Source organism: Trichocoleus sp. DQ-A2, from assembly GCF_039961915.1.
GTDB lineage: Bacteria > Cyanobacteriota > Cyanobacteriia > Cyanobacteriales > FACHB-T130 > FACHB-T130.
In genome coordinates, this window is the sequence record NZ_JAMPKD010000011.1 from 1 (window position 1) to 115,343 (window position 115,343).

General features: G+C 47.1%; 96 protein-coding genes, 1 tRNA gene and 1 other RNA gene (1 of these 98 running past the window's edge). 49 read left to right on the forward strand and 49 right to left on the reverse strand.

The genetic code is table 11. The features are described 5' to 3' along the window. Positions 1 to 335: 335 nt before the first annotated feature. Complete coding sequence (locus NC997_RS12560) at positions 336 to 1,913, reverse strand: MBOAT family protein (protein WP_190412906.1); 1,578 nt, start codon at positions 1,911 to 1,913, stop codon at positions 336 to 338. A 472-nt stretch (positions 1,914 to 2,385) separates the two neighbouring features. After that, the gene (locus NC997_RS12565; RefSeq protein WP_347276114.1) at positions 2,386 to 5,652 is read right to left on the reverse strand and encodes a DUF1574 family protein; all 3,267 of its coding nucleotides are present in this window, start codon (positions 5,650 to 5,652) and stop codon (positions 2,386 to 2,388) included. Between the two features lie 432 nt (positions 5,653 to 6,084). On the opposite strand from NC997_RS12565, the gene NC997_RS12570 reads away from it, so the two are divergent. From NC997_RS12570 to NC997_RS12580, 3 genes are all read left to right on the forward strand, one after another. Next, positions 6,085 to 6,333, forward strand: a complete 249-nt coding sequence (locus NC997_RS12570) for a hypothetical protein (RefSeq protein WP_190412911.1) — start codon at positions 6,085 to 6,087, stop codon at positions 6,331 to 6,333. A 206-nt stretch (positions 6,334 to 6,539) separates the two neighbouring features. Continuing rightward, positions 6,540 to 9,656, forward strand: a complete 3,117-nt coding sequence (gene ppc / locus NC997_RS12575) for a phosphoenolpyruvate carboxylase (protein WP_190412848.1) — start codon at positions 6,540 to 6,542, stop codon at positions 9,654 to 9,656. 287 nt (positions 9,657 to 9,943) lie between these two features. Next, positions 9,944 to 10,219: a hypothetical protein gene (locus tag NC997_RS12580; RefSeq protein ID WP_190430153.1), complete on the forward strand. Its 276-nt coding sequence runs from the start codon at positions 9,944 to 9,946 to the stop codon at positions 10,217 to 10,219. Between the two features lie 151 nt (positions 10,220 to 10,370). On the opposite strand, the gene NC997_RS12585 is transcribed toward NC997_RS12580, so the two are convergent. From NC997_RS12585 to NC997_RS12595, 3 genes are read right to left on the reverse strand one after another with little or no spacing between them, the layout of a single operon-like run. Next, entirely contained in the window at positions 10,371 to 10,805 is a 435-nt protein-coding gene (locus NC997_RS12585) for an HNH endonuclease signature motif containing protein (RefSeq protein ID WP_190527761.1), read from the reverse strand. Further along, the gene (locus NC997_RS12590; RefSeq protein ID WP_190527763.1) at positions 10,802 to 11,041 is read right to left on the reverse strand and encodes a hypothetical protein; all 240 of its coding nucleotides are present in this window, start codon (positions 11,039 to 11,041) and stop codon (positions 10,802 to 10,804) included. The genes NC997_RS12585 and NC997_RS12590 overlap by 4 nt, the downstream gene beginning before the upstream one ends. Before the next feature lie 48 nt (positions 11,042 to 11,089). After that, complete coding sequence (locus NC997_RS12595) at positions 11,090 to 14,353, reverse strand: NACHT domain-containing protein (RefSeq protein ID WP_190527765.1); 3,264 nt, start codon at positions 14,351 to 14,353, stop codon at positions 11,090 to 11,092. 178 nt (positions 14,354 to 14,531) lie between these two features. On the opposite strand from NC997_RS12595, the gene NC997_RS12600 reads away from it, so the two are divergent. The 4 genes from NC997_RS12600 to NC997_RS12615 all read left to right on the forward strand — a co-directional run bounded on the left by NC997_RS12600 (position 14,532) and on the right by NC997_RS12615 (position 18,913). Continuing rightward, entirely contained in the window at positions 14,532 to 14,771 is a 240-nt protein-coding gene (locus NC997_RS12600; RefSeq protein ID WP_190527766.1) for a hypothetical protein, read from the forward strand. Positions 14,772 to 15,035: 264 nt separating this feature from the next. Next, a complete protein-coding gene (locus NC997_RS12605; RefSeq protein WP_190527768.1) occupies positions 15,036 to 15,719 on the forward strand; it encodes a GDSL-type esterase/lipase family protein in 684 nt (227 codons plus the stop codon). A gap of 218 nt (positions 15,720 to 15,937) precedes the next feature. Further along, positions 15,938 to 18,052 (forward strand): TIGR00300 family protein, encoded by a 2,115-nt coding sequence (locus NC997_RS12610; RefSeq protein WP_190527770.1) that lies wholly within the window; start codon positions 15,938 to 15,940, stop codon positions 18,050 to 18,052. Between the two features lie 69 nt (positions 18,053 to 18,121). After that, entirely contained in the window at positions 18,122 to 18,913 is a 792-nt protein-coding gene (locus tag NC997_RS12615) for an Rpn family recombination-promoting nuclease/putative transposase (protein ID WP_190527772.1), read from the forward strand. Between the two features lie 90 nt (positions 18,914 to 19,003). On the opposite strand, the gene NC997_RS12620 is transcribed toward NC997_RS12615, so the two are convergent. Together NC997_RS12620 and NC997_RS12625 are read right to left on the reverse strand one after the other, a co-directional pair. Next, the gene (locus NC997_RS12620; RefSeq protein WP_190527774.1) at positions 19,004 to 20,779 is read right to left on the reverse strand and encodes an N-acetylmuramoyl-L-alanine amidase; all 1,776 of its coding nucleotides are present in this window, start codon (positions 20,777 to 20,779) and stop codon (positions 19,004 to 19,006) included. Positions 20,780 to 20,835: 56 nt separating this feature from the next. Next, positions 20,836 to 21,387, reverse strand: a complete 552-nt coding sequence (locus NC997_RS12625; RefSeq protein ID WP_190426697.1) for a pyridoxamine 5'-phosphate oxidase family protein — start codon at positions 21,385 to 21,387, stop codon at positions 20,836 to 20,838. Between the two features lie 536 nt (positions 21,388 to 21,923). Between NC997_RS12625 and NC997_RS12630 the strand changes: the two genes are divergently transcribed. The 3 genes from NC997_RS12630 to NC997_RS12640 are packed head-to-tail and all read left to right on the forward strand — an operon-like array spanning position 21,924 to position 24,132. Continuing rightward, positions 21,924 to 23,597 (forward strand): CTP synthase, encoded by a 1,674-nt coding sequence (locus NC997_RS12630; RefSeq protein WP_190412838.1) that lies wholly within the window; start codon positions 21,924 to 21,926, stop codon positions 23,595 to 23,597. Then, on the forward strand, positions 23,566 to 23,706 hold the full coding sequence (locus NC997_RS12635; RefSeq protein ID WP_190986634.1) for a hypothetical protein: 141 nt from the start codon (positions 23,566 to 23,568) through the stop codon (positions 23,704 to 23,706). The genes NC997_RS12630 and NC997_RS12635 overlap by 32 nt, the downstream gene beginning before the upstream one ends. Positions 23,707 to 23,715: 9 nt before the next feature. Then, entirely contained in the window at positions 23,716 to 24,132 is a 417-nt protein-coding gene (locus NC997_RS12640; protein WP_190412837.1) for a hypothetical protein, read from the forward strand. Between the two features lie 73 nt (positions 24,133 to 24,205). Here the strand turns inward: NC997_RS12640 and NC997_RS12645 are convergent, their stop codons facing one another. From NC997_RS12645 to trxB, 4 genes are all read right to left on the reverse strand, one after another. Then, positions 24,206 to 25,105 carry an ROK family protein gene (locus NC997_RS12645; RefSeq protein WP_190527969.1) on the reverse strand — a complete coding sequence of 300 codons (900 nt, stop codon included), beginning with the start codon at positions 25,103 to 25,105 and terminating at the stop codon, positions 24,206 to 24,208. 177 nt (positions 25,106 to 25,282) lie between these two features. After that, positions 25,283 to 25,828, reverse strand: coding sequence for a hypothetical protein (locus tag NC997_RS12650; RefSeq protein WP_190527776.1), 546 nt, complete (start codon positions 25,826 to 25,828; stop codon positions 25,283 to 25,285). 94 nt (positions 25,829 to 25,922) lie between these two features. After that, positions 25,923 to 26,828, reverse strand: a complete 906-nt coding sequence (locus tag NC997_RS12655) for an ABC transporter permease (RefSeq protein ID WP_190426687.1) — start codon at positions 26,826 to 26,828, stop codon at positions 25,923 to 25,925. Between the two features lie 165 nt (positions 26,829 to 26,993). Further along, positions 26,994 to 28,376, reverse strand: coding sequence for a thioredoxin-disulfide reductase (gene trxB, locus NC997_RS12660; protein WP_190527777.1), 1,383 nt, complete (start codon positions 28,374 to 28,376; stop codon positions 26,994 to 26,996). Positions 28,377 to 28,578: 202 nt separating this feature from the next. Here trxB and NC997_RS12665 point away from each other — a divergent pair, with 202 nt between their 5' ends. The 3 genes from NC997_RS12665 to NC997_RS12675 all read left to right on the forward strand — a co-directional run bounded on the left by NC997_RS12665 (position 28,579) and on the right by NC997_RS12675 (position 32,999). Further along, entirely contained in the window at positions 28,579 to 29,910 is a 1,332-nt protein-coding gene (locus NC997_RS12665; protein WP_190527779.1) for a class I SAM-dependent methyltransferase, read from the forward strand. A 118-nt stretch (positions 29,911 to 30,028) separates the two neighbouring features. Then, positions 30,029 to 30,613, forward strand: a complete 585-nt coding sequence (locus NC997_RS12670; protein ID WP_190527781.1) for a type IV pilin-like G/H family protein — start codon at positions 30,029 to 30,031, stop codon at positions 30,611 to 30,613. A gap of 148 nt (positions 30,614 to 30,761) precedes the next feature. Beyond that, on the forward strand, positions 30,762 to 32,999 hold the full coding sequence (locus tag NC997_RS12675; protein ID WP_190527783.1) for an O-linked N-acetylglucosamine transferase, SPINDLY family protein: 2,238 nt from the start codon (positions 30,762 to 30,764) through the stop codon (positions 32,997 to 32,999). Here the strand turns inward: NC997_RS12675 and NC997_RS12680 are convergent. Together NC997_RS12680 and NC997_RS12685 are read right to left on the reverse strand one after the other, a co-directional pair. After that, positions 32,996 to 33,988 carry an FkbM family methyltransferase gene (locus NC997_RS12680; RefSeq protein WP_190527786.1) on the reverse strand — a complete coding sequence of 331 codons (993 nt, stop codon included), beginning with the start codon at positions 33,986 to 33,988 and terminating at the stop codon, positions 32,996 to 32,998. The genes NC997_RS12675 and NC997_RS12680 overlap by 4 nt on opposite strands. A 49-nt stretch (positions 33,989 to 34,037) precedes the next feature. Beyond that, the gene (locus NC997_RS12685) at positions 34,038 to 35,630 is read right to left on the reverse strand and encodes an FkbM family methyltransferase (protein WP_190527788.1); all 1,593 of its coding nucleotides are present in this window, start codon (positions 35,628 to 35,630) and stop codon (positions 34,038 to 34,040) included. A 204-nt stretch (positions 35,631 to 35,834) separates the two neighbouring features. Between NC997_RS12685 and NC997_RS12690 the strand changes: the two genes are divergently transcribed. Next, positions 35,835 to 36,638, forward strand: coding sequence for a hypothetical protein (locus NC997_RS12690; protein WP_190527790.1), 804 nt, complete (start codon positions 35,835 to 35,837; stop codon positions 36,636 to 36,638). 243 nt (positions 36,639 to 36,881) lie between these two features. Here the strand turns inward: NC997_RS12690 and NC997_RS12695 are convergent, their stop codons facing one another. The 4 genes from NC997_RS12695 to apcD all read right to left on the reverse strand — a co-directional run bounded on the left by NC997_RS12695 (position 36,882) and on the right by apcD (position 39,565). Further along, entirely contained in the window at positions 36,882 to 37,532 is a 651-nt protein-coding gene (locus tag NC997_RS12695) for a transposase (protein WP_199300601.1), read from the reverse strand. Next, a complete protein-coding gene (locus NC997_RS12700) occupies positions 37,483 to 38,055 on the reverse strand; it encodes a hypothetical protein (protein ID WP_190527792.1) in 573 nt (190 codons plus the stop codon). The genes NC997_RS12695 and NC997_RS12700 overlap by 50 nt, the downstream gene beginning before the upstream one ends. A 158-nt stretch (positions 38,056 to 38,213) precedes the next feature. Continuing rightward, positions 38,214 to 38,651 (reverse strand): hypothetical protein, encoded by a 438-nt coding sequence (locus NC997_RS12705; RefSeq protein WP_190429045.1) that lies wholly within the window; start codon positions 38,649 to 38,651, stop codon positions 38,214 to 38,216. Positions 38,652 to 39,079: 428 nt separating this feature from the next. Then, complete coding sequence (apcD, locus tag NC997_RS12710; protein ID WP_190429046.1) at positions 39,080 to 39,565, reverse strand: allophycocyanin subunit alpha-B; 486 nt, start codon at positions 39,563 to 39,565, stop codon at positions 39,080 to 39,082. A gap of 75 nt (positions 39,566 to 39,640) precedes the next feature. Here apcD and rlmD point away from each other — a divergent pair, with 75 nt between their 5' ends. Next, positions 39,641 to 41,068, forward strand: coding sequence for a 23S rRNA (uracil(1939)-C(5))-methyltransferase RlmD (gene rlmD / locus NC997_RS12715; RefSeq protein ID WP_190527794.1), 1,428 nt, complete (start codon positions 39,641 to 39,643; stop codon positions 41,066 to 41,068). Positions 41,069 to 41,516: 448 nt separating this feature from the next. Further along, positions 41,517 to 41,966 (forward strand): ATP-binding protein, encoded by a 450-nt coding sequence (locus NC997_RS12720; RefSeq protein WP_190412826.1) that lies wholly within the window; start codon positions 41,517 to 41,519, stop codon positions 41,964 to 41,966. On the opposite strand, the gene NC997_RS12725 is transcribed toward NC997_RS12720, so the two are convergent. Further along, positions 41,963 to 42,244: a DUF6439 family protein gene (locus NC997_RS12725; RefSeq protein ID WP_190427741.1), complete on the reverse strand. Its 282-nt coding sequence runs from the start codon at positions 42,242 to 42,244 to the stop codon at positions 41,963 to 41,965. The genes NC997_RS12720 and NC997_RS12725 overlap by 4 nt on opposite strands. A 37-nt stretch (positions 42,245 to 42,281) precedes the next feature. On the opposite strand from NC997_RS12725, the gene NC997_RS12730 reads away from it, so the two are divergent. Beyond that, positions 42,282 to 42,659 (forward strand): DUF2203 domain-containing protein, encoded by a 378-nt coding sequence (locus NC997_RS12730; protein ID WP_190527796.1) that lies wholly within the window; start codon positions 42,282 to 42,284, stop codon positions 42,657 to 42,659. Positions 42,660 to 42,768: 109 nt separating this feature from the next. Beyond that, positions 42,769 to 44,160: an asparagine--tRNA ligase gene (gene asnS, locus NC997_RS12735; RefSeq protein WP_190527798.1), complete on the forward strand. Its 1,392-nt coding sequence runs from the start codon at positions 42,769 to 42,771 to the stop codon at positions 44,158 to 44,160. A gap of 79 nt (positions 44,161 to 44,239) precedes the next feature. Here the strand turns inward: asnS and NC997_RS12740 are convergent, their stop codons facing one another. From NC997_RS12740 to NC997_RS12760, 5 genes are all read right to left on the reverse strand, one after another. Continuing rightward, entirely contained in the window at positions 44,240 to 45,145 is a 906-nt protein-coding gene (locus NC997_RS12740; RefSeq protein WP_190527800.1) for a DUF4394 domain-containing protein, read from the reverse strand. 539 nt (positions 45,146 to 45,684) lie between these two features. Further along, positions 45,685 to 46,131, reverse strand: coding sequence for a DUF488 domain-containing protein (locus NC997_RS12745; RefSeq protein WP_190412822.1), 447 nt, complete (start codon positions 46,129 to 46,131; stop codon positions 45,685 to 45,687). Positions 46,132 to 46,338: 207 nt separating this feature from the next. Then, positions 46,339 to 46,953 (reverse strand): hypothetical protein, encoded by a 615-nt coding sequence (locus NC997_RS12750; protein WP_199306200.1) that lies wholly within the window; start codon positions 46,951 to 46,953, stop codon positions 46,339 to 46,341. A gap of 198 nt (positions 46,954 to 47,151) precedes the next feature. After that, the gene (locus NC997_RS12755) at positions 47,152 to 47,619 is read right to left on the reverse strand and encodes a GNAT family N-acetyltransferase (RefSeq protein WP_190527802.1); all 468 of its coding nucleotides are present in this window, start codon (positions 47,617 to 47,619) and stop codon (positions 47,152 to 47,154) included. Between the two features lie 374 nt (positions 47,620 to 47,993). Beyond that, positions 47,994 to 48,065 (reverse strand) — tRNA-Thr (locus NC997_RS12760). 263 nt (positions 48,066 to 48,328) lie between these two features. Here NC997_RS12760 and NC997_RS12765 point away from each other — a divergent pair. From NC997_RS12765 to NC997_RS12780, 4 genes are all read left to right on the forward strand, one after another. Further along, complete coding sequence (locus tag NC997_RS12765; RefSeq protein WP_190527804.1) at positions 48,329 to 49,468, forward strand: sulfate ABC transporter substrate-binding protein; 1,140 nt, start codon at positions 48,329 to 48,331, stop codon at positions 49,466 to 49,468. A gap of 134 nt (positions 49,469 to 49,602) precedes the next feature. Next, entirely contained in the window at positions 49,603 to 50,460 is an 858-nt protein-coding gene (gene cysT / locus NC997_RS12770) for a sulfate ABC transporter permease subunit CysT (protein WP_190412818.1), read from the forward strand. Further along, entirely contained in the window at positions 50,450 to 51,331 is an 882-nt protein-coding gene (cysW, locus tag NC997_RS12775) for a sulfate ABC transporter permease subunit CysW (RefSeq protein WP_190527806.1), read from the forward strand. The genes cysT and cysW overlap by 11 nt, the downstream gene beginning before the upstream one ends. A 99-nt stretch (positions 51,332 to 51,430) precedes the next feature. Next, positions 51,431 to 51,676: an NIL domain-containing protein gene (locus tag NC997_RS12780; RefSeq protein ID WP_347275919.1), complete on the forward strand. Its 246-nt coding sequence runs from the start codon at positions 51,431 to 51,433 to the stop codon at positions 51,674 to 51,676. Positions 51,677 to 51,734: 58 nt separating this feature from the next. On the opposite strand, the gene NC997_RS12785 is transcribed toward NC997_RS12780, so the two are convergent. Both NC997_RS12785 and NC997_RS12790 read right to left on the reverse strand, forming a co-directional pair. Then, positions 51,735 to 52,382, reverse strand: a complete 648-nt coding sequence (locus NC997_RS12785; RefSeq protein ID WP_190412815.1) for a response regulator transcription factor — start codon at positions 52,380 to 52,382, stop codon at positions 51,735 to 51,737. A 201-nt stretch (positions 52,383 to 52,583) separates the two neighbouring features. Then, positions 52,584 to 53,036 carry a ferredoxin gene (locus NC997_RS12790; RefSeq protein WP_190412814.1) on the reverse strand — a complete coding sequence of 151 codons (453 nt, stop codon included), beginning with the start codon at positions 53,034 to 53,036 and terminating at the stop codon, positions 52,584 to 52,586. 305 nt (positions 53,037 to 53,341) lie between these two features. On the opposite strand from NC997_RS12790, the gene groES reads away from it, so the two are divergent. Continuing rightward, positions 53,342 to 53,653, forward strand: a complete 312-nt coding sequence (gene groES / locus NC997_RS12795) for a co-chaperone GroES (RefSeq protein ID WP_190412813.1) — start codon at positions 53,342 to 53,344, stop codon at positions 53,651 to 53,653. 121 nt (positions 53,654 to 53,774) lie between these two features. Continuing rightward, on the forward strand, positions 53,775 to 55,412 hold the full coding sequence (groL, locus tag NC997_RS12800) for a chaperonin GroEL (protein ID WP_190412812.1): 1,638 nt from the start codon (positions 53,775 to 53,777) through the stop codon (positions 55,410 to 55,412). Positions 55,413 to 55,585: 173 nt separating this feature from the next. Here the strand turns inward: groL and NC997_RS12805 are convergent, their stop codons facing one another. The 4 genes from NC997_RS12805 to ilvD form a co-directional block, all read right to left on the reverse strand. Next, positions 55,586 to 57,397 carry a UvrD-helicase domain-containing protein gene (locus NC997_RS12805; RefSeq protein ID WP_190527808.1) on the reverse strand — a complete coding sequence of 604 codons (1,812 nt, stop codon included), beginning with the start codon at positions 57,395 to 57,397 and terminating at the stop codon, positions 55,586 to 55,588. A gap of 204 nt (positions 57,398 to 57,601) precedes the next feature. Then, positions 57,602 to 58,201 carry a hypothetical protein gene (locus tag NC997_RS12810; RefSeq protein ID WP_190527810.1) on the reverse strand — a complete coding sequence of 200 codons (600 nt, stop codon included), beginning with the start codon at positions 58,199 to 58,201 and terminating at the stop codon, positions 57,602 to 57,604. Then, positions 58,191 to 59,522 carry a cytochrome P450 gene (locus NC997_RS12815; protein ID WP_190527812.1) on the reverse strand — a complete coding sequence of 444 codons (1,332 nt, stop codon included), beginning with the start codon at positions 59,520 to 59,522 and terminating at the stop codon, positions 58,191 to 58,193. The genes NC997_RS12810 and NC997_RS12815 overlap by 11 nt, the downstream gene beginning before the upstream one ends. Positions 59,523 to 59,631: 109 nt before the next feature. Beyond that, entirely contained in the window at positions 59,632 to 61,317 is a 1,686-nt protein-coding gene (ilvD, locus tag NC997_RS12820; protein ID WP_190527814.1) for a dihydroxy-acid dehydratase, read from the reverse strand. Positions 61,318 to 61,979: 662 nt separating this feature from the next. Here ilvD and NC997_RS12825 point away from each other — a divergent pair. From NC997_RS12825 to NC997_RS12835, 3 genes are all read left to right on the forward strand, one after another. Further along, on the forward strand, positions 61,980 to 62,171 hold the full coding sequence (locus NC997_RS12825; protein ID WP_190412807.1) for a hypothetical protein: 192 nt from the start codon (positions 61,980 to 61,982) through the stop codon (positions 62,169 to 62,171). Then, a complete protein-coding gene (locus tag NC997_RS12830; RefSeq protein ID WP_190412806.1) occupies positions 62,158 to 62,994 on the forward strand; it encodes a pentapeptide repeat-containing protein in 837 nt (278 codons plus the stop codon). The genes NC997_RS12825 and NC997_RS12830 overlap by 14 nt, the downstream gene beginning before the upstream one ends. A 168-nt stretch (positions 62,995 to 63,162) precedes the next feature. Beyond that, positions 63,163 to 63,759 (forward strand): pentapeptide repeat-containing protein, encoded by a 597-nt coding sequence (locus NC997_RS12835; protein WP_190412805.1) that lies wholly within the window; start codon positions 63,163 to 63,165, stop codon positions 63,757 to 63,759. A 293-nt stretch (positions 63,760 to 64,052) separates the two neighbouring features. On the opposite strand, the gene NC997_RS12840 is transcribed toward NC997_RS12835, so the two are convergent. The 3 genes from NC997_RS12840 to NC997_RS12850 all read right to left on the reverse strand — a co-directional run bounded on the left by NC997_RS12840 (position 64,053) and on the right by NC997_RS12850 (position 67,062). Continuing rightward, entirely contained in the window at positions 64,053 to 64,439 is a 387-nt protein-coding gene (locus NC997_RS12840; RefSeq protein ID WP_347275920.1) for a CAAD domain-containing protein, read from the reverse strand. Between the two features lie 421 nt (positions 64,440 to 64,860). Further along, positions 64,861 to 65,919 (reverse strand): tetratricopeptide repeat protein, encoded by a 1,059-nt coding sequence (locus NC997_RS12845; protein ID WP_190412803.1) that lies wholly within the window; start codon positions 65,917 to 65,919, stop codon positions 64,861 to 64,863. 264 nt (positions 65,920 to 66,183) lie between these two features. After that, entirely contained in the window at positions 66,184 to 67,062 is an 879-nt protein-coding gene (locus NC997_RS12850) for a 6-carboxytetrahydropterin synthase (protein WP_190527816.1), read from the reverse strand. Positions 67,063 to 67,238: 176 nt separating this feature from the next. Here NC997_RS12850 and rnpB point away from each other — a divergent pair. From rnpB to NC997_RS12875, 5 genes are all read left to right on the forward strand, one after another. Continuing rightward, positions 67,239 to 67,646: RNase P RNA component class A (gene rnpB, locus NC997_RS12855), an RNA gene on the forward strand. A 53-nt stretch (positions 67,647 to 67,699) separates the two neighbouring features. Beyond that, a complete protein-coding gene (locus NC997_RS12860) occupies positions 67,700 to 67,825 on the forward strand; it encodes a hypothetical protein (RefSeq protein ID WP_277879758.1) in 126 nt (41 codons plus the stop codon). A gap of 234 nt (positions 67,826 to 68,059) precedes the next feature. Next, the gene (locus NC997_RS12865; RefSeq protein WP_190429667.1) at positions 68,060 to 69,469 is read left to right on the forward strand and encodes a DICT sensory domain-containing protein; all 1,410 of its coding nucleotides are present in this window, start codon (positions 68,060 to 68,062) and stop codon (positions 69,467 to 69,469) included. After that, entirely contained in the window at positions 69,405 to 70,034 is a 630-nt protein-coding gene (gene rnc, locus NC997_RS12870; protein ID WP_190527984.1) for a ribonuclease III, read from the forward strand. The genes NC997_RS12865 and rnc overlap by 65 nt, the downstream gene beginning before the upstream one ends. 90 nt (positions 70,035 to 70,124) lie before the next feature. Further along, positions 70,125 to 71,207, forward strand: coding sequence for a Gfo/Idh/MocA family oxidoreductase (locus NC997_RS12875; protein ID WP_190527819.1), 1,083 nt, complete (start codon positions 70,125 to 70,127; stop codon positions 71,205 to 71,207). Between the two features lie 179 nt (positions 71,208 to 71,386). Here NC997_RS12875 and NC997_RS12880 read toward each other — a convergent pair whose 3' ends face one another. Beyond that, entirely contained in the window at positions 71,387 to 73,558 is a 2,172-nt protein-coding gene (locus tag NC997_RS12880; protein ID WP_190527821.1) for a sensor histidine kinase, read from the reverse strand. A 263-nt stretch (positions 73,559 to 73,821) separates the two neighbouring features. Between NC997_RS12880 and NC997_RS12885 the strand changes: the two genes are divergently transcribed. From NC997_RS12885 to NC997_RS12895, 3 genes are all read left to right on the forward strand, one after another. Then, complete coding sequence (locus NC997_RS12885) at positions 73,822 to 74,514, forward strand: RibD family protein (protein ID WP_190429670.1); 693 nt, start codon at positions 73,822 to 73,824, stop codon at positions 74,512 to 74,514. A 453-nt stretch (positions 74,515 to 74,967) separates the two neighbouring features. Next, positions 74,968 to 77,121: an iron uptake porin gene (locus NC997_RS12890; RefSeq protein ID WP_347276115.1), complete on the forward strand. Its 2,154-nt coding sequence runs from the start codon at positions 74,968 to 74,970 to the stop codon at positions 77,119 to 77,121. A 465-nt stretch (positions 77,122 to 77,586) separates the two neighbouring features. Beyond that, positions 77,587 to 80,157 (forward strand): hypothetical protein, encoded by a 2,571-nt coding sequence (locus NC997_RS12895; protein WP_190527824.1) that lies wholly within the window; start codon positions 77,587 to 77,589, stop codon positions 80,155 to 80,157. Between the two features lie 232 nt (positions 80,158 to 80,389). On the opposite strand, the gene pgeF is transcribed toward NC997_RS12895, so the two are convergent. Further along, the gene (pgeF, locus tag NC997_RS12900; RefSeq protein WP_190429690.1) at positions 80,390 to 81,181 is read right to left on the reverse strand and encodes a peptidoglycan editing factor PgeF; all 792 of its coding nucleotides are present in this window, start codon (positions 81,179 to 81,181) and stop codon (positions 80,390 to 80,392) included. Between the two features lie 95 nt (positions 81,182 to 81,276). On the opposite strand from pgeF, the gene NC997_RS12905 reads away from it, so the two are divergent. Then, complete coding sequence (locus NC997_RS12905) at positions 81,277 to 82,104, forward strand: biotin--[acetyl-CoA-carboxylase] ligase (protein ID WP_190527825.1); 828 nt, start codon at positions 81,277 to 81,279, stop codon at positions 82,102 to 82,104. Positions 82,105 to 82,222: 118 nt separating this feature from the next. Continuing rightward, entirely contained in the window at positions 82,223 to 83,893 is a 1,671-nt protein-coding gene (locus NC997_RS12910; RefSeq protein WP_242031384.1) for a M23 family metallopeptidase, read from the forward strand. A gap of 41 nt (positions 83,894 to 83,934) precedes the next feature. Here the strand turns inward: NC997_RS12910 and NC997_RS12915 are convergent, their stop codons facing one another. Beyond that, positions 83,935 to 84,642, reverse strand: coding sequence for a riboflavin synthase (locus NC997_RS12915; protein ID WP_190527827.1), 708 nt, complete (start codon positions 84,640 to 84,642; stop codon positions 83,935 to 83,937). Between the two features lie 88 nt (positions 84,643 to 84,730). Next, complete coding sequence (locus NC997_RS12920; protein ID WP_190439813.1) at positions 84,731 to 84,901, reverse strand: hypothetical protein; 171 nt, start codon at positions 84,899 to 84,901, stop codon at positions 84,731 to 84,733. Between the two features lie 132 nt (positions 84,902 to 85,033). Here NC997_RS12920 and NC997_RS12925 point away from each other — a divergent pair, with 132 nt between their 5' ends. The 5 genes from NC997_RS12925 to NC997_RS12945 all read left to right on the forward strand — a co-directional run bounded on the left by NC997_RS12925 (position 85,034) and on the right by NC997_RS12945 (position 94,408). Then, positions 85,034 to 85,534, forward strand: coding sequence for a bifunctional nuclease family protein (locus NC997_RS12925; protein WP_190412793.1), 501 nt, complete (start codon positions 85,034 to 85,036; stop codon positions 85,532 to 85,534). A 101-nt stretch (positions 85,535 to 85,635) separates the two neighbouring features. Further along, positions 85,636 to 86,763, forward strand: a complete 1,128-nt coding sequence (locus tag NC997_RS12930) for an aldo/keto reductase (RefSeq protein WP_190527829.1) — start codon at positions 85,636 to 85,638, stop codon at positions 86,761 to 86,763. A 316-nt stretch (positions 86,764 to 87,079) separates the two neighbouring features. Then, the gene (locus tag NC997_RS12935) at positions 87,080 to 91,315 is read left to right on the forward strand and encodes a PAS domain S-box protein (protein ID WP_190527832.1); all 4,236 of its coding nucleotides are present in this window, start codon (positions 87,080 to 87,082) and stop codon (positions 91,313 to 91,315) included. Positions 91,316 to 91,834: 519 nt separating this feature from the next. Further along, positions 91,835 to 93,634 carry an EAL domain-containing protein gene (locus NC997_RS12940; protein ID WP_190527834.1) on the forward strand — a complete coding sequence of 600 codons (1,800 nt, stop codon included), beginning with the start codon at positions 91,835 to 91,837 and terminating at the stop codon, positions 93,632 to 93,634. A gap of 99 nt (positions 93,635 to 93,733) precedes the next feature. Next, on the forward strand, positions 93,734 to 94,408 hold the full coding sequence (locus NC997_RS12945; RefSeq protein ID WP_242031385.1) for a hypothetical protein: 675 nt from the start codon (positions 93,734 to 93,736) through the stop codon (positions 94,406 to 94,408). Here NC997_RS12945 and NC997_RS12950 read toward each other — a convergent pair. Together NC997_RS12950 and NC997_RS12955 are read right to left on the reverse strand one after the other, a co-directional pair. Further along, positions 94,356 to 95,510 (reverse strand): extracellular solute-binding protein, encoded by a 1,155-nt coding sequence (locus NC997_RS12950; protein ID WP_190527836.1) that lies wholly within the window; start codon positions 95,508 to 95,510, stop codon positions 94,356 to 94,358. The genes NC997_RS12945 and NC997_RS12950 overlap by 53 nt on opposite strands. Before the next feature lie 49 nt (positions 95,511 to 95,559). After that, positions 95,560 to 96,195: a phycobiliprotein lyase gene (locus NC997_RS12955; RefSeq protein ID WP_190412788.1), complete on the reverse strand. Its 636-nt coding sequence runs from the start codon at positions 96,193 to 96,195 to the stop codon at positions 95,560 to 95,562. 454 nt (positions 96,196 to 96,649) lie between these two features. On the opposite strand from NC997_RS12955, the gene NC997_RS12960 reads away from it, so the two are divergent. Continuing rightward, complete coding sequence (locus tag NC997_RS12960; protein WP_242029081.1) at positions 96,650 to 97,063, forward strand: hypothetical protein; 414 nt, start codon at positions 96,650 to 96,652, stop codon at positions 97,061 to 97,063. A gap of 92 nt (positions 97,064 to 97,155) precedes the next feature. On the opposite strand, the gene cobT is transcribed toward NC997_RS12960, so the two are convergent. From cobT to NC997_RS12980, 4 genes are all read right to left on the reverse strand, one after another. Beyond that, entirely contained in the window at positions 97,156 to 98,256 is a 1,101-nt protein-coding gene (gene cobT / locus NC997_RS12965; RefSeq protein WP_190527838.1) for a nicotinate mononucleotide-dependent phosphoribosyltransferase CobT, read from the reverse strand. Between the two features lie 88 nt (positions 98,257 to 98,344). Next, complete coding sequence (locus tag NC997_RS12970) at positions 98,345 to 99,100, reverse strand: DUF2232 domain-containing protein (RefSeq protein ID WP_190412786.1); 756 nt, start codon at positions 99,098 to 99,100, stop codon at positions 98,345 to 98,347. A 114-nt stretch (positions 99,101 to 99,214) separates the two neighbouring features. Further along, complete coding sequence (locus NC997_RS12975; protein ID WP_190527840.1) at positions 99,215 to 99,742, reverse strand: universal stress protein; 528 nt, start codon at positions 99,740 to 99,742, stop codon at positions 99,215 to 99,217. Positions 99,743 to 99,800: 58 nt separating this feature from the next. After that, on the reverse strand, positions 99,801 to 100,508 hold the full coding sequence (locus NC997_RS12980; protein WP_190412784.1) for a Crp/Fnr family transcriptional regulator: 708 nt from the start codon (positions 100,506 to 100,508) through the stop codon (positions 99,801 to 99,803). A gap of 530 nt (positions 100,509 to 101,038) precedes the next feature. Between NC997_RS12980 and NC997_RS12985 the strand changes: the two genes are divergently transcribed. The 4 genes from NC997_RS12985 to pgsA all read left to right on the forward strand — a co-directional run bounded on the left by NC997_RS12985 (position 101,039) and on the right by pgsA (position 108,418). Beyond that, complete coding sequence (locus NC997_RS12985) at positions 101,039 to 104,680, forward strand: hypothetical protein (RefSeq protein ID WP_190527842.1); 3,642 nt, start codon at positions 101,039 to 101,041, stop codon at positions 104,678 to 104,680. Between the two features lie 74 nt (positions 104,681 to 104,754). Next, the gene (locus NC997_RS12990) at positions 104,755 to 106,671 is read left to right on the forward strand and encodes a hypothetical protein (protein ID WP_190527844.1); all 1,917 of its coding nucleotides are present in this window, start codon (positions 104,755 to 104,757) and stop codon (positions 106,669 to 106,671) included. Between the two features lie 466 nt (positions 106,672 to 107,137). Beyond that, a complete protein-coding gene (locus tag NC997_RS12995; protein ID WP_347275936.1) occupies positions 107,138 to 107,779 on the forward strand; it encodes a sugar transferase in 642 nt (213 codons plus the stop codon). A 111-nt stretch (positions 107,780 to 107,890) separates the two neighbouring features. Continuing rightward, positions 107,891 to 108,418 carry a CDP-diacylglycerol--glycerol-3-phosphate 3-phosphatidyltransferase gene (gene pgsA / locus NC997_RS13000; RefSeq protein ID WP_190412894.1) on the forward strand — a complete coding sequence of 176 codons (528 nt, stop codon included), beginning with the start codon at positions 107,891 to 107,893 and terminating at the stop codon, positions 108,416 to 108,418. Positions 108,419 to 108,486: 68 nt separating this feature from the next. On the opposite strand, the gene NC997_RS13005 is transcribed toward pgsA, so the two are convergent. The 4 genes from NC997_RS13005 to surE all read right to left on the reverse strand — a co-directional run bounded on the left by NC997_RS13005 (position 108,487) and on the right by surE (position 110,651). Further along, a complete protein-coding gene (locus tag NC997_RS13005) occupies positions 108,487 to 109,422 on the reverse strand; it encodes an NAD-dependent epimerase/dehydratase family protein (protein WP_190412780.1) in 936 nt (311 codons plus the stop codon). Positions 109,423 to 109,433: 11 nt separating this feature from the next. Continuing rightward, on the reverse strand, positions 109,434 to 109,691 hold the full coding sequence (locus NC997_RS13010) for a hypothetical protein (RefSeq protein WP_190412779.1): 258 nt from the start codon (positions 109,689 to 109,691) through the stop codon (positions 109,434 to 109,436). Further along, positions 109,688 to 109,873: a hypothetical protein gene (locus NC997_RS13015; protein WP_190412893.1), complete on the reverse strand. Its 186-nt coding sequence runs from the start codon at positions 109,871 to 109,873 to the stop codon at positions 109,688 to 109,690. The genes NC997_RS13010 and NC997_RS13015 overlap by 4 nt, the downstream gene beginning before the upstream one ends. A gap of 100 nt (positions 109,874 to 109,973) precedes the next feature. Then, a complete protein-coding gene (surE, locus tag NC997_RS13020) occupies positions 109,974 to 110,651 on the reverse strand; it encodes a 5'/3'-nucleotidase SurE (RefSeq protein WP_190412778.1) in 678 nt (225 codons plus the stop codon). 78 nt (positions 110,652 to 110,729) lie between these two features. Here surE and NC997_RS13025 point away from each other — a divergent pair, with 78 nt between their 5' ends. Beyond that, entirely contained in the window at positions 110,730 to 112,883 is a 2,154-nt protein-coding gene (locus tag NC997_RS13025; RefSeq protein WP_190527848.1) for a HEAT repeat domain-containing protein, read from the forward strand. Between the two features lie 36 nt (positions 112,884 to 112,919). On the opposite strand, the gene NC997_RS13030 is transcribed toward NC997_RS13025, so the two are convergent. Continuing rightward, positions 112,920 to 113,324: an NIL domain-containing protein gene (locus NC997_RS13030; RefSeq protein WP_190412776.1), complete on the reverse strand. Its 405-nt coding sequence runs from the start codon at positions 113,322 to 113,324 to the stop codon at positions 112,920 to 112,922. Positions 113,325 to 113,396: 72 nt separating this feature from the next. On the opposite strand from NC997_RS13030, the gene NC997_RS13035 reads away from it, so the two are divergent. Further along, positions 113,397 to 114,002 (forward strand): thioredoxin family protein, encoded by a 606-nt coding sequence (locus tag NC997_RS13035; RefSeq protein ID WP_190439919.1) that lies wholly within the window; start codon positions 113,397 to 113,399, stop codon positions 114,000 to 114,002. 176 nt (positions 114,003 to 114,178) lie between these two features. On the opposite strand, the gene NC997_RS13040 is transcribed toward NC997_RS13035, so the two are convergent. Beyond that, a complete protein-coding gene (locus tag NC997_RS13040; RefSeq protein ID WP_190527850.1) occupies positions 114,179 to 115,048 on the reverse strand; it encodes a hypothetical protein in 870 nt (289 codons plus the stop codon). Positions 115,049 to 115,193: 145 nt separating this feature from the next. Then, on the reverse strand, positions 115,194 to 115,343 hold the final stretch of the coding sequence (locus NC997_RS13045; RefSeq protein ID WP_190527852.1) for an aspartoacylase. Its footprint extends 732 nt past the window's final position; 150 of the gene's 882 nt are visible here — the last part of the coding sequence; the start codon falls outside the window, past its right edge; the stop codon is at positions 115,194 to 115,196.

Consider the following 115,343-nt stretch of genomic DNA (forward strand, 5'->3'; position numbering starts at 1 on the left):
CGCCGAACCAGCCTACATACAGGCGGTTGTCGGTTGATGTAACCCAATCGCAAAACCGTTGCCATACGTTGGCGCTTTCGCGTCTTTGTAAGGTTGTGGTCATGTTTTTATGAGTGCTTTGAATTTTCTAGGTTCGGTATGAATGAGGCGAAGTTTGTCTCGCCTTGTATTTAATAATATTTACATTTATTCGTATTTGTCCAGTCTTTTTTTGTTCATAAATCCGAATCACTGTCATTTCATTTACTTATGAGTGGCTGAGAATGCGGTAGGGTTAGCGATCGCAAGCGAGACGTGTCAGCCAGGAGTAGTGGGCGATCGCTTAATGTAATGCCCTAAAAATCAAAGTAAATGTAGGGAAGACCGCCTTGGGGCGCAAATATCCAGACAATGTAGAAACACAATGGCACCAGCAGCAGCTTCAGAGGCCAATTAAGCTGTAACTTGAGACCCCGATGGACGGCATAGACGAGGAGCATCGACGCGGCTAGCAGCCAAAGCAGTAGACCTAACTGAGATGCATTCACACCCAGCGCCTCCCCGTAGACTTTTTCGGCAAACTGGGCATCAGCAGACTGACCCCAGAGGTGCTGAATCACCCAACTGGATTGTTTCAGATTCGGTAGGCGGAAGAAAATCCAGGATGTGAACACCATAAACTGGGTTAGCAACCACGCAAGCAGTACACCCGGAAGGCTTTTCCACCAATTTCTAGCTTTTTCAGACTGGCGGGAGTGGGCTTCTGTGAGGCGGTGAGCCACTAAAGCAAGACCGTGATAGGCACCCCAGACGACATAGCCCCAAGCTGCTCCATGCCAAATCCCAGCAATTAACATGATAATTAGCAAATTTAGGCAGGTACGGCGCAGCCCTTGGCGCGAACCCCCCAAGGGAAAATAGAGGTAGTTTCGCAACCAATCGCCTAGCGTAATATGCCAGCGCCGCCAAAAATCAGCAATGCTGGTACTGAAGTAAGGAAAATTAAAATTCTCCGGGAGATTGAAGCCTAAGAGGATGGCACTACCACGGGCGATATCTACGTACCCACTAAAATCCAGATAGAGTTGCAGTCCGTAGGCAGCGATCGCTAACCACAAATCGCCGCTGCTCGCTCGCTCTAAGTTACCAAAACACAAATCAACAAAAATTCCCAGCCGATCTGCCAAAAGCGCTTTTTTAACTGCACCGCAGGCAATCAGCCACAGTCCTTCTGTAATCTGATTAAGTGTTGGAAATTGCAGCGTTTTGAGCTGAGTTGAGAATTGATGGTAACGAGTAATTGGCCCTGCAATTAGCTTGGGAAAAAATAACTTATAAGCTGCAAAATCGAGAAATCGCTCCGTCGCTGGGGCACCACGATATACATCAATTAAATAAGCAATGCACTCAAAAGAAAAGAAGCTCAAACCTAAAGGCGCAATTAAGTGAGTGCTGACCCAACTGGCGCTATTTTCGGCAACGGGTAGCGATGTTCCGGTGAATTGTTCGTAGAAGCCCGCCACCGAATTTAAGAAGAAAGGTACATACTTAAAGCTCACCAACAATAAGACATTCAGAACAATCCCCAACCATAAAAACTTTAGTCGCTGGCGATTCCAAAACGCTTGATCGAATTGCCAATCTTCATGGGGATCGGTCGCGTACATCCCTAATGCTGTATTTTCTCCAATTGCCTTACCTAAGCTGAAGTTCATCAAAGTAATAGCAATCAGCAAAGGAATATAGGCGACTTGCGGCGAAGCTAAAATTTGCAGCCAATGCTCATTCACCAAAGTTGGCGCTTGCAGTGAGGTATAGAAAACCAGACTGACAACAAGCAACGTCCACATCTGCAAAGACTGTTTTTGGAACGACCAGTAAATTCCCAAAACGCTGAGCAGAAAAACTCCGTAGATAAGAGAGATAAAAGTCATTTTTGAAGACTGAGGAGTAAGGACTGAGGGCTGAGGACTGAGGGCTGAAGGCTGAGGACTGAGGGTAAATAAGAAGAATTGAACTGAGTAAAAGAATGAGAGAAGTTTATCTTGGATATTGGGCACTCATTTTACTCCTGATTGACTCAGTCCTCAGTCCGCACTTCGTGCCGCTTCGTTAATATGACTCAGTCCTATTTAGCAGGAAAATAAGGGTAAACAACAAGGATTGAACTGAGTAAAAGAATGAGAGAGATTCATCTTAGGTATTCGGTAATCATTCCACTCCTGACTCACTCAGCCCTCAGTCCGCACTTCGTGCCGCGCTAACATGATTCAATCCTATTTAGCAGGAAACTAAGGGTAAACAAGAAGAATTGAACTAAGTAAAAGAACGGGATAAATTCAGCTTGGGTATTGGGCACTCATTCCACTCCTGGTTCACTCAGTCCTCAGTCCTCTTAACTCAGTCCTATTTAGCAGGCCAGGGAATCATGGGATCTTCGGCTAGCTGGTTAGAAACTTCATAAGCACCGTAGCGGTTGAGGTGGCTGGGGTCGGAAAAATAATCGTGTTGAGTAGGATAAAGCTGATTTAAGTCTCGGAAAATCAGCCCTTTTTGGATTGCTTGCGATCGCATATACTGCTGAAATTCTTGCTCATATTCTATGCGTACTGGATCTAAGTAATCCTGGGTCAAAGGCAGGTTTATAAAAACAATCGGAATTTGACGCGCTTGGGTAAATTGCAGCAGCGATTCTAGTGCTTGGGTTTGCTTGCCTTCCATCTTGAAAGCGTAGTAATCGCTGTCATAGTCGCCGCTGACTCTGGCATATTGCTTGTAGTAGGTGGCAGGATTGTAACGAACGGTGAGGGGAAGGAAGCCATCAAAATCGATGGCAAATTGGCTGGCTGTCAATGCTTGGGGAGTATCGGTAGCTCCCTCAGAAGTTGTTTTCGCTGGTTTTGCCCAAACAACATACAGATCCCGCAACCGCGTTTTCATTTGGTCGCGCTGGGGATAAGTTGCTGAGAACGTTCCTAGCGTTTCATTGAGCCAATTATTAACCATTTGATAGCTTTGCGTTAAGGAACCACTAGCTCCTTTATCCGCCGTCGCCGGAGTTTTAGCCGGTGGTGTCGCCGTCGTTCGGCTGGGACTTCCTGGGGTTGAATTCTGCTTGGGGAAAGTACCGGCAAGCAGATGTTGGTAGCCTTGCGAGTTAGCGATCGCATTATAGGTAGCATCTATCCGCCCGCTATTAAACGCTCTGGCACCATCCGCCCAAATAATCAGTTTTGGCAGTTGCTCTGGCGTCAAAACTTGGCGAACCATCAAATCTACTACTTGAGCCGTCGCACCGTTGATGCCAAAGTTAAACACCTGAACACCCGGATATCCCTGCGCTGCCAATGCTTCTTCCAGCGCTTGAGGATCGACCCCCCGCATTGCCCTAGAACTGCCGACTATCCAAACATCCGGGGGAACTCCCCGTCTTTGTAACAGCATCTGTTGGTAGAGAGCCACTTTTTCGTCTAACAGGCGGTTATTAAAAGAGGGATTAGAACTTCGGGCGGCTGCCAAAATTGCTGCTGATGCGGCATTCATTCGCGGAGACTTTTCATCCTCGTTCCTTACGGTGATATCTCCTTGGCGAGTGAATCCTTCGGAATTGAATACAGGAGCCTCTGAACCACGAGATTTTTGCAAAGACATCTGGGGCAAGGGAACTGACGTATCCTCGATCGGTTCTCGCGGGTCAAGGGTTGATTTGCCGCTGACCGCGGACGCTTGATTAATGGGTGGTTTTGACTTCAGGATCGCAGACAGAAACCAATCCGTTTGCACCGTGAGCAAGAATCCCAGCATCCCCCAGACCAAAGCCACGACGAAACCTTGGTAATAAGTGTAGGTGGAATTGCTAAGTTTCCCTAAGGCGACGGGTGCCAGGTCTTTAATCTCCACCGTGGGAATAAACAATTGGGAAGCGCATAGCCATTGCTGGATGGTTCGAGTCACTTTGAAAGAGACAGCGCTAGCGGCTGCTTTGAGGTCTTCCTTGGTGACATCAGAACGCAGAACGGGTTCGTTACTGCCAGAGAGGATATCTCCTAGATAAACATCGCTGGCAGCAAATTCTGGGGTTGCTTCCGGTACCAGGCGTTTGCGAGGGGTGAAATCAACGCCCATCTGCCACAAGGGGGTGGAGTGACCGGCGCGACGCCCATAAATTCGCACCCCTTTAATGCCAGGAATCGCCAACCCGCGCAGAAACTTGGCAACAGGTGGCCCGACGGCAGATTGCTGCGGACTAGAGAGTGCCTCGCTCATGATGTGCAACAAATCTTGTTTGCGGCGCAGAGATAAACGAATGCCACCCGTTGTTAATCGCTCGTCTAGGTCGGGATTGAGTAAGCGTTGCAATAAAAACTGAATTGCGTTCAGATCGCCCCGTTGCGCCAATTCCAAAGTAGATTCTGCTAAAGCGGGATCTCTGGACGCAGGTAAATTCAGCCATTCAATCCAGATTGGCGTTTCTTGTTCCGGGACTGGTGTTACACCGTGAGTCTCAACGCCGTAAATGGTGGCAGCGTGAATGCCTTGCGTTGTCAGAGACTCTAAAACGGGAGCGATCGCACTGGTTGCGGTTTTTCGATCGGGTGCAGCGATCGCAATCTCAGCCGCATCGCTCGTGGCAGATGCGGTGTCGCCCGCTGCTTTTAGCTGCTTGAAGAGCTTCTGGCTACAAAATAAATGCAGCGTTGAATCTTTCAGAACTGCGGAGATTTGCATCTCCTGCGCGTTTAACACTTGATTGAGCAAGCGGGCGATCGCTTGGATATCTCCCCAACGCGCCCAATCCTTGAGCATTTCCTCTGGAGGGGTCAGATCCACCCGCAGCCGCCAGTCGGGAGCCGCTTCTCCTCGAACCTGGCTGCAAATCACGGCATCCCGAAACCCTTCCAGCTTCAAATTTCGTAACTGAGCCGCCACCGGCTCCGCCATCAGCGACTCATCGGTGCTGTAGTTAGAATCGCAAAGTACCCACAGACGACGGGAAACCGCTGGTGAAGCAGGGGACAATTCTTGATGCTGTCCGGCTCCCCGGCTTCCTGGCTCCCTCCCAAGCGTCTGAATCACGACCTTGACGCCGACTCCCATTGGGCTGAGAGTTTCGCTCAGATAACGCGCGATCGCTTCTGGTTGACCGGAGCGAGCGAGGCTGCGGTTGGAGACTCTCAGCCCGTCAGCATCGCTAGTTGCTCCTTGCTCGGCGGTCATTTCCTGCCCATCCGTCGGCGTCGCAGCAGCAGCCACGCCTGCGGCATCTGACGCCTGATGCAGTTGCAGCCGCTCTAGGTGAATTTGCTTGATCCAGTCTGGGCGCTGGATGCCCAGTTTCCGACCATAAAGAATCACCTGGTCAATGGGAGCTTCTTGCGGGGGGAACCCAGCTCCCCCTTCCTTCCCCTTCAGTGCCTCGACAAATCGGCTCACAACGGGTCCAGCAGGCGGACATTCGGAGCCTTCACAAAGAATATGCAGGTTATTCCCTCGTAAGCGAAATCGTAGGCGCACTTCCGGAAGACCGATAGCGCGGGAAACCCACTGGGCGAGGGAGGATTGACCCTCTAAATAGGCGATCGGATCGGCATCCAACATCACAAAGAAAGTACCCTGGACTTGCAACAGATGAAAAGACGATGAAGCATAAACGCTGTAGCCCGGAGGGCGCACCCTGCGATTGGAAGTCGCGCTTAAAGGTTGTCACAAAGGATGAAAAATTGGTTGAACACCAAAATTTCAGGATATACTTCACACTTCATACTTCATACTTAATACTTCATACTTAATACTTCAGCAAGCGTTAACCGCTCCGAACGTCCCCAAGCTTTGTACAATTGCTTCTAGATTCTCAGTAGTCTTACACAAGACTGCCATTGGTGCTACCGAATTATTGCCCTTGTGCCATAGCTATTTGCCGAACGCCCCGTGCTTAGGACAGTAGCGCTGAGGAGCGTGTTCCCTTCCTACTATGCCCTAGGAGGCTATCGCTGTATTATTCAGATGCATAAACTAGAAGGATAAGTGCCCCTTGTGCTGTTTAAATTCTGACCTCTTTTATTTGTTTGTCTAAAAAGAAATTAGTTTTCATCTAGACCTTCTCCCATGCAAACTCTTCCTAACAAAAAGCAACCGTCAACCGCCGAAAATGCAACGTCTGCAACTCCCGAAATTTGGTTGAGTTTAGCCACGGTGCCGATGCTACTCGGAGTTTTAGGCATCAAAGCAGTCAGCGAATTGCTATGCGCCATTGGACAAAATAGTGAGGAAGTATTTCGGGGCGATCGCTTGCCGGTTCTCCACGTACCCACCCCAGGAAACACATCACAGGAAGGGGAAAATGAGGAAGAGTAGCGGAAAGTAGATAAAAATAAGCTCGCCGACAAACTAGGACGCGATCGCGTGTCTTTGAAGCGAGGCGTTAGCCTAGCGCTGAAAGAGTCAGTTCGCAACCCCTCCCTTTTTCTGGAAAAACCCAGTTGGTGTTCGCTGTAAACCACTTGCTGGGACTAGAAACCCTAAAATTAGGTGATTATTCTTCTTTAGAGAGAATAGACTCTATGAGTTCCCTACTGCAATCGACGGATCAGCCATTGACGGTAACATCTACTTCTGCTTTATTTTTACGTCATCGCCTCAAAGTGGTGGAGGACTTATGGGAGTCTGTTCTCCAGCAGGAATGCGGTCAGGAACTGGTCGATCTGCTTAATCAACTTCGATCGAGGTGTTCGCCAGAAGGACAGGCAACAGAATTGCCTGAATCAGTGCCTCAGCTGATCGAAAAGCTTGATCTCAATGCAGCGATTCGAGCCTCACGCGCCTTTGCTCTCTACTTCCAGCTCATTAACATCGTCGAGCAGCACTACGAACAGCGGGATCAGCAGCTTTCCCGACGTGCTACCTACAACGCTCCTGCTGGTGAGGCAGCACCTCGTAAACTTCCTAGCCTGCAAGGAGATGGGGACTCCGCCATTGTGTTGTCGCCAGAAGACATGGAGGAAGAAAACCAAAACGGCGGACCGGGAGCGGATTTGCTTGAAAAGAGCTGGCACCACGATGGCACAGCCAAACGAAATGCCGGGACATTCCACGGGTTGTTTCCCCATTTGCGCCAGATGAATGTGCCTCCGCAGCAAATCCAGCGGTTGATTGACAATCTGGACGTGCGGCTAGTTTTCACCGCTCACCCCACGGAAATTGTTCGCCATACGATTCGCGGCAAACAGCAGCGGATTGCTAAGATTCTGCAACAGCTAGACCAGGCAGAAGAAGAATTTAGAGCCTTAGGTTTGACGACTTCTTGGGAAGCAGAGGCTTGCATCGAACAATTAACCGAAGAAATTCGCCTCTGGTGGCGCACCGACGAATTGCATCAATTTAAACCAACCGTGTTGGATGAAGTGGATTACACCCTCCACTACTTCCAGGAAGTGTTGTTTGATACGATTCCCCAGCTTCATCAACGCCTAAAACGTGCCTTAAAAGCTTCTTTTCCGGGACTTACTCCCCCTGTAAATAACTTCTGCCAGTTTGGTTCTTGGGTGGGGGCAGATCGGGATGGAAACCCCTCAGTTACACCGAAAGTCACTTGGCAAACCGCTTGCTATCAGCGCGGTTTAGTTCTGGAGAAGTATATCCAATCGTTGCGGCAACTGACGAATCAACTCAGCTTGTCGTTGCACTGGAGCGATGTCTTGCCAGATTTGCTGGACTCCTTAGAGCAGGATCGGTCGCAAATGCCAGAAGTCTACGAGCATCTGGCAATTCGATACCGGCAAGAGCCTTACCGCCTCAAGCTGGCATACATTCAGCAGCGTCTGCAAAATACCAGCGATCGCAACCGGCGACTTTCGGATGGCGAAAACTTGCATCGGCAAATCTCAGATAGCCAGTCTCACGTCGTTTACCGCTCTGGAGAAGAATTTCTAGCAGAACTGCGGCTGATTCACCGGAACCTGATTGAGACGGGTTTATCGTGCCGGGATCTGGAAAATTTAATTTGTCAGGTGGAAATCTATGGCTTCAACTTGGCGCACTTAGATATTCGCCAGGAAAGCACTCGCCATTCCGACACCTTCAACGAAATAACCCAATACCTGCAAATTCTGCCCAAAGCATACAACGATCTATCGGAAGCCGAGCGCGCGCTGTGGCTGGCAACGGAACTGCAAACCAAGCGCCCGTTGATTCCAGCAGAATTGCCATTTTCTGAAAAAATTTGCGAAACCGTTGAAACCTTCCGAATGCTGCGGCAGCTCCAGCTAGAGTTTGGTTCTCAAATTTGCCAAACTTATATCATCAGCATGAACCGGGAAGCCAGCGACGTTCTGGAAGTGCTGCTGCTGGCCAAAGAAGCGGGTCTGTATGACCCCTCCACAGGAAAGAGCAGCATCATGGTGGTGCCGCTGTTTGAAACGGTGGAAGACCTGAAGCGGGCACCCGCAGTCATGCAAGATTTGTTTGAACTGCCTTTGTATCGCGCTTGTCTTGCAGGAGGCTACGAAAACGTTAAAGATTCGCAAGCGTTAAAGGTTGAGGATTCAAACCAACCTGCCAACTTGGAATCTCCAACCTATAACCTGCAAGAGGTCATGCTGGGCTACTCAGACAGCAACAAGGATTCTGGCTTCTTGAGCAGTAACTGGGAAATCCATAAAGCTCAGAAAGTGCTACAAAAAATCGCCGAACAGTACGGCATCGCCTTACGGATTTTCCACGGGCGCGGCGGTTCGGTCGGTCGCGGCGGCGGTCCTGCCTACGAAGCGATCCTGGCTCAACCCGGTCATAGTATCAATGGGCGGATCAAAATTACCGAACAAGGGGAAGTGCTGGCTTCTAAATACTCGTTGCCAGAATTAGCTCTGTACAACCTGGAAGCGGTGACAACCGCTGTGATTCAGGCAAGCTTGCTGCGAACCGGATTTGATGATATTGAGCCGTGGAACGAAATCATGGAAGAGTTGGCAACGCGATCGCGTGCCCACTATCGCGCCTTGATTTACGAGCAACCGGATTTAGTCGATTTCTTCCACCAAGTGACCCCCATCGAAGAAATCAGCCAATTGCAAATCAGCTCTCGTCCTGCCCGTCGCGGCGGTAAAAAGGATTTGGCGAGTCTGCGGGCAATTCCTTGGGTGTTTAGCTGGACGCAAACGCGCTTCCTGCTGCCGAGTTGGTACGGCGTCGGAACGGCATTGCAAGAGTTCTTGAATGAAGAACCCGAGGAAAATCTGAAGCTGCTGCGTTATTTCTATTTCAAGTGGCCTTTCTTCAAGATGGCGATTTCTAAAGCAGAAATGACCTTGTCGAAAGTAGATTTGCAGATTGCTCACCACTACGTGCGGGAGTTATCCCACCCGGAAGATCGCGATCGCTTTGAAGCCTTGTTTGAGCAAATCAAGAGCGAGTTTCACCTCACTTGCGATTTAGTTCTGACGATTGCGGGTCACAAACGGCTGTTGGATGGCGATCCAGTCCTGCAAAGGTCTGTGCAGTTACGCAACGGCACGATTGTCCCTCTGGGCTTTTTGCAAGTCTCTCTGCTAAAACGCCTGCGCCAACATGGCAAGCAAGCAGCCTCTGGTGTCGTCCATTCTCGTTACAGTAAAGGCGAATTGCTACGCGGGGCGCTGTTAACAATTAACGGCATTGCCGCCGGGATGCGGAACACGGGTTGATGGTTGATGGCTAATCCGTAAAAGAACCCCACCCCCAGCCCCTCCCCGCAAGCGGGGAGGGGAGCCGGAGACGCAGGCTCTGGCGGGGTGGGGTTCCGGAGAATTGTGGCTAATCAGTCATATTAAATCTGTTTCATTACCCATAAAAGAACCCTACCCCCAGCCCCTCCCTGCAAGCGGGGAGGGGAGCCGGAGACGCAGGCTCTGGCGGGGTGGGGTTTCGGAAAATTGTGGGGAATAAACGGGATTTGATATCATTAGCCATTACAAATAATTAGCCATTAGCCATGAATAAAAAACGTATGTTAATTTGTACTTTTATGGCGTTAGCATCGGGTTGTTTCGGTGCTTATATGGGGGTACAAATTAAGTTGCTGGCTGATAACCAACGCTGCGAAAATATGACAAAAAATACCTTGGAATTTGCAGCATTCAAAACGGCGTGCCAAGCTTGGATGATGCCGGGAGCTTATATGCAAGGCAGCAGCAGCGGCTTGTGGGGTGGAATGGTTGTGGGAGCTTTTATCGCGGGTTTGGCAACTCACCACAAGCAGCCTGAGTGAATTGATATAAAGAGGAAGTTTAATAGCGGGTTGAGGAGAAGCGATCGTACTCTAATCTTCTAATATTTTCTCCCTAATCCAACCCACAATATCCGCAACTAAATTAGGCTGATTTGTTATTAAAAAAAATTGCTATCCGTGACGTGGATCTTCAATAGGCGGATGCCAACCACCCTTGCACCCAAAGCTGCCTAGATGTCCGAATAGAATCATCCTCATCATAGCGTTCATCATTCAGATCAAGGCGATCGCAAGTTGCTCGACCTATTGGAGTTTGCCCTAAAATATTCAAAGCATCTGTTGTCCAAATAAAATGCTCTGACCACTGTTGCTGACGCTGATTAAATAAAGGAACGATTGCTTGAGTCTGTGGATCTGTCGCAACTGTAAAGTTATAGCGTCGTTCATTACAACGCTGGCAAGCTAATGCTAAATTATCGGAGTCATCAGACCCACCGAGGGACTGCGGCATTATATGATCGAGCGTGAACCTTGCCGCACTTGCTTTTTCTGAAGAGTGGCAGTATTCGCACAGGTATTTTGCTCGTTGCCGCACTAACTGGCGAGTGATGTCATTTATTGTCATGCCTGAGCGATAATTTTAGCGTTGATTAACGTAAAAATTCTATCTAGTTCTAATATTGCAGCTAATTCGGCTAATTCTTCTGGTGTCAGTAAGTCAGCCTTTTTTTTCTGCAAAAGTTCCTCCATGCGAGACTGTAGCTCATCAGTAAACTTAAAGAGATTCAGGTTATCTACTTGACTAATGTGGATACCCTTGGATACCAAGGATGAGGGGTTAACAATTAATTTAGTAGTCATAATATTTTTAGAGCGCTGGTACTATTGTAATAGGTTAATGATCGCGCTTTATTCTTCGATCATCTTCTCTAGAATCCAACTCACAATATCGGCAACTAAATTAGGCTGGCTGGGAGAGAATGTTTGGAGATTACAAGGCTGTTCGCTCACTACACAAATTCTCCTCACGTTATGAAATTTGCTCAGTGATGTAAGGAAAGTTTGACTGAAGCCTTGGGATGGTTCGCCGCTTGTATCTTCGTCAAAAATTAGGAAGACTCCCTGGCATTTTAGCTGACAATAAACTTTGAGCGCTTGCATCGTTTCCGGTTCCCCATTCTGACGTTCGGGACAGCCTTGCAGTACCATCTCGGCGTAAATTTCCGAGGCGGGTTTATCTGGGTTCTCGAATTTGCTGCCGTTGATGCAAATGAGGTGGATGGTGTCGTTGAGGCTGGAGTTGTTAGCGATCGCTGTGTTGAGAAGTTGAGGTAAATTAGATATGTTGAGGCTTTGCTGGGAGTCGTAGGAAGCGAAAGCTGTGGTTTCTGGGAAAAGGGTGATATATGTAGGGTTCCAAGCCTGATAAAAGGCTGGATAAGATATATGTTTCGCGTAGTAAATCCAGATAATTTTAAAGCATTCTTTTCCAAAAGGATTAACGCCAACTGGCTCGGATAAATAGTTTTTTAAGTGTGTAATTACTACCGAAAAAAACTTTCCTTGAGATGCCGCTTTAAGCACTAGCAATTCCAAGTTTGACAAATTTTGCCACAAAGCTATTGCATCTTTAGGGGCGTCCATTTTTCTTAGTATAACCTTAATATTTTCTTCCAGAGTATCAGCACTATCAATACTATATTCTTCATCGGCGAATGCTGGAAAACCATCTAAAGAAAGATTCTTATCTCTAGCCTGTTTTTGAAGCGAGTTGATAGACCAGTTGAACCGCTTATTTTCCAGCTCAATAAGCTTGTTGACATTGTTCTCACATAACCAGAATTGCCCCTGAACCCAAACATCCTCACTGGTATCGTTTAGCTTATGTAGGGCACTGAGCGCATCTGGGTTCTCAGGAAAGATTGTTAACAAAATAACAGCAGCTTTCATACAAATTTCATCACTGACACAAATCTTCTGTCCCCATTTGCTGGTGAAACAGGAGCTTCTATACTTAGATTGACAAGTGTGTACTAAGTTAGTTAGGGCACTCATTACCTTACTGCGATCGCTCTCTCTCAGTGCTGCCTTAGCTTCCTCTTCAATTGGCTCAGGAAATGTCCGCCATTCCTGGCTGTCAATACTGAAATATCCAAAACCTTTCTCGACGAGTTGCGCCACGATCGTTTCCGCAAGTCTACAACCCCCAAACTCCGCAATTCCTGCTGCTGCTAGAAAATATGCTTGATACCTATAAAAGTCACTGCACCCATCCTTAAACTCTACTAATGCCTGAATAAACTCCTCTTTCTGCTCATCTGCTACTTCTCTCTTATCTCGCCCCAGCCATAGCAAAATCACCTCTTTCCACTGTGGCTCAAAAATTCGGTAAACGTTGCCTGGTAACGGTTGAGGATTGTCCTTGTCGTGAGTCAAGAAAGAGCACCAATCGTCAATTGCCAGCGCTGCAAAATATTCCTGAAACGTGGGATGGAAGAAAGCGTAAACTGTTTCATCGGGATTTTCAGCAGCCAAACCCACGTTGTTCAGCCAACTTAGTTGAATAATCGCTAACTTATACAAGGGTTGATCCGGATGCCCCAGTACCTGACAAACCAGACTGTGCTTAAGCCTGAACCGGGAGGCGGTTTGGTCAATTGCCAGCTTTGCTAACTCTCCTAACACCTGATTCAATTGCATCTGTTGACTTAAAGTAGTGAAAAATTCCTTGCCTTTCCACTCATAAAACTTCTCCACAAACCCCTTGTAGAGTTTCGCTTTGGTATCCGGCAATCCCCCATTTTCGCGCCACAAACTCCAAGTGCTGCACAACAGCGTCAACCGCAGGGGATTTTTCGCTAAATCCTTAATCCGTTCCTTACCGAGTTCGTCTAACGCCTGTCGCAATTGCTCACCTAACTCTGGTTCGCGCTTAAACCGCTTGGCGATAAACTCCCCTACTCGATCTGGGGTTTTCCCCTCTCCATAGCTAAATTCCAAAGTGCGATAAATCTCAAAATTGTCCGCCAGCACATTACGGTTGGCATCCCAGACATTTAGCCGACAACTTAGCACCATCCATGTCTGTCCAACCCAGCCGTTTAGCTGATTTTGAATTGCCAAGAGGGGTTCTCCCTGCAATAACGGCATCTCATCCACCCCATCCAATACGAGCCACACTCGCCCTTGGTTGCACAACCGTTTTAGCTCAGTTTTCAGTGCTTCCGTTACTTCTACAGCATCAGGAGAGATAAATGGCAGCGCAGCTTTTAGCCATTTGCCGAGTAAATACTGCTCTAGAAACTCCTGCTGGGGATTAGTTTCTGGTAAATCTGCAAGGGTTATCAAAATCGGCAAATCAGAGGTATTTTCCAACACCCAAAAGGCAATTTTGCGTAACAGGGTAGATTTTCCCGCCCCTGGTTCCCCAATGATCGCAATGCGCTTGCCGTTGCTCTTACCCTTCCCGTCTTTTAAGACATCCTGCAAAAACCGCTGATGCTCAAACCGCTCCATTTCTTCATACTCTGGCTCGTATAAGCGCGAACCCTGCTCTGCGAAGTCACCTCCAGCTACTTTGGGTTGTTTTTTGCGCTCCACCAATCCCAACTCGACATAGACATCATCGATTTCAAACTTCATGTCTTCGTCAGACATAAGCTGATTGGTAGTCAGCCGTTTCTGGCATTCGAGCATAGTTTGGCAGATTTTGCGCCAGTCGAAGTCGTCAGATTCTTTCGATATTGGCTTTTGAGCATCACCTGAATTCGATTTTCGAGATTGATCGCACCTATCCCACTCGCCACCCTTATTAAACAACCACTTGATGTTTTCTTCCCTGTCAGTTGCAGGAAAGTTCAGCGAAAAGCGCCAAAATTCTGTGTTTGTGACTGTTTTGGCGCTAATTTTACCCCTTTGATCCTGCAAAATTTTCAAATTTATTAGGCAGTGCAGCGCATTGCGGATTTCTTCTCCGTTTAAGTTGCTGCCGCATTGGCTAACCAAAGCCGCCAAGTTTTCCAGCGTCGCCTGTGTCACCCATAGCTGAGAGCCTTCCTGCCAATCCGCTCTAATCTCTGTTTTCGATAATTCGTTATTAATGTAACGCAGCAGGGCGTTTAGCAATATCTTGGCGTGTTCTTTCCCCTTTTTTTTACTAAGATTACGCCCCATATTCAACAAGCCCAAACCTAAAGAAATTGTTAATAAACTTCAAGTTTCCCAACCAGGAGACTTTCCCAAGCAGATTTTTCCCATCGTAACAACCCTCTGAACAGCTTGGGAAGTTTTACTTGTACCAATTTCCCAAGCTCAAACTTCACCTCATCAACCTTGAAAGTAGGTGAAGTTAATGATTACAGATTCTCAAAAAGATAAGATTAAGCAGAGGGAAGCTGTAGAAAATTTTCATGGTAATTTTGTTGAGCCACAACTACAGGCTAAGACTCAAATTCAGTATCAGCCGCAGTCAATCCAGTACGATACTGCTGGGCAAACATCTCCCAGTCTGTTGTTACCATTGCTATTGGCATGGTTCTTTTGTCTGGGGCTTCACATCCGCCATTTGTGCCGGATGAATGATAAGAAATAAATCACTCTTAACCCCGCCAATGACATTTTGTATCTCAAGAGGAGAGTGCAATCGCATCCACCGTAGTAGTAGGGGCGAAGCATTCGGTTCAAAATATTTCACAGTTGACGGCAAGATTTGTACCCGAATGCTTCACCCTATCGCAGGGAAGCGTGAAGCATTCGCATTAATAATATTGGGTTAAGTGGCATAGGCGATCGCGCTTTCTTCTTCGCCCCTACCGCTAACCATCTGCAATATCGTTGGGTTGAATTGGAAAACTGTATGAAAAAACGCCGATGGGTGTGGTTCTTTAGTTTGCTGTTTGCTTCCCTGCTGGTTGTTACCAGTTGCGGCAACAATTTCGATGATGTCAAAAACCTCAAAGCGGGTGCTGGTAAGCAAGTTATTGTTTTAGGCGATAGCATCGCCTCTGGATATGGCGTGGACAAGACAGAAGCTTTTCCCAGCGTGTTGAGTCGTCAACTCGGTTTGCCAATACTGAATCGCGGTGTTAGCGGCGATACAACCGCAATGGGGTTGAGTCGCTTACAAAAAGATGCGATCACAGCAGAACCTTGGCTGGTAATTGTTGAATTAGGCGGAAATGATTTTCTGCGAAAAATTCCCAAAACTGAGACAGAACAAAACTTGCGGCAAATCGTAACTTCGATTCAACAACAAAAAGCAATTGTTGTGCTGCTAGGAATCAATCTCGGCTACATAGAAGATGAATATGATGAACTTTATCAGCGTGTTGCTAAAGATACACAGGCTTATTTAATTCCGCAGGTTTTAACTGGAATTGTCGATAATCCAAAAAATCGCCAGGAAGATATCATTCATCCAAATGCTGCCGGACACCAGCTTTTAGCCTCCCGCGTTGCTAAAAACTTACAGCCCTTATTAGCCCAAGCTACTTGGCCTCCAACCTTGTTGCAATATCGACGGAGTGCTAATCAAACATAGGAGCGATTTGCACTGAAACTGTTAAAAATTTTCCATAAATCGCTTTTTGTCAAGTCCCTTGGGTTGTAAAGGAATAAAATAGACATTAGCCTCTAGAGCTGACTTTCGCTGTTACGAATAAGAGGTAAAGATTTCGTAACAAGTCCTACAGAATTGGATCGTAGAAAGTCTGTATCCAATAAGAGTTTGCCCTTGTCTATTTCACTTGAGATTCTTTTATGACCTCCTCGATCCGCTTCCTCATGTGCGCTCCCGACCATTACGACGTGGATTATGTGATTAATCCCTGGATGGAGGGCAATATTCACAAATCCTCGCGCGATCGCGCCGTCGAGCAATGGCAAAAGCTTCATTACGTCCTCAAAGACCACGCCATTGTCGATTTGGTTGCACCCCAGCGCGGTGTGCCTGACATGGTGTTTACAGCCAATGCTGGCTTGGTTCTGGGAGATACCGTTGTCCTGAGCCGCTTCTTCCACAAAGAGCGGCAGGGTGAGGAGCCTTATTTCAAGCAATGGTTTGAGGAAAAAGGCTATAAGGTGCATGAACTGCCTAAAGACTTGCCGTTTGAAGGCGCGGGCGATGCGCTGCTGGATCGAGAGGGGCGCTGGTTGTGGGCGGGATACGGCTTCCGCTCAGAACTCGATTCTCACCCGTTGTTGGCAAAGTGGCTCGACATCGAAGTGCTATCGTTGCGATTGATGGATGAGCGGTTCTATCATCTGGATACCTGCTTCTGTCCCCTGAGTGGCGGCTATTTGCTCTACTATCCCCCCGCATTTGATTCTTACACCAACCGCTTGATTGAAATGCGAGTTGCGCCGGAGAAGCGGATTGCCATCGAGGAAGCGGATGCGGTAAATTTCGCCTGCAACGCTGTGAATATTGACCACGTTGTGGTGATGAATAAGGCGAGTGAGCCACTCAAAAAACGCCTTGCCGATGTTGGATTTCAAGTTATCGAAACGCCGCTGACAGAATTTTTGAAAGCCGGTGGCGCTGCTAAGTGTCTGACGCTGCGGGTGACGGAACCCGTCCGAGAAGAAGTCCATGCCAATGTCTCGGTGGAAAGCCGCACGATTCGCCTAGAAGGGCATTTGCTGGACTCCGGCTTAATCAACCGTGCTTTAGATTTAGTCGTAGAAAATGGGGGCAGCTTCCAGGTTCTCAACTTCAGTCTGGGAGAGCAACGGCAAAGTACCTCCTCTGCGGAGGTGAAAGTGTCGGCTCCTTCCCACGATGTGATGGAAGCGATTTTGTCGCAGCTTATCGATTTGGGTGCGGTGAATTTGCCCCAAGATGAGCGTGATGCCAAGCTGGAAGATGTCATCCAAGCTGGGGTGGCTCCAGATGATTTCTATGTGTCCACCATTTATCCCACAGAAGTCAGAATCAATGGGGAGTGGGTGCGAGTGCAAGAGCAACGCATGGATGGCGCGATCGCTATTACCCAAACTCCCAACGGACGGGTAGCACGGTGTAAACTGCTGCGGGATTTAGAACTTGGCGAACAGGTGGTGGTTGATGTCGTCGGTATCCGCACGGTGCGGAAGACGGAATCCCGCGAACAGCGCAACACCCAAGAATTCAGTTTTATGTCTGCCGGAGTTTCCAGCGAACGCCGCGTGGAATTGGTGGTGGAACAAGTTGCCTGGGAACTTCGCAAAATTCGCGATGCTGGCGGTAAAGTAGTGGTGACAGCAGGGCCAGTAGTGATTCATACGGGCGGTGCCGAACACCTGACGCATCTGATTCGGCAAGGTTATGTGCAGGCGTTGCTGGGAGGAAATGCGATCGCTGTCCACGACATTGAGCAGTCCATGTTGGGAACCTCGCTGGGTGTGGATATGAAACGAGGCGTCGCTGTTCGGGGGGGACACCGCCATCACCTGAAAGTAATTAACACGATTCGCCGTTATGGCAGTATTGCCAAAGCTGTTGAGAATGGTGCGATCAATAGCGGTGTCATGTACGAGTGCGTCCGCAATGGCGTTCCCTTCTGCCTTGCCGGTTCCATCCGCGATGATGGTCCCTTACCAGATACTCAGATGGACTTAATTAAAGCTCAGGAAGAGTATTCCCAACTGCTGCAAGGTGCAGACATGATTTTGATGCTCTCTTCCATGCTGCACTCAATTGGAGTGGGAAATATGACACCAGCCGGGGTGAAGATGGTCTGCGTAGATATAAACCCAGCCGTTGTCACCAAATTGAGCGATCGCGGTTCTGTCGAATCCGTCGGCGTCGTCACCGATGTCGGTTTATTCCTCAGTCTGTTAGTGCAACAGCTGGATAAATTAACCAGCCCTTATCACATTGCTCAATCAGTTTAATTATTGTGTAGACACGATAGGGTGGGCACTGCCCACCCTATTTGTTTTTTCAATAGTGGCTCCGAAAGCGTGAAAACTGACAGCATTTTCTATCAACTCTTTCAAAATTTTCCCAGCATCTTCTTTGAATTGATTGGGCAACCAGAATCAACTGGCAACACCTATCAATTCACCTCAGTTGAAGTCAAACAAACCGCCTTTCGCCTCGATGGTTTATTTCTACCCTTTGACGATTCTGCTGACCAACCCATTTATTTTGTAGAAGTACAATTTCAACGCGACGAAAGATTTTATCAGCGCTTTTTTGGAGAAATCTTCCTTTACCTATCTCAATACGAACGAGCTAACGATTGGAGAGGAGTGGTAATTTTTAGAAGCAAAAGCCTAGATCCAGGTGTGAAGCCCCAGTATCGAGAATTACTGACAAGCCCGCGAATTCGACGGATATATTTAGATGAATTAGGAGAAGCGGCAGATCGATCTCTTGGCGTGGGCGTGGTGAAATTAGTTGTAGAGACTAAAAAGAAAGCCGCTGACTTGGCAAGGCAGTTACTTAATAAAGCCAGCCAAGAAATTGCTGATGAAGGGGTCAGGCGGCAACTTATAGAGTTGATTGAGACAATAGTCTTGTACAAGTTTCCACAAATGACTCGCCAGGAGATGGAAGCAATGTTTGGATTCAGTGAGTTAAAGCAAACTAGAGTTTATCAAGACGCCGTCGAGGAGGGTAAACTGGAAGCAAAATTAGAAGCAGTGTCTCGATTATTGACATTAGGGTTAACTGTGGAACAGGTCGCAGAGGCTTTGGGATTGACAATTGAGCAAGCCAAACAAGCCGCAGAAGCAAAGACTTCCGATTAGGCATTTAGTCAGTATTGCTGGGATGGGAATTCATTGCCCAAATCATTGCAAAGGGAATGCCCAAGCCCAGCCTACTGGAGAAAGGAGTATTTACCGAGCGACTTTGAACCATTGGGTGACGCCTTCTGCGATCGCTGCCGCCATCTTCTGCTGCGCTTGCGGATTGACCACCCATTCAAATTCTTCTGGATTGCTCATAAAACCTAATTCCAGCAATACAGAGGGTGCAGAGGCAGGACGCGCGAGGGCTAAGTTATCCCAAAAAACGCCGTAGGAAGGACGCCCCGCCTGAGTCACGATGTAGTTATGCAGAAACATCGCTAAGCTGTGGGCTTGGGGATGATACCAAAAAGTCCCAAAACCCTGCGTATTCTGGGCATCTCCTTCATCGGGGAGGGAATTGTAGTGAATTGAAAGCGAAATTGCCGGTTTCACTGCGTCAATGATTGCTACCCGTTCTGGCAACGACACCGCCTTATCAACCTCCCGCGTCAGGTACACTGTGGCACCCCGTGCAATCAGCTGAGTGGCGATCAGCTTTGACATGGTGAGCGTCACCTCTTTTTCGGGATAGCCGGTTGGCCCTCCTGCGCCACTGTCTTCACCGCCATGTCCGGGATCGAGAACAATTTTGATTCCAGATAAAGGCTTGTTGGAAGACTGAGAACGGAGAGGGGAGGGACCAGAGGTGAGACGAGGGGGATGGCGCAGAGATAAAATCAGGCTCGTGCCTTCATATCTCACCGTATAACCCCATTGCTGGGCGGATTTGAGATTAAACGTATATTGGACGGTTTCTGGGGCGACCTGTTGCCAATCCAGGCGGGAAATGACGGGATCGGGGTCGAGGCGAATGATGTCCGTTTGCGCCGTCGTGTTATACAGCGTTAATGTCAGCGTGCGATCGCCCTGCTGCACAACGAGCGGTACCGGCACTTGTAAGGGAAAAATGACTTCTGTAGCACCGGCAATCTTCCGAGCGCGAATACTGCGAATCAGCGATCGCGGTGGCACCGAACCTTTGACAATTTGAACTTCTTTACTGTTAATCCAGCCGCCATAGTCCAAGCGCACCCATTCCCCGTCTCGACCTGTAATTGTAGCTCGCGTAGTTTTCGGCAGCGGTGTCAGGCGAGAATAATCTGTACTTGGCCCGGTTCGGGCGACCCCGGCATCAACAATCACCTCAGCCACGTCTAGCTGTGCTGGAGAGAGAATCTGAATCTTCGCCGGTCCCTCCTGACTCACAATCTGCCCATTTTTTTCTACTTTGAACTGGGGACGACCCAAATCAGCCGCCGCCGCCGCTGCTGCACAACCCAGGTAGTGTCCTGCCCCAGCGACAGCATAAGGTTGATTTTGTGCAGTTAAGGCAGCGGAATTCGCTGGTAGCTGTACAACCTGCTGCTGGTTAGTTAGCGGAATCGTTTGATTCGCCAAATTGACGGAAACATTGGCGTCAGCAGGAGCAACTGCGCCGAAACACAGCAACTCACCCGGCAGTCTGGCGAGATCCTGCGATGGAGTCAGGGAATCTTTGGCAAATGCCAACCCCTTTGGTGGCTCAGGGTGGGCGGCAGCCCGCGTAACTTTAAGTTTGACGGCTTGACCTTGATAGCTCACCGTAAAGAGGTTCTCTCCCGGCTTTAACGGAAAACTGGGAGCAAAATGCCCCTGTTTGCTCCGCGCGATCGCCTTCCCATTCACCAACACTTTTCCTGGCGGTGGAGCTGTGCCAATTAAGAAAATTCGGTCAGCTGTGGTTTTATGGCTAGCAGGAGGATAGGAAACGTAAAGAGATTGTTTTGCCGATACTGGTGCTGCCATAACCACCCCTAATACAGCCAATCCCAGGATGTTTCTCATGTTAAATCCTAAGTTCCTTACATCAATTAGAGGATAAAATTAGTAAAAAAGTTTCTTTAATCTTGTAAAAGTTTTGTGGGGAGTCCATCGATACTCTTTTGATTCTTTTCGCACCAATAGTCAAAGATTCCTTGTTTCCCTTTTTTTTCACCCCATTCTCTGATAGTTTTTCTTTCTTCTTTCAGTTCATAAATGGGCACGCCATATCCGCATGAAGTTTGTACTGATTTTATCTCAAGTACCACGATCTGACGTTCTCCTAAGATTGGCGTAAACAAGGAATAAAATTTGTCCCAGGCTTCATGTCTTGGAAAAATTACTTTTCCCTGACCGTATAAACGAAGAATCAAAGGCTTTTCAGAAAAGCTGCAAAACATGATTGTCATCCGCCCATTTCCTGGTTCATGTAAATGAGCGGAGGTCTCGTTGCCACTCCCAGTTAAATCAAGGTAAGCCACTGTATTATTATCAATACAGCGGAAAGTATCTACTCCTTTAGGCGACAAATTAATCCGACCTTCTTTCGGTGCAGTCGCGGTAAAGAAGATTTTCTGCTCCTGAATAAAGTCTCGGAGATTCTGATTTAATTCATCGTAAACTTTAGCCATGTCTAGTGTCTTAGCCCACCGATTATCCAGTTAATAGTATTTTAATTATCAAGCAATTTACAGAGGTCGAAGCATTACCAGGTATCAATAGTTTAGAATCTAATTGGCAGGAAAACGAGTGGGATTGATGACATTGAAAGGAACGAAGCTATCGATTTCGTCTAACTTCCGGTAAAGGCAAAGTGCTAATACCAGAATGCTAGCAGCGAAGTCGGGAGGTACTCAGTCAAAGCCAAAAATAGTGTCACTCAGGGGTTAAACCGTACCAAAAGCGCGATCGCCCAAGCGTGGGAATTGTCCGTCGTCAGTCCTTTGAGGGGTTTGAAGGCCTATAAGCGATCGCAAAGCAACTGTTAGCCTTGTTATCGTTCCTATAGGATAGGTGATAAGGCAGCCAACAAAGCCACTCTGCCAAGGTTTTACAAACCAGCGATCACCGATCGCAGACTGCAAACAACAAGCAACGAACAACTCGTTAAGACTGTGGCACAATTAACGGGGTGGGTTGCCGACATGGCTCTTCTTTTAAGCATTTTATGACTAAGTTTGTCTTTGTCACCGGCGGCGTGGTTTCCAGTATCGGCAAGGGAATTGTAGCAGCAAGTTTAGGACGCTTGCTGAAGTCGCGTGACTATTCGGTTTCTATCCTGAAATTAGATCCGTATATTAACGTCGATCCGGGGACGATGAGTCCTTTTCAGCACGGAGAAGTGTTCGTAACGGCAGATGGTGCCGAGACGGATTTGGACTTGGGGCACTACGAACGCTTCACCGATACGTCCATGTCTCGGCTCAATAGCGTCACAACTGGCTCGATTTACCAAGCGGTACTCAATAAAGAACGTCGTGGCGATTATATGGGGGGCACCGTGCAGGTAATTCCCCATATTACGAATGAAATCAAAGATCGCATCCAGCGAGTTGCCAAAAATACCAACCCGGATGTGGTGATTACGGAAATTGGCGGCACGGTGGGCGATATTGAATCCCTGCCATTTTTGGAAGCAATTCGTCAGTTCCGCAAAGATGTGGGGCGTCATAACGTGCTGTATATGCACGTAACCCTGATGCCGTGGATTCCCTCAGCAGGGGAGATGAAAACCAAGCCGACGCAGCATTCGGTGAAGGAATTACGGTCGATCGGGATTCAACCGGATATTTTAGTTTGTAGATGCGATCGCCCTCTACACCCAGGACTCAAAGAAAAAATCTCAGAGTTCTGCGATGTTCCCGTCGAGTGCGTGATTACAGCCCAAGATGCCAAAAGTATCTACGAAGTGCCGCTGATTTTAGAACGGGAAGGACTAGCACAGCAAACCCTAGAATTGCTGCAACTAGAGCAACGCCAACCCAACTTGAGCCAGTGGAAAATCTTAGTAGATCGCCTATATCATCCAACTCACCGGATAGAGATTGCCATCGTTGGTAAATATGTAAGGTTAACAGATGCCTATCTCTCAGTGTTGGAAGCTTTGCGCCATGCAGCGATCGCAATGAATTGTGACCTTAACCTCCGTTGGGTTAGCTCGGAAAGCATCGAATCGGGCAGTGCCGAAACTTACCTGGCTGGTGTGAACGGCATTGTAGTACCTGGAGGTTTCGGCGTTCGGGGTGTCGATGGCAAAATTGCGGCGATTGAATACGCCCGTAAAAACCAGATCCCCTTCCTCGGTTTGTGTCTGGGGATGCAATGTTCGGTGATTGAATGGGCGCGACACGTCGCAGGATTAGAAGATGCCAATAGTGCTGAATTTGCCCCGAATGGATCGAATCCGGTGATCAACCTGTTGCCGGAACAGCAAGATGTGGTGGATTTAGGCGGCACGATGCGCTTGGGGCTATATGCTTGTCGTTTAGCGCCCAATACTCTAGCCTTCCGGCTCTATCAAGAAGAAGTGGTTTACGAACGGCATCGGCATCGGTATGAGTTTAATAATGCTTATCGCAACCTGTTTTTAGAAACCGGCTATGCGATCAGCGGTACCTCGCCGGATGGGCGATTAGTGGAAATTATTGAACTACCTAACCATCCTTTCTTTATTGCCACCCAATTCCACCCGGAATTTAGCTCTCGACCCAGCAATCCCCACCCGATGTTCCAGGGATTGATTCAAGCGGCACTAGCCCAGCTTGACCCCGGACTCGCTCGTTCTGACTCCTCACAGCCTACCCAAGAAGATGCGACGCTCCAAGCAGCTGAGGTATCTTAACAGTTGCTGGCAATTACAGCAGGACGGAAAGCGATCGCTTCACGTCCTGCTTTCCACCAACCACTTGCGCGGGGGAGCGTTGTCAGTGCCAGAACTCACCTTAATGTGAGGAGGTCATGTGGCGTATTGGATTAAAGTGAGTTATGAGCGAAATGAATATGTAATCGATCTTGACCGCATCAGTGCCTTCGCTTGCACCCCGAACGGTAAGGTAACTTTTTGGTTGCCTGATAGTGCCATCCCAATTATTATCAACCGTCAAAGTAACCCGGATGGCTATCAGCAAGTAATGGACTATATTCAACAAGTTAGCTTCCATTCACTGGCAGCATCTTGGATCAAAGTTAGTTATGAACGGAATGAATATGTAGTCGATCTCAACCGTATCAGTAGCTTTTCCTATTCTTCTAACGGTAGGCTCACGTTCTGGTTGCCGAATAGTGCTATTCCCATCATTATCAACAAGCAGAATGACCCGGATTGCTATCAGAAAATTTTGGAATATATCAAACAGAAAACCGGGCACTCATTTTAACCAGTAGGGAGAACGACAAGTGCTGAGACTAACACTCCTCAATCCTCAACCCTCAGTCCCCAGCCCTCAACCCTCAACTTTCAGTCTTCAAAATTTGCCAAGCCAATTTTGCCGCCCCAACCATTCCAGCTTGGTTGCCTAACTCAGCTTTTAATAGGTGCAAACCCTCACGGGAACTCTTCAGCACCCGCCGCTCAATTTCTGCAAGTGCAGCCGGAAAGAAAAATTCTGCACTTGCACTAACGCCGCCGCCAATGACAATCGCTTCCGGCGTTAAAACATAAATGAGACTCGATAATCCAACACCGAGATCGCGTCCGTAGCTTTGCCAAAATTCTAATACTTGCGGGTCGCCTGCCCTTGCCAACTTGCCCAGTTCCTCTGGTTCTAACCCCGTGCGGCGGCGAATGGCGGCTACTGAGGCATATTGCTCTAAAGAGCCTTGATTGCCGCTATTACAGGGCGGACCCTCTGGATTTAAGGTAATTAATCCTAGCTCAGCGGCGGCACCTTGATGACCCACAAACAGGTTCCCATCGAGGATAATCGCACCCCCCACACCTGTACCAAGTGTTAGCAGAATCAAATTCCGGTAATGGCGTCCAGCTCCTAACCAAGCTTCTCCCATCCCAGCACAGTTAGCATCATTGGCGAGAACTGTGGGTAAACCTGTTTTGGCTTCTAACCAATCTGCGAGGGGTACATCATGCCAGCCTGCCAGGTTAATCGCGACTCTAGCAATTCGACCGGATGCATCGGCGGGACCAGGGGTACCGATACCGAGCGCGATCGCGTGTCTTGCTGGATCGAGCTGCGCGATCGCTTCTATCATCGCATCCAAAACCGCTGTCGGTGTTGCCGGTTGCGGTGTCGCCACACTCAACGACTCCAAGCAAGTCCCATCCTCGCGGAACCTCCCCAGCTTAATTGCCGTTCCTCCCAGATCAATGCCAATTACTTCCCGATTCACCACAACCGTTCTTCTAATTTCCAAAAACTAATACCACTTATCTATATTCATGCCATTTGTCACTTTTCCCAACCTTTAGAGCTGATTTATAAAGTCCCAATTCCTTCTGTAGGGGCATTGCATTGCAATGCCCCTACAGAAGGTGAAGTTCGTCAGTTATTTAATCCACGACCCTTAATATCAGTCTGAAATTTTAAAGGAATTCCAGAACTTTTGAAATTCTTGCTTAGCCTGCTGATAACTTACCGCTTTCTGGTCTAATACTGATTTTACAATTTCTTTGTCTTCATACTGCTTTTTCGCCAATTCAAACTCCAGCTTTTTCATCTGATAATCTTGCTTTTTAATTGTCCCTTCAACGGAAGCAACCCAGTTAGTAAAGCCCAAGTTTTGAACTTCCCAATCAGTATTCCCTACCTCAGAGATAGCTTTTTCTCCCAAAGCAGATTTACTTTTTTCCGTCAAAGTGTGAAAACTATTCAACGCCCCCTTAATTTGTGGAAGAACGCGCATTGAATTTTTTACAGAAAACCTTTCATTCAGGGTATAACTAACAGTTTCATCGGGATAAACAGGTTTAAGCTGCAAATCCGCTACTTGGGCCGTGTTGGGACTGGCTTGCACCTTCAAGCCTGTAACAGGTGCCGCCCTAAGTATCCCAGCGATCGCAATAGATAACATAAAACCACCTGTAGCGGCAGCAATTAAAGAAATATTGTCTTTCATATCTCAGCAGCAGTGCTTATTGGTAATGGATCGTTGGTAATGGGTCATTGTATAAAAAGGTTTCGATTACCCATTACCGATAAAATATTTGACTCTATTCAGGGGATTTTTGGTTCCAATTTTCTCTCCGCAACCGGGGATTCACAAACTCGCTTAATCCTTCTCCCACCAGAGACAACCCTACCACCATCAGCGTCATCGCTAAGCCTGGGAAAAGCGCTGTCCACCAAATGCCAGTAGGCAGAGCATCCAGCGCCTGACGGAGATCGTAGCCCCATTCTGGAACCTGATCGGCAAGCCCTAACCCTAGAAAACCCAAACTGCCCAAAATCAAAATTGCATCGGCAGCATTCAGAGTAAATAATACAGGCACGCTCTGAATCACATTGAGAAACAGGTAGCGAGAGAGAACCCTCCAAGTGTCTGCCCCCATTGCTTGAGCAGCTTCGATGAACAGTTCTGTTTTAACACTAACCGTATGGTTGCGGACGACTCGATAATATTGGGGAATGTATGAAATGCTGAGCGCGATCGCGGCATTTAAGACCCCTCGTCCCACCACAAACGCCAGCGTCACCGACAGCAACAGCCCCGGCAACGTATAAATTGTATCCATCAAAAATAGCAGCACCCGATCCAACCTACCACCCAAATAACCGCTGACTAAACCCAACGGCACCCCGATGACAAGGCTCAACACGGTTGCTAAGATAACCACTTGCAGCGCCGCTTGGCTCCCAAATAGGGTGCGAGAGAAAACATCGTACCCTTGGCGACTGGTACCAAACCAATGACGCCACGAGGGCGGCTCATGAATCGGGTTAGCCAAGGACTCCAAAGGATTTTGCACCCATCCCCAAGCCTGAAATGCGGGAGTGAGGAAGGCTATCAACACGAACATCAAGGTGATAACAATTCCCACCCGCATCATCTGCATGGAGAGACTGGGACGCCCAGATAAACGTAAAAGTCGAGGTAAGGGAAGTTTTGTCGGGGTCATCAATATATCCTGGCGATGATAAATCGCGGCTACGCCAACCCCCCTTCAGAAGAAGGGAACAGAAAGCGAAGTCCGGATGCTACGCGGACTTCATTTTAAACCCTTGTCTAGCGGGTTTTGTTGGTATAGCTGCGAATTCTATGCGCCTGATTCCTAAAACCCTTGCTAGACATATTGCTCAATCATTTGGCGGAACTGGCTCTTTTGCTTAACGCCCTTCATCTCACCCACTAATTCTTTGTTTTTGAAGAACTGCACTGTAGGCGTTCCGGTAACACCAGCATTCTCGGCAATGTCTCTATCTTCCGCAATGTCAATTTCTACAAAGTGGATTTTGCCATCGAACTCATCCACCACCTTATTTAAGATCGGCTTTAGCGTATGGCAAGGCCCGCAATTGGGCGAGACATATTTGACCATCAGCAGGCGATCGCTATCATGAAATAGCTTCCGCAACGCATAGCTACCCTCATGCCTCGTCGCCTGCGGGTTAAACGCCGCTTCTGGATTCAGCTCAGCTATCTTATCACCAGGCTCATCTGCCGGTGTATCTGGCTCTTCAGACGTATGTATCTGCTGACGATACTCCTGGAGCAAACCATTAACAGATAGCCATCGTTCCGCCAACATTGCTGCCATACACCCAGTACCCGCCGCAGTAATCGCCTGACGATATTCACGATCCTGGACATCCCCCGCAGCAAAGACACCTTCTACACTCGTCTCCACCGAACCAGGCTTCGTCACGATGTAACCAACTTCATCCAATTCCATCTGCCCCTTAAATAGGGAGGTGTTGGGCTGATGACCAACCGCGTAGAACAATCCTTTAACAGGGAGAACACTCTCTTCACCCGTTTGAGTATGTTTGAGCTTAATCCCGGTCATCCGACCATCTTCACCGACAACATCCACAGGCTGAGAATTCCAGTGAAGCGTAATCCTAGGGTTATTCAGCACCCGATCCTGCATTGCTTTACTTGCCCGCATCTTGTCGCCGCGAATCAGCATGTGAACGCGATCGCCATACTTAGTCAAGTAAACTGATTCCTCAGCCGCTGAGTCACCCCCGCCAACCACAGCCAGTTCCGCACCGTGGAAGATCGGTGTCGCACCATCACAAATCGCGCAAGCCGAGATCCCCCGGCTCCAAAATTCATGCTCGCTGGGCAGCCCTAACCTCTTCGCCGTCGCCCCCGTAGCAATTACAATACTATGAGTTCTAACTTCCCGTTCCTCAGAGCGGACAATAAAAGGACGCTGACTCAAATCCACCGAAATCACATCCTCGGTAACTAACTCAGCCCCCCATCTCTCAGCCTGAGCCTTCATCCGATCCATCAATTCTGGTCCGGTAATCCCTTCTGGAAACCCCGGAAAGTTCTCCACTTCCGTCGTGGTCATCAGCTGCCCACCAGGTAGCCCCCCAGATTGAAAGCCTTCAAACACAAAGGGTTTCAGATTCGCCCGCGCCGCATAGATAGCAGCGGTATATCCCGCAGGGCCAGAACCAATAATCACCAAGTTCTCTACTGTTGGGTTGGTCATGGTAATTATACAAACTCATAACGACTACGCTTAGTCTAGTATAGCGGTTTGGGAGGATGGGGAGGCGATGAGCGTAAGAAACTTTCGCTAGCTGTATATTTTTGCCCATAAATGGGAACCCTTGAAGGGGGAGTGCTGGCATTAACTATATTTTGACCCGCTTCCCAAATGTTTAAAATTCCAGTATCAGGAAGTATTCCGCATGAACGACCAAGCATCAGAGTTACTAGAAAGAATTCGTCAGCAATTTGACTTTGGACCCTATCCCAGAATTCCAATAGATAAATCTCCTAAGGATAATCCTAACTATCTTTTTATTCATAATTTAGTAACACCTTACTACTTAAGAAATCAAAAAATTATAGATACTAAAGAAAAATTAATTTTAGATGCAGGTTGTGGTACTGGCTACAAAACCTTAATATTAGCAGAAGCAAATCCAGGCGCAAAAATAGTTGGCATAGACATATCAGAAGAGTCAATCAAATTAGCACAACAACGCCTAACATATCATGGTTTTGAAAATACAGAGTTTCACATTCTCTCTCTCTATGACTTACCAAAACTACGTTTAAAATTTGACTATATTAATTGTGATGAGCTTCTTTATTTGTTCCCAGATATATCTGTTGGCTTAGCCGCCCTGAAATCTATACTAAAGCCAAAAGGTATTATTCGCAGTAATTTGCATAGTTCCTTGCAAAGATTTACCCATTATCGTACCCAAGAAGTTTTCAAGATGATGGGGCTAATGGATAGTAACCCAGAGGAGATGGAAATAGAAATTGCTGTAGAAACCATGAAGGCTTTAAAAGACGGTGTTGACATAAAAGCTAAAACTTGGAATCCCAGCTATGAAAAAGAAGATGGCAAAGAGGGGGTGTTGATGAACTATCTGTTCCAAGGTGATAAAGGTTACACGATTCCTGATTTGTTCGCTGCTCTGAGAGCAGCAGACCTAGAATTTATCAGCATGGTGAACTGGCGACACTGGGATGTCACTGACTTATTTAATGAGCCAGAAAATTTGCCAGCTTTTTGGGGGATGAGTTTACCAGAAGTTTCTACAGAGGAACGGCTGCATCTTTTTGAACTTATGCACCCAGTTCATCGGTTGTTGGATTTTTGGTGCGGTCATTCGAGTCACGCAGACTCGTTCACGCCAGTTGAACAGTGGGAATTATCGGATTGGCAAGCCGCTAAGGTACATCTACATCCTCAACTAAGGACTTCTCAGGTCAAGGAAGACCTTCTAAAGTGCCTTGTGGAGCAGAAAGCTTTTGAAATTAGCGGTTATGTCACCCACCCAGCTATGGCTCCTGTCCAGATAGACAGTAGTATACTAATTTGCTTGCTACCCCTGTGGGAAGAGCCAAAGCCTGTTAAATTTCTGACGGAACGCTGGCTTAAGGTAAAACCGCTGAACCCTGTAACCTTGGAACCTGTGACCTTCATGGAAGCCCTCAACGAAGTGAAAGAACTTCTCAGCAAGCTAGATTTCTTTCGCTATGTACTTTTAGAACTATCTGCGTAAGAGCTTTGGAAACGGTAACCAAAATTTTTTGCGGAGGATGATATGAAATTGATCGGATGTGGGTAAGTTACATCTAGGAGTACAAGTCAAGCATCCCCCACCCCAAGGAGAAACGCTCATGAAGACCGAACTGAAAGCCAAATTTCTGCAACACCTCAACCAGAAAAAGCAGGACGAAGGTTTCACCCTGATTGAACTACTCGTCGTTATCATCATTATCGGTATTCTGGCTGCCATTGCTCTGCCGTCCTTCCTTAGCCAAGCCAACAAGGGCAAGCAGTCTGAAGCCAAGACTTACGTCGGTTCCCTGAATAAAGCTCAGCAGGCAAACTTCACGGAAAAAAGCGTTTTCATCGGTGGTGGTTCGGCAGCTATCCCGGCTTCGGGCATTGGCATCAAAACCCAAACTGTCAACTATATATACGGTGCATCTACCGCTGGTGCAGGCACTGGTTCATACGCGTCAAGCTATTCTAGTATACCTTCCAACATTACTGCACCTCTGAAAAACTATACTGGCTATGTATCCCTGATTCTGGCTGGTACTGGCACTGCTGCTGGTGCTGGTGAGTACACAAGCGTTGCCGTTTTGTGTGAGAGCAAAACAGCTGGCGGTTTTGGTACAACTCCCCTCGTTGGTACTGGTACTGCTGCTGGTGCCGGATGCAATACTAACCAAGTTCAAGTTGGTGGTACACAGTAATTACTATCCAACAAATACCTGCATGACGGAAACAGTAGGTTGAACTTGACAAAATAAGTGGGTGGTATAGATTTACCCACCCACTTATTTTTTAAGAATTCGGACTTAAAATAAACATACGTTAGTTAATACTAAAATTTAAAATTTTATGACTTCTTCACAAGTTGTGACAACTGCTACGGATTGGCAAAAACAAGCAAATCAATACCTACTTCAAGGATTTTATAGCAAAGCAGCAGACCTTTACGAGACAGCAATTTCAGTTGAACCTGAAGTAAAGGCTTATTACTGGCTTTTGGGATTAATGCTTCTGTTGCAGGGGCAGGAAGCTGAGGCTCAGACAACTTGGATGCTGGGAATTGCAGAGGGAGAACTAGAAGAAATAGAGCTGTGGACAGCGGAATTGGTTCAAGTTCTGCTAACAGAAGCAGAGCGACGAGAAGTTATTGAAGATTATCAAATTGCCTGGGCTATCCGCCAACATATCCGGGAAATTGCTCCAACAGATGCTAACAATATCTTACATATTATTTTACTTTCTATTCAACTGGAAAACTTTACAGGTAAAGATATAACAGAATCAGGAATCATTGAGTTGTTGCAGGAAAAAAAAGGCAATGTAGAGTTTAATTTATTGCAACAAGTTTTAGTAAGCCTTATGACTTATGCCTATGCTGACCCGGCAGTTCTCGCATTTACTGAGGCTTGCATAAACTATGGTAATGAGCCTCAAACAATAATTGATATTGTGATACTTACTTGTATAAAAATTGCTTACTCTGGAAACCAACCTAAAATAGCATCGCGCTATGCTGAATTGTGTCTAGATAGATGTAATAACCTTCCTCAGATTCAGTCGCAGCTAACAGTTTTTTATCAAAACTGTTATGAATACGATAAAGGTATAGAAACAGCAAAGCACTGCTATGAGTCATCTACATCTTTACTAGAAAAGGTTTACAGCAATTACCTAATAATTAGAGCATTGATGTCTGCATCGGGGTATTGGGAAGAATCGTGTTTGACATTTGCATTACATAAAGAACTGCTGCTTTCACTTATAAAAGAATGGCCACTAAATATAAACGTAGACTATTTACCATCTCTTTTGGTCACACCATTTTTTGCCCCATACTTCAAAGATGACCTTCCTAATAATCGCTTGATTCAAAATAAGATTGCTCAGATTTGCTATGAAAATCATCAAAAATCAATAAAAGAAGCAGCAAGAGTAGAAGAAAATCAAAAGGTGCCTTCTACTCAAATATTAACTAAAAAGAAAAAAGTTCTCAAAATTGGCTATGTTTCTCAATGCCTAAGAAGACACTCGGTAGGCTGGATATCTCGCTGGCTATTTAAGCATCACGATCGGGAACGGTTCCAAATTCACACTTATCTGGTAGGCTATTTATCGATTGATGATTTTACTCAAAATTGGTTTGTTGGTAACAGCGATCGTGCTTACCGTGCTGATGTTCTCGGCTTAGAAATTCTTAAGCAAATGGAGGAGGATGAACTTGATATTCTAGTCGATCTCGATAGTATTACATCTGGGCATACGTGTCAAATTTTTAACAGAAAGCTTGCTCCAATTCAAGTAAGTTGGTTAGGATGGGATGCTTCAGGGTTACCATCCATTGACTACTTTATTGCAGATCCTTATGTTCTGCCTGATTATGCTCAGGAACACTATACAGAAACTATTTGGCGGCTGCCCAATACCTATGTCGCAGTTGATGGGTTTGAAGTAGCTGCGCCTACTCTGCGGCGCGATCAGCTAGATATTCCCAATGATGCTGTTGTGTACTTTGTTGCACAGAAGGGGTATAAACGGAACCCCGATAATGTACGACTACAGATGAGGATTCTCAAAGAAGTACCGAATAGCTATTTTCTGATCAAAGGCCCATCTGATGAAAAATCTTCACGAACTTTTTTTGAAAAGATTGCTGTAGAGGAGGGTGTGAATTGCGCTCGCCTGAAATTTATGCCAATTGACATTTCAGAAGAAGTTCATCGAGCTAACCTGGGTGTTGCTGATGTGGTACTGGATACTTATCCCTACAACGGAGCTACAACTACTCTAGAAACACTCTGGATGGGTATTCCTTTGGTAACGCGAGTGGGTGAGCAATTTTCTGCACGTAACAGCTACGGCATGATGATAAATGCAGGTATAACAGAAGGTATCGCTTGGACGGATGAAGAATATGTAGAATGGGGAGTTCGTTTAGGGAAAGATGCAGTTTTGCGGCAACAAGTTGCTTGGAAACTGAAACAATCGCGGCAAACAGCTCCTTTGTGGAATGCTAAGCAGTTCACCCGCGAAATGGAAAAGGCTTACGAGCAGATGTGGGAAAAGTATACTCAAGGCAATCGTACTTAAGCAAGCAAACCTTGAACATCGCCACTAACGCGATCGCGAATTTTTTCCACAATAGGCAAGGAACCTAATCCTTGCTGTATCAGCCCAGGAAATTGAGCCAAACTCTCAATGATATTGTTAGCAAAATTATAATTTGCATCAGTTCCATATTGCAGAGTCAAATACTCCAATAGTTCCAGAGCATAATCTGGAAAATTCATTATATCGGCCATGCAAGCTAACTTAAAAATTTGCTTTGGTGTTTTTAAAGGGATACTGATATCCTCTCTAATCAAATCTCGGAAGTAAAACGCATCTGCCCAAAGTAATTGTCCAGCACGAACTCTTGAATGAATAGGTGATCGCGCACGAGTACGATAAGAAGTAGCTAAGTCAAATAATGTAAAGCCTTTTTTTCGGAGATAAGTGTCTACATCCGCAAACAAAGGCTGTTTATCGTATAAATGAGAAAATTCAACTTCAACTTGAACAGCCAGAGTACTGCGTTTTAATATCTCAGAAGCTCCTTCCAAAACTTGCAGATCCGCACCCTGAACATCAACCTGAAGAAAATCAATCTCTTGGATTCCCTCTGTTTGACAAAAAGCATCTAAAGTTGTGGTTTCAATTTCTAGAGTAAAATCTAAATTTACTAACTCTGGAAGTCCGCCAAACCTAGCTAAGTATGGTTCATTGGGTGGATATAAGGAACTACACATGGGATGTTTGGTTACATAGAGTGTAGACTCTCCTACAGAATTTCCCAGTGCTAAGGGAATGTGTTTTTCTGTCCAATTTATTTGTCTAGCTTCAAGCTCAGCGTTCGCTTCATCACAAGCATCTACATCTGCATCGAATCCGTATATAGTGAGCCGAGGTGCAAAGATATCCCAGCCAAGGCTGGTGTAGTCATCGTGACTTCCTAATTTACGAGAACCAACATTACATATAGTTAGGTGGAGCTGATTCAAGTGACCGCTTTTCTTTAAACTGGAAAGAAAAACTGACATTTTATATTCCTCGCTTTTGAGTGTTTAATAATTATTAACGACTGAGGTTTTATAATTCCTGGGTGTGCAAAGCAATTATATTCAATTTACCTTGCAAATCTTCAGCAGAATTAACTGGAATAAGCTGCTGTAGGTAAGGCTGATATCGAAATAGTTGATAGCCTCTGGATGTCAGAAAATCGGCAACAGCTAGATTACTGCTTTTACTACCTGCAATATTTTCGTAAAGTATAGCAGGAGTAAATTCGCTGAGAATCTGGCTGCTTCCCTCTAACACTTTCATTTCATGTCCTTCAGCATCAATTTTCAATAAATCAACCTGCTTGACATGTTCGCGTTCAATTAGACTGTCAAGAGAAAAGCAGTCAATTTCCTCAAAATTACCATGCTGGTTTGTTGCTTCTGCATCACTAGAAACTATTTCGTTAAGTTCACTAGCAGCATGGAGAGACAATCGGGCTGTGCCATTGCGATCGCTTGCTGCTCCTGCACAAACTTTAACCCAACTTAAGTCATTAACTTTACAGGTTTCTTGCAAACAACGAACGCAGCCTGAAAAAGGTTCAACAGCTAGTACGCATCCTTCCGCTCCCACCTTTAAAGCAGCGCTGAAAGTATATACTCCTACATTCGCACCCACATCGATAACCGTCATACCGGGTTTTATCCAGTTTCGCCAAAACTCCATTTCTTTCTCGAACCAGTCTCCTTCAGCAATCAGTACGCTGGTTACAATACTGCGTAAACTTGGTTCAACCGCTAATAATAATTTGCCCTCGAAAGGTACATAAGTTAGTAAACTGTCAGCTTCTTTATTAGTCCATTTCCACTCTACAGAACCTGGCATTTTCTTGCCGATATTTCGCCCAATTTCTAGCCATAAACCAGCAGGTTCTATCTGTTGTATATCTCGATAAGCTAAATGTAGCGCTTGCAGAATAATTGCCGAATTTGCTGCTTTTTGCCTAGCGCGGTTTAAATACAAGAGTCCTTCCCATTGATTATTCATCAAACTAGAAATTCCCAGTTTTAGATTAACTGCAAGGGAATCGGGTGATAGTTGAGCAGCTAAATTTAATAATCGTAGTCCTGTTTTATTGTAAAAGACGAGAGTTGCCCAACACAAAATTTCACTGAATAACAACAGTGCTTGAGAATAGCCATCTTCAATTTGCAGAATTTGAGCTAGTTTCTCATACTGGAAATCTATTAAGCTAGTGGGAGTAGGAGGTAGATATACTATACCTAGAGCAATTGGTTTATCATTGATATAAGCAGGCTGGAGGGTAGCAACAAAGGTAGAAAAAGCTGTCTGCATCGCTTGTTCGCTTTCTCCAATCATGGCTAGGACTAGAGCCAGATGAGCTGTGCAGAGGGGATTACCATCCAACTCTGCCCCCCTATTTAAGGCCTCTAAAGCCATCTCAACATAAAGCGAACGCACAGATGGCTCGTGAGACTGTTCTGCCTCAATGAGTGCCACTACTGCAATATTATTTAAATCTAAGGCGGATGTGGGGTCATCCCAAGAAGTACCATCAAGAATGGTGTTTATACGCGATCGCACATTTGAATCGAGGCAAATACAAGCCTTTTCGAGATATTTCCAATATGCATCAGCAGAAGCCAAAGAAGTTGCCATACTCCAACTCAGTTTTTATCATTTCTTATCAAAGTTAGACTATCATCATCTTAAACTAATATACTTCTAAAAGAAAATATCATATTTATTATAAAAACTTAATCAATCTTATTATATTATTTATACAGCTACAAACGATAAAGAAAAAACTTTAAACTTTTAAAAGACTAGTTATACTTTTTTACTTTTAAGCAGGTGATATAAATGCTTTCTCGATTTCGTCAAAGCTTCAGTCAACTAGTAGGTGCGTCCTTCTTAGCCCTGCTGTGTGTTTTGGCAATTGGAGTATTACAGATACCTCAATTAAATAAACTAAGTTCAAAAGCAAAAATTGCCTCAGCAGAAGAACTAGAAAAAGAAGTAGAAGCAGAAAACATCCGTCTCAATTTGCTCCAGAAATTTCCGGACTTTGGATTTGATAATCTTTTGGCCGACTGGGTATTTCTTGGATTTGCACAGTATTTTGGTGATGATGAAGTTCGTAAAGTTACTGGCTATACCCTCAGCCCAGAATATTTTGAAATAATAGTAAACCGCGATCCCAGATTTCGGGAAGCGTATCTTTTTCTTTCAGCTAGTAGTTCTTTATACGCAGCGCTGCCAGAACGATCTGTTGCTTTGATGGAAAAAGGGCTAAAGTCACTTACTCCTCAAGTTCCACCCAAGTCTTATTTTATTTGGCGTTACAAAGGGATGGACGAATTGTTGTTTTTAGGAAATGCTCAAGCGGCAAGGCAATCCTTTGAGAAGGCAGTGGAATGGGCGAAGGTTTATTCCGATCCAGAAAGCAAATCAGTAGCAGAAATTTCTCGCCAAACATCTGAGTTTTTAGTTCGCAACCCTAATAGCAGAAAGGCTCAAGTGTCTGGCTGGATTTTGGTGTTAACAAATCCAGTTATTGACGATCGCACGCGCAAGATTGCTATCAGTCGGATTGAGGCGCTGGGTGGTAAAGTCATTATTACGCCGGAAGGCGGAGTGCAGGTTCAGCTACCGGAGCAAGATTAAGGGATACCGCGCAGGTAGACTTTACCAGAAGAGATGAGATCGCTCTCTTTAACTTTCCTTCGTAGGTGTTAAAAACAAAACTGCCCCACAGCAAGACTGCTGTAGAGCAAGAGGACAGTTAAACGCTTACTCTAGTTTCCAGAAATCTAGCACCCATTGACTTGCCCTGTGTGACGGTATTTACAGTGTCCATTGAGAGAAATTAAAGGCGCGATAGGCTGCAATCCTGCTTGACTGACAAAATTAAGAAGCAGGAATGCGGGTGAGGACCGTAAATTCACGCTTGCAGGATTCATCGTATTGTCGCTTGGAAGCAAGGGCAGGTTGCGGGTCAGGTGCACCAGGGAGAAACGGAGCAACCTGAATTTTCCATTGCTGTGTAATGGCAAGGCGAATCCAGTTCCAACCCAGTTTGAGGTAACTCATCCCTCGTTGCCAGTGAGCATCGACTTGACGACGCTTGCCTGATACAACGACTTGCACTCCTTGTAATACCAGAAATAACATTGTTAAGGCAATGACAGCGCACAACTGAGACAGGGCAAACTTGTCCCGCAGCCTTGACGCTTCCAGTTTTAACCCGTTCGACTTAATGTCCAAAAACGATTCTTCCACCTGAAACCTCAAGCGATATTGGGCAAAAGTTTGCAGGGTGGTTGGTTCGTCACTCACAATCACCCAGGTTTCATTACTTTGCTTATCATGGGCAAATGCAAGATAGACGCTCGAATAGGGCTTGGTTTTGCCGACTGCAACCCCAGGAGTGAAGTAGGCTTGCCCCGGTTGCAACGCCACCGACGATACTTTGCGCCACTGCCCCTTAAGTTGAAACTGGAATGAGCGCTTAATGCGAATCCGAAAATGCCAACCCAGGGTTTCTTTGAGGTACTTCATCAACTTGCCATTGCTCAAAGCCCCGGTCTGCTAACAGGACAACGGCTACGCCAGGGGGCATCACTCGTGCCGCTTGCCGCAGCACCCGTTGAAGCGTCCACAACCGTACCGTACTGCTCGATTGCGCCACCACTCGCCAAGCTACCGGAACCGTTCTGCCCCGATACACCACCCCAATCCAGACGATGCAGAAACAATTCCACACTACGGTTGTGTCCAAGCTCAGATACAGTCGTTGGCTCTTCCACTGGCAGAGAGCTTGCTTGATGAGGGCATGATGGGCTGAAACAACATCAATTCGTCGATTCGATAACCAACGCCGAAACCGTGGTTGGTGCGACTGAGCAACTTTAGCCCGACTGATGACATACACCTCAAATCTATTGAGATGAACATTTTGGCTTTGAATTATGCCAATCATCATCCAACAGAGCGTTTGCAGATGGCGCACATCTTGCCACGGAATCTCACATTGACCCAGATAAGGACACAACGCATCATAAAGACGGGAAGTAGGTGACATTGATTTGACCGATTAGTGTGGTAACTCATCAGCTTAAATCAAGCTCTGCTTCCCTCCTAGCTTTTGTTCCAGTCCCATGCCCTTTTGTCAGTCAATCAGCGCTGCAATCTATGGTTTGTGCCTACTAAAGGCAAGACAGAAGCTGATGGAGGCGTTGGCTAAAAAGATGGATGTAGCAACAAACGATTTAGTATCAAGCCTAAACCAAACCCGCTCCAAGATACGGCAACGAGAATCCAAAAAGCTTGCAGTGCATTGAATTTAGCAGTTTGAAGGTCTAGTCTAGCTAGGGCACCTGCTGAGAGTAGAACAAAAATATTGGCAAAAATATTAATCCAGGTGAGGATAAAGACCCCAGCCAAAGCTCCGGTTATGACTGAAAGGAAGGCTCTAGTATCGGAATTCATCCAACGGGCAAAAAAGATTCTTAAGAGCCTGATAGGAGCCGTTAAAACCAAAGCTATCAACAAGGCTACTCCTATCTCTAACAGCAAAATCTCCCAGGTATATGTAAAGGAAAACAACCAGCCGTATACGCAATAAGTACCCAGAAGCAACGCCAGGGTTGCCCTAGGCAATCTTTTCAGGAAAGACATTCCATTCGTTGCGCTCCTTTTGGCGTATCAATCTTGTACCAAGAGTCTACACTGAGCTAGCAAACTATGGTCTCCTTTTTAGGCTTTTTTTAGGCTGGGGAGATTTTTGTCTTTTGGGGGATCGCGCAAGATACTACTGCGCCTGCAACTTTGTCCTACGCATTCGTAAGCGATCTTCTTGTGCGATCGCAATCACAGAAGAAGATGATTGATATCGCTCTCCCTGTATGGCTGAGTGGTCATACTAAGAGACGACTGAACTCTAGCCGAGTCATCAATAGGGAACACACGACCAGCCGACAGATTCTGTAGAGAGACTGTCGGTTTTTTGTCGCTACAAGGATGTCGCTACAAACGTAAAGACAAGAAGTGAAGAAGAAAGATTCTTCTTCACCCGCGATCGCATGTTCTGTTTGATAGCGATAGAATCAGGACATGGCTTGAATGATGTAGTCGAAATAAGGAGCAGCGGCGATTGCATCGTCCTCGCTGAGTAAGTCGAGGGAGGCTTTTTTCAAGCAACGGATAGATTCAGCCATGCCTGGGACAGGAACGCCGAGGGAGTTGTACATTTCCCGCACGCCAATCAAACCAATTTTTTCAATCGGTTCCTTGTCACCGGAAAGAACTCCGTAGGTAATTAGACGCAAGTACCAGCCGTAATCCCGCAGGCACAGCGCCCGTTGCCGCTCCCCGTAGGCATTTCCCCCTGGCGCAATGAAGTCCGGGCGTTTTTGCCAGAGCTGCTTACTGGCTTCTTGAACAATTTTTTTCTCATTTTCAGCCAGCGTGTTGGCGATACGCACCCGCTGTGCGCCAGTTTGCAAAAAGTCTTTGATGCTGTTGAGTTCGCCACTACTGGGGTAACGAAGTTCGTCGTCTGCTTTGAGAATAACTTGGCTAACTACACTCATGATTATCGGGATGATTCAGAATATCATTCGTAGTTTAACGAGTCCGTGGGACACAAATAAAGAGACAGAGATAATATGTCACTAACAAAATCACTAAATACAGGTTCTAGCGAGGCGGGTGAAGACCTTTGGCAACAAGGTCAACTGGTGGAAATAATCATCAGCGATCTTAGTGACAGCGGTGACGGAGTGGGTCGTTTGGGAGGTCGGGTAGTTTTTGTCCCGGATACGGTTCCGGGCGATCGCGCTCTTGTGCGCTTGGTGCGAGTCAAACCTCAATATGCCCACGGCAAATTGGACGAGATTTTGGAAGCATCTAGCGATCGCATCCGTCCATCCTGCATTGTGGCAGATAAGTGCGGGGGCTGTCAGTGGCAGCATATTGACTACCAACACCAGCTAGAAGCCAAGAGAAATCAGGTGATCCAAGCCCTAGAACGCATTGGCGGGATCGCCCAGCCAACGGTCGATCCCGTCCTGGCAGTTGCCGATCCGTTGGGCTATCGCAACAAAGCGACCTATCCGGTAAAACGGTCATCTACGGGTCAAGTCCAAGCAGGTTATTACCAAAAAGGCAGCCACCACCTGATTAACTTGAATCAATGCCCGGTTCAAGACTCGCGTTTGAATCCCTTGCTGGCAGAAGTCAAGCAAGACATCCAGGAGCGGGGTTGGGGAATTTATGACGAAAAACTTCACCGAGGGAAAATCCGTCATTTGGGGCTGCGGATTGGGCGACGCACGGGCGAAATATTGCTAACCTTGGTCGTCAAAGATTGGAATCTCGCCGGGATCGATGCTCAAGCTCAGGAGTGGTTAACTCGGTACCCCCAGCTAGTGGGCGTCTCGCTGAACTGCAATCCCGATCGCACCAATGCAATTTTTGGCACGGAAACCCGCTGTATCGCCGGACAACCTTACTTGCTTGAGGAATTCGCGGGTTTACAGTTCCAAGTGCGTCCCGACACCTTTTTTCAAGTTTATACAGAGCAAGCTGAAGCGCTGTTACAGGCGATCGCTGATGAACTGGATCTGCAAGGCAATGAGGTGCTAGTAGATGCCTACTGCGGCATTGGCACGTTAACCTTGCCGTTGGCGCAGAAGGTAAAGCAGGCAATTGGCTTGGAGATGCAGCCAGAAGCAGTCGAGCAAGCGATTCTCAATGCCCAATTGAATAACATCACGAATGTAAAGTTTTATACGGGAACGGTAGAGACGTTATTGCCCACGCTGGAGGTGAAGCCGGATATTGTATTGCTCGATCCCCCGCGGCAGGGATGCGTCAGCTCAGGGCGTCCGAAGGACGGTCGCGATGTCTTAGAAACCCTTTTAGAAATTCAGCCGAGTCGGATTGTCTACGTTAGTTGTAAACCCGCTACCCTAGCCCGCGATCTCAAATTATTGTGTCAATCGGGTGGCTATAAGCTAACCCGCGTACAACCTGCTGACTTCTTTCCCCAAACGTCTCACGTTGAATGTGCCGCCGTTCTTGTACGGCAATGACGGCCCTCTGTAGTGTACTTGACTGAGGTTCGGGGTGGCTTTTTTAGAAGATTTTGTTACAATAGAGAAAGTGGTTTATCCTACAACTTTTAGGATAGAAAGCACTCCTCTAGAGGTCAGAAGTTAGCAAGTTATTCGTATCCGTCAGAAAGCTAGCAATTTGCCAAGTAATCTAACGGAAAAATGTAGTTGGTATCCTCGATTAAAAAAAGAGAGTACCGGACAAATACGCAATGATTAATGCTTGGCGATAGGTGTACTTAAGCCTGGACATCATCTCGAATCTACGTGATTCCCCTGATTGTACGCAAGAGATGTTGTACGTAAAGGATGTTGTACGCATAAGATGGGTCCAAAACTACTCGTATCAAAGCTGTATAGCGCTACGCGCATACCCTTCGGCATCTGACTGTTAATTCTATTGAATGAAAGTCTAGAGGTTTTTTGAGTGATTGCTATCTCACAGCGTCCGGTAAGGCGAACTTGGGGCACGATAAGCTTCGCTTCTACCCTCTACCTTTGTCCCGTCCTGGATCTTCTCTTAGCTCAGATTCCATCTCGGTGGCAAGCAGAAATTCGGTTAGGGCTGCAAGAGGCGCTAGTCAATGCAGCAAAACACGGCAATAAGCTCGATCCCAGTAAGACCGTGTCCGTCCGCTTTTCGATGGTAGAAGGACAATACTGGTGGGTAATTTCAGACGAAGGAACGGGCTTTTCTCCCCCCTGTGATTGCCATTCTGACCCCGAACAACATCTCCCTGACGACGAAGCAGAAAGCGGCAGAGGGATGTGTATCCTCCACCAAATCTTCGATCAAGTCCACTGGAACCACCAGGGAACGGAACTCAGACTCTGCAAGCAAGTCAAAAATCGCTTCCGGCAACCCCTGCTTTTCTAACGGTTGTGTCCATGAGTTGGGCAAGGCGGTGCTGAGATAGACTTGTCCAGCCAACCTGAAGCCTGCTGAAAGCGCACCAACGCTTCTTCCGGTTGATCTTTCAGGAGAAATACCAATGCGGCGATGGCTTGTTCGCCAGCACGAACTTTGCGGTTAGACTTGAGCCGATGCCAATCATTCGGTTGAATACTCAAGCGTTCTGCCAGAGCTTGAGCGAGTTCCAGGGTACTCAGTTCGTTCAAGTCAGAGGTTTTAGAAAGCTGGGTCGGTTGAGACATACTGAAGATAGACTCGCATTTATCCCTACTCTACTGTATGCCGCGCCGTCCAAAAGGATCAGATCCATCACCTTCCCCACTTGGGGATCAAGAGCAATTTGAGCGATCGCTCTTGGAAGTTGAGACTTTGCTTGCGGATCTCAAAGAACGCTATGCCCAAGTGCAGCAAGACCAGCAACGGCAAGCAGAACTCCAACAGCGATTAGACGATATAAAAAAGGAACAAAGGCTTTCCCAGCAGCGACAACTACAAGTCGAGCTGCGGCGCATCAAAGAAGAGCTGGATACTATAGAACTTAACTTAGAAAGTCGTCTATTTTCTTGGGACAGTTTAAAAGAACCTTTTTGGCAAGCTGTCCGCTTTGCAGGACTTGGCATTGTTGTAGGCTGGATCTTGAAGTCCTGCGCTGGGTAGGGGTTAGCAGGTTGAAAAGGTGGCAAGTTGAAAGTTAAAGCTTCAACCCTCAATTTTCAACCCTTTAACTATCGAAACCTTCACTTAGCAGATAACAACAGATAACAACATGGTGACTCGACGGATTGCAGACATATTGCGAAATGGTCAGCCAGATGAGCCGCTGACGATCAAAGGCTGGGTACGAACGAAGCGAGAATTGAAAGAATGTGCCTTTGTTGAAGTCAACGATGGCTCATCAATGGCTAATCTCCAAGTTGTACTCAATCCGGATTTGTCAGATTATGGAAACATCATCAAGCAGCTGAACACGGGTGCTTCTGTAGAAGTTGCGGGTGTGCTGGTAGAGTCTCCGGCAAAAGGACAGCGGATTGAGCTGAAGGCAGAAACGGTGAAAGTGTACGGGGAAGCCGATCCCGAAACCTATCCGTTGCAAAAGAAACGTCACTCATTTGAGTTTTTGCGAACAATTGGACATTTGCGATCGCGCACCAATTCCTTTGGCGCAGTGTTCCGCGTCCGCAACGCCTGTTCCTATGCAATTCACCAATTCTTTCAAGAGCGAGGATTTCTCTGGGTTCATACTCCGATTATCAGCGCTAGCGACTGTGAAGGGGCGGGAGAGATGTTTACCGTCACCAACCTCAACCTGAAGGATATCCCCCGCACAAACGCTCAGGAGATTGATTACAGCAAAGACTTTTTTGGACGCCCTGCCTATCTCACCGTCAGCGGACAACTGGAAGCTGAAGTCATGGCGATGGCATTCAGCAATGTTTATACTTTTGGTCCCACCTTCCGAGCAGAAAATTCCAATACTTCTCGCCACTTGGCAGAATTTTGGATGGTAGAACCAGAAATGGCTTTCTGCGATTTAGAAGGCAACATGGACTTAGCAGAAGCCTTCCTGAAGCACGTTTTCAAGTATGTGCTGGAGACGTGTCCTGAAGACATGGAGTTTTTTAACCAGCGAATTGATAACTCCGTTCTCGCTACAGCGGACAATATCATTAACAACGAGTTTGAACGGTTGACTTACACGGATGCGATCGCGCTTTTGGAAAAAGCCGATAAAAAATTCGAGTATCCCGTCAAATGGAGCTTGGATTTGCAGTCAGAACACGAACGCTATTTAGCTGAAGAAGTCTTCAAAAAACCTGTTATCCTTACTGACTACCCAACAGAAATCAAAGCCTTCTATATGCGCTTGAGCGACGATGAAAAAACCGTCCGCGCAATGGATATATTGGCTCCTAAAATTGGCGAAATTATTGGGGGATCGCAGCGGGAAGAACGTCTGGATGTGCTAGAACGACGAATTCAGGCTCAAGGGCTAAATCCAGCAGATTATTGGTGGTATCTCGATTTACGTCGCTATGGCACGGTTCCTCACGCTGGCTTTGGTTTGGGGTTTGAGCGCTTAGTGCAATTTATGACTGGAATGGGCAATATTCGAGATGTGATCCCCTTCCCTCGTGCGCCATTGACTGTAGATTTTTAAGTTCAGTAGAGTGGGTATTGCCCACTCTACTGAAAGCCCAAAAAGCACAAGGGCAAAGTATGAAATCTTGAAACTATATTTAATTAGCTGACTTGACACGACGGCGGCTGCGACTTAGTAAGGCAAGCGCACCGAAACCGAGCAAAGAGCCAACAGTACCAGGCTCCGGAACGGAGGTGGCAGCAAGACCAACAATATTGCCGCCGCCATTAAAAGTACCCAGTGTTGTAGCAGCACCTGTGGCCAAGTTAATGCTGTAAATGTTCGAGCCAGAAGCTGCGAAGGCATTATTGACAATGCTACCTCCCTTCTTGGTCGTTACAATGTCAAATCCTCCAGTTTCGCCGAAATCAACACCTAGGGAGCCAATCGTGTTCAGAATGCCAGCATTGGGCGGGTTCTGCTGAACCAATGTGTCGAGAGCAAAGTCAATTCCGTACAGTGCGGTTGTGGTTGTCCCAGTAAACGAATTAGTGTAGGCCGCAGCGGTAATATTGGGGTTAGTGCCAAAGTTGGGATCGCCAGCCGCATAGGCTAAGGTTCCATCGGTAATCACGGCACCGCTATCTACGTTAATGCGAAGGTTTTGGTCATTGCTACCGACAAGCCGCAGGCGGTCGGGTACTGGGTTGAAGTCAAATCCAGACTCGAATCCTCCCGTGAAGGCAGTGCTGAGGGTCTTCACGAAAGTAGCAGCACCCGTGGTGGTGTCAATGGTATAAATACCGTTTTTGTCTGTGACACCGTAGAGGAGACCATCGGCTGGTCGAAAGTCAATCCCTAGCACAGTCCCATCAACCCCTGCAATCTTTACGGTGCTAGAAATCTTGGAAAGTTTGCGGTTAAAGAAAACTAGGCTGTTATCGTCGTTCAGACCAATCAGCTTCATGGTCGCTGCCTCTGCGGGTTTGGCAACGCCGAGCAGATCGAACATCGTAGCTACAGTTAATGCAGCGATCGCTGTACCAAGCTTAATTAGTTTCATGGGTAGTTCTCCAACTGCTAATTTTTTCTAGTTTTGTCAGCCAAGCTCAACAAGTAACTAAAACTACGCAAATATGCTTAGTTTTAACGGTGATTGACAATGACTGTGTACTGTACGGAGGAACTATCACTACGGTTTTCGGTCAGAGTCTATCTTTACAAATTCTTTAATTAGCAGCCTCTTTTCTCTCAAAAGATGAAGTTTTGATGAAGTTTTGCTGAAATGCTTGTTTAAACTACGCATTGTAAAACTACGGAAAGCAGAAACTTTCAGTTTGTGTTTCAAGGCAGTGTGGAAGTATAGCAACAGCCAGGGCGGTTAGGACGCTAAGTATAGAACATACTCCATAGCATCGCGTAGACAAACAAACTGGTCGAGTTGTTTGCGAATTCAACTTTTGAGCCAAGACTTGAGCCAAGGATTTGCGTTAAAACACTTCTTTGTTGATTCCGTAAGAGTTGACGCTTTAGAGAGTGTTCCACTACGAAATTTTCGATGTAACGCTTGAAGGTTTTTAATTGAGGCGGTGCTTTTTTAGTTTACTTCAAATGTTTAATTGGAACATCAACAAGCTTCTGTAGTTCGCAAGCAACATCTACTCTATGACATTTAGATGAGTCCATCTCAGCACACAATAGTAAAATCGTGCCGACTTCAGCAAGCTTTGAAATTTCTATTAGTGTTTCACGCGCTTTATCATAATCAGGAGGAATCCAGTTACTTTTACCAGATGTATTACCTAGAGATTCTTTTGATAAATACTTAATTTTTTTATAACTACAAATTTTTTCTATCTGCTCTTTGTACCATTGACGACTCCAAGCACGAGGGCTTAATCTAACGTCTATTACACAAGTGACATTAAATTCATGTAAGTAATCTAAAAAAACTTCGTGGTTTGTTCTATTTCCATAACCAAAAGTCAGGATGAGTCTATCCATATTAGAAATAGTTTTAGAATCATCTTCTGTAGCAATAATAGCCATTTTTATTCAGAAAAAACTGAGCTGTTCATATTTTACTATAGGTGGGTACACTAAACCAATAATCATAAAATTCTGGGGATGGCTTTTTAAATTCCCAACAATAAAATAAAGCTCTTTATCATACATAAAGCTGCTTTCGAGTTTTTGCCTAACTTTCTCCAATGCTTCATTCTCCTTAGAGTATAAATCAGCTAATTTTGAGCGTTCTCAACAATTTCTGTACAACTGCATGATTTCCCAGTCGGTGATTGTATATTTGTGTTTAACGTCATCATTATCTGTAAATTCATATCCAAACTTATAAGGAATTTTCTCTAATGTTGACAATGGATTGCTTGGTTCTAGTAAATCGAGCAACTCGAGCTGATCCTGCACGGCTTGCTGCTTATCGCTCCATTCACGTTCTACTGGCTTGCAAAAATATTTACTTATATTTTTAGGCTTAATTAAACCTAGAGTTTTATTTTGTTTTTTAATACTATTGATGGAATCAAACTGAAAAGGGAAAATGAAAGATTTTATTTTTCCCCAATTATTCTCCGTCCCGACTTTTCTAAGGACACTTATAGAATCATCATCTATCCTATAACTTTCAGGTCTAGCATCCTTATCATTTTTTTCTATTCGAGCGCTGATAATACTCCATCTAGGAAATTTTTTATCGAATTCTAGCTCGCGGAAACGAATAGGATAAATGCGAATCCAACTTTTAGGATTTTCGTCGTCATCCAATAAGATTCCAGCCGTACAAACAGTTTCTTTGTATTTGGTGCTTATTGAAGGATAAGTCTTTGTTGCAATTAGTATTTTATTTCTTTCCATATAAGTTAACCTTCTTTAAATTCAAGGTGGCTTGGCGGTGCAAAGGGGAAAAGTTGGTTATAGGCTAGGCTACAAGGCCTGCTAGTGATTGTTGGCGCACGGGATCTCTGCCAAACCGTGAAATTTTCGATGCAAAAGAGCGATCGCGTTGCGCCGAAGAAGTCCGTTCGCTTTTGCTGGAACCATCGCCCCACTCGCTCAAAGCTGTTGAGATATTCTATGCGCTGTCGTAGAAGGGTCTTTTGGCGCAGGCGACTCTAGCTCAAACCCGTGCTTTTTGTACCAGTTGATAAGACCTGGAGTGGTGGCGATATCTTTGTGAGTCAAGCAACCGTAGATGTGTGTCATCCCCTTCTGGCGAGCGAAGTCAAGCGCAAACTTCAGAAGGTAAGTGCCTAGTCCTTTGTTGCGGTAGTTTCTAGGTTTGAGTTTAAATACTTTCCGCCACCTTGGGATCTCTACGACATCATCATCATCATTGGAGATAATCAAGTCGCTTATTTTCATTTCTCCTGGTGGATCGACGACGCATTGAAGCCGACCAACTTCATTATTTTGATATTGCAGCTTGACGACAAGAAGCCCGGATTCATCGTCATAATCGCCTTTCATCTGGTACCGGCGACCTTGCTTATCTCCAACTAATTGCTCTATCTCCTGAGTCATCCAGCCGTTCTCGTAGACTTTCTAAAGTTCCAAGGCATGATGAGTTCCGCTTGATTCCAAAACCCAAGTCGCTGTTATAGGTGTACTTGTAGCGATCGCACGATTATCTAGAAATTACTTCTTGAAAGTTATTGCTTATGGCGCATTAGGCGTCTATATAGCTTGGGCAGCCCATGGCTTATTCCACCAAATTCTAGCTTTAGGGCAGGTAAATCGCTAACTGAGAAGCAAGCTCTATTTACACCAATGAAGTAATTTTAGTCAAAGCTGGAACCATAATATTGCCACTGGTAGATGGAAGCATAAGCCTGCCGTTGCGGCAAAGTTATGGGTAAAGTCACAAGGAAGCTAGAAGGCACAAACGTCACAAAAAAAGCTGGTGACAAGATTTGAACTTGCGACCGGCTGATTACAAATCAGCTGCTCTACCCCTGAGCTACACCAGCAACCAATGTATAGAATAGCAATTTTTGAATTAAATATCCAGTCCTTTCAGTATTAATACTCAATTCTTTCCCAGGAACATCAGCCAAATCATCAAAACTAATTTGGGCTGGAGTCGCGATCGCCCTCCCCTTCCTCTTAACCAAACCTCTGGTTGAAATTTCGCGGAACTAGACACAAACGTTCTTAGTTGCTGTAGAATCTATGTTCGTACCCAAAATTACGGTATCCCGACCGATGTACCGGGGATTAAAGGAGAGCGTTCATGCGTTTGTGGCAAATTACTCGGCTTAAGGCACTTCAACCGTGGAAACAACAGACAGCCAGATGGCTGAAGGTCACTTCCCGGAAGGGTTTTGTGTCTCTGTTCCTATTGGGGATGAGTTTAAGCGTAGCGATCGCATCTTGCGCCCCCAGTAACTCTAATTCCCCGACAACTACTGCTACCGGTAGTGCTAGTCCCGCGGCAAAAACCGGCGATGCACAAGTAACCCTCGTCTCCTACGCAGTGACTCGCGCCGCCTACGAAAAAATTATTCCCCAGTTCACCGCTAAGTGGAAACAGGAACGCAACCAAAACGTTACCTTCAACCAAAGCTATGGTGGATCTGGCTCCCAAACCCGTGCCGTAATCGATGGTTTAGAGGCGGACGTTGTAAACCTGGCCCTGGCTCTTGATACCGAGAAGCTTGAGAAAGCCGGGTTAATTGAAGCTGGTTGGGAGAAAGAAGCACCGAATGGTGCAATTGTAACCAAATCTGTTGCAGCACTGGTTACTCGCGAGGGCAATCCCAAAGGAATTAAAACCTGGACAGACTTAGCCAAAGATGGCGTGCAAGTCATTACAGCTAACCCCAAAACTTCTGGTGGCGCTCGCTGGAACTTCTTAGGTTTATGGGGTTCAGTGACCAGAACCGGGGGTGACGATGCCAAAGCCCAAGAATTAGTCACCAAAGTTTACAAGAATGTCCCCGTGCTACCGAGAGACGCCCGCGAAGCCAGTGATGTCTTTTTCAAGCAAGGACAGGGAGATGTCTTAATCAACTATGAAAACGAAGTAGTATTGGCTGGGCAAAACGGTCAGAAACTTCCTTATGTCGTGCCCGATACGAACATCTCCATCGACAGCCCGGTCGCCGTTGTGGACAAAAACGTTGACAAACACGGCACGAGAGAAATTGCAGAAGCGTTTGTCAAGTTTCTATATACCCCAGAAGCCCAACGAGAATTTGCCAAAGTGGGATTCCGACCCGTTGATCCAACAGTAGGGGAAGAAGTCGCGAAGCAGTATGCCCCAGTTAAAACTCTCTTCACCGCTCAAGATTTGGGGGGCTGGGACGAGATCCAGAAGAAGTTTTTTGATGACGGAACAATTTTTGACAAAATTCAAGCTAGCAGTAGATAAAGACTGACTAAGAGCTAATTGCTAATTGCGTCATTATCAACCAAGAAAAGACTAGGATTCATTAGCAATTAGCCACAATTAAAACCGAGAACAATTACCGAATTTCATCATTCTTTAATACTGGATACTTTTCTATGGCTGTATCGGCTCCTCCTCAACAAACTTCTGTTTGGAAAAACCCATTTCGCCAGATAAGCAGTATGTCCTGGCCTTGGCGGATTACCTTGGGGTATCTCACCATCATGCTCATCCTGCCAGTGTCTGCCCTTGTGTTGAAAGCAAGTACAGAAAAACCGATTGATTTTTGGAGAATTGCCACCAGTCCCATTGCTCTTGCAACCTACGATGTTACCTTCATCACAGCCTTCATTGCGGCACTGCTCAACGGAGTGTTTGGCGTGTTAATTGCTTGGGTTTTGGTTCGCTATGAGTTCCCATTCAAACGGTTCATTGATGCAGCCATTGATTTGCCCTTTGCACTGCCTACCTCAGTCGCGGGTTTAACACTGGCAACGGTCTACAGCGATAACGGCTGGATTGGTTCCCTGCTAGCACCTTTGGGAATTAAGGTGGCATTCACGCGCTTGGGAGTGGGGGTGGCGATGGTGTTTATCTCCTTGCCATTTGTCGTGCGAACCTTACAGCCTGTATTGCAAGAAATGGAGCATGAAGTCGAAGAAGCCGCTTGGTCTTTGGGAGCCTCTAAATTTCAGACATTTTGGCGAGTTGTTTTGCCACCTTTAATGCCAGCGATTTTAACGGGTGTAGCGTTGGGATTTGCGCGTGCTGTTGGAGAATACGGTTCGGTCGTAATTGTGGCGGCGAATGTACCTTTTAAGGACTTAATCGCATCCGTGTTGATTATTCAGCGATTGGAACAGTATGACTATTCCGGAGCAACGGTGATTGGGACTGTTTTATTAGTAATTTCGCTGTTAGTTCTAATCGTAATTAATGTTTTGCAAGCGTGGGGACGAAAGTATGAACTCTAATGTAGCAGGGAAGTCTTTTAATCCAGAATTAAAAACTCCTCAAGTCTCCCCAAACCAGAAGGAAAAAAGCTGGGTAAAAGTTGTTTTGATCGGGGTAGCGATCGCTTACTTGGCTGTGATTTTGTTCATTCCAGCTATCAACGTCTTTGTGCAAGCATTTAAGGGAGGGTTTGGCCCGTTTATCCACAATATGACGGAACCCCATTTTCTCCATGCCGTAAAGCTGACTATCTTGATCGCCCTGGTTGTCGTACCGATGAATGTTGTGTTTGGACTCTGTGCAGCGTGGGTGGTCGCACGACATCGATTCCGGGGTCGAACCTTTCTGATCAGCCTTCTAGACATCCCCTTTGCCGTATCCCCAGTCGTCGCTGGACTGATGATCGTGCTGCTCTATGGACGCAACGGTTGGTTTGGTCCACTGCTAGCGGCGGCAAACATAAAAATTATTTTCGCCGCGCCTGCAATGATATTGGCGAGTGCTTTTATTACGATGCCCTTCGTCGCCCGTGAAGTGATTCCCGTTTTGGAAGAAGCTGGTTCAGATCAAGAAGAAGCGGCTAAAACGTTGGGTGCAACTGACTGGCAAATCTTCTGGCGCGTCACTCTGCCGAATATTCGCTGGGGCCTCCTCTACGGCGTCATTTTGACCAACGCCAGAGTCATGGGCGAGTTTGGTGCCGTCTCGGTTGTATCTGGCAATATTGCGGGCAAAACTCAAACTTTGCCGTTGTTTGTGGAGGAAGCTTATAAGCAATACCAGACTCAAGCATCTTTCTCAGCCGCCGTTCTACTTGGGGCACTCGCGTTAGTTACCCTGGTCTTGAAAGAAATTCTAGAGCGTAAAACCAGTATTAAAGATGTTGAATAGGAGGAATTGAGGACTATGTATAGTACAAATGACTTGCCTGTAAATACATCAAAACCTGCTCAATCTACGACTGGGCACGAAGATAACAGACCTACTAAAATGCGTGTCAGAATCCGCATTCCCAAGGAATATCAGGAAGATCCCATCATCTCGCGACTAGTCTCTCACCACGGTGTCACAGTTAATATTGCTGCTGCCCTTTTAGGAGCCAACGCTAGAGATGATGGCTGGTTTGACCTAGAACTCTCAGGATCGACTCGCCAACTTCAAAGCGCCTTAACTTATTTGAATGAACTGGATCTAGAACTGTGGGGCAAATCTGACAGCGAACAAGATGGGTGGTAATAAAAAGTTAAAAAGGCAAAACTAATAATAGAAATTATTAATTTTGCCTTTTTATTTGTTAAGCCATATTACTCTCAATCGCCCAACGAGCTAACTCCGTGCGGTTATGGAGATTCGTTTTACCTAACATATTGGATACGTGGCTCTCAATCGTCCGCTGAGAGACGTTCATCTGCTCAGCAATTTCTCGATTTGCCATACCTCTTGCCACAAACTGAACTACTTTCAGCTCGGTCGGGGTTAATTCTACAGTGTCAGGTACCTGGAGTTTCGACCCTCCTTCGGTTCCTCTAGCTGGATGATGAATTAGGCGAGTGGCCTGCTTAAGAGAAGATTCCACTTGCGCCACCAATTCTTCAGGCTCAAAGGGCTTGACCATGTAGACATCTGCCCCAGTATTGAGACCCTTGACTCGGTCTTGGCTTTGACCTTTCGCTGAGAGGAATAGAACTGGAATCCAGCTGATGCGGGGATCTTCTCTGACGTGTTGCACAAGGGCAATTCCGTCCATCTCTGGCATCATGACATCACAGATAATCATGTCAGGAATATCATGCTCTAGAACTTCCAGTGCTTCCCGACCATTTTCAGCGGTGATGACTTCGTACCCCCGAAATTCCAGGTAGTCCTTGACCAGCAAAATCAGGTTGGGGTCGTCATCAATCAGCAACAGTCGTTTGTTATCTCTTATACTGGTGTCTTTCATGCTGTGCCACTCGCCAAGCCTGGAATTGTGAAAATTTAAACCGTTTTGTACGTATAGTTTACGTTTTTTTCAGCACCCTGCTGCACCGACTCCTACTAAGTCTAGGCAATTCCTATAATCTCTTTTTAGAAAATTATAGTCACTGACATGGGTCACAACGACGAAAATCTAGTAGGTACACGGAAGAATATAACGTAGCTACTATGTTACTGTATAGGGTTTTGGTAGTGGATGAACTAAGAAAGCGTATTCTTGCACAATTTTGTTGCCAATCAGATGTTCTTGGATAATCCGCTCAATGACTTCAGGAGTCGCTCCACGATACCAAACACCATCTGGGTAAACGACTAGAATTGGGCCTTGGGAGCAAACTCGCAGACAGTTTGCTTTGGTGCGGAAAATACAAAGAGGGCTTTTGTCGGAAGGCTTGTCTAGTTTTAGCTCTTTAAGTCGCTTTTTCAAGTAATTCCAAGATTCTAAACTGGTTTCCTTGGAGCAACACTGGGGTAAGGTTGGATCGGCACAGATGAAGACATGGCGCTGAATTTGATTCAGTCCCAAGGTCTGCACACAAGCGGCGAGAGCGTTTGGGTCTGATGATTGACAAGTTTCAGGAATTTCAGGGCTAGACTCAGCCACTGTGTTTTCAGTCATTATTTATTTGATTTCCTTGGAAGAAGCGAGATATCCGTTTTTTAGGAGATTTTAGCGGTTCCAATTTTTTTTAGCAGATTGAGTGCGATCGCGCTATGCCATCCCAATGACTAAAGCTATCTTTGTGTCTTAAGCATTTCTACTAAAGTCTTCCGACAACCGGATAAGTTCGGGAACCCGTACAAAGAATTTTGTTGCGATCGCACACTGGTTGGGCTAAATTAGCACTCAGAGGTTGAGAGTGCTAATTCTCAACGAACGAATCGTGTGTCTTGAGTCAAACCTGTAATAGGAGCGAAGTTTGTATGGCAGCTGTATCTCTAAGCGTATCCACTGTTAAGCCGCTGGGCGATCGCGTTTTTGTGAAAGTGAGCGCTGCTGAAGAGAAAACCGCTGGTGGAATTCTTCTTCCTGATAATGCCAAAGAAAAGCCTCAAGTAGGGGAAGTCGTCGCTGTGGGACCTGGCAAGCGCGATGACAAAGGCACTCGTGTTGAGTTGGAAGTCTCTGTGGGCGACAAGGTTCTCTACTCCAAGTACGCTGGCACAGACATCAAACTCGGCACAGAAGAGTATGTTCTGCTTTCAGAGAAGGACATTTTAGCAGTCGTTTCATAAAGTTATGAGTTCTGAGTTGAGAGTTCCGAGTTAAAAACATCTGCTTAACTCAACACTCAAAACTCAATGCTCAACACTCCTTCAAAACTCAAAACTCAAAACTCAAAACAACTGAGGAACTATGGCTAAGCGCATTATTTACAACGAAAACGCTCGTCGCGCCCTGGAAAAAGGGATGGACATCCTAGCTGAAGCAGTAGCTGTCACTCTCGGCCCTAAAGGCCGCAACGTGGTACTAGAGAAGAAGTTTGGCGCACCACAAATCGTGAATGATGGTGTCACCATTGCCAAAGAAATTGAATTAGAAGATCACGTTGAAAACACGGGGGTCTCCTTAATTCGTCAAGCCGCTTCTAAGACCAATGATGCTGCTGGTGATGGCACTACGACTGCAACCGTTCTCGCTCATGCAATTGTAAAAGAGGGCTTGAGAAACGTTGCTGCGGGTGCAAATGCAATTTCTCTGAAGCGCGGGATTGACAAAGCCACTGGCTTCCTGGTGGAAAGAATTGCCGAACACGCCAAACAAGTAGAAGATTCCAAAGCGATCGCTCAAGTTGGAACCATCTCTGCTGGTAACGACGAAGAAGTCGGTCGGATGATCGCTGAAGCGATGGATAAGGTGGGCAAAGAAGGCGTCATCTCCCTAGAAGAAGGGAAGTCCATGACCACCGAACTAGAAATCACTGAAGGGATGCGCTTTGACAAAGGCTACATCTCTCCCTACTTCGCTACCGACATGGAGCGGATGGAAGCGGTTCTGGAAGAGCCTTTCATCCTGCTGACCGATAAGAAAATCACGCTTGTCCAAGACTTAGTGCCCGTTCTGGAGCAAGTCGCTCGTGCTGGTCGTCCTCTGATCATTATCGCTGAGGACATCGAGAAAGAAGCACTGGCAACCCTAGTAGTTAACCGCCTGCGGGGTGTGCTGAACGTGGCTGCTGTTAAGGCTCCTGGTTTTGGCGATCGCCGCAAAGCAATGCTGGAAGACATTGCCGTTCTCACTGGTGGTCAGCTGATCACCGAAGATGCTGGTCTGAAGCTGGAAAGCACCCGGTTAGAAATGCTGGGCAAAGCTCGCCGCATCAACATCACCAAGGACAACACCACAATTGTCGCCGAAGGCAACGAAGCTGCTGTGAAGTCTCGTTGCGAGCAAATCCGCCGTCAAATGGACGAAACCGATTCTTCCTACGACCGCGAGAAGCTGCAAGAGCGTCTAGCTAAACTGGCTGGTGGCGTCGCTGTCGTCAAAGTGGGCGCTGCGACCGAAACGGAAATGAAGGACAAGAAGCTGCGTCTGGAAGATGCCATCAACGCGACTAAAGCTGCTGTGGAAGAAGGGATCGTTCCTGGCGGTGGCACAACCCTAGCTCACCTGACTCCCCAACTGGAAGAGTGGGCAACTGCCAACCTGAAGAATGAAGAGTTGACAGGTGCGATGATTGTTTCTCGTGCTTTGGCTGCTCCTCTGAAGCGGATTGCTGAAAACGCCGGTCAGAATGGCGCTGTCATTGCTGAGCGCGTCAAAGAGAAGGACTTCAACGTCGGCTACAACGCTGCAACGAATGAGTTCGTCGATATGTTTGAAGCCGGTATCGTTGACCCTGCCAAGGTGACTCGTTCCGCTCTGCAAAATGCCGCTTCTATCGCTGGCATGGTGCTGACCACCGAGTGCATCGTGGTTGACAAGCCTGAGCCGAAAGATGGCGCTCCTGCGGGTGCTGGCGCTGGCATGGGCGGCGACTTCGACTACTAATTTACTCTCTGGGTGGGCATTGCCCACCTACTAATTAAAAAAGCTGTTTCCTAGTGGAAGCAGCTTTTTTTGTTTGAACCGCGTTAGCGAAGCCGCAAGGGAGCGCTTAGACGCAAAGGGCACGAAGCAAGAGAAAGAGGAGGGCGATCGTGATGTTGCCATATAGACTCTTTCTAAGATAATCGCTCCCAGGTACTCCCAAACAAATCATATTTATTACAACAATTGATCACACATAAATCTTTCATGCTTCTTGATAGAGCAGTGTAAACCAGATAATCAAGAGATTTTCCTGTATTCATGAGATGGTTTATCTCTGGTGTCAATAGGATTACTGTCTTTAGTTCCCACCCCTTGAAACTGTGAATAGTTGACATTTTTAACCTGCTATCACCCATCCAGAATGATTTTTTGTGATAATGGCTCTTCTCTGGATCTTCAAACACATGATTTACATTTATGCCCTTACTTTCAAAAATATTAACCAGGTTCCAGCCAGTTTTATGGTCTGGAACTAAAAAAATAATGTCACTGGGCTGGACACCTTTTTCAAAAAAATATTTGTATGCTTTTTCGCAAAGTTCTATTCCTTTGTTTACAGGAGATACATTTTCCCAAATAAGTTTTGGATTATTAAATAACTCCATTTGATTTGAAACTATTGGGATATCCTCTGGATCTCGGTCAAGAAATTGAACTGCAAAATCATTGACTACTTGTACAAGTAAATTTTGTAATCTATATGATTTGTTTTCTTTTAGTTCTCCCCAGCGTCCCCTAAACTGTACATTTTTCATTTGTCCATTTGTCCATTCTAAATCTCTTTTATAAATATTTTGCCTGGGATCGCAAACCAGGAGTAATTCATTCCTTAGAGTTAAATACTTGCAAAGTAGACAGTACCATTCCCAACAATAATCTTGACCTTCATCAATCAAAATTGCATCAAATTTTAATTGCTGTCTACTAGCTTTATAATTAGATTTATCAGTGATAGCTTCAAGCAAACGGTTTGGTACAATAGTCTTAAAAATCTCATCAATGTCAGTTTTATTACTAATAGGCCATTTCATGCCTAATCGCTTATATTCATCACTACAAAATCCATGAAAATGTTTAAATACAATATTTTTCCCTTGAAAGTCAAACGGTGTACGGGCTATCTGATCTCTTATATAATGCCAAAGGGTAATATTAAACGTTATAACCAGAACGTGCTTACCCTCTGAAGCTAATCTTGCTGCTCTATAAGCCAGTATTAATGTCTTGCCACTACCAGCTACAGCTTTAATACGGTGATGCCCAGGATTTGGCTTGGAGTGTTGGTCTTGACTTGAATCTAGTTTAATCTTTGTACCTTGCTCTTTACTATGAAATGGAGGAGCAAGCCAAACTCTTAAACTCTCAAAAATCTGGCTATCTTTAGGCTCAATAAAATTGCTGCGTTGATAATTAGCATCTGGTACAATACTTAGCAGTTTTTCTTTATTTAGAGCATCATGACCTATCATTGGCTCATATTTTGAGCCTTTATATTTTGATTTTTTCAGAAACTCAGTTACTTCCTGAGTAGTTGCCTTGTGAAAGTAAACACCAGTTTTTATAAGGCTAAAAGCCTTTTTGTTATTATCAATTTTTTCTCCTAAACTAGGTATGTAAAGATTTAATATATTGTTCCTGTAATGTCGTACTTGTTCAATTGGGTTGTCAACAATGTATTTTCCTGTTGAATTACTAACAAATAAATTATCTGAGTCCCATTGATAGCTACGTAAATTCCAATCTTTAACTTCATATACCATTACACCTACCTGGGGATTTAAAATTACAACATCTGGTCTGTCACCATTTAGAAACGGTTGTACATAAATATCCCAAGCTGGGGGTAAATACTTATCCAAAAATTCTGCTAGCTTTCTTTCGCCTTCAGTCAAAGGATTGCTAAAATTATTTATTTCATTCCAACTGGGAAAAATACGTGCCATAAAATTTATTAAAAGTTTATTTAATAAGTGCGTTACTAGCCATGCAAACATAGCGAATAAGCATCCGCATCAGGAATAGCACCTAGATTTAAATAAATACAAAAATATACTTACGGAGTTTTACAGTTGCTCACCCTAAATTTAAGCAAAGTGAGCGCACCCACCATTACCCAGCGCCATCACTCTGGCTTTGGTTTAATTTTTTCAAACTTCTATATTAATTTTGTCTGAGGCGAGAATTGCTGCCACTTCTTGTAAAAGCTCGTTTTGTTCTTTCTGAATGGCTTCTAGCCTAGAGGATATCTCTGCCAGTCGTTGCTGTTTACCTTTCTCGACAGAGTGAAAATTTGAATCTGATAAAGCTGGGAGTTCAGCATTCTTAGCACCCGTTAACTGTTGGAAAGCTAAGCCTCCAAACTTGGAAATTGATTGAAAGCTAACTCCAAATAAGAGCTGAATTAGCTTAAAAGGAGCTTTCAAGATTGATAAGCTAGTTGTCTCAATTAAGCGACCAACTGCTTTGATTAAGCTCCCAGCGATCGCTATCGCAAACAACAAAACAACTAAGCTGACAATTGGGTGATTCGTCGCCCAGATGAATACCTGAAGTAGCCGCAAGACGGAGGGGTGAGCTTGCAGCCATTCATTGATAGAAGAAGCGATCGCTGTTTGAATTGGATTAGACATAACACCACCAGAGCTAAACGCTTTTTGCTGCGTTTGTTCGTATAGAGCCTTTGGTTCCTCAATTGTGATGTTATCGTTTTCCCGAACAAGTGCGATCGCGTCACACCTATGTTTCACATAGCACTTGCAACGGTTGAAACCGAACGCGCAGCCTATCTCTTGGGTGGCTGGTGGGAATCTCTACTGAATCTAGGCGTTGATTTGGTAATAGTTCCCACTGATAACCCCGTAGTAAGTGGGCGGCTACAATTTTCATCTCCATTTTCGCAAATGCTATCCCAATACAAATTCGTGGCCCACCACCGAAACCAATTAAACTAAAGGGACGCTGCTTGTGTTCTTGCCGTTGGGGGCTGAAGCGATCGGGATCGAAACGTTCTGGTTCGGGGTAAACCGTTGATAGTCGATGAGTCCCGATAATCGAATACACCGCCTGCCACCCAGATGGAACTTGAAAGCTATTAAACTCAAATGGTTTGACGACACCGCGAAAACCACCCCCGACGGGCTGATGCAGTCGTTCAGTCTCGCAGAGAATTTGGTCTAGATAAGGCATTTGCCCTAATTGTTCTAAATTTACTCCTCCCCTAGCCGCAAGCTGCTGCTGTTCTTCCCTGGCGCGTTGCAGAACCTCTGGGTGACGGGCTAACTCCAGGCACAACCAAGTCAGCATCGAAGTGGTCGTTTCATGCCCAGCGAAGAGTAACAGCATTGCTTGGGCGCGGATTTCCTTTTCGCTCATGCCGTTACCGTCTTCATCCTTAGCTTGTAATAAAAGGCTGAGAACGTCTTTAGTCGGATGTTGCTGGCGATCGCGCACCACTTTGCCCAAATGTTCTAAAATTTCGTTACGAGCAGCGATCGCTTTCCCAAACTGCGTAAACGGTAAAGGCAGCGGATTGATGGCAAACAGCCCATTCGTTAGTCTTGTAAACAACTGGCTCAACCGTACCGCTTCTGGCCCCGGATTCGTACCCAGCAATAATTGACTAGCAATATCAAACGTTAGCAGTTTGAACTCATCAAACCAGGTAAATTCCTGTTTCTGCTGCCATTTTTCGAGATAGCTTTGCGTAATCGACTCCATTGTGGCAACGTAGTTTCCTAACGCTGCGCCATGCAAAGCTGGCATCATCAGGCGGCGATTTCTCCGATGCTCCTCGCCATCTTGCACAAATAGTGATTCGCCCAGCAGCATTTTAAAATTGTTGGGCCACCCTTCGCGCCACGAGAAACAATCCATGTGGCTGGAGAGAACAAATTCAGCTGCCTCTGGCCCCACCATAAAAACCGTAGGTTTGCCAATAACATGACTCTTAAAGATAGAGCCATATTGCTGATAGCGCTTTTCGATAAATTTGGGGTCGAACACAAACGCGAGTGTTTCGCCAAGCACCGGCAACCCCATCCTACCAGGAGGAAGTTTATCGCTGTTCATTATTGTTAATCTGCGTTAAAAGTTATAAAAAAATGAAGTATAAAGAGAAACTTCAGGGTTCTTCTTTTATACTTCATTTTTTGGTTTATCTAACAGTTAAAGACTGTTTTCAACCCAGATCTAAATCCGTCACGGCACCGACACTGCTAGAAGAAACTAACTTGGCATATTTTGCCAGTACGCCAGTTGTATAACGCGGTTTAGGCGGTTGCCAAGCAGCGCGACGACGCTCTAGCTCTTCATCGGGTAGATGAAGGTGTAACAGGCGATCGCGTGCATCAATTGTAATGGTATCGCCTTCTTCAACGAGAGCGATCGCGCCTCCTACAGCCGCCTCTGGGGCTACGTGACCGACAACCATGCCGTAAGTCCCACCAGAGAAGCGTCCATCGGTAATCAAGCCAACAGCATCCCCTAATCCCGCACCAATCAGGGCAGAAGTGGGAGCCAGCATTTCTCTCATTCCAGGGCCACCCTTGGGGCCTTCGTAGCGAATCACTAGGACATCTCCACGGTTGATCTTGCCAGCCAGAATGGCTGCTAAAGAAGCTTCTTCAGATTCAAACACCCGCGCTGGGCCGGTTATTGAAGGGGTTTTGACGCCGGTAATTTTGGCGACAGCCCCTTCCGTTGCCAGATTGCCTCTCAGGATGGCGAGATGCCCTTGAGCATACATCGGGTTATCCCAGGGACGGATAACATCTTGATCAGCACGGGGCTGTTCTGGGACATCTGCCAAGACTTCAGCAATGGTTTGTCCGGTGATAGTCAGGGCGTCTCCGTGTAGCAAATCGCGGACCAGGAGCATCTTCATCACCTGGGGAATTCCACCGGCTTTGTGGAGGTCAGTGGCGACATACTGACCGCTAGGCTTGAGGTCGCACAAAACCGGAACGCGGGCGCGAATGGTTTCAAAATCATCCAGGGATAATTCAACCCCAATCGTATGAGCGATCGCTAGTAAGTGCAGCACTGCATTCGTAGAACCGCCCACTGCCATAATTACAGAAATGGCATTCTCAAACGCTTTTCGGGTAACAATCTGTCGCGGTAAAAGTTGTTTTTTAATTGCCTCTACTAGGACAAAAGCAGATTTCTCAGCACTTTCTGCTTTTTCAGCATCTTCTGCTGCCATTGTGGAAGAATAAGGCAAGCTCATCCCCATCGCTTCAAAAGCGGAAGACATTGTATTGGCAGTGTACATTCCGCCGCAAGAACCGGCACCCGGACAAGCCTTGCGTTCTACTTGCAGCAACTCATCCGTGTCTATTTTTCCGGCGCTGTGTTGCCCCACCGCTTCAAAAGCACTCACAACCGTCAAATCGCGCCCGTTGTGATGTCCCGGTTTAATCGTACCGCCATACACGAAAATAGCCGGAATATTCATCCGAGCGATCGCAATCATCGCTCCGGGCATATTCTTATCGCAGCCCCCAATTGCCAGCACTCCATCCATACTCTGCCCGTTGCAGGCAGTCTCAATCGAATCGGCGATGACTTCCCGCGACACCAGGGAATACTTCATCCCTTCGGTGCCCATCGAAATGCCGTCGCTGATGGTAATCGTGCCGAACATCTGAGGCATCGCCCCAGCCACCTTGGCTCCAGCTTCAGCCCGTTTCGCTAAATCATTTAACCCCATATTGCAGGGGGTAATGGTGCTGTACCCATTGGCAATTCCCACAATGGGTTTCGTAAAATCCTCATCTCCAAAACCAACAGCACGTAACATAGCCCGGTTGGGCGATCGCTGTACGCCTTGGGTGACGACTTGGCTTCTCAAATTCTCCGGCATTCTCTGTCCTTAAGATTGCTTTTCGGTGGATCGGCTATTCTCTTTGCAGGTTTGGTGTTTGAGAGAAGGTCTCCCCATATAACTAGATTACAGGAATCTTCTTGTCAAAGAGCTACCCGCTGACAGCTACCAGGTGGCAGCTATTTTGTAACAATTAGAGTTAATTGAGCGGAGTTGAGCGCTCAAGTTAGGAATAAGATTCAGTAGCTAGAGATTAACCTCTAGTTCTCATGATTATTTAGGAGTTTCCAGCCTTGTAAATCTTTGATAGAAAATGCGCGAACTAACAAGTCAGCGCTACGCTAACGCCTCGCTTCGCTGTTTTCATGCCCAAAGGGCTGTACGCTATTGCCACCCCTCCGTCAAAATTCTAGGCGCGGTGAAGCATAGTGACTTTATCCCACACTTAACCTTACGGTTATAGTGTAAGCTTTCTCAACCTCACGGCTACTGGTTCTAGTATCCAACAGGCAAACTCGCTCAAGCATCTACACTGACTGAATGTCCAACAATTAAACTGACCCAGGCTCCAAACGCGAGTTCCACCGTTTTTGAATCCCGCTCGAAGTGAAGGATCTAAACAAATGTTCGCTCTACCTGTGTACCCAGGAGGTTTTACGCACTCAAGGGTTAGGGAGTGCCGCCTCCTGCTTCAATGTGTCATGGTTCTGTGTCGATCCCAATCGTCGATTAGAACCTTTATTTTTGGCTTTGAGCGTCTGTCATCCCACCCTTGGGCAGTTGGCATAGACTGCGATCGCTATTTTCCTGCCACTCTAGGAGAGGGGTTGAACCCCATCCCTAACGACTGTAGCGGCAGTACCCTGAAGGGAGGTCTAGATGGATGCCGATGAACTGAAACGTCTCTACGCAGCAGGCGAACGAGATTTTCGAGAGGTAAGTCTGCGAAGAGCAGACCTGATGGGAATTGACCTGAGCGAAGCGAACCTGCGGGGAGCAGACCTGCGCGAAGCAAATCTAATTGGGGCATACCTAATCGGAGTCAACCTACGGGAGGCAAATCTCAATGGAGCGGTTCTCCGCGCCAATCTCAGCGAGGCAAATCTTATCGGCGCTAGCCTGATTGACGCCAACCTGAGCGAAGCGATTTTAACTGAAGCGAGTTTACGAGCTGCCAATCTCAGCGGAGCTAACCTCGCCGGAGCTAACCTGAGTCACGCTCTTTTGAGCGAGACTATTCTCCGCGATGCCAATCTGACTGGAGCCAAACTAATTGATGCACCCTTAAGTCGAAGCAACTTGACGAATGCTACGTTGATTGGAGCTGTGCTGGAAGGTGCAAACTTAACGAATGCCATTCTAATTGGAGCCAACCTGGAGAAAGCCAACTTAGCGAACGCTGTTTTAAATGGAGCCAGTGCAATTGGAGCAAATCTCACGCAAGCAGACTTGAGCCGCGCCAAGATGAGCGGAACCAATCTGACAAATGTCATCTTAATTAAAGCCAATCTGAGGGGAGCAAATGTAAGTTGGGCGACTCTGCGAGGAGCGAATCTCACCGGAGCTAACTTGTACAGGTCAAAACTATGCTGGTCAAACCTGACTGGGGCAATTCTCACTGAAGCGGTTCTCATTGACGCTAACCTAAATCGGGTCAATTTCCGTGACGCCGATATGACTGGTGCCATCATGCCTAATGCAGCTACGCACGAGTAGCGAAGTGACAAGTCAGCCCTAAACTAACGCCTTGCTTCGCTGTTTTCATGCCCAAAGGGCTGTACGCGATCGCCAGCCAGATTTTAGATTGGCAATTCATCGAAAATCAATCTAAAATCCAAAATTCCTAAGTCCACGCTAACCGGAAGCAATTTAGAGGCAATAGAAATGGATGGGGATGAGGTTTTAACACGATATGCTGCTGGAGAACGGGATTTCCAGAAGTTAGATTTGAAGGCGGCAAATCTGGAAGGAGCTAACCTACGCCAGGTCGATTTCAGCGAGACGATTCTGGAGGGAGTTAACCTAGCCGGAGCCAACCTGCGGGGGGTGAACCTAACAGGTGCCGATCTGAGTGGAGCAAACTTGAGTCGTGCTGATCTCACGGGTGCCGATCTCACGGGTGCTGACTTGATCGGAACCAATTTTGATAAAGCCAGACTGATTGGAACAAGGCTTGTTAAAACCGAACCGATTGGTGCTGAGCTAACTGGAGCGAACTTAACTGGCGCAAATCTAACTGGCGCAGATATGAGAAGGGCAAACTTGAGCTACGCCAACCTCAGCGATGCAATCTTGTGTGAAGCCAATCTGACTAGCGCCCTCCTCATTGGAGTAAATCTGAATAGAACCGACTTAATTAAGGCGAATTTGAGTCAAGCCGACTTAAGTGAAACTGATTTGAACGGAGCCGATTTAAGTGGAGCGGAATTGAGCGGGACAATTATGCCAGTTGAACACTTTACACCCAGCGAGAGCAAATGAGCCGCGATCGCTGGTAAATTCAACGATCAAATCCCACGATCGCGCCAAACTTAGTGGTAGAGATGCAATTCCTGTCAGTCTTCTACAATCTAGAAGCTAAAATCCAAAATGATATTTTGGATTCGACTCGCTTAAAAATATCACGTGATGGGCACACGCGCTTTCTACCAGTATTAAGAAATTTACAACTAAAATTATTAGGGGCAGTCACTAGTGTGCTACCCCTAAGTCAGAAAATCAGAGACGCAGGGCAAAAATGCTGTGCGGAAATGAGCTATGCGGAAATGAGAAATTTACGAGTTATTGGAATCCCCGCCGACAACTTGCGACTTGAGAGCTTTAAACTCCTCGGACAACTCCTGACGATTAGAAGCTCGGAGTAAGTAGCGGTACACAAACCAGGCTGAGTAGCCAATTCCTACCAGTTCAAAGGTCGGCGCTAGCAGAGGAATATCATTAAGCGCATCCAGAACCGCCAGTGTCACCTTCACGGTAATGATGCCAGCTAATATTAGACCTAGAGTGGTCAAGGGGCGCTGGTACTCTGAGAAGAACTCACCTAAGTATTCGGGTAGTTCTGCGAAAAATGCGGAAATTTGTTCTCCAATTTGCTGCCACTTTTCCGTTGATTGGGTGGCTGGGGGTAGAGCTGCCAATTCGCCTGGGGCGTCAACTCTCATTTCTACCTGGGTTTTTTCGGTCTCTGGAGCGGAATAATCAGTTTGCATGGTGTCCATATCCTCCATATCGTTGTTTTAGGTACGATTGTGTATCGTTTAGGCAAGATAGCTGGGTACAATTGCGGGGTGAATTCCTCTTGCTCATATTATCAGACACCCCAAGACCACTTCGCTGAGTCCAGAATTTTCCGGTTAAAACTTAGTGATAATCGGGCGAGCGGTCTCCATGCATCTCCCAAAAGCGGGACGTAGCTAGAGAAAATAAAAAATTAAAAATCAAGAAACTTTTTAGCTCAATCTACGCTGTACGGATATAGATTAGAAACTAAAGCTGAAAAACATACCTAGTAAGCTTTTCGGGCGCAACTAAGCTCTCGGCAATACATAGATTGCCTTATAAATTTTTATTTTTAATTAAATGCTATTGGTCGTATTCCATCACTTTGGCGTAATCGCCCAAAGCATAGCAAGCAACTCGGAGGCTTCCCAAAGCCTGCCCTTCGACTCGGCTGTCTTGGAGGATTCGCGCTATCCTTAAGCGTTGTTCATAGTAGTCAATTGCTTTAGCGTAGTTGCTCAATGCCTCGTAAGCCACTCCTAAATGCGAAAGTGCCTGCTCTTGGGAGCGGAGGTCATCCGTTGCCGAAGCGATCGCTAGGCGTTGCTCTCCATAGTCAATTGCCGCAGAGTAGTCCCCGATTGCGTAGCAGGCGTTCCCCAGATTTCTCAGGATCTGTACCTCAATACGGTGATCTCCAGTCTGCTGCACGAGTGCTAAACGCTGCTTATAGTAGGCGATCGCTTTGACATAGTCTCCCAAAGCGTAGCAAGCATTTCCCAAATTTCTCAGGATCTGACCCTCTGCCTCTTGGTCTTGGAGTTCCCGCGCCACTATCAGACTTTGATGCTGGTATTCAATGGCGGCTGAGTAGTCTCCCAGTGCCTTGTAAGCTAGTCCGAGATTATTCAGCGCCGCCACTTCTGCACTCAAGTCTTTCAGTTCCCGCACGACTAGCAGACTTTGTTGCTGAAACTCAATGGCTTTGGCATGGTTGCCTAAGTGACGGTAGGCATTGCCGATGTTTCCCAGCGCTTGACTTTCCAATCGCTGATCGTTGATACTTTGGGCGATCGCTAAACTTTGCCCAGAATACTCAACCGCTTTGGCAAAATTTCCCAAGGCATAGTACACTAGCCCCAAATTGCCGAGCGTTCTTCCTTGTCCTCGCTGGTCTTGAAGTTCGCCGTAGACCGTGAGTGCTTGATGAAAGGATAGTCGTGACGCCTCGAAATGACCGTTTTGGTGCTGCTGGGCACCTTGCTCCAGCAGTCGATCGGCTTCTCCCTTAGTGTAATTATCGGTTTTTGGCTGATGCTGGCTATGAGCGCTAATATCTGTAGGAGGAACAACAGTGATGCGTTCCTCCTCAGGTAGGTCGCCCTCTTGTTGGCTGTTGTGATGGTTAACGCGGCGATCCATATATTTTTCTCAACACCTTGATTCGCTTAGCACCGACTTGCGGTATAAGGCTAGGTCGTCTCTTTTTAGTGTTCCCGGATCGGCTGGTTAAGCTCTCATGCTTTGAACAAATTTTTCAAAAAACCTTACAATTTATCGCTTTAGGCGTTGGAATGCAACCCTTGCTTGCCACTGGACGAACGCTGCTTAGGATTCGGTAGACGCAAATCGATAGCGGGTTTGTTCCCGAAATTTTCTAAAAACTTGCGTCTCCCGGCTAAAACATCAAGTAGATACAGGCGTTAGAGAGCGATCGCTCTGTTGAATTCCCGCTAAGTTTGGAGCGGTTTCGGTACAGTATACTTCACACGAATTATTCGGGCTTTCAACCAGTTTTACCTTATGCAGCTTTGCTCCTAATTCCCGGATAGGCTCTTGCAGAAGATTCCGGATATGAATGGCAATATTCTCAGCGGTGGGAACAACTTGGGCAAAATAGGCGATATCCTTGTTCAGGAAAGTATGGTCAAACGGCTCAACCACATAATCTTCTACTACCTTGTTTAACGCTCCTAAATCCACAATCATCCCTGTGCGCGGATCAATTTCGCCTTGAACTGTTACTTCCATGTGGTAGTTGTGCCCGTGACCGTTGGGACGAGCGCATTTGCCATAAATCTCGCAGTTCTCTTCGTAACTGAGGTTCGGATGAGCCAGTCTGTGAGCGGCGCTAAAGTGGGTACCAATTGTCAGATAAGCTTCCATTCCGTTTCCTTGATAGTCAGCCCAGAGTTCGGGATGTTCAAATAGTTGAATATTTACCAACGGTAAGTGAGGTGCTAGACGCTGCCAAATGGTTCGCGCGATGTTTTCTGTAGTGGGCAGGGTTTGTTGAAATTCCGACCACACATCGTTGAGATAACAGAAGTCTAGCTGACTGGTGACTTCCTGTTTGATCACCCGTTTGACTTCAGACAAGTTTTGCACCATGCCATACTCATCCAGATCCCCGGCAAGGGAGACAAACAAAACGTAGTTGTGTCCGTGTCCGGGCGACTGAGTGCAGCGACCAAACGCTTGTATATTCTCCGCTTGACTCAGTTCTGGCAGCCAATAACGGTGGCTCGCCGAAAACTGAGCGCGGCGGTTGATGATGCATCTCATAAGTCCAGTAACCAGCAGAATTATTAAGTTACGTAAATCATTCCCTTTATTCAGGATAATCGAAATTTAGGCGGGGATCTCCAATCTTTCTTGAAAAACTGCATCGGCAAAGTGAGAATTCAAAAGCGAAGATTCGCTCTCTAAAGCTCTTGAATATGCCACACTGAAGAACGGGAGAGAGTAGGCGCAGGTGGTTGCAGATTTGCTGTTTGTGCGAGTCTGAGGAAAGTCCGGGCTCCCGAAAGACCAGACTTGCTGGGTAACGCCCAGTGCGGGCGACCGTGAGGATAGTGCCACAGAAAGATACCGCCGGGAAAATTAAAAATTAAAAATGCAAAATGAATAATTTTTAATTGTCTCGGTAAGGGTGCAAAGGTGCGGTAAGAGCGCACCAGCAGCGTCGAGAGGCGCTGGCTCGGTAAACCCCGGTTGGGAGCAAGGTAGGGAATCAGGTTGGTCTTTTTCCGATTCCGTTTTAAAACCGCTTGAGGCGTCTGGTAACAGGCGTCCCAGATAGATAACCGCCCTTCCAGCGGCACTGCTGCTGTGGAGAACAGAACCCGGCTTATGACCGACTCTCTCCCTTAATCGCTTAACGGTTATTCACAAGAGCTAGAGAGCCGAGGGTGAGTCTAGGTTGAGAGATTCTCTAGCTCAACTGGCATTTGAAAAATTGGGTAAATTGAGCGATCGCCTATCGAGTCTTCCCGGCAAAACAGGACGAGCAAAGCCCAGTGTTGATTGGCGATCGCGATCGCGCTAGTAGAGGCTGCAAGGACGAGCGGTCGGAAAAGTAATCCTTTTCTCAGGCTAAATCAATTTAATTAATAAATTCAGTGAAGCTTCATGTAAAAATGAGCTTGTTTTTCTCTTGATGCAGTCACAAAAGTCAAGACTTCAAGAAATTTTGCATAGCCACCCGTAACATTTAGCGGTAATCTGTCTGCCAGAAGCGATATTTACACGATTTTGAACTCTTGTTAATCAGGGTGGCTTAGTGGACATATCATTGTTCCGCTCGATTGCGAACCAATACCAAGAATTGCGCGGTATTCACACGATCGCAACGATGAACGTTATCGGCGATCTCCTCGAAGATCAGTTGCTCAACCACAAACTTCCGGTTGATTTGTTTGCTGGCTTCCAGCGTTTCTCTCACTTCCTTGAACATCTCCGTCGATATAGTTACTTAGGTGAGGTATGTCGGCGGGTCTTTATATTTGGTGTTCCCGACGTTCATCCCCCCGAAATTCCGGGAATCGAATTTATTGGGCTTGAGCCTAACTCAGCCTTGTCCAGGGAGCGGTTTTGGCTGGTTGATACCCCCGATTTCTGGACGGCGGTATTGACTCAAGCCGTGGAAGGGCCAGAACGCAACAGCAGTAGTCAAAGCTTTGATGGGCTGTGGTCTTACGATGAAGAGGTAGTGGCGCGGGTTTCGTTGCTGATGTCCCAAGTTATGGGGACGTTTTACCAGCCGATCCGAACGCGAAACTACGTTCAGCAAAGTGCCCACATTGCCGAAATTAATGGACGGTTGCTGGGACGGCTTAAAGAAGCCGAACTCACGAGTCACCGCCGTTGGGTGCAGCTTTCTACCTTGCATAAATTTTCCACCGCTCTATCGCAGTATCAGCCTTTGCCTTGTATATTGCGAGATGCGGTGCAGATATTATTTACCAATTTTGGTGCCGCCGATGCCGTCATCGCCCTCAACTTGAACAATGACAATTTTATGGTAGTTTCCGCAGCAGGCAACATCAGTACCAACAAACCAATTGTCGGAATTAGCGATGGAGCTAGCGGTAAAGCAATCAGTGAGGGTAGATTGATTTATGTTGAAGATGTGCGCCAGAATGGTTTGATGGAACCCCTGATGCCCACGGCTCAAACGCTAATGGCAGCGCCGCTGCAAGGTCGTCGTCGCGTTTACGGTGTGGTGACGGTTGGTGGTAGAGAACCAAAGCAATGGAATGAGGAAGACGGTCAGACTGTGATGGCGATCGCTAAAATGCTGGCGGTACTCATCGAACAGAAGACCCAGCTCAGCGGGGATGTCGTGTTACAACTCAGACGTGCCAAACACTTAGAGCAGACAATCTCCAAGTTGCGTCAACCCATCGCCCGCCTGCGCGATTTGCAGCAAAAACTCCGGGAAGAAGTCCACCTCTTACCAATTCAACGAGAACTGATGGCTCAGGTTGAGGCGCTGTTCAGTGATGTTGCAAAAATGATTGGGGTTCCCCTAAGTCCAACGCATTCCCATGAATCTCAGCTATCCTCCTCGTCAAAAGCAGCTGCAAAGTCTGATCCAAAAGTTAGGGCTTCCACCGCAGGTACCAGTGCAGTGGTCGCTCCTCAACTTAGCGCTCACCCACCCCACAATTTCGACAACGGCGAACTATGAGCAATTGGAGTTCCTGGGGGATGCGGTAGTGCGGATGGCAGCGTCTGAATTTTTATGGGAAGTTTATCCTGATTGTTCTGTGGGTGAATTTTCGGCAATTCGCAAGGTACTGGTGAGCGATCGCACCTTAGCCGGTATTGCAGATAGTTACGGACTAGATCGCTACCTGTTAATTTCTGAAAGTGCAGCAGGTGACAAAGCAGGTCTTACCTCGCGGTTGGCAGACGCCTTTGAAGCGGTGTTGGGTGCCCTGTACCTGAGTACGCATACCTTAGAACTAGTGCGTCCGTGGCTAGATTCTCATTTTAAACAACTGGCATCCGAAATTCGGACAGACCCAGCCTACCAAAACTACAAGGACGCCCTCCAGGAATGGACGCAAGGTCATTACCAAATGCTGCCAGAATATCGAGTCGAGGAAACCAGACGAATTCACGGCGATCCAGAACGTTTTACCGCCGAGGTTTGGCTGCAAGGGCGTCGATTGGGTCAAGGCAAGGGACATTCTAAAAAAGCTGCCGAACAAGCTGCGGCGAGGGAAGCTTTTTTAGCCATTAGCAATTAGCCTAGTTCATGGCTAATTTGAAGACTGGTTAATGGGGAATGACAAAGAACAATTAGCCAGTCTTTAATGAACAACGAACAATAAACAACGATGAAAACTGGAATTGCTGTGTTGGGGGCTGGACGCTGGGGTGTACATCTCGTGCGGAATTTCCTAGAGCATCCTCAATCCCGCTTGGTCGCGGTATTAGACCCGAAGCAGGAGCGCCTGGAAGCACTTCGAGAACGGTTTAAGTTAGATGACAGCGTGCTGCTAACAACCGAATGGTCCCAGGTGCAGCAGATGCCGGAAGTCGAGGCAGTTGCGATCGCAACCCCAGCCACGACGCACTACACCTTGATCGCTGATGCTCTCCGGCAAGGCTATCACGTCTTATCAGAAAAACCGCTCACCCTCGATCCGTCTGAATCCATAGAACTGTGCCGATTAGCAGAACAACAGCACCGGCAACTCTTCGTAGACCACACCTATTTGTTTCACCCAGCGGTTGAACGCGGTAAAACCGCTGTCCAATCTGGAATTCTCGGAGATTTGCGCTATGGCTACGCCACCCGTACCCATCTAGGCCCTGTGCGCCAGGATGTTGATGCACTCTGGGACTTAGCCATCCACGATATTAATATTTTCAACAATTGGCTTCAGGCAACGCCAACTCAGGTGCAAGCCAGCGGCACCGTTTTTTTGCACCAAGAAGCCGGAATCAAAGATGAAGTCAATTCTCAGACTCCTCCCTCATCCCTGATTTTTCATCCTTTAAGAGACCTTGTTTGGGCGACACTCACCTACCCTAGCGGCTTTCAAGCCTTCATTCATCTGTGCTGGCTGAATCCTGATAAACAGCGTCGCCTGTGTGTGGTGGGGAGTGAGGGAACTTTGATTTTTGATGAGTTACAAGCAGAGGCACCGCTAAGCATTCAGCATGGACGCTTTGAAAAGACCAGTGCTGGCCCTTATACGCCCGCCAATCAAAGCCGGGAAGTATTGAGCATAGAACCGGGCGAACCTTTAGGGCGAGTTTGCGATCGCTTTTTGAGCTGTATCCACCAGAACCAATCTTCAGAGATTTCTTCGGGATGGGTGGGTGCCCAGCTGGTACAGATTCTTCGATGTCTGAGCGAATCTTTACAACAGGGAGGACTGACGGTTACAGTTCCCCAGTCCGTGAAAAATTAAAGCTTCTTCAATTTTTCCTCTTTCAAGGCGATCGCGAAATCTTACGTTTCCCTGTATGTAAACAGAGAGATTGAAGAAAGAGTCTGAGGTAAATTTTCACCATTGAGATGCCTTCTATAAACCCCTCCTCGTCAACGAGGAGTGGGTTTCATTCCGCAGTCAAACAGATAGCTGAATTCTTAATTTTTTGCCGCATTCGTAGACTCAAGAGTTGGCAACACTGAAGTATCAATCATGGGCACGGCAATCTCCACGGTTGTGCCCAGACCAGCTCCTGCACTTGATAGCGTAATGCTACCTCCCATCAGTTCCATTAAGTTCCGAGAAATTGCGAGTCCCAGACCTGTGCCGCCAAATTTCCGAGTCGTCGTGCCATCAATCATGACAAAGGGGCGAAAGAGCTTATGCTGTTGATTCGGATCAATACCAATCCCTGTATCGTGAACTGTTACAACAACACGCGCAGAAGGCACGAGACGCTCTTTGAGAGAGTTCGCAGTTCCTGTTAGAAGGCTTCGAGAAAGGTTAGAAGCTCCATTCGAGATGCTAGAGGCATCTTCTCCTCTAACTTCTTGCCCATTGCTCACAGATGCCGCCGCCTGGATTTTTGTTTGTTCTTCATGACTCACTGTCGCGGCTTGAGTGACCCCATTCGATAAATGAGAGCTAGGAGGGACAGAATTCCCCACTGCCTGTTCTTTGCCATAACTAGTCTCTATCCGGGTGGTAATCGTAACGCTGCCTTTTTCAGTAAATTTAGTCGCATTGCCAACCACATTTAGCAGCACCTGCTTGAGTTTTGCGGGGTCAGTACGAACAGGAATCGATTCTGGCAAATCTGGTGTATTAAACTGCAAACCTTTTTGCTGAATCGGAACAGCCTGTAAATCAATCACTTCCTTAAGCAACTTTCGCAGATCGACTGCCTCCATGACGACGGAAAGCTTACCCGCTTCAATTTTGGCAATATCCAGAACGTCATTGATGATTCCCAGGAGGTGAATCGCTGCATCATCCGCTCGCTGTAAGAAATCCATCTCTTCTTCGCGGTCATCGCAGCAGTCATCGCGTACCAGGCGAATGCAACCAATGATCGCATTCAAGGGAGTTCTTAGTTCGTGAGAAGTATTCGCTAGAAACTCATTTTTCAGCTGATTCGCTGCTTGTGCTTCTTTCCAGGCTGTTTCGATTTCTTCTGCCCATGCTTTCAGTCGCTCCACCATATTATCGAGGGCTTCCGATAATTGATTGAATTCCCGGATTTTGAAGTTTTGAGGAACTCGATCTGTAGAGTGAAAGTGCCCTTTCGACCCAGCGTAGTCTCTCAATTGCTCCAATGGCAGCGCCAGTTCGCGAGAGATATACAGCGTTGCCAGCAGGCTAGCGGCGATTAAGCCGAATGTCAGAATCACCAGCACCTGTTGAATTTCTTTTAGACCCGATAAGGCACTATCTAAGCGAGTGACGGCTAAGATAACCCACTGGCGATCCGGCTGGTTGCTAATCGGGCTGGGAATCGGGGTATACCCTGCGAGTAATTCCACACCGTTTTTCTCGAAAGAAAACAAGTGCAGAAAATCATTTCTACCCGCGATCGCGTTTTTCATGACCGTTTCGAGCCTTTCCCCATCTGCCTCCTGCTTAATATTTCTTCCAACTCGCTGGGTAATCGGATGCGCCAAAATGGTTCCATCCTGGTCAATCACCACTGGATAGCCACTCAGAGACCCTGGTTTGGCACGCTCTTGTTTCAGTAGAGCTGATTGGACACTCAGGGCATAACGCAGAGAACCCGTGCTGTCATAAACAGGCGCACTGAAAATCAATCTTAGTTGGCTTTTTGGGCTGGGTTGATTCTCTTTAACGGTTGAATTGGGTGGGGAGATGCCTGGAAGCAGCGATTTCACCTGCACCTTGGAAGTATCTAACAGTAATTCCTGTTGCTGCTGGGGCCAGTGACTTGCATCTAGCGTACTGATGGGTTTCTCCCCACAAGTGCTGGCAGCAATGTTTCCCGTCTCAACGTTGATGAGTTGAATGCACTGGACTTGCGTTGGCAATTGTTGGGCGAGTTGGTTTAAAAATTTTTGATGCGCTTCGGGCGATCGCGATTGCAGTACGACTGCTTCACTTGCAGTCACTAAGTTGGCAGAGAGCGCTTTAATTGACTCGCTCATGCTCTCTCCTTTTCTCACTGCACTTTCGGTAAGATTTTGGCGAGCGGTTTCCAGTATGCTAGATCGTGCTTTTCTGTAGGTTACATACACCCCCATCAGCAGTACCGGGACGCTCAAAAGCAAAATGCGTGACAGCAGGATGCGACGGAAGGAGGATTGACCCGGCTTAGCCATAGGACTTCTCTAATTTGAGGTGTAAAACCCAATAGCAAGAATTCTCAAAAATCACCCCATCAGAATGGGGGTATTGATTAGCCTACTTTTTTCTGGGTTAATCGTGTTGGTAGAGCGATACTGTTTGACAGATCCATTCCATCCTAGAACGGTTCCAGATCCTCGTATACTCTGGAAAGGTTGACTTTGTGGAATCTCTACACTAATTCCCGTAATATAAGCAATTCTTAAACTTTAATTAAATATTTGAGCGACCAGCAGCGATGACGGGATTTGTCTGGAAACGCCCTTCTACGACAGTTGTTTTGGCAATGAGTGCCGATGGCAAGATTGCGGATATTCGTCGCGATCGCGCCCGATTTTCGTCTCCAGCGGATCTGGCGCACCTGGAAAAACAGATTGCCCAAGCGGACGGAGTTTTATTTGGCGCGGGTACTCTCCGCGCTTACGGTACGACGCTGAGCGTCACGAATCCCGATTTGCTCCGCTGGCGACAACAGAGAGGGCGATCGCTCCAACCAGTCCAAATTGTTTGCTCTCAATCAGCCAATCTAGATCCGCAATGGCGCTTTTTTCGTCAACCCATACCTCGGTGGTTACTTACAGGAGAGGCAGGTGCCAAGCGCTGGCAAGGATGCTCAGAATTTGAGCGGGTTCTAGAAGTGGAGGCAACGACCGATGGAATTAGCTGGATTGCTGCTTTTCAACAGCTCTGGGAGCTAGGCTTGGAACATCTCGCTGTCCTAGGAGGTGGGGAACTCGTAGGTGCTTTAGTGGCGGCTGATTTAATCGATGAATTCTGGTTCACGGTTTGTCCGTTAATTTTAGGAGGAGCGACAGCACCGACGCCAGTAGAAGGTTCTGGATTTTTGGCAGATTTTGCACCTAGGCTGGAACTCTTGTCAGTCGAGTCGATTGAGCAAGAAGTTTTTCTACACTACCGGCGGCAGCGTTAGTTGAATTTGGTAATTGTAGATGAAAGTTGACAATTATTTGCACAATCTCTATTGCACGAACGAAACAGAAATGATGTTGAAAATCGCTCGGACACTCATTGTTAGGATTTATAAACTAATTTGACCCAGAAGAAGCGATCGCGCCTGTTTCGGCTGTGTACATCCCAGACAAGTGCGCGATCGCACACTTGCCTCAGATGACCTTGAGTAATTAGGCGCAGAGTATCAAACCTCCGTGTATAAAAATTGCTTCTCCGTTAATCCCTAGGAGCAATTTTTTGTCAGCGATTATAAAAAAAAGAAACTCAGCCAGGAACTTTCCTTTTGGGTAAACGTCAACTGCCAACCTCAATCCCTAACGAATGAAAAGGAATCCAAAGCGTTAGTAGCGACTGACACAATATTGTTGTAAAATTTCAGCAAGTATGGTGTGTTTTGAGGAGTTTTAGACCCGTGAAATCCCAGTGGAGAATAGAGAAAACAGCATCCTCAGCGCTAGTGTTTACAGCCTTTGGCTTACTAGCAGTTAGCCTCTCCCCGGCGATTGCAGCCACCGATATCGACCCAACCACAGCTGCTGAGGCAGTCCAGTCTTCAACTCAGGGATTCTCGACATCTACAGATTTAGCGACAGGAACGGATGTAACCAAGGCAAAAACGACAGCAAATTCGCTGGCGGCAGCTGCATCCGAGGGAACACTCGCATCGGCGAATGTACTGCCAGAACTAAAAGCATCGCAGACGGAATCGGCAGCAAGTTCGCCTAGTTTAGCGGCAACTCAAGAATCTGCCACTGCGGTAAATTTAACCCCCCCAACTGAAACAAGCCAGTTGCAACCGGCAGCTAGTTTACCAAAATTTTCGACTACAAAGTCTCCTATTTTGTCTGCTAGCCGTCGCAGCTTGGATACATCTTTCACTGCATCTGCAACAACAAAAGAGGCTCGCACTCTTGTAGACGCAGCAACTGTTAGCAATCCCAACACCCTGCAAGCTCAAGCGCTGCCCTCTGAAGAGGCTAGCGAACAAGTGCTTCCAGCGGGCGATCCTTTGGAAATGGGAAACCCAGAGGACATGGAAGCCAACCCATTGGATCAAGTCACCAATGTGTCCCAGTTGAGCGATGTGGAACCAAGCGACTGGGCTTACGAAGCATTGCGAAGTCTTGTAGAGCGTTACGGCTGTATTGCAGGCTATCCTGATGGCACTTTTCGCGGCAACCGGGCACTCAGTCGCTATGAATTTGCCGCAGGGGTAAATGCCTGTCTTCAGCAAATTGAGAAATTAATTGCCGCTAGTTCGGCTGATGCAGCTACCGAAGCGGATTTAGAAACCCTGCGACGACTCGTTGATGAGTTTGGGCCGGAACTGGCGACCCTACGGACGCGGGTAGATAATCTGGAAGGTCGTACCGCTTTCTTGGAAAGCCATCAGTTCTCAACCACGACGAAGCTATTTGGACAGGCAGTCGTCGGCGTTCAGGGACGCAATGAGAATGAATTTGAGTTGTTCCTGAACCGAAAATCAACTGGGAACCGATTAGAAGACCAGAATACAAATCCCAACGTTATTAGCAACGTCCAGTTAAGTTTGTTCACCCAGTTCAGTCCTCGCAGCCTGCTGCTGACTGGATTGCAAGCGGGTTCTGGAAATTCGGGACCTCGTTTGCTCAACAACGACATGGTCTTCTTGGGATATGAAGGAGACACTGGGAACGACATTGTACTGAGCGACCTCACTTATCGTCAGTTAATCGGTAATAATTTTGCCTTCATCATCGGTCCGGAAGGGGTCAACCCAGTGAACGTTTTCCGGGGAGCAAACCGCGTAGAAAGTGCCGGTCAAGGGCCGCTTTCCCGCTTTGCTCAACGCAACCCAATTATTAATACCGGGGGACGTGGAGGCTTAGGCTTTGACTGGCAAGTCAATCCACGGATCAGTTTACAAGGCGTCTACTCTGCCAGCAGACCCGCAGATGCTTTTCGTGGGGGTATCGGCGGTGGACAAGATGGAGAAACCGCAGCTGGCTTGCAGTTAGTCGTATCGCCGCTGAATACGCTTGATATTGCTCTGCAATACGTCAACTCCTACTCTCCGTTTGGAAGATTGGGGACTGGCGTTGGGGATGATTTGGTTCTCTTACCGACTCCGGCAGGCAGAGGACCGATTAATACGAATGCTTTTGGTGCCAGTTTAGAATTCCGAGCAACGCCCAACATTACAATTGGCGGTTGGGGCGGCTACACGACTTCTGACCCGCAAGGAATATCAGGAAATGTAGAGACATTCAATTGGATGGCTTACCTCAATTTCCCCGATCTGCTTGGTGAAGGCAACCTCGGCGGTATTTATGTCGGTCAGCCGCCCAAAATTACCAGTAGTGACCTGCCAATTGGAAGAAACTACCCTGATTTTATTAGTGAGGGTGGCTTTGGAGATGAAGGCGGTCAGCCAGGAAGTACAACTCACGTAGAAGCTTTCTACCGCTTCCGGGTTTCTGACAATATTACGGTCACGCCAGGGGTGATCGTATTATTTAATCCGCTTCACAACCAGGACAACGACACAATCACAATCGGTGCCATCCGAACCACTTTTACTTTCTAAAAGTGGGCTGAAAAGTAGCGATCGCTTTGTCAGGGAGATTTCTTCAGGGGTCTCCCTGATAACTTTATAAAAACATTACAACTAACTTCTTAAGTAATTTCAACGCAAACCTTGTAGCAATCGAAAATAGAACAATTTTTTAAGTGTATTTACGTATATAAAATTGGTAAATAACTTTACAAAAACTTTGCAAAAACCTGGGAACTCGTTGAGAAACCAGACAGTCATTTATCCAAACACGGGCACAAGCAAAGCTAAGCAAGTATGACCTAGTTCTACTTAATGCTAGTCACACTTGCCCTAATGCTTATTCAATCAGGATGCTGTTATTACTCTCTTCTAATACTTCTAGTTCTGAGCTTGCTCAGGATGAATGCTGAAGAAACTTATGATCCCCTGTTGACTATCGAATTGAGCTAGATTCTGCTACTTACCCTGTCCTCTACTCACTGATGGAGTCCTAACATGATTGCGAAATCAACCAAGTATGCTGTTTGTTTCGGTATCGCTGGAGGCTTGGCGATCGCTCTGGCTCCCACAGCTCACGCTCAGACGACTACGACTGCTGCTCCTACTACGACTTCTACTTCCGCTACAAGCACTCAATCTCAGTCGATTTCAATCACAGGCGGTCTGTTAGGAGGGCAAGCTGCCTTCTTTTCGCCTTTACAGTCACAGACTACTACTGGGACTACTGGTGGTACAAGTAGCCCGGTTTTGTTTGACGCTGCCGTCACCACACTGCAACTGCAAACAACTTCCGGTAACACCAGCTCTGCTCGCTTCGTACCCCAGGCAGCAGACTTCAAAGACGTCGGTGCTGGCAACATTGGTCGTCCTGGAAAAGATGACAAAGGTAGCTTAGTCGGTACCCTATCCGGTCTAGCCTTCACTTCTGGTGGCGCAGCTGTTCCCTTCTCGAACATCCCCACGAAACTAGACTTTACTCTGAATTCCTTTGCAAGCAGCGCTTTTTTGGGCGGTTCGCTGATTGCTCCTAAGGAGACAGGTTCGGCTCCGCTAGTTTTCCTGCCCGTTACAAACGTCAAACTATCTACTCAGTCTCAGGCTAACTACACTGCCAAATCTGGGGTTTTAGAAGTTGGTAATTTTGAGGGCAAACTCACTGCGGGCAATATTGGTTTGCCGACATCCCTGAAGTTCAATGGCGGCAGCTCTATTCCTCTTCCTCCATCTACTAGCTTGGGGCAAAAGACAAAATTTGAGCTAGAAGGTCAAGGATTCGGCACCTTAAGCAGCACTTTTTCCGATCAACCTAGTACAACAGGCGGCACCACAACAGGCGGCACCACAACAGGCGGCACCACAACAGGCGGCACCACAACAGGCGGCACCACAACAGGCGGCACCACAACAGGCGGCACCACAACAGGCGGCACCACAACAGGCGGCACCACAACAGGCGGCACCACAACAGGCGGCACCACAACAGGCGGAACTACGACCGCAACCGGCACGCAATCTGGTACTCAAACTCCCTGCGGTTGCGATACTGACACCGCAACTACAACCGATAGCGACGACTCACAAACAAGTAGTCAAATTACAACCGCTAGTGGCACCGGCACTGCCGACGCACAAACCTTTAGCAGCACTAACAAGGTAGCCTTCAGCAGCAATAATGCTCAAACCAAATTCAAAGTTGAAGGCGAAAAATTCAAGATTGAGGGCACCGGAGTTGGCACAGATATTAAACTCGGTGGTACTACTAAGCTTGAGCTGACAAATCCCAGCAGTTTTAGTAATTCTGCAATCAAGTTCAAAGTTACAGGCGAAGGGAATGGCATCACCACAATTAATGGCAACAGCACGGTTGGCTATCTAAGCGATAACAGCAAAACACAGTTTGAATTTGGGCAAGAAGGAGGGAGTGCCTTTAAATTAAAAGGTGAAAGTCAAGGTCGTACCCAATTCACTGTTGGTGCAGTTGCCAGCCAATTGGGTGGAACAAGTGGATACGATGTTAATACGAGCAATACCTCTTACCAGAGCAGCAGCAGCTCCTACTCGACAGGTGCAGGTGCAGCTACAGGCCAAAACACAGGGTTTGGTTCTAAAACAAGCTTGAGCTACAACCTCATCTTCCAAAATGGTGGTAACTTTAACAGCGTTATCGACAACTCTAGCGGCAGCTTCGGTGGTGGCAGCATAGGCACAGGAAGCAGCGGCGGCAACAGCGGCGGTGGTAGCTTCGGCGGTAGCACAGGTGGCAGCACAGGTGGTAGCACAGGCGGCGGCACCAGCACAGGTAGTACAGGTGGTAGCACAGGCGGTAGCACCAGCGGTAGCAGCGGCGGCAGCGGCGGCAGCACTAGCGCCGGGGGGAATGGCGGATCGCTTATCACCATTTACAACAGCACAACCTTCAATCTGATTTCTCTGTCTAATTCCTTCGTCCAGAGTTCCAATAAGGTCTACAACGTTGCTTCTACATCCAGTGGCCCTGTTGGAGTCTTTGTGGAGAAAGGTCGTGGCAAGAAAAGGTTACTGGTTGTGCGCCAAAATAGCCAGGGTCTGGCTCTCGGTACCTACAAGCAAAAGAAAGGTCGGGCAGTCGCAGCCTATCAGCAATTAGGACCAGAAAGCCGTTTGGGTTTTGGTTTGGTCGGTCTCCGTCAGATTTCGACCGAGGAGGTTTCTAATGTCGAAGGTGACGCTGGCGCTGAACAAACTTCTACCACAACGGAAACTCAAGGCACGACTTCAACCACCACTCCGTCTACTCCCGCAACTGTTGCACCGGGTGAGCCAGCTCCTACTACAAACACCTCTGAGGATGACGACGCCAACACATCGACTCCTGAAGTCGATGACGATGGTGATGATGATGATGATGCTGAAACATCAGCTCCTGAAGCCGATGATGATGGCGATGATGATGGCGATGATGATGGCGATGATGATGGCGATGACGATGACGCCAGCACCTCGACTACTACTCCGACAACAGGTGGTACAGAAGGCTTAAATGCTGCCCCATCCAGCGATACAACAGCCCCTGCTACTCAACAATAGTCACAACTCAAACAGATAGCGATCGCTATCTGTTTGAAGACAAAGGTTTAGCTCATGCTCCTGAAAGCAGGAAAATAGACCAACAACAAGGTGTTCTAGTTTGAGTTAGACAAATCGTGTAGCGATCGCCTCCAAGTCATGGACTGGAGGCGATTTTTTTGGCACGTATATCCACAAACAACAAACGGGGCGCACGTTCAACGTGCGCCCCGTTTCTAAACAATAAAACAGCTTATTTACTTACAATTCCCGACCACTGGACTTTTTTGAGCTTGTCCCGCCGGTAAGAGAAGAAACGGTCTGGTTCCTGGTAGGTACAGTGAGGCGCGATCGCGATCTGTTCGTTAGAAATTCCCAGTTGTTTCAGTTGCAGCTGGTTGACTCGCCGCACATCTAGTCGCACCCGTCCTGGTTGCGAATCTTCTAATAACGGTGAATGTGGCAACTGCTGCAAGGCATCAAGAATGGATTCTGTATCTTTGTGCGGATCTTTATCTGGTAAGATGCTGGCTCCTACTTCGGATGCGACATTCACAGACACCTGATAGACATCACCTGCGATCGCGGGACCCATCGCAATCAGCAGATTTTGGAGTTGACTGCCGGAAGCTAGGAAACGGGCGATCGCTTGGGGGACAATTCGGGTAGCAGTCCCGCGCCAACCCGCATGAATCGCTGCCACCTGTCCCGTCTGGGGGTCGGCAATTAAAACCGGCGTGCAATCGGCACTGCACACCCATGCTGCCTGCTGAACCTGCTCGCTGACAATCCCATCAGCGGGGGGTAGGGAGTCCCCCTCTTGACCCTCACGGGTTGCCGCTTCTATTTCGGAGGGCGTCATCACCCTATTGCCATGCACCTGTTTCACGCGATACACCTTAGCATCCGGCTGTAAAACGCTGACTAATTCTGCCGGAGAACGGGGCGAAAATTGTTGAGTAAAAAATCCGTGAGACCAGCGTTCTAGCAAGCTACAAGTTAGATAGGGCAATCCTTCCCAAGTCCGCCAGTGCCAGGTATTTATAGAAGTTTGTGATTCTCCTGCGCCCAGGTTCAAATTGGTGCGGGAAAGCATCGCCATTCGGAACTCCTGAAATATCGGTGACATTATGCTAACTTATGCTACGAATCAATTTGTTAGCAACCGTGGCATTCGATCGGCATTGTCTGGAAGCCTTTTTAGGGGATGTTTCTCTACCGCTTTCTTTCCATATCTTTGAGACTTTACCTTCCACAAATCAAACCCTTTGGGAACTGCTCGATCGAGGAGCAACACCGGGAACCGTTGTCATTGCCCTTCAGCAAACCGCTGGGCGGGGTCAGTGGGGACGCCAGTGGCAATCCAGTACAGGCGGACTTTACCTATCTATCGCGCTAGCTCCCGATTTAGTTGCAACCAATAGCGCTCATTTGACCCTATGCAGCGCTTGGGGAATTGCTACCACATTGCGGAGTTACGGCATCCCAGCGTTGATTAAATGGCCAAATGACCTAATCTTGTGCAAACGCAAATTAGGGGGCATTCTCACCGAAACTAGAGTGCAACAAGGACGGATTACCAAAGCCGTTGTGGGTGTGGGAATTAACTGGGCGAATCCAGTCCCGGAAACTGGCATCAATCTGGAATCCTTTTTGCAGCAGCAGCCAATCGAAGCGAATGCCTTACACGCACGGTTCGCTAACGCCTTGGAAAGATTAGCGGCAATAACTTTGCAGGGTATTTTATCCGGATATCGACACGTTTCCCTAGAAGGAATAGACGCCCTACTTCCCGCTTACGTGGAGCTTCTCAGTTGCAAGGGGTGTTCTGTCATCGTAGACGGACGCGCTGGAGTCATTGTGGGTGTCGCATCCACCGGCGAACTTCAAGTCCGCTTGAACTCTTTAGCAGATGCCGAGGAAATCTGCCTCAAGCCCGGTACAATCAGTCTTGGCTACGATCAGTAATTTTACACAAGCTCTGGAAGTGAAAATGGATGGGGTAGAGACGATAGCCATGTCTTTATACCAAAAACACTAACCAGTATGACCCTATAGAGTGAGTGAGATGAGGAGTGATTCGGAAATGAGCCAGCGAAACCACCCTAGTTGTACTCCGTTTGGTCTGTTTTGCCGCCGTCCCCTGGTGCAGGGACTCAGTTGGATTGGAGGTCTTGGTGTCCTCAGCAGCGGTTTTGTTTGGGCACAAAGCGATCCAAGCATAGACACAATAGGCACGCCTACCACTCAAGAGGCACCGCCTACTGTAAAAATGGAGATTAACCCCCGGAAAGGGACTGAGCGGACTGTTGTTCGTCGCCGTTCAGCTTCAGCACCAGAACCAGAACCAGAGCCAAATTTTGTACGCCGTCGCTCGGCTCCAGCCGCAGAGAACGCTTCATCGAGTGTCCGTCGCCGCCGCTTGGCTCGTCAGCGTGCGTTAGAGACAACATCTGTCCGTCGTCGCCGTTCAGCTCCAGAACCTGCTGTTGTCCGTCGCCGTTCGCTTCCAGTATCAGCGCCAGAGACATCGGTCGCCGTTCCAAAAAGAGCAAAACTTGCTCCTCCTAGGTTGGTGGAGCCAAACACGATTTCTTATGTGAAGCCGCCCAAGCTTAGACCAAGCAAAGCCCAAAAAAGTGGGATGAGTTCCAGCGACTACAACAATAGCTATATCGATCCGACTGACTATAGTGTTGGTGCAACGGGTGGAGCCAAGGAGCCGATTCGTTCTTACGATGAACCACCTGCCGTTGTACTCTCGGAACGGTCAACAGGATGTCAAAGAGTCTTGCAAAGCGGGCAAGGTTTATCTGGTGGAACCTGTGGTGTTGCACGGATACCGTCTAGGAACACCAACCGTCTACGGGAAACTGCTAGATTAACCTACCCGACCAGAAGCCGTAGGGAGTACGCAAGTGACACAGACGTACCGGAAGCATTACGGACCTCTGGGTTGGCGAATCGTAGAGTCAGCCGCGCCCGTTTGGCGGTAAACCAGCCAGAACGGGAGATCCGTCAGCAAATCTTGGTTGCCTCTGCAAGTCCTGTTGGAATTGACCCGATTCGCGATCGCCCTCAAGGCATTCGCTCAATTAACCGTCGTCGCTCCAGGTCTTTGGGTTCCTCTGCCGTTACTCGAGCGACGGCGATCGCTGCTAATAACGTTGGCAGCAGCCAAAGCTCTATTCCATTCAATGTGCCCGAATACAAAGCCCCGATTCCGACCATTTTCCGGGGCTTGGCTAACGGCAATACCAGCTTAATATTCCCACTGGCGATTCCTGCGCCAATTACCTCGCTTTTCGGGTGGCGGACGCATCCGATTTCCGGCACTCGCCGGTTCCATGCAGGTACTGACTTAGGGGCACCTCTGGGTACACCCGTTCTGGCAGCTTTTGCGGGGAAGGTTGCGATCGCTGACTGGATGGGCGGCTATGGTCAAGCTGTTGTCCTCAAACACAACGAAACCCAAGAAACTCTCTATGCTCACCTGTCGGAAATTTTGGTTCAACCCGGTCAACAGATCGAACAAGGAACCGTGATTGGGCGGGTTGGTAGTACCGGCAATTCTACAGGTCCCCACCTTCACTTTGAAATCCGCCAGCTAACGCAAGAAGGCTGGATGGCGGTGGACTCAGATGCCTACTTGGAATATGGTCTGGCGCAAATGATCAAAGCTTTGCAAACCGCCCATTCCGCTCCTTCCGTTCCATCAGCGTCATCGGCTCCGTTAACCCCGCAACCAGGCAGCTAAGAATTAAAAATTAAAAATTCATCTTTTTTAATTTTTGATTTCTAAAGATACCCGTGTTCTACCAAGAAAGCGGGTGTAATTCCATCCATCCCGATCGTAGCGGGTGCATTCTGCTCAGATGTTCGTGCTGGATAACGCAGAAATTTTTCCACGTACTTGCCCAGAATATCTCCTTCCAAATTCACCAAACTGCCAGTCTGTAAATAAGGTAGGTTTGTCTCGGCATAAGTATGAGGAATCACCGCCACCTTAAACCAACTTCCATCAGGGTCGCAATCTGCCACCGTCAGACTCACCCCATTAACGGCAATACTGCCTTTGGGGATAATGTACCGAGCAATCTGGCGTTGCTCCCCATCCTCTGCTGCCGGTATCTCAAAGCGCATTTCCCAGGAAGTAGCAGTTTGTACCGACTCTTGCAGACAGCCGATTCCGTCTATATGACCTGTCACAAAATGTCCTCCTAGCTTGCTGCCAACCCGGAGAGAGGTTTCTAAATTCACGTATGCGGCGGCTTGTTCTCGCTGTCCTAAGGTGGTGCGACTGAGAGTTTCCGGAGAAGCGGTTGCCACAAAGCCTTGAGGCGAAATTTCCTCTACCGTCAGACAAACGCCATCCACCGCCACACTATCGCCAATCGCTAAATCTGACAGTATCAGCTGACAAGTATCTCCCACGCAGGAAAGCCCAAAACGGTCTTCTCCCAGAGAATTAATAGTTCCTAGAGCTTGAATTAATCCGGTAAACACTGTTTTTAAGTGAAATTAGGTAAATAACGGTCATTGGCAAACGGTCGTCGCTCATGATTCAGTGAAAAAACCGAAAAACAACTTGCTTTTAGATGTAATTAATCGGATTTCGACCTACTGATAACTGATAGCGAACAACCAGCGAAGGGATGAAGGCAATCGGTCTATATTTTTTAGTAAAATCTCCAGCGAATCGTTCTAAGACTGAGGCATACTGGGAGATACAGCTTTGTTGATCCCAACTTAACCAAGTCTTCATAGCTGGTTGTACCTTCGCTTGGTAAGGTGATTAGAACCGCAAGCGTGTTTGTTAAACCCCACTACCTCCAGTACCAGTTTATAGCTTTGCTTTATCCCCCCCGACGCCTACCGTGTTCTAGAGGCCAAGCTGATGATTGAAATGAAAGTCGCTGGAATTGCATTAGATGCCGTGACGCGCAGCCCGATTGTGTTGCTCAAAGATGCCTCGGAGCGACGAGCCTTGCCAATCTATATTGGGCAAGATCAGGCAAAGGCAATTATCAGCGCTTTGGAAAAACAAACCCCTCCCCGTCCCCTGACTCATGACCTCCTGGTGAATATCCTGGACGTTTGGAATATGACCTTAGAGCGGATCATTATTCACTCGCTTCAGGACAATACCTTTTATGCGATCTTGAGTGTCCGGCAGGGTGAGGTAAAAAAGGAGATTGATGCTCGGCCTAGTGATGCGATCGCGATCGCCATCCGCACTGGCAGTCCGATTTGGGTGATGGAAGAAGTCATTGCTGATGCTTCTATCCCTGTCGATCGCGATGCCGATGAGGCAGAACGCCGAGCCTTCCGTGATTTTGTATCGAAGCTTCGACCGGAAGATTTGATCCAGCGAGGAGGCTCCAGCACGGAATCATAGCACACCAAGGGCAAACGTAAAAAGACAAAAGCCAAAAGCAAGAAAATGAACTTTTTACTTGGGCGATCGCGGCTGTCTCTTGCTCTTTCTTTTTACTTTTTATGCGTTATCGGCGGTTTGGAAAAACAAATTTACCGCTTTCAGTGTTTTCTTGCGGGACGATGCGCTGTCTGGCTTCCTTTGAAGATGCCTACCAGACGGTGCATCAAGCCGTTGCTTGTGGAATTAATCACTTAGAAACCGCGAGGGGTTACGGCAAAAGCGAAGAATATCTCGGTGCCGCTTTAGCCGCAGGATTGCCCCAGTCGCGAGAACAGCTTTATATCACTACCAAACTTCCCCCAAGCAGTGACGCCGATACGATGCGTCGGTGGATTGATGAGTCGCTCTTGAACCTCCAGACTGATTTTGTGGATTGTCTGGCGATTCATGGCCTTAACACCTGGGAACATTTAAACTGGGTGCAAGCGGATGGAGGTTGTATGCAGGCCGTGCAGGAAGCCGTGGCAGATGGCAGAGTTCGTCACGTTGGCTTCTCCACCCACGGGCCGCTGGATGTGATTCTAGCGGCGATTAACACCAATTTATTTGAATTCGTCAACCTGCATTATTATTACTTTTTCCAGCGCCATGCCCCGGCGGTTGAGTTAGCCAACCAAAAGGATATGGGAATTTTTATTATTTCACCAGCGGATAAGGGGGGGCTACTCTACACGCCACCGGAAACGCTTCAACATCTGTGCCATCCCTTTTCACCCCTAGAACTAAATTATCGGTTTCTGTTGAGCGATCGCCGCGTTACCACCCTCAGTGTTGGCCCAGCGAACCCCAGCGAATTGACGGAATGTTTAGCGGTTGCTGAGCGCGATGAACCGCTGAAACCGGAGGAAATTGCTGTTTTCGACCGCTTACAAGCTCATTTAGGCGCAATCTCTCCAGATTTATGTAGTCAATGCTACGCTTGTCTGCCCTGTCCAGAAAACATCAATATTCCAGAAATATTGCGCCTGCGTAATTTAGCGGTTGCCTATGACATGACAGCGTATGGTCAATACCGCTACCGAATGTTTGAAAATGCCGGTCACTGGTTTCCGGGGATGAAAGGCGATCGCTGCACTGACTGTGGTGACTGTCTGCCCCGATGCCCTCAACATTTAGACATTCCAGCGCTTTTGCGTGATTCTCACCAGCGTCTGAATGGACAACCTAGGCGTCGGCTTTGGGAATAATCGTAACGGTAGTTGCGTAAAGATAGTTGCGTGAACAGATTTTAAGGCAACCAGGATGTATGGACAGGGTATTTGTGCCCTTGCCTGATGCTGTTATCACTCCGACGATGAACAGTATCTCTAGCTTATTGGTTTAAGTTTTACACCTATCTAAAGATATATACTTGTTAAGATGTTTAGTGATCTGGATTACCGACACATTGATTTATGTAAAATAGCTTAAAAAAGAATTTTGCTAATCCATTGGTTAAGGTTGGTTTAAAGTTTGACTTTGAGAAGGTGGGCTTTGAATATTCCATAACTATATTTGGTAGTCATGAAAAATCAGCTTACCTCTACAGAAAATCTAGTTCGCAGAATTGTATCTATTTATATATTAATTAGCATTATTTATATTGTTTCTGGGAATGAAATACTTAATTTACTGAGCAAGAATTTAGCGTTTTTAATCCAGTTAGAGACGCTGAAAGAGTGGGGATTTATTCTATCTATTAGCGGGTTGTTGTATGTTCTAATTCGCGCTGGCTTACAATTGCAACAATCCGAACAGAATTATCGCCGTATCTTTGAGAACACTGTTGAGGGAATTTATCAAGTTACGGACGATGGACGCTATATGAATGCGAATCCAGCGCTGGCACGCATTTATGGCTACAACTCACCGAATGAACTTATTGGCAATCTTCATTGGCACGCGAGCAATTTGGAGTTGTACCAGTTACTCCAAAAAACTGATGCCGTAACGGGATTTGAATCTCAGGTTAATCGCTCCGACGGCAGTTGCATTTGGATTTCTTCTAATGCCCGTGCTGTGCGCGATCGCAGTGGCAAGCTACTTTACTACGAAGGCACCGTTGAAGACATTACCAGCCGTAGGCAAACAGAGCAAGCACTGTTCGACAGTAAGGAACAATATCGCGTTATCTCAGAACTGACCTCTGAGTTTACCTATTGCCTAACAGTTGCCCCTGACGGTCAAATGACAACCGAATGGGTGTCAGAGACCTTTTTGCGAGTTAGCGGTTACACGTTCGCGGAAATTATCACTCTTGATGGCTGGCGGCGGCTTATTCATCCCGACGACTGGTTAAAAGTTCAGCAAAACTTTCTCAACCTAGTTTCTGGTTCCTCTGAGATTAGCGAACACCGGATCGTGACCCGTAGCGGTGAAGTTCGATGGTTACGAAATTATGCGCGATCGCAATGGGATGAGCAAAAACAAAGAGTGATTCGGATTTTGGGGGAATTGCAAGATATCACAGACTGCAAAGCCGCTGAAGCGTTACTTCAGCGAAGTGCTGGCGAGATTAATCAAATTTTTAATATGCTGCCCAGTTTTGTCTGGAAGTTCTGCCCTGCAACCACCCAGTTTATCCATGCCAGCGAGATCCTAACCGAACTCAGCGGCATTTCTACACAGGCATTTTTTGAGAATTATCAAGTTTGGGACGATCGAGTCGATTTAGGGCATGAATCCCAAGAAGCAATTCGGATAGCTTGGGAAGCAATTACCAAAGGCGAACCCTATCAGGTTGTTTATCTTTTTCACACTCTTCATAGAGGCGATCGCTGGTTTGAAATTACAGCGAGACCTGCCATAGAGGATGGCGTTCTCTATTACTACGGTAGTACCGCAGACATCAGCGAAAGGCAACGGCAGACGATGTTATGCAAGCAGGCAGAAACAGCCTTACGGCAAGCAAATGAAGCGTTAGAAATCCGAGTCCAAGAGCGTACTGTTGAGCTAGAAGATGTTGTCCAGGCACTCCAAGCAGAGATTGCCGAACGCAAGCTCGCTCAAGAAACCTTAAAGCATTATCAATTGCTATCGGAACATGCCCGTGACATTGTTTTGTTTATTGGGAATCAAGGGCAAATTATCGAAGCGAATCAGGCGGCAATTCAGGCATACGGTTACGAACGCGAAGAGATTGTTGCCTTAAACATTCAGGACTTGCGAGATCCTCCAACTCATACAGCGATCGCTCAACAACTGGAGCAAGCAGAACAGCGAGGCATCTTATTTACTACCACTCACCGCCGCAAAGATGGCAGCACTTTTCCAGTGGAAGTCAGTTCCCAAAGCTGGGTAATTGACAATCAAAGAGTTTTATTAAGTATTATTCGGGATATCAGCGAAAGCCTCCGGCACGTCACGCTACGCAAACTGGCAGAGGAGGCATTGCAAAAAAGCGAGGAACGGTTCCGCAATTTGCTGGAAACTACCAGCGATTGGGTATGGGAGGTAGATGAGAATGCTGTTTACATTTACACAAGTCCCAAAGTGCGCGACATCTTAGGTTACGAACCTGAAGAAGTTTTGGGAAAAACGCCCTTTGACTTAATGCCGCCGGAAGAAGCCTTCCGGATTGCGAACACTTTTGGGCCAATTGCTGCCCAAGCAATACCATTCTCTTGCCTAGAAAATATCAACATCCACAAAAACGGTCATCGAGTTGTTCTAGAAACCAGTGGCGTCCCAGTTTTTGATAGCTCTGGGAAATTTTGTGGCTATCGCGGTATAGATCGGGACATTACCGAACGCAAACAATCTGAAGAAGCTCTGAGGGAAAGTGAAGAGCGATTCCGAACAATTTTTGAAAGAGAAGCGATGGGTGTCGTCCTGACCACTTTAGAGGGGCGGCTTTTGGCAAGTAATCCCAAGTTTCGGGAAATTTTAGGTTATAGCGAACAAGAACTACAAGGGATGCTTTTCAGTGAGTTGGCGCATCCAGATGACGCCATGCAAGACCGGGAACTTTACCAAGAGTTAATGGCTGGAAAGCAGGATTCTTACCATTTGGAAAAGCGCTATATCTGCAAGGATGGTCATGTGGCTTGGGGCTACTTGACCGTTTCTTTGATTCGCAGTCCCAGCGGTGCCCCCCAATTTAGCACTGCCACCATTCAAGACATTACCGAACGCAAGCAGATAGAAGCAGCGCTACGGGAATCGGAAGAGCGTTTCCGCCAATTAGCGAAAAATATTCCGCAAGTTTTCTGGATGACGACTCCCGATGAGAAACAAATGCTCTATATCAGTCCCCCTTACGAGCATGTATGGGGGCAAACTTGCGAAAGCCTTTATCAGCAGCCTGAATCTTGGCTGGATTCTATTTATCCAGAAGATCGGCAGTCGGTGATAGATGGGCTTGAAAAACGCCAGCAAGAAGTGGACGACTACGAATATCGGATTATCCGCCCGGATGGGACGATTCGCTGGATACGCGATCGCTCTTTTCCAGTTCGGGACGAGACAGGGCAAGTCTATCGAATTGCCGGAATTGCAGAGGATATTAGCGATCGCAAGCGAACGGAGGAGGAGGTTTATTTTCTGCAAACCATGACCCAAGCTATTTTTGAGTCTCCAGACTTTCACTCAGCGCTATTCGTAGCACTCCAGAAAGTGTGTGAAGCCACTGGCTGGGATTTTGGGGAAGCCTGGATTCCACAATCCGACAACAGCGTTCTCGAATGCAGTCGAGGTTGGTATAGCCGTGCCACTTGTCTAGAGGAATTCCGGCAAGGAGGCGAGAACTTGACCTTTGCACCAGGGATTGGGTTACCCGGTCGTGTCTGGGTCTCAAAACAACCAGAGTGGCAACGAGATGTTTCCGGTGAGTCGCATCAAGTTTATTTCAGGGTAAATTTGGCAATGAAAATTGGATTAAAAGCCGCTTTAGGAATTCCAATTATTGCTGATGATACTGTTTTGGCTGTCCTTGTGTTTTATATGTTTGAATCTTGCGAACAAGACGAACGACTCATCGAACTGATTTCCGCTTCAACTGAATTGGGATTATTCATGCAGCGCAAGCGAGCAGAAGAAGAAATTCGCAATGCTTTGGAAAAAGAAAAGGAACTGCACGAACTAAAATCCCGTTTTGTTTCTATGACTTCTCACGAATTTCGTACCCCGTTATCGACTATTTTGTTTTCGGCTGGATTGCTTGAAAATTACGGCTTTAAATGGACAGAAGAGAAGAAAAGGATTCATCTGCATCGAATTAAAACTGCTGTTCAACGGATGGACGGGATGTTAGATGAAGTGTTGCTTATTGGCAAAAATGAAGCTGGCAAGACAGAGTTTAACCCTGCCGCGATAGAGCTAGAAACATTCTGCCAAGACCTTGTAGCAGAAATGCAACTAACAGCAGGCGATCGCCATTCCCTAATTTTCTCAAGTCAGGGAGAATGTCTCGCAGCTTGCATTGATGAAAAACTGCTGCGCCACATCCTCAGCAATTTACTCTCAAATGCTATCAAATATACCCCAGGGGGGGGTATTATAAAATGCGAACTTAGCTGCCACAATGGGGAAGCCATCTTCCAAATTAAAGATCGAGGAATTGGCATTCCTCCACAAGATCGGCAACGATTGTTTGAAACCTTCCATAGAGCTTCTAATGTTGGCAATATTCCTGGAACTGGCTTAGGATTAGCGATTATTAAAAACTTTGTAGACTTACACAAAGGCAAAATCACCGTAGAAAGTGAAGTCGGAGTGGGTACAACCTTTACGATTAAGTTACCGTTGAGCGGGGATTGTTAAGCTTCAGGGGCTAGTTTTAACCCGTTATAGCAAGGATTTTAATAACGGTATCTTTATATACCAAACTTAGAAAAAATCTTCCTCTACATTCTTTTCCTGTCTTCGCTGATTTTTTCATTCTAGGCGGCTTGACCGTTACCTAGGTTCGATTAATAAGGTTAGTTACTATAGGAAGGTAAGAACTTCTTATATTTATTTTTGATAAGCATTAAATATAAAATTTTGAATTCAATTAATTTACTTTCCCTTGCGAGTGAAATTATAATGAATTAATTGTCTAATATTTATGGATAACCCCATAGATATTGCTGGTAGATTTGGCTTTGAAAAAGTATAAAAATAGACTTTTATCCAGTGAGAGGGTGCATAATTTCACTTAAATAAATGTTATTACAGATTGATAAAATCTAAATTCAGGAAGCAGGACAACCTTTATAAATTAAATAATTTGCACAACATCGGGGAAATAAAAAGTTTGATTTTGTAAGAAAAACCATAAATTAAAGGAAATTTAGAGAAATGGCAAAAATTCTAGTTATTGAAGATGAAGAAGCAATCCGCGAAAACATATTAGAACTATTGGAGGCAGAAGAGTTCGAGGCGACAGGTGCAGAAAATGGTCTTGCTGGCGTACAGATAGCAAGAACGATTCGCCCAGATTTAATTATTTGCGATGTCATGATGCCCGATTTAGATGGTTTTGGTGTTTTGATGGCGCTGCGTCAAGATCCTGTCACCGCAACAATTCCCTTCATTTTTCTGACTGCCAAAGCTGAAAAAGCCGATTTGCGTCAAGCGATGGAATTAGGGGCAGACGACTATTTAACCAAGCCTTGTACGCCTGAGGAAATACTCAAAGCGATCGCTGCCCGACTCGAAAGACAAAGAGCCATTACTCAACCCTATACCTTAGCGCTCAGGCAAGCAGCAGAAAGACTCAATCACTTAGTTCATTACGATAGCGTGACAAACCTTCCCAATCGCTTGCTATTGCGAGAGCGGTTTAATCAAGTTATCAGTAAGCGGCAAGATGAACACAAAAGCGATTCCAAAACCCAGGAGAACGAATCGCCTCTTGCCTCTGCCCAGCAGCCACTCAGCGTTCAACCTGTCCCGCTGCTGTTTCTAGGATTAGATCGGTTTCAACGGATTAGTGACACCTTGGGAAATCAAGGGAGTGACCGATTAATTAAACTAATTGTCGAACGAATCACCACCTGTCTCAGCCGACAGGACACGATTGCGCGATTGAATGTAGATCAATTTGCAATTATTCTGGCAACCTTAAGTCAAAGACAAACGGTTGCCAGTGTCGCCCAAGCGATTTTGTCATCGCTGAATGAACCCTTCTCCTTAGAAGACGGTCAAATCTTCCTCACTGCCAGCATTGGCATTACCTTCTATCCCAACGACGGGCAAGATTTAGACACCCTGATGAAGATGACAGCAGCGGCGATGTCCTACACCCAAAAGCTGGGAGGAAATCACTATCAGTTTTATGCGACGGACATCAAGGCTGATTATGGCGAAGCGCTGGTGCTAGAAGCGAGTCTGCGCCGTGCCTTAGAACACAGTGAATTTCAAGTGTATTATCAGCCCCAAGTAAATCTCCAAACCGGAGAAATTAGCGGTGCAGAAGCCTTAGTGCGTTGGCAGCACCCGACGCGGGGGCTGGTTTCACCCGCTGAATTTATTCCTATGGCAGAAGAAACGGGTTTAATTGTCCCGCTTGGCGAGTGGGTATTGCAAACTGCCAGTGCCCAAACGCAAAAATGGCGAGACGCTGGATTTATATCGTTCCGCGTGTCAGTGAACTTGTCGGGGCGTCAATTTAGCCAAGCTGATTTAAGCCAGCGAATTGTCCGAGTATTGGAAACTACAGGTTTGAACCCAGATGCATTGGAATTAGAGCTGACTGAAAGTATCCTCGTGCAAAATGCTTCGATGGCGATCGGTACTTTAAATGAACTGAAACAGTTGGGGATTCACATCGCAATTGATGATTTCGGTACTGGCTATGCTTCCTTAAGCTATCTCAAACAATTTCCCTTTGACACTTTGAAAATTGACCGATGCTTTGTTCAGGATGTTACTAGCGATACCCAAAACCGAGCGATTATGACCGCCGTGATTCAACTCGCTCACAATCTGAATTTGAAAGTTACGGCTGAGGGGGTAGAAACTCGCGCTGAACTAGCTTTCTTAAGCCAGCAGCATTGCGATGCCATGCAAGGCTATCTATTTAGTCGTCCCGTACCCGCAGCAGAATTTGAAACCTTGTTAAGTGCCGGTAAACGGTTGCCGATGCAAGTTGTATGAATTAATCTACGTTTATTTACAAACCGTTCGCTGAATCAATCGCTGGAACCATTAGCAATTCTTACCAGACAATAACTGCATGAATTAGCGCGAGTAAACATGGAACCTCTACAGGAACCAACCAAATCTGGAGCGAAACTTAAACAATTTAGGCAGGCGTACACGGCAGATGACAATGCTGCGAGAAGTCAGATCCATCAAACAGGGAAAAAGATTGCTTCTTCCTTGCTGTTATCAGCTTTAGCAATTCTTACTTCGTGTGTTTTCCCTTTGTTAACGCAGGCACAAACACCACCCACACTGCTGCCTTCTCCCGAACCTTTAGACTTAAAACTACTCGATCCAGAGTCTCGCCCACCGAGAAGTCAAGTCATTAGAGCCGATAGTATGTCCCAAGCTAAACCAACGGTTCCCAGCCTTTGGTGGGCGGAGGAACAGTTTGGTGGCAAATTACTAGAGAACTGGCTAGCGTACCCGGATCGCCAGCGGGTGGATTTGGTTGTAAACCGACAACTCTGGAGCCTTCTGAACTATATAGGACGCTATAGCTTTGTCAACAGCTTTGGGACGGTTGCCAGAGATTATGGCTATAACACCAGGGTGTTTATTGCCAATCAACCACAAGAACCGCTAGCAACCTACACTTGTAATTTCAGTACCACTCCAGTCGTCTGCGATCTGGATATTGTCTCCTCTGGTCAAAATAGTCTGCGAGTTCGTTCTAAACCGTTGGGCGGATTTCCTGCCACAGGGAACGATACGCAAGCGCCGTAGACTGGGGAAGCGGAAACAGAAATTCACTCTTGTCCAGTATCTGAGTATCTGGCAGCAAGATCGAGTTCGTTTTTAAAAATTCAGGTAACTCTGCTGGGTTCATGCCAGCAACAATTGGTGAGGCGGCGCGGCTGAACAGAGAAATTTCCGTAGCAGGTTTGGATTCCCAACAAAAATTAATCCAATCTTGCAACAGAGGATTCGCCGCAGCACCAGCAGGTTGCACCCATAAGTCTGACCACAAGGCGGTTCCAGACACAGGAACCACCGCAGCAATGTTGCGATCGCGCTTCATCACCGACAATACATCTGTTGACCAACCCACCGCCAGCCAGGTGTCTCCTAGCAATAATGGTTGCAGATAGGTATCGGAACTGTAAAATTTCACCTGCTGGTGCAACTTTTGCAGGGTATTTTTCAACTCAGGAATTCTGTCTATCCGTTCCGTGTTGTAAGAATGACCCAACCGTTTTAAGGTTAGACCAATCACTTCTCGCGGTTGATCTAAAAGTGAAATGCGATCGCGCAGTTCTTCTCGCCACAAATCTTGCCAATCCGTCGGTGTCCATCCCAAAGATTTGAATTTGTCGCGGCGATAGATAATTACTGTGCTTCCCCAGCGATAGGGCGCACCCCAAATTTTTCCAGCGGGGTCAGATTGACCTTGACTATTGCGTTTCACAAGTTCTTGCCATCGGATTGGCAATTGATTCCACCCTCCCGCCTGTGTAAGTTCGAGGGGTTGAATGAGTTTCTGCTCAATTGCCTGTGCTAACCAGAAATCTCCCAAAGTCACTAGATCGGCAATGACGGGTTTTTTCGGGGTAATCAGCGGTAAGTTCCGACCCCAGCCCTGGTTCGCTTTACCGGGATTCTGCCAAGTTTCTAGACTCGCAAATAAATCTTTTAACTGTGTAGCTGGCGTAAAATCTAGAGTTGCCGATTGCTTGAGGCTCTGGCGAAATTTAGTTAACAGCTGAGCGGGAATGGAATTTTTCAGAAGTCTAACTCTTAGTGTGGGGTTTTGGGAATTTCCACACCCTGCAAGCATCTGACTCAAGGTCAGCGTTCCAGCACCCAGCAGAAAAGACCGTCTCTTCATAGTTGTAGCAACTAGCAATCCTTCTGATTAGCAATTCGCTATTCGCTGTTTATAGCGCTTGTCGGCGCTCGACGCCAAAGCCGACCAAATCGATTACCGTTGGTTGTTCTCCGGGTTCGGGTCGTTGGTAAGTAATAATCGTTCTGAGCCGCGTATCCGGCGCTACAATCCGCATTTGATCGACCGCAACAGAACGTCGATAATAGGTGATCATTTCCAGCGTTTGGCGAGTGGGCTGATAGGTAAAGCGCCCCGCGATCGCTCCCGCTTCTGAGTATCCCTCATCCCGCAGATAAAAACCCTTAATCGCTTCCCCATCTACAACTTCCGCCACGATGGGTGGAGCGGGGATTTCGGCGGGCGATTCCCCAGGCACCACGTAGGCATCCGGCACAAATAAAGCCTTCAAACTCATAGATACTCGTTCGCCCGTTTCCGAGACGGTATCAAAGGCGATCGCAAACCCAGGACAAGCATTTTCTTCTTCGGTTGCTTGGGCAAGATTTACCTTTATGCCATTTGACGAAGAAAAGGACAAAATTTGCTGCTTTTGTTCCCATGTCAGGGCTTTTACCGAATATTCCGTATGAGAGCGTTCAATCTGACCGCTAAGGACAGAATGATACATTCTTTCTGTTGTCCATACCCCCGTGCAAGCGGTAAAAAACTCTCTGATGCTGAGCATTTTTTCCAAAAAAGCAATATTTAACGCAAGTAAAAGGTAATTAGCTTGCTTGATTAACTTAGCATACGTCCGTGTTCTTCGGTGCTGATAAAGGTTCTAGCCTTTGCTACAGTTTTTTGCACTGCGATCGCCGTTGCCATCTTCTTTATCTATTCGATAAGTATATTGGATAAGTATATTTTCTGTTCCTCCTTTTGATAGAGGAACTTCTTAGGGCTGAAAATCAAAATAAACGGAATATAGGGCTAGAATCGCGAAAATTTCCAATAAATCTTCAGAATTGAGAATTTAATATTTCTACATCATAAATCCTGCTAGAAAAACCGCTTTTCATGTTTATTCAGCCTTGACCTAAAAAGGCTCAATCGATCCCAACTCCAGCTTTATAAATTCATCTTGCTCAATAGTTAAATAATTTGTAAGTAAAACAGTTTTTTAACTATTTTTTTATAACATGAAAGAAATCAAGTTAACGCCTAGTGGGAATTGCATGGATTCACTTCAAAAGCAAGTCATCACTTTAAATCATAAAGTTGATGTCCTTTACGAAATGATTGACCAGTTGAGCGAAAAAGTCTCTGAAGCTTTGTCTAAAAGCAAAGCAGCGGCTATCCAAGGAGGTACACCCGCACCTTTAGGAGTCAGTAATAGCCGCTATGCCTATAAAAGCTACAGCAATCAGTCTCCAGTAATGGAGCACAAAGATGTCTTAGTTGATACAAACTCTGTAGATAGTAACTCTCATAGCAGCGAGAAAGATTTGTCACCGACCATTCAAATCCAACGGCTAACGGCACAGCTCACCGCTGCCTATAATCGCATTGCTGCTTTAGAAGAACAGTTACTCTCTCAGAGAATTCACTCTTAAACAATCGGCAGGCGGGATACAGGTAGAAGGCTTGCAGATAGAGAAGAAAGAATAAAGACTGGCTTTATGCTTCACACTTCATATTTCAGACTTCAACAACGCTCGATTAACATTTCAATGGCTTGGAGTAATTGCTCCTGGTGCCAACCCTGAGTTAAATGAGCCGCGATCGCACATCCGCCCGCACCCATGCCTTCTTTAACGTATCCCTGCTCATAAGCCCGCAGTTGAGGATAACGAGAGGGCGCAAAACTCAGCCCAGTCCCCAATAAGGGGACTGGGCTAATTGTTTTTGCTAACCCGACCGTATCACCAGTTGGATCTTCTGCCACCCAGCGAGTCGTTCCCACCACAACTTGTTCGGGTTCCCAAGATAGGGAATATTGACGCCCAAGCGCTTGCATCAAGGCATAGACAGCCAGCATTTGCGTTCCACCAGCCAGCATGACACCGCAAGTGCGACTTGCAGCGATCGCCATCCCCGCAACCGCAATTTGCATCGGATCGCCAATTGCCGCAACCAGATGTAACGGGTCTTGGAAAGGACGTTCCTCGTCTCCTCTGCTCCTAAAGGCTTTCAGCCCAGCTTCCACCACCGCCCACTTTTGCGCGTGATTGCAGCTAGGATGGCTGCTGTTGACCTTACCGGCAGCGGGGACACCCAAGCCCGTTAAAATTGCCAAAGCCGTTGTCGTTCCCCCTACCACGCACTCTCCCAGAATTAAATATCCATCCGGGATACTTGCCGCTAGTTTTTGCCCCCAAATTAGTCCTTGTTCCCACAGATGTTTCACTGTCGCGAGAGGCAAAGCATTTCCGCCGCTGAGACACTGAGCAGGGGCACCTTCCAAATCAATGACTGGAACAGTTGGCGGCTGGGGCAATCCAGCATTGAATAAATAAACGGGAATACCAAGTTCTTCAACCACCGCGCGGGAGATTAGCACTGGAGAGGCACCCGCTTGCAGAGGAGGCAGAGGATATTGAGGCTGAGGCTGAGGGCCTTTATACAAAAATTCCGCATCTGCGATCGCTGTATATTGTCGATCCTCTGGCGTTGCTCCAGCTGCTGAAATACCGGGGATCAGCCCGGTGGCGGTAAAGCCCAAAATACAAGCAAACACCGATGGACGTCCCCGATATCGCTGGAGCCATCGATGTCCCGGTTCTATCTGAGTGTAGACATGAATCATCGAGTTTTGGATTTTGGATTGAGGGTTGAGTCGTGGTGAGGCTCAAAGCAACTGGAAAAAGGCGAAATCAACCTTTAACTTTTCTCCCTCATTCTTCATAATCCAGCAGCACTTGCACCCAATGAGGGGGACGGGGAATCGGGTTACCCAAACGATCGAGTAGCAGCAAAGCCACCAAATGTACGACAAACAGATAGATAACGTTATTGAGAATAATCATGCCGAATGCGATCGCTTGAATCAAAGATAGACTCGGCTCTTGCAGTAGCCCGATCTTGACAAATACCCACTCTGCCAGTTCCGTCACCTGGCTAGTCATGTAAACCCAGAGGTCTTCCCCCAATAAAATCGACAGCAGCCAAAACCGAAAAAAGAATCCAAACGTACCAATAATTGTCCCCGTACCAATCGAGAACAGCCAGCTGCTCCTGCGCCGCCACAAAGCCCCCAGTTGGACACCCATGAGACCGTAGGGGATCAGAAACAGAATGCTGCGAGTTGGTCCCATTAGGACGGACAACAGCAACCCAGAAACCAACGCTGCCATCCAAGCCGCCCGGTGTCCCCATCGCAGGTATACGAGGGCAATCGGGATTGGGAAAAACATCCGCAGCAGCGGTCCCATTGGAAAGTAATAATTAATCAGCCAAATCAGGCTACAAGTACTAGCCAGAAAGGCAGTTTCCACCATGATCAGGGGAGCAACTGCTTTCACCTGGGGTTCGGAATAATTGTTCCCTTGGGCACTGGTTGCCGGGGGTGTTTCGCTTAGATTCGCCTCATCTTCGATTTTCTGAGAATTCCCCAGACCAGAAGCTTGACCGTCTTCAAAAGGATCGCTCATGCAGATTAAAAAACAAAGCCAGATCCTAAATTTAACCTCTATTCCCGTTTTGAGCCGAGCTTCAGCAGCTTCAGGAGAGAATTACAAGACCCATTACCAATTTCCAGTATCCCTTTATCCATCCGCTATTTCCCCAGTCGCCAGTGATTCAGGATGCTCCGTATCTATGCCCTGAATTACCAACACCGAACAGGGAGCGTGGTGCAGCACATAATTACTCACACTCCCCAGCAAAGCTTCTGTCAATCCCTTGTGCCCCCGACGTCCCATCACAATCAAATCGGCACCCCAATTCTCAGATGCTTGACATAACATTTGCCCAGCCTCGCCTACTTTGTAATCAAACTCCGTCGGCACTTTCTGACGGGTAGATTTTTCGCAGTAACTTCGGAGCAAATCTTGCACCTGCTGGATTCGCCTTTCGATCGTGAAGTGGTGATTCTCATAGGATGTCATCATCTGAGGATACAAACCCATCTCACCAGAGAGCCGTGGCGTTATTTCACCGAGTATCTCGCTATTGAGGCAATGTAGCAGCATCATTGCTCCACGATTCGCCTGCGCCAATTCCAGCGCTTGAGCGAAGACAGCCTGACATAAAGAAGAGTCGTCGATAGCAACCAATATTTTCTGAAAACCCATGACTAGGCACCCAGATAAATGGCAGTTGGGCACCCAGAGTGCCGCTGCCGTGTATTTATTAGACGATTAGCCGTTCCAAAGCCGCCAAATCGGGAATGCACAAGATATCGTGGTCGCGCATAATCAGCGCCTTTTTTTCCAGCTTTGTTAAAACCCGTGTCACCGTTTCTCGCGCCAGACCGCTGAGGCTGCTTAACTCACGATGGGGTAAATTGGGGATCATCGTTCCTTTTTGGGCAGTTTTTCCCTGTCCTTCTGCTAAGAATAATAACGTGTCGGCAACGCGGGACATACTATCTGATTCTCGCAATCGGAGGCGACGGTTGACTTGACGCAGGCGTTTTGCCATCAGCTGAGCCAAGCGAACGCCTGCTAGTGGTTCGTTATGAATTAATTGAACAAAATCTTGAGCAGGCATACTGCCAATCGTCGTAGGAGTTAGCGTAATTACATCCGTTGAACGAGGAACCTCATCCAACGCTGCCATTTCGCCAAAAAGTTCTCCTTTGCCAAGAATATTCAGCGTTACCTCTTTACCATCAAGGTTGTAGGTGCGAATTTTCGCCCAACCCTCCAGAATAAAGTAGACAGAGCCGCCCCAGTCATTTTCCAGCAAAATCACCTGATTTGCAGGATGGGTACGAGTGACGACATGGGAAGTGGCTTTCTCCACAACGGTCTCTGGTAAGCCGGTAAACAAAGGTGTGGAGCGAATCAACGCATTCATGTTAGAGTTCGGTTCGCGGGGGGTGTATCGGTCTTCCATCGGGCCAACACAAATGAAAAAGCTAAGAACTGATAAAGAGTGGCCCACTGGAGTGGGGCTAGCTGGTAGCGTTTGAATCAAGAGCAACCGTTGAGCCGGAAACTTTCAGCAATCAGGTCGGCATCTCCCGAATATGGTGTTTACGCTCTCGAAGATAATTAGGCTGAACAGGAGGCTCTTGGCAGCGTACCAATCAGAGTTAGGAGGCACCCATTGAGCCAGTGACCCTATCTTTATTATCCTCATAGAGGAAACCCGCGACTCGCTGCTGACGCATCTAGCAAAACTCACATCTTAATCCAAAACGCTTTGATTTTGGGCGATCGCCTTCTTTGTACCCATTGGGTGACAAAACGCTACAACCCAAAATTCTATCTACATTTAGAATTACCAGTCTTGAAATAATTCACCCGGTAGATGCAACACCCTGTTTAATATAAGTTGTTCTTGTTGGGCAGTCTAACATTATAGGCAGTGGCAGTATAGTAACTTCTGATAACTGTGCAATCGTTCTAGCCAGGGATTCCATTGTGACTCACGAGACGGATGCGATTTCTACACTAATCGCTAATATTGACAGCATCCTCCACAAGGCCAGCTCCCGTCGGCCTTGGCTCAGGTCAGTTGATGTCCAAGAGCAGCGTCGGCTTCTGGAGCAGGTTCGTACCTATTTAGTCTCACGGCAACAATCAGGCGCTGGAGATGAAGCTCGGCATCAGGAAAACTATCAACCGCAGACAACAGCACGACAGATTGTGCAAGCGGTTGAGCAAGACATGGAAGCGGTGCGAACCAGCTTGATGCAGTCCTTGCAGGGGGATCTGGAGAGTCTTCGCCAACAGCGGGAATCTCTGGTTCTAGAGATTCGACAGATGGAGAGTTATCGGCTGCACCATCGAACGCTTGCTCAGCAACAAGCGGCACAGCAGCAACTGATTTCCGAATTTTTGCAGGTACTTTCTAGTCGCTTGCAAGAAACTCTCACGCAACAGATGGCTCAAACCCTGAGAAATTTAGAAACTCAGTTTTTGAGTGCTGAGGTACTCCCTCCAGAAGGTCAAAAACAACCCTATAATTTCTCACCTAGCTATTCAGACGCGATATCTAGCAATTCTTTACCTTTACATCCGCGAGAGCGCCTGGAACAACTGCAAACGTTACAGGCAAAATCCGATCAACTGCTAGCAACGCTGGATTCAACCATTCGTACAGTCTTCGAGGCACTGCAACGCAATCTTGTTAGCTATCAAGAGTCCTTAGCCCAAGGACTTGATAAAATGCACAACTTGGGGCAGCAAAGCGAGGTGATGTTTACAGAGTTGGTAAATCAGCTCACCGAGCAGTTCCAGCAAGAAGCCTCAGCAATTTTGCAATCGTCTCGGCAGTCACAAGTAGATGCAAGTAGCGCGAGTCCGGCTGCGACAACACCAGGAATCGGCGCTCTGCAACTGCCCTATCCCCAGAGGGAACCCCAAACGCTGGATCAACCCTCCTCTCCACCTTCTAATCGCAACGAATTCAATTTCTCGCCGAATGATGTTCCTGTCGCCAGACAGCCATTGCCGTATCCGGGGGTTGAATTGCCCCTCCGCTCGGTGGAACAGGAGCAGCCGCAAAGTCCCCAGTTCAATCTGCCAACGGATCGCTTAGGCGAGTCGGTACAAAGGCAAGCCTCCTCAAAGGATAATCTTTTTGGGACAGCATCGTCTGCTAGCACTCCATCGAACCCTACCTCTGGTGCCCAGAGTAGCGGTCTGGAAGACTTGAATCTAGAGAACTTGGGCAATCTGGAGATGGCATCGCTTGATGACGATGATATGAAAACTATCTTCCAGACGGAGCCTATCCTTCCCACGATTCCCGACAGGAAGCGCGACGAAATCGACGATTTTTTTGAAAGCTTGTTTGGGACGCCGCCGATCTCACAGAGTCCCGAACAACAAGCTCAAAAAGTTGAGAAACAACCGGAGAATAATCCCGCCGGAGATACCCAAACTCAAGCAGAAAGTATAAATCCAATCATTCCTCAAGATTCAGCCGGAGAGAGGAACCCTCGCCCTTATAGCAGTCAGGACTCTTTAGAGGATGCCCTGTTTGCAGGTTTGGAAGACCCCGCTGAAGATGCCGCGATCGCGCAACCACCTGCGAGAGTCGAGCAAGTTGAGGACTCTTGGGAAAATGTTTTATTTCCAGAAGATTGGGAAAGGACTGTTATCCAAGCTGAGAAGTGGGCGATCGCTCCGACGATTGCCAGTGAAGATCAAAATGTCGAAACCAATGAAGCCTTCAATCCTGAAACAGTGGAAGAAGGGGATCTGGTCATTTCGGCACTAACCGATCTGTTGCAGGAGGATCTGTTCCAGGAGCAGGAAGTACTGCCAGCGGAATCTCTCTTACCGAGCGTCACACCTCCGAGTCTGGAGGAAATCACTCAAATCCAGAATACTCAAATCCAGAATACTCAAATCCAGAATACTCAAATCCAGGATACAGAGCAACCTGCAACCGAGGAAGCTGCAAGTCTGGAAGAAGATATCTACATTCCCGCTTCGCCAGACGAAAATCTGCTGGCGATGGATACTTTCTCAGTTGACCAAGACGAGTTTTTCTGGCTGGATAGAGATACGCTGCAACTGCTGAGTGAAGATCTGTCTAGCTTTGAGGCACCGCAGGGGGGCGTGTTCCCGCAATCAGAGGAGCAGAGGAGCCATAGAGAGGCGGATTTTAGCGATAACGCGACAGAAATTCAGACTCAAGATGACTGGTTCGCAGAGGAGGAAGAGCTTTTTGGGACGGAGATACCAGAGGGGACGGTTGACGCTGTTGAAACACAAGCGGAAGCGTCAGAAGTAACCCAGGGGAAGAGACACCAGGAAGCTTTGCCAGTGACGGAACTGGATGAGTTGTTGATGGAAGATTGGGACGATCTCGCCCTAGATAGCTTTGTGGAGGAGGATTCTGTTCCGGGAACAGATGGGGAGTCGGAAAGATTGCCGTCTGGGGAATTCAGTTTAGATTCAGAAACAGAAAACGCGATCGCTCACCATCCACAAAATTCCCATCAGGAGCAACCGGAAACGGCGAACACGACAACAGCCGATGAAAGAGCGGATTGGAATTTGGCTTCCTTGTTCCCTGTAGAACCCTTAGACCCAGCGCCAGACAAAGCGATCGCTTTTCTTCCCCCCGCTAATCTTGATGAATCGTCGGAAGTATCGCCCTCGCTAAGTTCGATAACAGAAGCAGAAGTAGGAATACAGGAGGATCGAGAATACATAGCCGATTCCCAGCAACAGACGTTAGGAATCACGTCAGCAGAAACGCCAGAAGAGATGCCAGAAACCATCGATTTCGATGAATCGTTGGTATTCCCCGAAGAAGTCGATCTACTACCTACAGAAACGGCGGCGCTGGAACACGAATATGTTGCTGACTGGGAGTGGGAAGAAATGCCACCGCCAGCCAATCCGTCAAGGGAGGCACCAGCCGCCATCGATTTCGACGAATCGTTGGTATTCCCCGAAGAAGAAGTCGATTTAGAGCTACCACCAATCGAAACGGCGGCGTTAGAACAAGAATACGTTGCCGACTGGGAGTGGGAGGAGTCAGCCAATCCGTCAAGGGAGGCACCAGCCACCATTGATTTCGATGAATCGTTGTCATTCTTCCCCGAAGAAGTCAATCTACTACCTACTGAAACGGCGGCGCTAGAGCAAGAATACTTCTCTGACTCGGAAGCACAACAGACGCCAGAAATTACTGGTGAGGAGACAGCAGTATCGATTGAGTTCGATGAATCGTGGGAATTATTTGCCGATGAGGAACAGAGTCTAGAAACACCCAGAGAAAGGGCGATCGCGTCTGATGCCGATATTGATGCGCTAACTGGGTTGCAGGAAGAAGATTTAGGCGACTGGGAATTTGAGGAAATGCCAGAAATTTCGCAAGTCGAAATAACACACCTAGGGGAATCGGATTGGCAGGAAGAATTATTGCGATTGGAAGAACTGATCGCTCCACCAGACGATGCGATCGCTCAGTTCCCTAACAATCCACCGATGGCAACCGAGGAAGAAGCCGTTTCTGAGCCGACGCTGCCTCAAACTGACGATTTTGATCTGGAGCTGGATATATTTTCAGACTCATCGAACCCGGAAAAAAAAACTCCGTAGGGATACCCACTCAGGAAATTACCCTTGAATCCCCATTAGTTTTAGAAAGTACAAAATTGCTCCCGATCGGGATAATGAATCCAAATTCAATACATTCTTCCACTGTCCTTGAGTCTGCAAAACCATCGCCTGCGGAGAATGTCAGCAAGTATGCCTGGTACTTAGGTATTGACTTTGGCACAACTGGCGTGTCTGCGGTTTTGTTAAATGGTTCGACGGGTGAACGATATCCCATCTATTGGATAAGCCAAGGACAGACAGAATCTACCCAAACCAGCTTTCGTTTACCCGCAGTGACTTACACGGGGCCAGCCTGGAGCAATTCAGAGCAGTCATCGGGGGGTGCGAGTAGCGCTTACGCCGATACACCAGCCGCGAGCAGCACTTACACGCATACACCAGCGGCGATCGCAGTGGGTGTTCTGGCGTCTTCTCTTGCCAATCGTAAAGAAGGAGTCTTTATTCAAGGCTTTAAACCGTACTTGAAGGTGGGAATTCCTTACTATTCATCTGCCAAAAAATGGGAGCCGATATTGCAGTGGTCGCTCGACCAGCCAATTTCCCTTTACTGGCTGGGGCGCTCATTGCAAGCGTTATTTGCCACTCTAAGACCTCTAGGAAGGCAGGGAAACCCGCTATCCCCAACAGAACAATCGAGGCCTAATTTGGTGGGTGCTGCTGGTTTAAAGCCCTCTACGCTGAATGCAGCGATGAGTTGCTTGAGTGGTGTGATTGTCGGTTGTCCGGCTAAATGGGGAGATACCTACCGCTTTAACATTCGCGAAGCCGTACTGGGTGCCCATCTGGTGGAAAATCCGGAGGAAATCTTCTTTCTTGAAGATGCGATCGCTACTTTGTTAGCAGGAATTGAAGGTGCAACCTTACCGGGAGTCCCCTGGCAAGGCGGGACTCTAGTGATCGACGCGGGTGCCACTACCATCGAACTCGCTGTGGTGAATTTGCCCGAAAATCTTAAAGACTTAACGTATTCTCAGTTTGCTTGTCGGAGTCTTGCCTATGCAGGTAACGCTATCGATCAAGACATCATCGGTCAATTACTCTTGAACGATGAAGAAGGCAAAATGAAAGATGAATTCGAGTCATCCTTCATCCTGCATTCTTCATCCTTGAGCCTTCCCAAAGCCGGGGAACCCGATTTAGCAACGCGCGATCGCTTGGCATCGTTATTGCAAAGTTCTCCTCTAGGACAAGCGCTTCTGGAAGCTGCCAATTCTGTCAAACGAATTCTGCAACAGCAAGACAGCTATACTGTGGAATTGGGCGGAAAGTCCTGTTTGGTGACACGCCGAGATTTAGAAAACCGCGTGTTCAAACCGTTTCTTGAAAAACTGAATCAAGAATTGAATGCGCTGCTAACTCAGGCAGGGATACCCGCATCGGGAATTCATCAAATTATCTGTACTGGCGGAACCGCAGCCGTCGGAGAAATCGCTCAATGGCTGCGACAAAAACTCCCAAAAGCAGTCCTGATTCGGGATACTGGCGCAAACGACTCAACCCTAAACTGTAGTCCAGTGGCTTACGGTTTGGCTACGTTACCGCTGTATCCTCAACTGTTGGAGCAACAAACGCAGCAGTACAGCGATTATTTTCTGCTTTTGGAACTTTTACGCGCTTTACCCGAAGAACCGCTGCCGCTGAATGAAATTATGCAGTTATTAGAGTATCGCGGCATTAATACGCGGGTTTGTTATTCTCGCGTCATGGCGCTTTTGGAAGGAAAGCTGCCTGCGGGTATCGTGCCGTCGGAAGCCGAGTTTGGGCTGCTGAGTTCCACCTCTGAGCAAAATCCTGACTATCAAGCGATCGCAGAGGCTCCACTTTTTGAGAAAGAAGCGACCCAGATGTATCGACTGAATGCTCAGCAGGGCGATCGCTATCTTCGCTATTTAAACACTATCCTGACAAGCACTTATCAAAAACTAGAAGAACCATTAGTTTTTGACTTGTTAGTACCGGCAACAGTTTAGCAATGAGATCCGAGACTGCTTGTATTCAGTCACAAGAACATCCCTCCGCAATTCCCCCTACGTGCGGAGGAAAATCGGGAAAAATCTTTGTTTGCAAAAGACTGGGGAGGAGTACTTCAAGGTGAAAAATTATCCTTCTCAATCCTTGCCGGGTAAGTTCTGACCCGCAAGAGACGCGTAACGACGTACTTTCAGGTAAAAAGAATTATCCTTCTCAATCCTCCTACAGGCAGAGGATTAAATAATTGAAATCTGTAGCTTGTCAACCGTACTTCTAACAAAACTTAAAAAAATACCGATTCCCTTAAAGATTCGGTAAAGTAAGGGCTTTCAACGATTCATCTGTAAGGGGTGTTGCCTATATTGACATAAGAGCAACCTGATTCTAGAAGCCAACTTAAAAACAGTGATTACTACTTCCCACCTCCCCGAATCCCTCGACGTTGCTTCGTCGGCGTTTGATGAAATCTATCTGGTTGATGTTACAAAACAGCCAAGCTGTCATCCATCTGTCACTAGCAAAGAGAAGCGCCTGATTGATATCTTGGGAGGCGTCGTGGGGTTAGCGATCGCAGCGACAATTACAATTCCAGTTGCGATCGCAATGCAACTGGATAACCCAGGTCCTGTCTTTTACAGTCAGATTCGCTGCGGTTTGAATGGACGCAAGTTCCGCATCTGGAAATTCCGTTCGATGGTTGTTGGTGCAGAGAAGCTCAAGCATCTGGTCGATAACCAAGCGAAAGGGCATATTTTTAAAAACGAAAATGACCCCCGAATTACCCGCATCGGTAAGTTCTTACGTCGCACCAGCTTAGATGAATTCCCGCAGTTTTGGAACGTTCTAATGGGAGACATGAGCTTAGTAGGAACCCGTCCGCCGACCGTTGATGAAGTCATGCGCTACGATGCTCATCACTGGGAAAGATTGAATGTTAAGCCGGGAATTACTGGCGAGTGGCAAGCGAACGGTCGTTCTAGCGTCCAAGACTTTGAAGACATCGTCCGCATGGATATTGATTACCAGCAAAAGTGGTCTGTTGCTTACGACCTCAGCTTGATTTTCAAGACGGTGATGGCAGTTGTGAAGAAAAAAGGTGCTTGTTAAAAAGCGAATCGCGAATCGCTAACTGTAAACTTAGAATTTCAGGCTGTAGACTCTGGACGCGAAACCGTCCGGAGTCTACAGTCTTTTTAACTTATCAGATCGATGCTTGTTATGACGCTACCCAACTGGATTACTTTATCTCGCTTACTGGCGTTGCCAGTTCTGCTTTATTGCCTGGACACCCCAACAACGGAAACTCGCACTGTGGGATTGGTAATTTTTCTGGTTGCGGCGGCTACCGATTGGTTGGATGGCTACTTGGCTCGTAAACTGAATCAAGTTACAGATTTGGGTAAATTTCTTGACCCGTTAGTTGATAAATTACTGGTGTTGGCTCCCCTATTGCCGCTCATTCAACTCGGTCAAGTACCGGCATGGGGCGTATTTCTAATTTTGGCAAGAGAGTTAGCGATCGCTGGTTGGCGCGTTAACAAAACGACCATTAGTGGAGCGAATATTTGGGGCAAGTTAAAAACAGTCAGTCAAATTATTGCGATCGCGCTTTTGATCGCACCCCTGCCTGTCTCTTGGGAAATTCCCGCCATAATTGCTTTCTGGATTTCCGTTGCCTTTACTTTGATTTCTGGAGTTATTTACCTTCTCCCCCAAAAAACCGAGCAACCCTCAGCGGTTAGCTAGTAGAGACACGATGAATCGTATCTCTACTACTAATCGCTCTTTTGGGTCTTCGGGTGTTTGTGATTGATTTAGCCTGCTTCTAGAATTTCGTTATCAATTGAGAAATCTATCTCGGCTTTGTTCCGACCAGAGGCAAGATAATCTTTCTGGAACGAGTTTTTTAGGCCAGAAATTAAGTCATATTCTGGTTGCCATCTTAGTTCAGTCTTGGCTTTATTTACTGAGGCGAAGAAGTGCTGAAGTCGGAAAGGAAAAGCTTTACGTTTGCCAAAGTCAAACTTTTTGGGTTCGTAGTGGAGAATTTGTAAATTCTCAGGGGACTTCCCGGCTGCAATCGCACAAGCACGCGCTAGACCATCAAAAGTAACATAGCGATCGCCCGACACATTATAAATCTGTCCCACTGCCTGAGAATTGCCCAGCACTGCTGCCATTGCTACCGCTAAGTCTTTCACATGACCGAGTTGGGTGAGATGGAAGCCATGTCCGGGCATCAGAATTGGGCGATCGCGCACAATCCGGTCGAAAAACCAAGCTTCCAGATCGTTATAATTCTGAGGGCCGTAAATATAGGTAGGACGAATCGACGTAAAAGGCACTTTCTGTTGTGCTAGGTAAGCTTCCGTTTCATGCTTACCTTTGTGACGACTTTTTGGATCGACGGCATCCCCTTCTACATGAGGCATCTGATCTGACTTTTGATACACACCCGCAGAACTCATGTAGATAAAATGCTGCACCCGATCCTTAAAAATTTCTACTAAAGGTTGGGTGTCGCTCAATTCCCGACCATTATTATCAAAAATTGCGTCAAATTTTTCTTGAGATAACTTTTCTTTTAGTTGCGAAGCATCCGTGCGATCGCCCTGAATTTGTTTGATACCTTCAACGGGCGCTGGTTTATTTCCCCGATTGAACAGCACCACTTCATGTCCTTGTTCCGCCAAAATTTTTGTTAGATAAACCCCGATAAAACGGGTTCCGCCCATGATTAAAATTCGCATTTTGATTAATTCTAATTATTTATATCTTTTGCGGATATTTTCCAAGACCGCCCTTCACAGTGAACTTCGTCCCCGATGATTTTAACTCCACCGCGAGCGATCGCAAATAGTTCTTGCCTTTCTTCATCGGTCAAGTAATCATCACCTTTAAGACCACTTGGGCGCTTTCGAGGATCGCCTCCTGCATCCAAGTAGCGCTGTCGAGATAAAGCAAAAAGTTCTTTTATTCTTGCATACTGTTGCTTTTCAATCTCAGTAGGTTTTGTCATCGTTCCGATACCCATTTGATAGGAACAATATCGCTATTTTGCAGGAGTCGAGCATAGGGTAAGACATTGCTAGGGGTTTCAATTACCCAAATTCCTGTGTCTTCATCATACACCGCATTGCTAAGTAGCTCTAAGGTATCTAAGGCGTTGAGAATTAGGTATTGTGCTTCGGATGGTTCCACCACTATTGAGTTCAATTTAACCTTGGCTATCTTACACGAAGGGACTGCATTAAGGGATTTTCGCTAACTCTTATGGGAGCGGTATCTTACCTCACCTTTTTTAAAGTCGCAGCTGAGTTACGGCGATTTTGCCGGAAAAGCAGACATCAACATCGCTACCAGGAGTGCGATCGCGTTTGGCATATTCTCCGACGTAGTAAAAATTATCGCCTTCAACGCGATAGTTAACTGGTAAGGGTTGCCGAGAAGGTTCGCAAAACACCACTTCCGGATCGGGATCTCCGGGTAACAAATGCGGCAAATTCACATTCCAAAACGTTCCCGGTTCAATGGTACGGTTGAGTAGATCGGCTAAAATTCCAGCCGTCCACCTCGCCGCCACATCCCAATCGACATTCAGTTTGCCTTTGCGATAGTGGGAAACGGCAATCCCCGGAACCCCATGAAAGGCTGCTTCGCGCACAGCAGCGACAGTCCCTGAAATGTAAACATCGGCTCCTAAGTTGCCACCGGCGTTGATGCCAGAAAGGACAAACTTGACAGTAGGGCAAAGATGCGTAAGCGCAATGCGAACGCAATCAGCGGGAGTACCCGCGATCGCATATTCAAAATCCGAGCGACGCCGTACATGAATCGCTTGAGTCGTCGTCACCTGATGACCGCATCCGGATAAATGGTCTTTAGGAGCCACAATCACCCCCTTGCCATTCATCGCCTTGTGCAGCGCTCGGATTCCAGGAGCGTCTATTCCGTCGTCGTTCGTTAAAATCAAAGTCATATATTTTTTTGCTGAGTCGGACGTAGCCTAGACGGTTTGCTCAAGCACCCATTGATTCAAATGTGAGAAGGCAACTAGATGGAATTGCATCACCAACCGATTCAGGAATCTTACACCGCCGAAAACCTCCTCCAACAGGTACTCTCACTGAGTGATGACCAGCTCAAACAGGAGTATTTAAATTATCTAAAATGGACAGACCCCATAGTCCAGATGTTACAGCGCTTGGAGGAAAAAGCTCAGGTAGTGCGAGTCGTGAAGTTAGCCTTAGAAGTGGATTTGAGGTTAGGCGCACAGATGGCAGGAGCCGTTAAACCGGAGTTTCAAGCCGCAACCGTCGGTTTAGTTGCTTCTCTAGAAGTTCCTCAAGAGTTGAAATTTCAACTTTTAGGCATCACTGGCTCTGATAGTGCAATCCCCAGCCTACTCCCAGCGCTTCACCACCCTGACGATAAGGTGCGTGAAAGTGCAGCTTATGGCTTAGCTTCCATCGGCACCGATGCAGTCGTGACAGCGCTGCTGGAAGTATTGAACGATGACGACTCTGGTGTTCGCTTGAGTGCAGCTTATGGATTAGGTTCTATCGGCACCGATGCCGCAGTGATGGGGTTGCGGCAAGCGTTGAACGATGAAGATTTTCAGGTGCGCGAGAGTGCAGCTTATGCCTTAGGCGCGATTGGTACCCAGGCAGCCGTAGGGGTGCTGCGGCAAGCATTGAACGATGAGGACTTTGATGTGCGTGGGAGAGCTGCCTACGCTTTAGGTCAAACCCCCACCGAGGAAGCAGTGTCGGCGCTACTGGAAGCGTTGAACGATGCAGATTTTCGGGTGCGTTACAATGCTGCCTATGCTTTAGGTCAAATTCCCACTCAGCAGGCGGTATCAGCGCTACTGCAAGCGTTAAATGATGAAAACTATCGGGTGCGTCAAAAAGCAGCCGAAGCATTAGGTTCGATTGGCACGCAAGAAACGGTGATGGCGCTACGGCAAGCGTTGAACGATGACGACTTTGATGTTCGCCGAAGAGCTGCCTATGCTTTAGGAAAAATTGGCAGCGAGGAGGCGGTGGCGACACTACTGGAAGTGTTGCAGGATCGAGACTATCGGGTGCGCGAGAGGGCTGCATTCGGCTTAGGTCTTACCCGCAATCCGTTGGCAGTATCGGGGCTGCTGAAGGCTCTGAAAGATGAAGATTATGAGGTTCGCAGTTGTGCTGCCTATGGGTTAGGTTTAGTCGGCTCTCCGGCGGCAATGTCAGGGTTGCTAGAAGCTTTAAAGGATCGTGACTTTTATGTTCGCAGGGGTGCTGCCTATGCTTTAAGGAAAATCGGCAGAAAGGGCATCGATCCTGCACCTGCCCAAGCGGCGGTCGCTGGCCTTTTAGAAGCTTTGGACGATGATGATTCGTGGGTGGGTTGGATGGCTGCCTATGCCCTGGGTTCTATGGGCAAGGAGGAAGGCGTAGCGGCGCTACTGAAAGCTTTAAACCATCCAAACTTTGATGTTCGAGAAAAAGCTGCTGAGGCTTTAGGGAAAATCGGCAGTGAAGTCAGCGTTGTCGGACTGCGACAAGCGTTACATGATGAAGACTTTGGAGTTCGTCAAAGTGCTGCCGCTGCGTTAGAAAAAATAGGCTCCCCGGCGGCGGTAGCGGGACTTCTAGAAGCTTTGCACGATACAGACTATCGGGTGCGCGAAAATGCTGCCTCTGCTTTAGGTAGCACTGGCTGCCAGATTGCCGTAACCGGGCTGCTGGAGGCTTTGCACGATACCGACTATCGGGTGCGCGAGAAGGCTGCGGAGGCTTTAGGGGAAATCGGTTCTCCGGCTGCGGTGGTGGGGCTGTTGGGGGCGTTGAACGATGAAGACGCGACTGTGGGTGGAAGCGCTGCTTGGGCATTAGGTCAAATCGGCACTCCAGCGGCGGTAGCAGCACTGCGACAAGCTCTCAACCACCCAGACGCTAGCGTTCGAGGGAGTGCTGCTTGGGCATTAGGTCAAATCAATAGCCCGTCGGCTGTAGGGGCGCTCAGGCAAGCTGTTAACCACGAAGACGTTAGCGTTCGGGAGAAGGCTGCCTATAGTTTGGGGAAAATCGGCAGCGCTGGAGCATTACCTTATCTGCGCCAGATGCTCTTAAAATCGGAGAATAGCGTTGCTCTTAGCACGATCCTCGATGCGATCGCTGCCATTCAAGAGCGCTGCGGTTACTACAATTATGCGATCGCCTAGTCTTGGACTCAATTGCCAAAAAAAAGCATTTTCAATTCAAAAATTAGTAGAAATTGCCTCTACGGGACAAGTCGGAATACACTGTTCGCAGACAATACAGCGCGATCGCGTAAAATTAAGCCGAAATGTCTGCGGTTCCAGAGTCAAAGCTTCTGTGGGACAAACGCCAGTGCATAACCCGCAGTGAACGCAAACGTCTTCATCGATTGCGATCTCGCGACTGGCAAAAGAAACGCTGATGTCTTGCGATCGCATCCATTCGATTCCCGCATCTATTGCATCAATATCGCCCAAAAGTTCCACCACTAGCTTCCCAATTTGATTGGGTGCCACTTGGGCACGAATAATATTCGCCGCTACATTAAAATCCTTCGCCAGTCGATAAGTCACTGGCATCTGAATCGCTCGTTTGGGAAAAGTTAACGTTACTCGTTTTTTCACGGCAAAGGTAGCTCTGGAGGGAGTTGGTACACTAAAGGTAGCTCATCTATAACAATCGTGAAAAAATTTTCGATGGCTGTGAATTCACCTGAATCAACTGCAACCTCCCAGCCGCCGTCGCTAGGAACCGGCGCGAAACGTGTCACAAACTTCTTGATTGCTTTAGTAGCGATTGTCCTCAGCGTTTTCCTATTCTTGGGACTACAAACTGAGACAAGTTCAGTTTCCCTGGACACCCAAGCTGAGCAATCTACACCGTTAGAAGTGGCTTTGAGCAATGGCAAGCCGACGTTGATGGAATTTTATGCGAACTGGTGTACCAGCTGTCAGGCGATGGCAAAGGATCTGGGCGAACTGAAAGAGCAGTATGCTGATTCGATGAATTTTGTCATGCTGAATGTGGATAACAATAAGTGGTTGCCAGAGATGACGCGCTACCGCGTTGATGGGATTCCCCATTTTGTCTATTTCGGCAATAACGGAGACGCGATCGCTCAAACGATTGGTGAGGTGCCTCGTCCCGTCATGCAGGCAAACATTGACGCCCTTGTTGCTTCTGTACCTCTGCCTTACGCCCAAGCTGGGGGACAGGTTTCTGCCTTCCAATCACCCGTTACACCCGCCAAAGTTAGTCAGGATGATCCTCGCAGCCACGGTAGCCAAGTAAAAAGCAATTAAGAATTACGAGAACAGTCGCTGTTAGAAGATTTTTGGGGTTTGCACCGATCAATCAGAAATCCATCCTGGTGATACCTGATTGCTGAAGGTAACGCCAAAAATGACGCCCACTCAAGGGTTTTGGACAGGGTTTCTCTAGTTGTATGTCTCTTGTCCAGTCTTAAACAGATGCCCGATCACATACAGCCACAGCCGCAGCCGTTGTTCGTACTATCATTACTACCACCACCACTGTTATTGCCGCGACTTCCGAACAGGGAAAAAATGAGGAATATTGGCAGCCACCACCAAAACGATCCTGAAGATTTTTCCGAAGTAGAACGATCTTTGTTCTTAGGAGTAGGGGTTGGAGTCTTGCGAGGTAGCGGAGAATTTTCGCTTGTTTGAGCCAGTGCTAATTCAGAGCTTATAGAGTGAGTTGTCTGGGTAGAAATCCCTGCTATCAGTAGCGTAGAGCTGCTGATAGTTAGAACTAATATAAATGACAATAGAGCGATCGCTAGGAATTGCCCCAAAGGCAAGCGAGGGAGATCAATAGAGGGCAACCAAGCCAGAGTAAAAGATGGTTTGGGTACGAGCCAATACCGATGAGTGTTGACTTGTTTGCACTGGATGTCTTTCCCAAATCGGGTATCGGGTGGCGACCAGATATCGCTAGGAGGTTGCTGTCCAAAGAGTTTTTCGTAGCTAATCAGCGTCTCGTTATAGCACCTGTAAAAATTATCCTGTTCGCTGGAACCGCCCTTCGTTGGCTGATGGTGCAATGGTTTCTGTAAAACTTTGGCACAAAACTCATCCCAGTAGGAATGAGTGTAAGTTAAGTGCAAATGCCAAACTCGATCTACTTGCTCGGAAGGCGTGACAGGATGCCCAATTACAACAGCAAGAAAGATAAATTTTTTGTATTCGTTAATGGCACGCTGAGTATATTGAACTGTCCAACCGTTTTCTCTTGCTAACCTTTGGCTAAAAGGAAAAGCAGCCCCAGGATCGTCAAGGGAAAATTCTTGAATACTTTGGTAAAGTTCTGCCTGCTGCGCCTTCATTTATGACTCCTTTGTGGTTTTGAATAACCGATTTATTCTTCACTTTTGTCAACCAATAATATCCAAAATTTCAATTTCGCGATGTATTTTTTATCGACCAAGAGTTAGAAATGATTAAATTTTAATTCAAAATTTGATACTTTTGCTAAATGGTGACTTGCTGCTTTTCAGTCAAACACATAGCAACTCCTTTTTCATAGTAGGCTGCTTCATTGATAAAGACTGGATAAACTGTTGCTTCACCTTCATAAGCGATCGCTTGACCATCAAACGTTAAAAACATGAGATCGCCGGG

What these genes read in the sequence shown, in the direction of transcription:
- NC997_RS12560 (WP_190412906.1), bottom strand. Translation starts at nt 1,913, where the DNA reads ATGACTTTTATCTCTCTTATCTACGGAGTTTTTCTGCTCAGCGTTTTG.
- NC997_RS12570 (WP_190412911.1), top strand. Translation starts at nt 6,085, where the DNA reads ATGCAAACTCTTCCTAACAAAAAGCAACCGTCAACCGCCGAAAATGCA.
- ppc (WP_190412848.1), top strand. Translation starts at nt 6,540, where the DNA reads ATGAGTTCCCTACTGCAATCGACGGATCAGCCATTGACGGTAACATCT.
- NC997_RS12580 (WP_190430153.1), top strand. Translation starts at nt 9,944, where the DNA reads ATGAATAAAAAACGTATGTTAATTTGTACTTTTATGGCGTTAGCATCG.
- NC997_RS12585 (WP_190527761.1), bottom strand. Translation starts at nt 10,805, where the DNA reads ATGACAATAAATGACATCACTCGCCAGTTAGTGCGGCAACGAGCAAAA.
- NC997_RS12590 (WP_190527763.1), bottom strand. Translation starts at nt 11,041, where the DNA reads ATGACTACTAAATTAATTGTTAACCCCTCATCCTTGGTATCCAAGGGT.
- NC997_RS12595 (WP_190527765.1), bottom strand. Translation starts at nt 14,353, where the DNA reads ATGGGGCGTAATCTTAGTAAAAAAAAGGGGAAAGAACACGCCAAGATA.
- NC997_RS12600 (WP_190527766.1), top strand. Translation starts at nt 14,532, where the DNA reads ATGATTACAGATTCTCAAAAAGATAAGATTAAGCAGAGGGAAGCTGTA.
- NC997_RS12605 (WP_190527768.1), top strand. Translation starts at nt 15,036, where the DNA reads ATGAAAAAACGCCGATGGGTGTGGTTCTTTAGTTTGCTGTTTGCTTCC.
- NC997_RS12610 (WP_190527770.1), top strand. Translation starts at nt 15,938, where the DNA reads ATGACCTCCTCGATCCGCTTCCTCATGTGCGCTCCCGACCATTACGAC.
- NC997_RS12620 (WP_190527774.1), bottom strand. Translation starts at nt 20,779, where the DNA reads ATGAGAAACATCCTGGGATTGGCTGTATTAGGGGTGGTTATGGCAGCA.
- NC997_RS12625 (WP_190426697.1), bottom strand. Translation starts at nt 21,387, where the DNA reads ATGGCTAAAGTTTACGATGAATTAAATCAGAATCTCCGAGACTTTATT.
- NC997_RS12630 (WP_190412838.1), top strand. Translation starts at nt 21,924, where the DNA reads ATGACTAAGTTTGTCTTTGTCACCGGCGGCGTGGTTTCCAGTATCGGC.
- NC997_RS12635 (WP_190986634.1), top strand. Translation starts at nt 23,566, where the DNA reads ATGCGACGCTCCAAGCAGCTGAGGTATCTTAACAGTTGCTGGCAATTA.
- NC997_RS12650 (WP_190527776.1), bottom strand. Translation starts at nt 25,828, where the DNA reads ATGAAAGACAATATTTCTTTAATTGCTGCCGCTACAGGTGGTTTTATG.
- NC997_RS12655 (WP_190426687.1), bottom strand. Translation starts at nt 26,828, where the DNA reads ATGACCCCGACAAAACTTCCCTTACCTCGACTTTTACGTTTATCTGGG.
- trxB (WP_190527777.1), bottom strand. Translation starts at nt 28,376, where the DNA reads ATGACCAACCCAACAGTAGAGAACTTGGTGATTATTGGTTCTGGCCCT.
- NC997_RS12665 (WP_190527779.1), top strand. Translation starts at nt 28,579, where the DNA reads ATGAACGACCAAGCATCAGAGTTACTAGAAAGAATTCGTCAGCAATTT.
- NC997_RS12670 (WP_190527781.1), top strand. Translation starts at nt 30,029, where the DNA reads ATGAAGACCGAACTGAAAGCCAAATTTCTGCAACACCTCAACCAGAAA.
- NC997_RS12675 (WP_190527783.1), top strand. Translation starts at nt 30,762, where the DNA reads ATGACTTCTTCACAAGTTGTGACAACTGCTACGGATTGGCAAAAACAA.
- NC997_RS12680 (WP_190527786.1), bottom strand. Translation starts at nt 33,988, where the DNA reads ATGTCAGTTTTTCTTTCCAGTTTAAAGAAAAGCGGTCACTTGAATCAG.
- NC997_RS12685 (WP_190527788.1), bottom strand. Translation starts at nt 35,630, where the DNA reads ATGGCAACTTCTTTGGCTTCTGCTGATGCATATTGGAAATATCTCGAA.
- NC997_RS12690 (WP_190527790.1), top strand. Translation starts at nt 35,835, where the DNA reads ATGCTTTCTCGATTTCGTCAAAGCTTCAGTCAACTAGTAGGTGCGTCC.
- NC997_RS12695 (WP_199300601.1), bottom strand. Translation starts at nt 37,532, where the DNA reads ATGAAGTACCTCAAAGAAACCCTGGGTTGGCATTTTCGGATTCGCATT.
- NC997_RS12700 (WP_190527792.1), bottom strand. Translation starts at nt 38,055, where the DNA reads ATGTCACCTACTTCCCGTCTTTATGATGCGTTGTGTCCTTATCTGGGT.
- NC997_RS12705 (WP_190429045.1), bottom strand. Translation starts at nt 38,651, where the DNA reads ATGTCTTTCCTGAAAAGATTGCCTAGGGCAACCCTGGCGTTGCTTCTG.
- apcD (WP_190429046.1), bottom strand. Translation starts at nt 39,565, where the DNA reads ATGAGTGTAGTTAGCCAAGTTATTCTCAAAGCAGACGACGAACTTCGT.
- rlmD (WP_190527794.1), top strand. Translation starts at nt 39,641, where the DNA reads ATGTCACTAACAAAATCACTAAATACAGGTTCTAGCGAGGCGGGTGAA.
- NC997_RS12725 (WP_190427741.1), bottom strand. Translation starts at nt 42,244, where the DNA reads ATGTCTCAACCGACCCAGCTTTCTAAAACCTCTGACTTGAACGAACTG.
- NC997_RS12730 (WP_190527796.1), top strand. Translation starts at nt 42,282, where the DNA reads ATGCCGCGCCGTCCAAAAGGATCAGATCCATCACCTTCCCCACTTGGG.
- asnS (WP_190527798.1), top strand. Translation starts at nt 42,769, where the DNA reads ATGGTGACTCGACGGATTGCAGACATATTGCGAAATGGTCAGCCAGAT.
- NC997_RS12740 (WP_190527800.1), bottom strand. Translation starts at nt 45,145, where the DNA reads ATGAAACTAATTAAGCTTGGTACAGCGATCGCTGCATTAACTGTAGCT.
- NC997_RS12745 (WP_190412822.1), bottom strand. Translation starts at nt 46,131, where the DNA reads ATGGCTATTATTGCTACAGAAGATGATTCTAAAACTATTTCTAATATG.
- NC997_RS12750 (WP_199306200.1), bottom strand. Translation starts at nt 46,953, where the DNA reads ATGGAAAGAAATAAAATACTAATTGCAACAAAGACTTATCCTTCAATA.
- NC997_RS12755 (WP_190527802.1), bottom strand. Translation starts at nt 47,619, where the DNA reads ATGACTCAGGAGATAGAGCAATTAGTTGGAGATAAGCAAGGTCGCCGG.
- NC997_RS12765 (WP_190527804.1), top strand. Translation starts at nt 48,329, where the DNA reads ATGCGTTTGTGGCAAATTACTCGGCTTAAGGCACTTCAACCGTGGAAA.
- cysT (WP_190412818.1), top strand. Translation starts at nt 49,603, where the DNA reads ATGGCTGTATCGGCTCCTCCTCAACAAACTTCTGTTTGGAAAAACCCA.
- cysW (WP_190527806.1), top strand. Translation starts at nt 50,450, where the DNA reads ATGAACTCTAATGTAGCAGGGAAGTCTTTTAATCCAGAATTAAAAACT.
- NC997_RS12780 (WP_347275919.1), top strand. Translation starts at nt 51,431, where the DNA reads ATGCGTGTCAGAATCCGCATTCCCAAGGAATATCAGGAAGATCCCATC.
- NC997_RS12785 (WP_190412815.1), bottom strand. Translation starts at nt 52,382, where the DNA reads ATGAAAGACACCAGTATAAGAGATAACAAACGACTGTTGCTGATTGAT.
- NC997_RS12790 (WP_190412814.1), bottom strand. Translation starts at nt 53,036, where the DNA reads ATGACTGAAAACACAGTGGCTGAGTCTAGCCCTGAAATTCCTGAAACT.
- groES (WP_190412813.1), top strand. Translation starts at nt 53,342, where the DNA reads ATGGCAGCTGTATCTCTAAGCGTATCCACTGTTAAGCCGCTGGGCGAT.
- groL (WP_190412812.1), top strand. Translation starts at nt 53,775, where the DNA reads ATGGCTAAGCGCATTATTTACAACGAAAACGCTCGTCGCGCCCTGGAA.
- NC997_RS12805 (WP_190527808.1), bottom strand. Translation starts at nt 57,397, where the DNA reads ATGGCACGTATTTTTCCCAGTTGGAATGAAATAAATAATTTTAGCAAT.
- NC997_RS12815 (WP_190527812.1), bottom strand. Translation starts at nt 59,522, where the DNA reads ATGAACAGCGATAAACTTCCTCCTGGTAGGATGGGGTTGCCGGTGCTT.
- ilvD (WP_190527814.1), bottom strand. Translation starts at nt 61,317, where the DNA reads ATGCCGGAGAATTTGAGAAGCCAAGTCGTCACCCAAGGCGTACAGCGA.
- NC997_RS12825 (WP_190412807.1), top strand. Translation starts at nt 61,980, where the DNA reads ATGGTTCTGTGTCGATCCCAATCGTCGATTAGAACCTTTATTTTTGGC.
- NC997_RS12830 (WP_190412806.1), top strand. Translation starts at nt 62,158, where the DNA reads ATGGATGCCGATGAACTGAAACGTCTCTACGCAGCAGGCGAACGAGAT.
- NC997_RS12835 (WP_190412805.1), top strand. Translation starts at nt 63,163, where the DNA reads ATGGATGGGGATGAGGTTTTAACACGATATGCTGCTGGAGAACGGGAT.
- NC997_RS12840 (WP_347275920.1), bottom strand. Translation starts at nt 64,439, where the DNA reads ATGAGAGTTGACGCCCCAGGCGAATTGGCAGCTCTACCCCCAGCCACC.
- NC997_RS12845 (WP_190412803.1), bottom strand. Translation starts at nt 65,919, where the DNA reads ATGGATCGCCGCGTTAACCATCACAACAGCCAACAAGAGGGCGACCTA.
- NC997_RS12850 (WP_190527816.1), bottom strand. Translation starts at nt 67,062, where the DNA reads ATGAGATGCATCATCAACCGCCGCGCTCAGTTTTCGGCGAGCCACCGT.
- NC997_RS12875 (WP_190527819.1), top strand. Translation starts at nt 70,125, where the DNA reads ATGAAAACTGGAATTGCTGTGTTGGGGGCTGGACGCTGGGGTGTACAT.
- NC997_RS12880 (WP_190527821.1), bottom strand. Translation starts at nt 73,558, where the DNA reads ATGGCTAAGCCGGGTCAATCCTCCTTCCGTCGCATCCTGCTGTCACGC.
- NC997_RS12885 (WP_190429670.1), top strand. Translation starts at nt 73,822, where the DNA reads ATGACGGGATTTGTCTGGAAACGCCCTTCTACGACAGTTGTTTTGGCA.
- NC997_RS12895 (WP_190527824.1), top strand. Translation starts at nt 77,587, where the DNA reads ATGATTGCGAAATCAACCAAGTATGCTGTTTGTTTCGGTATCGCTGGA.
- NC997_RS12905 (WP_190527825.1), top strand. Translation starts at nt 81,277, where the DNA reads ATGCTACGAATCAATTTGTTAGCAACCGTGGCATTCGATCGGCATTGT.
- NC997_RS12910 (WP_242031384.1), top strand. Translation starts at nt 82,223, where the DNA reads ATGAGCCAGCGAAACCACCCTAGTTGTACTCCGTTTGGTCTGTTTTGC.
- NC997_RS12920 (WP_190439813.1), bottom strand. Translation starts at nt 84,901, where the DNA reads ATGAAGACTTGGTTAAGTTGGGATCAACAAAGCTGTATCTCCCAGTAT.
- NC997_RS12925 (WP_190412793.1), top strand. Translation starts at nt 85,034, where the DNA reads ATGATTGAAATGAAAGTCGCTGGAATTGCATTAGATGCCGTGACGCGC.
- NC997_RS12930 (WP_190527829.1), top strand. Translation starts at nt 85,636, where the DNA reads ATGCGTTATCGGCGGTTTGGAAAAACAAATTTACCGCTTTCAGTGTTT.
- NC997_RS12935 (WP_190527832.1), top strand. Translation starts at nt 87,080, where the DNA reads ATGAAAAATCAGCTTACCTCTACAGAAAATCTAGTTCGCAGAATTGTA.
- NC997_RS12940 (WP_190527834.1), top strand. Translation starts at nt 91,835, where the DNA reads ATGGCAAAAATTCTAGTTATTGAAGATGAAGAAGCAATCCGCGAAAAC.
- NC997_RS12945 (WP_242031385.1), top strand. Translation starts at nt 93,734, where the DNA reads ATGGAACCTCTACAGGAACCAACCAAATCTGGAGCGAAACTTAAACAA.
- NC997_RS12950 (WP_190527836.1), bottom strand. Translation starts at nt 95,510, where the DNA reads ATGAAGAGACGGTCTTTTCTGCTGGGTGCTGGAACGCTGACCTTGAGT.
- NC997_RS12955 (WP_190412788.1), bottom strand. Translation starts at nt 96,195, where the DNA reads ATGCTCAGCATCAGAGAGTTTTTTACCGCTTGCACGGGGGTATGGACA.
- NC997_RS12960 (WP_242029081.1), top strand. Translation starts at nt 96,650, where the DNA reads ATGAAAGAAATCAAGTTAACGCCTAGTGGGAATTGCATGGATTCACTT.
- cobT (WP_190527838.1), bottom strand. Translation starts at nt 98,256, where the DNA reads ATGATTCATGTCTACACTCAGATAGAACCGGGACATCGATGGCTCCAG.
- NC997_RS12970 (WP_190412786.1), bottom strand. Translation starts at nt 99,100, where the DNA reads ATGAGCGATCCTTTTGAAGACGGTCAAGCTTCTGGTCTGGGGAATTCT.
- NC997_RS12975 (WP_190527840.1), bottom strand. Translation starts at nt 99,742, where the DNA reads ATGGGTTTTCAGAAAATATTGGTTGCTATCGACGACTCTTCTTTATGT.
- NC997_RS12980 (WP_190412784.1), bottom strand. Translation starts at nt 100,508, where the DNA reads ATGGAAGACCGATACACCCCCCGCGAACCGAACTCTAACATGAATGCG.
- NC997_RS12990 (WP_190527844.1), top strand. Translation starts at nt 104,755, where the DNA reads ATGAATCCAAATTCAATACATTCTTCCACTGTCCTTGAGTCTGCAAAA.
- pgsA (WP_190412894.1), top strand. Translation starts at nt 107,891, where the DNA reads ATGACGCTACCCAACTGGATTACTTTATCTCGCTTACTGGCGTTGCCA.
- NC997_RS13005 (WP_190412780.1), bottom strand. Translation starts at nt 109,422, where the DNA reads ATGCGAATTTTAATCATGGGCGGAACCCGTTTTATCGGGGTTTATCTA.
- NC997_RS13010 (WP_190412779.1), bottom strand. Translation starts at nt 109,691, where the DNA reads ATGACAAAACCTACTGAGATTGAAAAGCAACAGTATGCAAGAATAAAA.
- surE (WP_190412778.1), bottom strand. Translation starts at nt 110,651, where the DNA reads ATGACTTTGATTTTAACGAACGACGACGGAATAGACGCTCCTGGAATC.
- NC997_RS13025 (WP_190527848.1), top strand. Translation starts at nt 110,730, where the DNA reads ATGGAATTGCATCACCAACCGATTCAGGAATCTTACACCGCCGAAAAC.
- NC997_RS13035 (WP_190439919.1), top strand. Translation starts at nt 113,397, where the DNA reads ATGGCTGTGAATTCACCTGAATCAACTGCAACCTCCCAGCCGCCGTCG.
- NC997_RS13040 (WP_190527850.1), bottom strand. Translation starts at nt 115,048, where the DNA reads ATGAAGGCGCAGCAGGCAGAACTTTACCAAAGTATTCAAGAATTTTCC.